We start from the raw sequence: 115,343 nt of genomic DNA, 5'->3' as shown, positions 1-115,343 counted from the left end.
AAAGTTAATTTGACAATAAGTGAATTGAGAGATCGAATGTTTGCAATTCGAGATTTTAATTATTATCGAACTGACGAACTTAATTTCACGAATGGTTCAATGCCAGCTAAAGAAGGATTGACTTTATTAGAGATGATTAGATCGAAATTATTGTTTTTTGTAATCGATTTAGATGAAGGGATTGAATCTTCATATATTGGAAAAAGCGATAAGCCAATTCTACAGAATGTATGGCTAGAAGTTAGATATATTTTTAGTGAATTTATGAATTTTTATACATTAATTGTGTTTTATGAAATATTATATTTTAGTTTTGAAAATAGTTTATATTCATCGGAGAGAGTGAATGATGTATTGAAGAATTTATGGGACGAATTAAGTGTAGTCTTAAATTCAGGTTACATACATTTTATTTATATAGAAACGAGACCTATAGCTTATGATAAAGAGCCAGAATATAGAATAACATCTGATAGACCTACAAGAATTAAAATATTTTTTTCAAATGATCAGAAATTATTTCAATTAAGATTAGATTTTTCTCACGAAGGAGAAAATTTCTTTCATGGCAATTTGCATGTATCCGACATGAATTCTGAAAGTTTTAGAGAAGATCACACTTTTCAATTTTCTGATATTCAAAATGTGAACAATGAAGATGAAAATTTAAAAGAGGTATTTAAGGAAATAGAAAACGGATTAATGAGCATAAAGCTCAAGAATAGAAATAAAAAAAATCAAGAAAGAAATGAAAGAGATGGTGATATTTTAGATTTAGTAAAAATTCAAATATATAAAAAAAATTTAATAGATCTCGGAAAAAAACAATTAAATCTGACTGATGAGGAAATTCAAAAAGCTGTTGGATTTATTAGTAGATTTTCAAATATAGTTGCTCAAGAAGATATATCCCTAATATATTCTTCCGATAAATATTATATTCTTGATTTACTTATGTCTATAGAAATTACCATTTTAGAAACATTATAAAAATGTGATAAACGACGCATAACTCCGTCTACCTGTAGAAACCCTCGCTCCTTGTCCTAAGGTAGAGGAGCTTCGGTTCCATTCGGGTGTCACTGCGGTTGCATTGGTCGCAATGCTCCCAGCAACCTCGTGCCAACGGTAACGCCTCAGGTTTCTTTTCCTCGGTCGGGGACTCCCTCGGGAAACCAGAGGCTCACCTATCCCGAACGGCAGGTAGACTCCTCGTTAAGCGTCATAAATTTAGGAATACTATTTTGCTTTTAAAATCAAATATTATCATTAATTCATGAGTATTGAAGGAATAGCCTTTCATTTAACAGTAAAACTATTATGTATACTGTAGGAATGTAGACATAAATTAGTTCTTATTTTTGGTTTAGAGTATAGTGAATTTCTTAAATTTAGTATTATGAGAAAAGTAAATTTTATAGGAATATTTTTAATTTATTTAACTTCGGGATTATTTTTTCGTATTTATTCGCATACTGATTATTTAAAAACTATGTCTATATTATTTGTATCACCGTTAGTTATTGTATTTTTAAGTTCATTAGCGAAAGTAAGCATTTTAGTATTTATTTATAAAAATAAAGATGGGATTTATAGTAGAGTTTTCCTCTCATGTTTTTTAGAGTATGCTTTAGCTTTTTTTCTTTTAGCATTTTTCGATTTATTTAAAGATTCTAAATTCATTCTATATTATTTTTTTGCTTTTTCGTTTTGTAATTCTATTTGTCAGAGCTTAATTTATTTTACAGAAAACTTCGATATTAAAGTAAATAGATCTCATATTTATTTATATTTTATTTTTTATATTACTTTATCTCCTATTTTGGTTTGCTTTTCTTATTTAAAATTTATATATTGAAATTTGAAATCTATAATATTTATGGAGAAAATCTTCAAAATAAATATCGTAAGGATTTTAAACTAAAACATTGAAATATTAAATAATTATTAAAGATAAATATTTTATAGTAATATTTTTTTAGTTCAAATTAAATTTACGACGCTTAACTCCGCGTTACTGGAAACGTCCTCGCTCCTTTGCCTTTGATGAAGAGGAGCTTCAGACCCATTCGGGTGTCACTACGATTGCTTTTCTCGACTTTGTCTCAAAGCAATCTCGTGCCAACGCTAACGTGTCCTTTGGACACTCAGCTATCCTGAACGGCAGTAACGCTCCTCGTTAAGCGTAATTCCGAATGTGACTATATTTTAGTTTATATGAACTAAAATATAGTTGATTAAATTTGAGTAAAAAACACAGTAGTATTGTGATGGTTTTGGATGGAATATTTGGAAATAAGACAGCTTCGAAAGTTCTCATTCATCTTTTCCATTACAATGAATTACATGCCTCCGCCATTGCTAAAGATTATGGTGTAGCACTTACACCTATTAAAAATCAATTAGAAAGATTTGAAAAAGCTGGGGTACTAGTTTCAAAGAATATAGGAAAGTCTCGAGTCTATTCGTTTAATCCCAAATCGCCTTTCGTTAAAGGTCTCAAGTTAATTTTAGAGGTTTATTATAATTCACTTTCAATAAATGATAAAGAAATTCTGTTCTCTTCAAGGCGACGCCCAAGGGACAAAGGAAAGCCAGTTTATGGAAGAACCTAACTGGGAAAAAGTAACGGAAGAAGATCTTTGGAAATTTGTTGGTTGGCATCTTGCTAATAAAGGAATAAGTTCCGTATTAGTTGGAGGTTCCGTAGTTTCTATTTATTCTAAAGGCGCATACAGATCTGGTGATTTAGATATGGTTGAACCATTGATATCTCGCGGCAAAGAAATAAGAGAAACGATGGAAGCATTAAATTTTAAAAAATTTGGAAGGCATTATCGCCATCCAATGTGCGCTCATCTATTTGTTGAATTTGTTTCTTCGCCAGTTTCGATTGGTGATGATTATAGAATAAAACCAGATGAAATAGAAGTTGATGGAAAAATATTAAGGATACTCTCTCCAACCGATTGTGTTAAAGATCGTTTAGCATCTTTTTTCTATTTTAAATCTCGGGATTGTCTAGATCAAGCAGTGTTAGTCGCAAGCAATCAAAGGATATACTTTGATAAAGTAAAAGAATGGTGTTTAAATGAACCAGGAGCCGGAATAGAAGGTTATCTTGAATTTGAAAAAGCTCTCAAAATATTTCGGAACAACGCTTAACTTTCGCTTGCCGCATCGCCGGAATACCGGCTCGGTCTTCGACACATTCCTCTTCGTCACGCTTCTTGCTAAGGCAAGAAGTCGTTCCGACGCTAACGCCTCCTTTAGAGGCTCAGCTACGAGGAACGTCGGCAAGCTCATTCGTTATACGGCATACCCAAAATCTCTACACAAGAGAATTGACTTTTATATCCGATCGATCTAAATGGTTGACAATGTACACTATTTAAATATAGTGTAATAAGTGGAGAAAAAACGTGCTCATTATTCTTTGAAGGTAATTAAAGATCTTATACGAAGTGGTAGTGTATTTATTACAAAGAAAGCACAATTAACAGCCCTTGAAAGTTTCGGTTTTGATTATGAAGGAATAGTCAGTAATGTTCTAGAGTTAAGTCACGAAAATTTTTATAAATCAATGACGTCACATCAAAATGTAAAGCTTTGGCATGATGTTTACAAAATGAGAATTCAAGAAAAGCATATATATATTAAATTACAAATTTTAGAAGAGGATGCTCTTATTATTTCTTTTAAAGAGGATAGCAACTATGAAAGATAAAGTATGGAAAGATTGCCCATCGTGCGGATCTCAAGGATCAATGAAGAAAAAGTTAAATTTGAAGACTAATTTTATAGTAAAAGATTATGGAAAAGAAATGGTCAATGGTCTGGAAGGTTACGAGTGTAATAAATGTGGAGATGCAATATTTTCCAAGAGAAGTCAATCAAAGATTAATGCGACAATTGCAGAATTGAAAGCAAAGGTGGACTCGGATAAAGTTGTCGCATCACAATTAGCAAGCGTTGATGAAATGGCGAAGAAATATAAAATTACAAGACAAGCGATTCACAAAATGATGAACAATGGAAAGATCAGATATGTTTTTGTTGGTGATATACGCCTACCATTAAAAGATCAGAATATTCAAGTGAAATAGCTTTAGAAATTTAAAAATGGGTACGCCGTATAACTTTCGCTTGCCGCATCGCCGGAATACCGGCTCGGTCTTCGACACATTCCTCTCCGTCACGCTTCTTGCAAAAGCAAGAAGTCGTGCCGACGCTAACGCCTCCTTTGGAGGCTCAGCTACGAGGAACGTCGGCAAGCTCATTCGTTATACGCCATTTTTTAATTTTTTATGAACAATAATACAATACATTTAAATGACCTCTTGAGAAAGCTTCCTCAGAAAATACGTGTTCGATTCGAATCACTAGCAAAATACACTTACGATCAAATATTTAGTGATGATATCCGGGAAAGAATCTACAATGATGCAAGAAAAAATAGATATAATGGAGATCTAAGAAGACAAATTTCAAGTGAAAATGAAAAAGCTTCTCTTTTAATGTTTATCTTTCAGTTATCTCAACTTCTTCATAATTATGATATAGCAATTAAGGACACTATAACCTTATTCGAAAAAGAAGGAATAGAATCATTTAAAATTGGTTCTGTTGAATATAAAAGAGGAAATGAAACATATCACTTAGCAGAAAATCTTTTAAAAAAATTAGATGAGTCAATTGGAAACCCAAAACTAGTAAAGAAAATCCAATCATTTAATCATCCTTACCAGGTTATTGCTTTTTACAAAGAGAATATACTAGATGAAAAATTCAAAAAATATATACGATTTTGATCAGAATGAAATTAAGAAAAAACTAACTTCCTATTTCAGAAATAATAAAGCTAACATAAATAAATTTGGTAACAGAGTAAATCAAACTTTTGAAGCTTATGTATTTGCAGACACTATTAGTAGATATAGAAAGAATAATTGGAATATCGAAATAATTAATCCTACACAAAAAAAAGGTATTAAAATATTTAAGCTTAAATTTTCCACAAATGGACTACCAAACAATTATTCTTATGCTCGGTGTGAAAAAGGTAGACAGAAATGCCAAATTCGGCATCAATTAAGAATTCGTACTTATGCAGATGAAGATGGATCTGCAAATTTATGTTGTGATATCGCAGTAATTGAAGACATGGATTTATCAGGTTATACTTCTTTCGACGCAGTTGAGAATAAATATCTGAAAGCATTCGGTGAAGTAAAACATATGGCAGCATATGCCGAACTAATTTCATCTTTTAAAGGATTAGTTTCTGAACTTGCACCCAATTCACTCGACGGCAAATACAAAAGGAATCATGTAAAACCATTTCTATTTGTTAGTGGAATGATTTACAGAAGTGCTGAGGGAATTATATATACTTTCAAAAAACGAAAATATGCTTTTGAAATTATATCCTACAAATTAATGAGAAAAAACGGCGTATAACTCCGCGTTACTGGAGACGTCTTCGCTCCTTTGATCTTAAGGAAGCGGAGCTTCAGACCCATTCGGGTGTCACTACGATTGCTTTTTTCACTTCGTTCGAAGCAATCTCGTGCCAACGCCAACGTCTCCTTCGGAGACTCGGCTGTCCCGAACGGCAGCAACGCTCCTCGTTAGTAGTAATTTTCGCTTTTAATTGAAAGTCAGGTTTTATTCTTTTCGAAAACCGCTTAATAAATCAAAAAGTAATAAGGTTTTACTGAGTCTATATTTGCACGATTCAACTATACTATGCTTTTTATTTCAGAAAGTGAAAGTTCGTTGAGAGAAGTCGGCAAAATCTTAATGTAGAAAGATGCATTAGTCGGATCGCGGTTTTCTCAAAGATAGAAAAAATCAGCAAGCGTGCGAAAACTACTACTAACTCCGACTACCCACTGCGCTCTGAATGTCGCTAAAGCGACCGCAGAGCTTGGTCTACGACACATAAATTCAGCGCTAACGTCTCTTCGAGACTCAGCTCGAATTTACGTCGGGTAGTCTGAATCGTTATTTGTAATTTTGGCTTTTAATTGAAAGTTGGGCTTAACTCTTTTCGAAAACCGCTTAATAAATCAGAAAGTATTAGGGATTAGCTTGGCTTAAACTTACTCGATTCAATTATGCTAAGTGAATTATCTCCGAAAGTGAAAGTTTATTGAGAGAATTCGGCAAATTCCTAATGTAAGAAGATGCCTCAGTCGGATCGCGGTTTTCTCAAAGACAGTAATTTTAACTTAGCGTGCCAAAACTACAAATAACTCCGACTACCCACTGCGCTCTGATTGTCGCTAAAGCGACTGCAGAGCTTGGTCTACGACACATAAATCCAACGGTAACGCCTCTTCGAGGCTCACCTAGGATTTACGTCGGATAGTCAGACCGTTATTCGCAACCGCCTATAAGAGCGGACATCGTGTCCGCTTATTGAAAATAAAAAGAAAAATTTAAAAAAGAGAAGAATACTTTCGCCGAGAAAACTAAAGATAAAGTTTGAATTTCTAAACTGGAGGAAAATTAAAAAGAAAAAAATCCAATTAGAAATTCCAAATTAAAATTGAAAGAGAAATTGAATATTCATTGAATAAATTAATTGAGAATATTCACAATAAGATTCGATTTGTCCTCGAAATTGACAGTTTAAATTGAAAAATAAAGATGAAGGTGTATGTTCAACGTATCAAAAAATAATGTTTTGCGAAAATGATTAAAAAATAATGAAAGACTATTTGAATTCGTTTTACATGTTATTCATTGCTTCAGAGAAATATGATCGTTTTCTTAGGACAAAGGAAATTAAAGAAATCAATTTTATGAATCATGCTTAAATACGAAGTAAATTTTTAAAAAGTATTAAAATAGTTGAAAAAAAGAATTCAAATTTCACTTAGGTAGAACGTGTAATCTAAGATTTAATTTGTTTTACAATTAGAATTAGATTATGAAGGCTTACCTCGAAAGATATCGGCATCCCTGCCTCGAAGACGGCGGCAGCGAATAACACCAACTATCCGCTGCGCCTGAAATACAGGCTTGGTCTGCGACACATAAATCCTAGTCACGATTCTTGCAAGGCAAGAATTCGTGCCAACGCTAACGCCTCTTTGAGGCTCAGCTAGGATTTACGTCGGATAGTCAGACCGTTATCTGCAACTGCCTGGAAGAGCGGACATCGTGTCCGCTTATTGAATAAAAAAGGACGAATTTAAAAAGCCTTTAAGAGAATATTGTTTTGTTTCAAGAAAGGTCTAATTAATTTCACATAACACGAATAAAATAATAAGACAAAGAAAGTAAATTCAAATCCACATTTGATGAGATCGATAATTTTTGATTTAAAAAAACTATTGAATAAGTTTTGTCAAAGATTATATTTGGAATTGAAAACGTAAGATCTGAATACCAATTCTTCATTGAAGTAAAACGATGTTCATCTCGAGTTCTACAAGTTTTATTTGAAATTGATTCAAAGAAAAAGAAAGACTTTTTAAACTCATTTTTGGTGTTTATCATTGTTAATAATAGTTTTGAAAGTTTTATAAAAGCAAATTCCTGATTTACTAGAACATCTTTTTGGTAGCGAATACCGATAAAATTTTAGAATTAAATCTATTTTTAGGTTTCAAAATTTTAATTTGAAAAAAATAAAGTACGCTTATAAAGCTGTCTCATGAGTGTATGTTCTACAGTTTCACTAAAGTTTTATGTGAAAAACATAAAAATTATCTCAGAAAAATTGCCTTTATAAGCGGACGTTCTAAGTTAAAAGATCAAAGAAAAAAAAAGGAATTACACTTAAGCGATCTAAATGAACTTAGATTTAAGTTTATTTACAAAAAGAATCAGATTATTAAAGTTTATTTTGAAAGTTATCGGCATCCATGCCTCAATGACGGCAGCAGCAGATAACAATGACCATCCGCTGCGCACTGAGTTCTAGAAGAACCCAGTGCTTGGTCTTCGACACATAGATCCTAGTCACGATTCTTGCAAAAGCAAGAATACGTGCCAACGGTAACGCCTCCTATGGAGGCTCACCTAGGATCTACGTCGGATAGTCTTACCGTTATTCGACATTTTTATTTCAATAGGAAAACAGATGAAAGAAAAAATTACAAAATCTCTTAAATTTCTACCCTTAATATTTCTAGGTATTTCAATATATTTCACGATTAGCGTAATTTTCAATGGATATTTAACGAATAATCCGAATTCGAAAATGACTGAAAATGAAATACAATTTTTAGAAACGTTTATCAAAAACTTAAAAACAAAAAAATATCAAAATATATTTAATGTCCTGAATGAAAATCTTGGAGAAAAAGAAAATATTTTAAAGGAGTTAAATAAAAAAGAGTATAACGATACGATTAAAATAGCAAAACCGGAAATACGAATATTATTAAAAAAGGAGAACTTGAATTTAGAAAAAATTCAGCTTGAGGAAGGAAAAACAATTCTTTTTTTAATTGAGAACAATAGCGAAAATTCAACACTTTGCGAAATAAGTTTTGGAAAAAATAATGAAGAACACTATGAAATCGTTGGCTTCAATTTTACAGAAATTAAGTTATCTATTTCGGAAATTCAACTAATGGATAAATTAAAATTTGAAAATCTAGAGTTTAGTAACTACTTAGTTTTGTGTTATATTCTTTTCATTATTGTGATTTGGACTTTTGCTTATTTAAAACTAATAAATTCAAATTACTCATCCGAAAAGAAATACTACTTTTTACTATTTCTTTTTGTTGCAGGAATTACTTACGATTGGAATTCTTCAGAACTTTTGACACAATATCAATTTATTAGTCTCAATCTAAATCCAGTAGCTATAAAGAAAAATAATTTCCTTGAAAACTGGAAAGTTATTATTTCATTCCCTCTCGGTGCAGTGATTTTCTTGTTGAAAACGATTACAATGGAAGATAAAAAAAATAAAAACGTCGAATAACTCCGCGTTACTGGAAGCGTCCTCGCCCCTTTGCCCTTGAAGAAGCGGAGCTTCAGACCCATTCGGGTGTCACTACGATTGCTTTTCTCGAATTTGTCTCAATGCAATCTCGTGCCAACGCCAACGTCTCCTTTGGAGACTCGGCTTTCCCGAACGGCAGCAACGCTCCTCGTTATTCGAAATTGTGAAGAAATTTTATGTATAAATCTAAAATTTCATTTTTGAAATATTAATTTGTGATTATAATTTATATAGTTATCATAAGAGAATTGAAAGGAGGAAATAAATATGAAACAAATAATTCTTATAATTGGTTCTATATTCATTTTAAATTGTACAACTCGTAAGATTACCAAATATCAAGAAATAGGTTATATAGAACCACTAAAAGAGGGTATAATTTATTATCCTAAGGAACCTATAGCTAAATATTGTTTTGATGAAAAACAAAGTTCAAAGGTAAAAAATAAATATTATTTAGATTTTTTATTTATTGAAAATAATAAATTTTTTGATAGTATAGAAAAAAAATATGATTTTGAAAATGTGATCATTAGATATGATGAATTAACAGTATGTATTAATATTGCTTGTCAGAAGTTTAAAGAATGCTTACTTGTCTATGAGGTAGAAAAGATTGAAAATTAATTCATATATCTTCTTATTGTTTTTCTTTTTAACTTTTTCTTTATTTTCTGATGAAATTGGAAGATTTAAAGCAATACGTTTTGATACTAAATTTAATGATTTAGAAAGGAAAACAATAAAAGGAAAGGATTGTTCTAAATTTGAAGGAGTAGCAAGCATATCCAAAGCTGTAGAAAATGCTATAAAGATTGATCAAAATATTGTTGGAATGTATAGAGTTAAAGTAATTTTAGAGGAATTTGAATTATTTGGAAATCATTGTATTTATGTAGAAGGATATCCTAGATTTAAAGAAGAAGATATAAAGTAAGAAAAGTTCTAAAATATAAGAAATCACAACTTCGAATAACTCCGCTCAATCGTTTCATCCCTTCGCCCTTTGTTGCTTTGGAAGAGGGCTCGGGACAATTGTCGTGGCACTGCAATTGCTTTGCTCACTTTGTTCGCTGCAATTTCGTGCCAAAGCTAACGTCTAGAATTTCTGATCCTCAGGCACAGAGGCCTTCGGGAAATTCAAGACTCAGCTCTCGACAACTGCGATTGAGCTCCTCGTTATTCGAAAGAACCTAAAGCAACAATTTCAATAAATCGAACTAACTGATTCTGATGCAAAAAACTATAAGAAAAGGAATATGAACTGTAGTGAATATCTATTTGACAAATCCATGATATATGAAATAATGGTGGTGTGTGGCTAATAGAATCAACAATTGAATTTGATTTATGGATTTATAAACAAGATATATCTATTAGAGAAGCAATACTTTCTCAACTATATGTATTGGCTGAGAAAGGTCCTAATTTAGGAAGACCATATGTTGATACTATTCAAGGCACTAAGATTAATAATCTTAAAGAATTGAGAGTCCAGGTAAAGTTGAAAGTAATTCGAATCTTTTTTATATTTACAAAAGATAGAATAGGACTTATTCTAAATGCTGGAGATAAGAAAGGAAATGATCGTTTTTACGAAGAAATGATTCCCAAGGCAATAGAAATTTATCAAAAATGGGAGAGAGAAAATGAAGAAATCAAGCCTAAAGCAAAAAAGTCCAAGACTAAGCGCAATTGAAAAGATTGAAAAATCTTTATCTAAAGAAAGTATTGACAGAGCGAAATCTAAATCAAAAGAAATATTATTTCAAATCAATCTCTCTGAACTTAGAAAAAGCATTGGTATGAAGCAAGAGGAGATCACTTCATTTTCACAATCCTCATTGTCTAAATTAGAAACAAGGAAAGATATGAAAATATCAACACTTAAAGATTATCTAAATAGTCTAGATATGGATTTAGAAATAAAGGCTAAAGTAAGAAATCCACAAAAGAACCGAAACATAAAGAAAGAATATGTTTTATTAAGGTCAATTTAGATAATTGATAGAAGGTTCCTTCGAATAACTCCGCTCAATCGGAAACCCCCTGCGCCCTTTGTTGTCATGGTAGAGGGCTTGGGGCAATTGTCGTGGCACTGTAATTGCTTTTCCTCACTTCGTTCGTCGCAATTTCGTGCCAACGCTAACGTCTTGAATTTCTAATTCTCGTTCGGGGACTCACTCGGGAAATTCAAGACTCAGCTACCGACAACTGCGATTGAGCTCCTCGTTAAGCGAAATGCAAGCATGTTCTTATTTTTCACTCAATAAATGGACTTATTCATGGAAATATTAATAAAAAAAGCACGTAATGAAATTTCCAAACCGTCTTTAGCTATAACTCAGCAATACTTGGATGTGAATATAATAGATATAACAGATGGCGAGTATACGATCGAGCGAATTGCGAAATTTAATGAAAATACTATAATCTACTTCAAAATATCCGAGGAGAAGTTTTATTTAGGAATCACAATTGATAATTCAACGTCGGAAGTCATACATTCTTTCATTGAAAATGGAAATAAATGTTATCTTTCTTGTGTTTCATATAATCTAAGCTTGGAGCAGTTATCCAAACTTACAAAACTGAAATACACAAGCGGTTGGACTAAGGGTGATTTTCGCAAAGACCTGCAATCCAAATATGATTTTACTAGAATAAATTTTGAACTACTAACTTCAGAATGCTTTGACACAGAAAATGCAATAAATGAACTTTTAAAGATTCTTGAAACCGACATCCCTGGTATAAATAATCTCTCATCAAAAAGTGATGCTTGTATATCTATTTGTAAACATCAATATATATCCAGCAACGCTGGTCTTCATATTGACTTAAAAACAATAAATAGACTTGCCAAACTGAATCTACCACTTGATATCGACACTTATATTGTCGGTGCCAAAATATTAGATGAATAGTTTCAAACTTGCACATTCGCTTAACTTTCGCTTGCCGCATCGCCGGAATACCGGCTCGGTCTTCGACACATAGATCCTAGTCACGATTCTTGCAGGAGCAAGAATACGTGCCAACGGTAACGCCTCCTTTGGAGGCTCACCTAGGATCTACGTCGGCAAGCTCATTCGTTATTCGTCAAATCCATTAAGCTGAAAATATAATAATATCAAAATAAAAAACATTTGACAATACGTAAGATCTAATATACTGTCTACGTAGACTATCATGAATACCAAATTAACATTATCAATAAATGAAGAAGTCATTCAAGCTGCTAAAGATTTTGCAAAAAAAAATAATCGAAGCGTCTCGAAACTAGTTGAAGAATACCTATTTACACTTTCCAAACAAACAAATAGCAGCTTCGGAAGAGTACCTAAGTTTACAAAAAAATACGCAGGCATTCTTAAAAATCATGAATATTTTGATGCAAGGAAAGAAATCACAGAACATTTAGATAGAAAATACAAATGATGAAAGAGGTTTATTTAGACTCTGACGTCATCATTGATTTTTTATATGGTAGAGAGCCATTTTTTATTGATTCAATTGAAATTATATCACTGATTGAAGAAAAAAAGATCAAAGGATATATTTCATCTTTGATTATTTGGAATCTTTTCTATATTTTATCAAAACAATTGAATTCAAAAAAAGCTAGGGAACTAATTAAAGATTTTAAAAATCTCATTCACATTATTTCTGTTGATGAAAAAATTATTGATTTCGGTCTAAATTCAACGATTAAGGATTTTGAAGATTCAATTCAATATTTTTGCGCTAGAACTAAAGACATCGAATATTTCATAACAAGAAACAAGAAAGACTATCCGAAAGAGGGAATCAAAGTAGTTACTCCGAAAGAGTTTTTGACTTTGTGGAAAGTTTAAAAGATTATTATTGAGTCAGAATTGTATTTTTAAAATTGCGTATCAATTAAAAGTGATTGATTATAAAAGAAAGTATAGAAAAAAGATCCGACGAATAACTCCGCGTTACTGGAGACGTCTTCGCTCCTTTGTCTTTAAGGAAGAGGAGCTTCAGACCCATTCGGGTGTCACTACGATTGCCCTGCTCTCTACGTTCACAGCAATCTCGTGCCAACGCCAACGTCTCCTTTGGAGACTCGGCTCTCCCGAACGGCAGCAACGCTCCCCGTTATTCGCAACACTTTAGTTATGATTAAAATATTTCACTTAATTCCATTCAAAAAACAATTAATCGTTTTAGCTTTTTCATGTTTATTTAGTTTAGCATTTATTGAATTTAGGATATTCTATTTTAAAAACAAATATAACCATTTCTTGGTTTGGAATCTATTTCTCGCCCTAGTGCCATTATTGATCGCATATGTAAGTTTTATTTATTATAAAGTAAGAAGAAAAATTGATTTAGTTTTAATTATATTTCTTTTAATTTGGCTTTTGTTTTTTCCGAATGCTCCGTACATTGTAAGTGATTTTATACATTTAAAACCAAAGAAAGGAATACCTATTTGGTATGACATTTGTCTTTTTTATTCTTTTTCTTGGAATGGAATGCTTTCGGGTATTATGTCTTTAAGATTAATTCAGATTCTTATAAGTGATAGATTTAATAAACTAATAGGATGGCTTATTGTCCTAGCTATTGCGCCTCTTGCCTCCTTCGGAATATATTTAGGTAGATTTTATCGTTGGAATTCATGGGACATTGTCAACGATCCTGTTCATATTATTTATGAATCTTTAAAAATTTTAGGAAATGTCTACAACGACATTAAGATATCTTCTTTTTTATTAATTGTTTCACTTGGGATACTGGTAGCTTACGCCTTCGTTATATCCCTCGGATCATTAAATTTAAATTCAAAAAAGGAAGAAATTTAAGAATTTTAAAAAAGTGCTGCGAATAACTCCGCGTTACTGGAGACGTCCTCGCTCCTTTGACCTTGAAGAAGCGGAGCTTCAGACCCATTCGGGTGTCACTACGATTGCTTTTTCGCTTTGCTTTAGCAATCTCGTGCCAACGCCAACGTCTCCTTTGGAGACTCGGCTATCCCGAACGGCAGTAACGCTCCTCGTTATCTGTAACCGCCTCTAAGAGCGGACATCGAGTCCGCTTTTTATTTTTAAAAGCATTAAATTAAAGAAAAAGAGTATAAAACGCCAAATTGCTTTAATGGCTACTTTAAAAGTGAAGTATAAGTCTAGCACAATTGATATTATATAATTTGTTCACTGAATGTTTTTAAAAGATCAAAAACACTTCAGTCAGATCTGAATTAATCTCTTCTTTTTATTAAAATTAGAGTCAAAGCTGATTTGAGAGTTTTATTAGTAATTTCGTTTCTCAGTTTATAATTAAGTCAAAAACATTTGATATCTCAAAAAGTAAATGAAAGATTAATTCTTTAAGATTGTATTAAAAATTCTAAGAAAAAGAAGAAAGAACCTATTACTCTATTACATTGCTTTTCTATTTTCATTTACGCATTACGTATAAACTATTTGTTATACGCAATCTCCAAACGCCAATCAACGTTTTCAAGATTGAAAAAATGAAAGATTCAGTGGCGGATGTGAAGTTCGAGAGATAATTTTTCACTTCAGATTCAATTTGCCCTTATTTGAATTGAAAGCAATTAAATGCGATAAGAAAATTGTCTAAGAACGTCAGCATCCGTGCCGAGAAGATGGCGGCTACAGATAACACCAACTATCCGCTGCGCCTGAAATACAGGCTTGGTCTACGACACATAAATCCTAGTCACGATTCTTGCATAGCAAGAATTCGTGCCAACGCTACCGCCTCTTTGAGGCTCAGCTAGGATTTACGTCGGATAGTCAGACCGTTATCTGTAACCGCCTTTAAGAGCGGACGTCCTGTCCGCTTTTTTTAAATTTAAAAGAATTAATTCAAAGAAAGAGAGTTTTAACCGCTTATTATTGTAAAAACTAATAAGAATGTGAATTAAAGGTTTTGTTCAGATGAAATTGCTGTTTTAGTTTATTCTCAGTTTACAAAAGATCAAAGAAGCTTCATTCAGATTTCAGTTTTGATTTTCATTATTAAAGTATTATTGTCTTCTCTAATTTGAAATTGAACAGATTGATTTAGGTTCTCAGTTTATAAAGAAAATAAAAGCTGTGAACAAAATAAGTTTGTTATTGCTTTTTCCCTTACGATTGTTGAAAAATAAATAAATAGAAAAGAATTCACGTTTAATTTTCCAACAAAGTTTTACTATTCTGATTTTCGTATCATGTATAAGCTATATGTTATACTTAATCTCCAAACGCCAATCAGCGTTTTCAAGATTGAAAAAATCAAAGATTCAGTCACGGATATGAAGTTTAAGGCATAATTTTTCATTTCAGATTGAATTTGCTCTTATTTGAATTTAAAACACAGAAAGGCGATAAAAATACTGTCGAAGAAAGTCGGCATTCTTGCCGAGAAAATGGCGGCTACAGATAACACCAACTATCCGCTGCGCCTGAAATACAGGCTTGGTATGCGACACATAAAGCCTAGTCACGATTCTTGCAAGGCAAGAATTCGTGCCAACGCTACCGCCTCTTTGAGGCTCAGCTAGGATTTACGTCGGATAGTCAGACCGTTATTCACAATAAATTGAAATTATGAAATATAAAGAAATTTTATCCTTCAACTTTAAACTTTTAAATACAGATGATAGTTTAGAATTTTCTCGAAAGTTCTACTTAGATCTAGGATTAAAAAACTATAGCACCAATTGGGCTTTGTTAGATATTAATTCAGAAATATTTAATGATTTTTATATAGCAGCAAAAAAGTATGTAAAAGAGAAGAAAGCTAATTTTTATGGTTATTGCACACTTAGTCAAACTTATTTAGGCAATGCTGATGATGAATGGTATGAATTAGTCTCCCCAATTTCGGTTTCAGATTTTATTTCTGCCTCAAGTTTTAACAATCTTTATCCAGAAGGAAAAATATATAAATTTCCTGAAAATACAAATCTTGTTGATTCAATTTATTATTCTCTATTCTTTTCAAAAAAACTTAAAGAATTTATCCTCGATAAAGAATATTCAGGAATAGATTTTCTTTGGTTAAATGATATTGGAAAATATGAGGCTAAAGAGTGGTATATTCCAGTAGCAGATATTCCAATAGGAAAAGGATTAGATCATGATTGGTATGACACAAATTTTCTTCAGAATTCAAAATCTAATTTTGTTACTAGTTCAGATTATCGTGTCGGAGTTAATATTTTTTCCAATAGTGAAATTAAGAAGAAATACAAATTTCAAAATAAAATTTATTCATCCCTTTTTGAATTGTTTGAAAAATCGGAACTTTACATTATTTCAATGAGAAGATATCTAAAAGAATAATTACCTAAGACCGAATTTGCATATGGATGGAACTTAAATCATAACAATGAAAGACGAAGAACACTTTTCATAAATAGAAAGGTAGCTTCCGCTCTACTAAGTGAAAAACTTATTAAAAAAGAAAATCTTTTACTTTTAGAAATTTTAGAATTACCACCTATTGGAACAATAAATTTAGACATAAATGCAAAATTTCCACCACCACTTTTTATTAAATATGAAATTGATAAATTGAAAGAATACTCAAATAAATGTTATGAAAAAAATAAAAAGAAGAATAAACCAACTCTGACTATTAAATTAGATGAATCTTTAAAAAAAATAAAAAAATATTTAAAAGAAAAAGGAGAAAATCACCCAAAAGGATTGAAAAATATAGCCCTAAACATTCCTTCTCCAATTATCGAATTATTAAAAATTTCCAACGGACCGGAATTAAATCCCGAAGTAATAATATTATCAGATAAAGAACTACCAGATTTTAATGTTGAAATCGAATATTCATTAAAAGATAATGATCTATTCAGTAATACGTCAAATTATCTTTTTCATTTCTCTAAAAGCATTAACGGTGATTTCTATTCTATTAATTTAAATCCAAATTCATCTGAATATAACTATATATTCAGATTTAGTCATGAGGAGCTGGCTCCAATAGAGAAATGGAAAAATTTGGCTGAATTTCTAAATGATATTTCAAATGGCTATTATGACTAATTTACTGCGAATAACTTTCGCTTGCCGCATCGCCGGAATACCGGCTCGGTCTTCGACACATTCCTCGTCGTCACGCTTCTTGCAAAGGCAAGAAGACGTGCCGACGCTAACGCCTCCTTTGGAGGCTCAGCTACGAGGAACGTCGGCAAGCTCATTCGTTATACGAAAGAAGCGCTAACATTTGCTTTTTCAAAAATAAATAAATTTATTTTTATGCACTTGACAACATATGTCATGATTGACATATTGAATTAGTGTGGCAAATCTTACAAACTGAAGAATTTGAAAAATGGTTTTCAGATTTAAGTGAATCCGTAAAAGAAGATATCTATGCCAATATTAGCGTATTAAGTGTTCATGGTCCTACTTTAGGAAGACCGAGGGTCGATACAGTTAAAAATAGTAGTCATAAAAATATGAAAGAATTGAGAGTTCAAAGTTCAGGAAATCCGTTCAGAATTTTCTTTGCATTTGATCCCGAAAGAAGAGCAATTTTAATTATCGGTGGAAATAAAAAAGGCGATAAACGGTTTTATGAAAAATTAATTCCAATCGCTGATAAACTTTTTGATAAATATTTGGAGGATTTACAATGAAAACTAAAAGAAAGTATTCTGATTTTTTTGAAAATGCTAAAAAAACTATGTCTTCTGAAAGTATTGAAATAGCAAAAAACAAAGCCAATAAAATTTTATTTAGTATGAAACTTTCTGATCTTAGAAAGCAATCCGGTATCAAACAAACTGACATTGAAGGTTTTAGCCAAACTAGTATATCAAGAATTGAAGGTAGAGATGATATCAAGTTATCCACCCTAGTTGATTACGTCCATGCATTAGGCATGGAAATAGAAATAAAAGTAATTAACAAGAAGAAAAGAAATCAAGATAAAGAAATTTTATTAATGAAGGCATAATTATTCATCAAGCGCTTCCTTCGTATAACTTTCGCTTGCCGCATCTCCGGAATACCGGCTCGGTCTTCGACACATTCCTCTTCGTCACACTTCTTGCAGAGCAATAAGATGTGCCGACGCTAACGCCTCCTCTGGAGGCTCAGCTACGAGGAACGTCGGCAAGCTCATTCGTTAGCAGTCAGGCAAAAGCGACACTCCTAAACAAAACGACAACTAAATAATGAAGAGAAGTTATTATCAAAATACAGTAGACAAATTTTTAGCAGAAGACATAAATTCCATTTTCGGACAGCTTGCAAAAAATCATCAACACGATCTTGAAGACCAACAAAAAAATGCTTGGATCAAGCAAGTTGAGTTTTTAAAATCTTGGCTTAACGACATTGACGGAAATATTTATTTTGAGTTCTCCATTCCCCGAATGGGAAAAAGAGTTGACAATATTTTAATTTCAAAAAATTTCATTTTTGTAATTGAGTTTAAAGTTGGTGACACTCATTACACAAAAGATGCACAATATCAAACAATCGATTATTGTCTTGATTTGTTAAACTTTCACGAAGGTAGCCACGACAAGACAATTATTCCAATTTTAGTTGCAACAAAAGCAAACAATGCAGCAAACGATATTCCAAGCGCAATACAATTAGACACTTGTGTTTTGTGTAACGCAGACAACTTTGAACACACTCTAAAAAACTTTTTAGCATCTCAAACTGTGACACAACAGATAAATATTGCTGATTGGGAAAATAGTACATACAAGCCGACACCAACAATTATTGAAGCAGCACAAGCGCTGTACAAAGGACATAATGTACAAGAAATTTCCAGAAGTGATTCAGGAGCAATAAACCTTTCTCGAACTGCAAAGGCAATAAATAACATTATTGAAAATGCTAAGACGAAAAAACTAAAATCTGTTTGTTTTCTCACTGGAGTTCCGGGCGCTGGAAAAACACTTGCAGGTTTAAACATTGCAAACGAACGATTAAAAGCTGACGAATCTGAGCATTCTGTTTTTCTTTCAGGAAATGGACCTTTAGTAGATGTGCTTAGAGAAGCGCTAACAAGAGATTCCGTTCAAACAGCAAAAGTATATGGCGAAAAACTAAAAAAGGCAGATGCAGAAAGAGAAGCAAAAGCATTTATTCAAAACATTCATCATTTCCGGGACGACAATTTAAAAACAGAGAAAGCGCCGATAGAAAAAGTTGTAGTTTTTGACGAAGCCCAAAGGGCTTGGCAAAAAGAACAAGTTTCAAAGTTTATGAAAGCCAAAAAGGGAATTGACGACTTTGAAATGTCCGAACCGGAATATTTGATTAGTGTGATGAATCGCCACGAAGATTGGTGCACAATTGTTTGTTTAATTGGTGGAGGACAGGAAATAAACACAGGCGAAGCAGGCGTTTCAGAATGGATTGAATCATTAAAACAAAAATATACTGATTGGAACGTTTACTACTCAGACAAAATCCTAAGTGAAAAGTCAACCGATTTAAATAATGAAGACCTTTTGAATTGGTTACAATCAAAAGGAAACAAAGAAACAGATTTGCATTTGGCTGTTTCTATACGTTCGTTTAGAAGTGAGAAAATCGCATTATTTGTTCAACACGTTTTAGAAAACGAACCTGAAAAGGCAAATTATGTTTTCAATTCAATCAAAAACAATTATCCAATTTTTCTAACGAGGAACTTAAACACAGCGAAAAATTGGCTTAAGAAAAATGCAAAAGGGACTGAAAGAATTGGTGTAGTTGCAAGTTCAGGCGGACGAAGATTGCGAGCTGACGGAATTGATGTTAAAAACGAAATTGAACCTGCAATTTGGTTTCTTAATGGAAAAGATGATGTCCGTTCTTCGTATTACTTAGAAGGAGTTGCAACGGAATTTGACATTCAAGGTTTAGAAATTGATTTTACTTGTGTTGCTTGGGACATCAATTTATATCACGATAATAGCGTATGGAATTTCCAGAGTTTTAAAGGTTCAAAATGGCAAAACATTAATCAAGACGCAGCTAAAAATTATCTGCTAAATTCGTATCGTGTTTTGTTGACACGAGCAAGGCAAGGAATGATTATCTTCGTCCCAGACGTTGATAACACAGACGCAACAAGACCAAAAGATTATTACGACAAGACTTTTGAATATTTTAAAGAGTGTGGACTAACAATAATATAAAATATGCCCGAACTGCTAACAACGACAATCCGCAGCGCACTGCGTTCTTGAGGAACCCAGTGCTTGGTCTTCGACACATAGATCCTAGTCACGATTCTTGCAAAGGCAAGAATACGTGCCAACGGTAACGTCCAGCACCATTTTAAACGTTCGCAAAGCTCACTAAATGGTGCTGGACTCACCTAGGATCTACGTCGGATAGTCGGACCGTTAGGTGAAAGCGATTTCAGTAATATGAACCATTATATTTTAATTTAATTTATATTGATTATCCTAGGCTGTGGTTCTGACGAATTAAAAGAAAGGTATGTTTTAGCCAAGTCAGGCGTAAATCTCAGATCAAATCCTGATGTAAATTCGAAGATATTGGTTTCAATTCCAAAAAATAAAATTGTATTTATAAATCTTAAAAAATGCATTTTTTCAAACCTTAATGAAGAAAAATATTGTTGGTATCAAAGTAGATATTTAGATCAAACCGATTTGTTTGAATATAAAGGGTGGATATATTCTTTATACTTAGGAGATCATATAGAGCAAGTAAGGAATTCTGGTTATTGGAAAGGAAATAAATTTATATTTATAGAAGCATCGGAAAGGGGGATATTAGAAATACTTGACACTGATTTTTTGCCTGAAAGTCAAGATTATTATAAATTTGTTAGCGGTTCGATTTCTTTTAAAGAAAAAAAATTTAAATTAAAGGATGGCTCATTTCATCTTAAAAAAGAAATATTGGTAAAAGACTGGACTGGAACTCCAGGTGAATATTATGAAAATAGGATGTTGGTTTCAGGAAAGTATAGGAATAACAAATTAGAAGGTCAAATTAAGTTGAAGGATTATTTAAATGATTCAGTGGATTTATATTACAATTATGAAGCTGCTGGATTATTTGTAAACGGTTACTGCAAATCATTTGAGATTTCCGGAATCCTAGGACATCGTATGAAAAAAGCAAAAATAAAAATATCTGATCCAATAGAATACTCACATAAATACTTAATGTCTCTGATGTGGGATACGGTCGAGTAAGTAATAGAATAGCAAGAATCGCCTTCACCTAACTCCGCGTTACTGGAAACGTCCTCGCTCCTTTGCCCTTAATGAAAAGGAGCTTCAGACCCATTCGGGTGTCACTACGATTGCCCTGCTCTCTTCGTTCACAGCAATCTCGTGCCAACGCTAATGTGTCCTTCGGACACTCAGCTATCCCGAACGGCAGCAACGCTCCTCGTTAAGCGAAAGCTCTTGAATCATATATGAAAAAAAATGAAAACATATTTATTTATTCTCTGTTAATCTTAGTACATTGCAATATATTTACGCAAGAAGTTCCAACCCAGCATTTTGTAATTACATCCGATGAAGCAGTTTTGACGACGAGACCTCATGATACGCTTGGAGACCCTGCTCCACGCGGTTTTACGTTTTATGGGGATAAGCTTGGGGATTGGGTTTTTATTGAAGGAAAAGGATTTATACGCTCAAGAGATTTATCAATTGTTTCAGATCGTTTGATCCATGGACCTACAACCGGTCCTTTAATTCCGTTATCGGTAAGGACACCTAATGGCAACTTTACTAGTTTTTCTCCAGAGTTGAAATTTGATAAAAAGAAACCATTCCTTACGATCTATGGATTTAGGCGGGAAGACAGTACTAAAGTCGATTCTTGGCCAACAATTTATCGAGGAGAGATCTCTAATCAAGAGTTCAATTTCGAACAAGTAGGTGGGTTTCGAGAGTTCATTGCAATAGTTGATTGGAATGACGATGATTTTGACGATTTCATTTTTACTGGACCATCCTTAAACGGCGCGGGAATAGTGCCAGGTATCTGGGTGCTTCTCTCGAATCCGAAGGGATATAAACCTTTTATGTTAATGGATACAGAGCAATGGTGTCATTGCAATTTCAGTACTGTTGTAAATGGTTGGCCAGAGGAACCTGGAGCATCTCTAATGTATTACGAACCTGCTAGAAAAGCTTTACGTTTTAGGCATACTGATGCTGCCTTTTTCGTCGTAATATCTCAGGAAGGAGAATGGAAGGTTGAAAGGTAGTCCGTTAGAGCCTTCGCTTAACTCCGCTCAATCGGAAACCCCCTGCGCCCTTTGAAGTTATGGAAGAGGGCTTGGGGCAATTGTCGTGGCACTGCGGTTGCATTAGTCGCTAAAGCTCCCAGCAACCTCGTGCCAACGCTAACGTCTCTGCGAGACTCAGCTATCCCGAACGGCAGTAACGCTCCTCGTTATCTGCCATATTTTATAGCTATTCCAGACTGACGAAGCTAATTTCAAATTTTCACGAAATTGATAAAAAAAGAAATAATACTGATTGACAATAATATTGCTTAACGATACTATTAGGAGTGATTACTTCTTTTTACGATAAAGAAACCGAGAAAGTTTGGAATCAACAATTTTCGAAAAAATTGCCGACTCAAATTCAAAAGAGTGCTTACAGAAAATTGGTTATGATCGCTAGATCAAAGAACATTGAAGATTTGCAAATACCACCTTCAAATCACTTGGAAATTTTATTAGGAAACAGGAAAGGTCAATACAGTATAAGGATAAATGATCAGTGGAGAATTTGTTTTTATTGGAATAATGGAAATGCAACGTCAGTTGAAATAGTTGACTATCACTAGGAGAATTTAATATGAGAAAGATACCAAATGTTCATCCAGGCGAAATACTAAATGAAGAATTTCTAGTTCCGTTAAATATTACAGCTTATCGGTTAGCCAAAGAGACTAAATTGAGTCCAACTCGAATCAGTGAAATAATAAACTTCAAAAGAGGAATAACTGCTGACACAGCGATTCGTTTTTCGAAGTTTTTTGGAAATTCTGTAGAGTTTTGGATGGGAATTCAGGATGAATATGAGATTCGAGAGGGTTTCGAGAAAATTGGGAAAGATTTAAAAGAGATTAGGCATTACAAAGAACTATTAACTGCGTGATTGTTCTTTTAAGCTATCATTAAGGCTGTTACATATTGTCAGAAGCTAAAGCGCTATATTAGAAAAGAGAAATTAATAAAACTGAAAAAAAATACGGCAGATAACTCCGCGTTACTGGAAACGTCTTCGCTCCTTTGCCTTGAATGAAGAGGAGCTTCAGACCCATTCGGGTGTCACTACGATTGCCCTGCTCTCTTCGTTCACAGCAATCTCGTGCCAACGCTAACGCCCAGCACCATTTCAAACGTTCGCATAGGTCACTAAATGGTGCTGGGCTCAGCTTTCCCGAACGGAAGCAACGCTCCTCGTTACACGCCATTTTTCAGATTCAATAGAAAATTCATTTCTAATTATTGTATATTAAAAACATTTTATAATTTATATTCAAATCAGAGTCAGAGTTAACATTATTTCTCTCTCCAAATAAAGGTTAAAAAATATATAAGACTTTTGAAAATTAATAAGTGAGTGTTGATGCTTTATAAAATTTAGAATTCATTATAAAAAAGCAAATAATTTGTTTAAAGTTATTTTTGTTTACATTTATCAATTTAGGTAACAACTTCTTTTTAATTGTCGAATTATAGCTTACCTAGATTAAACATTAATTTTACTTTTTTACTGTAATGATTTTTATAATATGAAAAATGCTCTGATTGTAATAATTGACCCTCAGAATGACTTTACGCATGCGAATGGACAATATGCAAAAAGACATTCAGGAATAACTTTTATTAAAAGAGCTTTAGAAAAAATTGATGTTTTAATAAAAAGTATTGAAGGTATCACTAAAGCAGTGATTTACTCAGACTACGACATAAATCAGTTTGAAGCAAATCTTTCAATCTGTATTCCTGGAACGTTTGGACATAAATTAAATTTAGAAATAAAAAATATTGATTATAGTTTTATCAAAAAAGAATATAGCATTTTTTCATCAAAAGAATTTATAGACTTTCTCTGGCAATACAAAATTGATACAATATATATTTCTGGGTTTTTAACTGAATATTGCATCAGATCCAGTATATTTGATGCAGCAGCCCAAAATTACAGTATAATAGTTCTAGAAGATTGTATTGGAACAGGTGACGATGTTCAACATCGGAATACTGATTTCTTAATTGATTTACAAAAGAGCGGAATTAAATTAACGTCAAGTGAAGAATTGATAAAAATTCTATCATGATTTTTAGAATAAAAATTACAAAATACATTAATATAATGCAAATTGATATTCAAAAAACGGCGTGTAACTCCGCGTTACTGGAAACGTCTTCGCTCCTTTGACCTTAAGGAAGCGGAGCTTCAGACCCATTCGGGTGTCACTCCGATTGCTTTTTCGCTTTGCTCAAGCAATCTCGTGCCAACGCCAACGTCTCCTTAGAGACTCGGCTCTCCCGAAAGGCAGTAACGCTCCTCGTTATTTGCAATTGGTTTCAATTCCAAATTCTTAAATGATGAAATAAAAATTTATTTGACAATTGTATCTGCAATACAGATATAGTAGAAGTGATTGTTTCTTTCGGTGATAATGAAACTAGAAAAGTGTTTGATCAGGAATTTTCACGCAAAATACCACCTGATATTCAAAAACGAGCATTGTTCAAACTTTTGATGATTGATAATGCTGAATCTGAAATCGATCTTAAAATTCCTATTTCGAATAGGTTAGAACAATTAAAAGGCAATTTAAAAGAATATTATTCAATTAGAATTAATGACCAGTGGAGAATTATTTTTAAATTTAAAAAAGGAAATAGTTATGAAGTTTCGATTACGGATTATCACTAAGAAGGAATCAAAAAAATGAATAAAGATAAACGAATTCCAACACCAACCATTGCTGAGATATTAAAAGAAGAGTTTTTGGAGCCATTAGAAATTACACCTTACAAACTTTCTAAAGATTTACATGTATCGACTTCAACAATTTTGGACATTATGCATGGTAAAAGAAAAATCACAGTGGAAATGTCGCTAAGATTAGCGAAATACTTTGGCATGTCCGAAAAGTTTTGGATTAATTTACAAAACGATATTGAAATGCGAGAAAAAAGAGAAAAAATGAAATCAAAGTTAGATTCTATTAAGCCATTACGAAAGAGTGCTTGATAAGAATACCAACTGCAAATAACTTTCGCTTGCCGCATCGCCGGAATACCGGCTCGGCCTTCAACACATTACTCTTCGTCACGCTTCTTGCAAAGCAAGAAGACGCGCCGACGCTAACACCTCCTTTGGAGGCTCAGCTACGAGGAACGTCGGCAAGCTCATTCGTTATCTGTAACCGCCTTTAAGAGCGGACGTCCTGTCCGCTTTTTTTAAATTTAAAAGAATTAATTCAAAGAAAGAGAGTTTTAACCGCTTATTATTGTAAAAACTAATAAGAATGTGAATTAAAGGTTTTGTTCAGATGAAATTGCTGTTTTAGTTTATTCTCAGTTTACAAAAGATCAAAGAAGCTTCATTCAGATTTCAGTTTTGATTTTCATTATTAAAGTATTATTGTCTTCTCTAATTTGAAATTGAACAGATTGATTTAGGTTCTCAGTTTATAAAGAAAATAAAAGCTGTGAACAAAATAAGTTTGTTATTGCTTTTTCCCTTACGATTGTTGAAAAATAAATAAATAGAAAAGAATTCACGTTTAATTTTCCAACAAAGTTTTACTATTCTGATTTTCGTATCATGTATAAGCTATATGTTATACTTAATCTCCAAACGCCAATCAGCGTTTTCAAGATTGAAAAAATCAAAGATTCAGTCACGGATATGAAGTTTAAGGCATAATTTTTCATTTCAGATTGAATTTGCTCTTATTTGAATTTAAAACACAGAAAGGCGATAAAAATACTGTCGAAGAAAGTCGGCATCCTTGCCGAGAAAATGGCGGCTACAGATAACACCAACTATCCGCTGCGCCTGAAATACAGGCTCGGTCTGCGACACATAAATCCTAGTCACGATTCTTGCAAGGCAAGAATTCGTGCCAACGCTAACGTCCAGCACCATTTTAAACATTCGCATAGCTCACTAAATGGTGCTGGACTCAGCTAGGATTTACGTCGGATAGTCAGACCGTTATGCGACAGTCGAAAATCTCTTTATTAAAGGATAAGAATTATGTTAAATTGGTTTATAGAAATTAAATTTAAAGATCTCTCTGAAAATATATATTGGTTTCCATTCTATATAGAAGCTTTCACGAAGCAAGATGCGGAAGCTTACACAAAACGTCATACTACCGGATTAAAAGAGAAATATGATATTTTAGAAGTATATATCGAACAAGTAATAGAAGGTTTATATTCAGTATTAATTAAGGAATATAGAAACCAAGCGTTTAGTGGAAAACCTCTTTATATTGACATCAAGCGATACGTTCTAGTCAGGGAGAATGACTTAATCGATACTAATCCAGAAATACCTTTCAATGAAACTCTAATATTAGAAACTTTGATTCACGGTAAAGCAAAAGCCGAATATTACAAAACAAATCGATTTCCAATTCAGAAAATTAGTCGAAGTTTAGAAAAAACTGAGACTTTTAATGAGATACTTATCCTCCACATTTTTGCTAAATAATTCAAATGATTGAATATATAAATGGAAACTCTACATTAATCTCTATAGTTACTTCATTTTTAACACTTGTCACAACTATAGTTTATGTAATAATTAATAGTTTAATGCATTTAGAAATGGTAAAAAGTAGAAAATTACTGCAAAAACCTGACGTAAGCATTAGATTGGAAAAAATTAAATCAGGCTTTATGAATCTAATTTTGGAAAATAATACACCAAACGATGTTTACAATTTAAAATTCCTAGAATATCCAAAAAGTTTAATTGGAAACAACGAAGACGTTCCAGGCTTCCTGTTAAAGGGGATATCCTATTTATCAGCTAAACAATCTTACGAATCTTTTTTTATAAATTATCCATACTTAGTTCAGAAAAATCAACATGAACAAACTATCAAATTTCATCTAAAATATTCGAATTCATTCGGAAAATCATTTGAAAAAATTGTGGAAATAAATCTCGGTTTACTATATAACAACAAATATCTAGCCTAATATGAATCGACCGTCGCATAACTTTCGCTTGCCGCATCGCCGGAATACCGGCTCGGTCTTCGACACATTCCTCTCCGTCACGCTTCTTGCAGAGCAAGAAGATGTGCCGACGCTAACGCCTCCTTTGGAGGCTCAGCTACGAGGAACGTCGGCAAGCTCATTCGTTAAGCGCAATAGCTTATGTTAAATGACAATAAAAATGAAAATATGATTTTTAAGCTCATATTGAAAATAAGTCAATTTCGATTAAAAAGAAATTTCAATAGAAAGTTTAAAAATTTAGAAAAAACGTTATCGTTGATACATGATGCAAACAGCTTCACCTTAAATAATAAACTCGTTTATCATAATACTATTTGGAATTTTGCAGGCTTCGTAAACATATGTTCCTATGATCTAGCTGTTGCTGGATATGAAATGCTTTTCACTAATCATCATTGGAAACGTGTTTATTTTGCGCGACAAGCTGCTTTAATAATATTCGAGGCATCCGAAGATATACCTCAGTTAATGGGAAGAAAATTACGGACAGCTATCTCGACTCTTCCTAACAGCCAGTCACTTATTGCTGAATTAAATCAGATTAATGCAAATTTTACTGATTATAAAAGAGAGAAGAGAGCTTCACTTGAGAGAATACGTCATTTTACGATAGGACATAGAGATCACGATATGGAAGATGTAATGGAAATTATTTTGAATAACCTGCCCCCCAAAAACTGAACCGATTAATAAGTTAGTTTTCACCGATGATAATAGGAGAAAACAATGGCAAAAAAGAAATTTCAAGAATCAGAGATCTATAAAGTTCTTAAGGAAGCAGAATCAGGTATTCCCATTAAGGAAGTTGCTAGAAAATATGGGATAACTGAGCAAACCTTCTACCGATGGCGGAACAAATATGGAGGAATGGAGATGAGTGATATGAAACTTTTAAAATCACTTGAAAATGAAAATTCCAACCTAAAAAGATTAGTAGCTGAACAAGCTTTAGAAATCCAAGCGATTAAGAATGTTTTAGGAAAAAAGTTTTGAACAGGGAGCATAAAGAGAAAGCAGTATCCCTGTTAATTCAAGAAGGACTTTCTCAAAATAGCAGTCTGAAACTTTTAGAATATCCCAAGTCGACATTTTACTATAAAAGTAAACCACCAGATACTGATACAATAGATGAGATTAGAAGACTGGCTTTTCGACGAAAGCGAGATGGCTATCGACGAATATACAAAAAGATACGTCGATCGGGAAAGATTGTAAATCATAAAAAGATTTACCGTTTATATCGATTAGAAGGGCTAAAAATAAGGACAAAATCAAATAAACGAAAGAAAACAATACCATCTAAGCCTTTAGAACTCCCAACAAAATCAAATCAAGTTTGGTCTATGGATTTCGTTTTTGAGAGAACATTGGATCAGAGAAAACAAAGAATACTAACAGGGATTGATCACTTCAGCAGGGAATATTCAATTCTTCATGTAGAATATTCTTTTTCCTCACTTAAGTTAATTCAATTTTTAGATTCTCTAGAAAATCTTCCAAGATCTTTTGTCTTAGATAATGGAACGGAATTTACCTCTACGGCATTTAGAGAATGGGCTGAAAATAAAGGTATAGATATCCATTTTATTGATAAAGGAAAGCTTACTCAGAATGCATTTATAGAAAGCTTCAATGGTAAGCTGAGAGATGAGTGTTTGAATCTTAACTTATTTAAAAACCAAAATGAATTATCTAAAGCCTTAGAAATATATCAAAAGGATTATAATGAGGAAAGACTTCATTCTTCATTAAACTACTTGACCCCATTGGAATATAAGTTGAAGTTTGGATAAGATTTTATTGAAAACTAACTTATTTATTGGTACTGAAAATGGGGGCAGGTCATGAATATTGATATTCCAGAAATTCGAAATATGATTTTTTCATTTGACAATCACTTAAACACTTTAGGACCATTTTTACAAAAGCTTATGAATGAGAGTTCTAGTCAAATCCCAAGGTAACTTATCCTTAATCCAACATTCTTATAGCATTACTTTTTTAATATCATTGACAGTTTCTCAAATAAAAACGAATCTTTCATTTCGAAGCTAACGTAAAAACCTGGAAAAGCTACTGCGCTTAACTCCGTCTACCTGTAAAAACCCTCGCTCCTCGTCCTTAGGTAGCGGAGCTTCGGGTCCATTCGGGAGTCACTGCGATTGCTTTGACTCACTTTGTTCGTCGCAATCTCGTGCCAACGGTAACGCCTCAGGTTTCTAATCCTCAGGCACGGAGCCCTTCGGGAAACCAGAGGCTCACCTATCCCGAACGGCAGGTAGACTCCTCGTTATTCGAAATGGAAAAAAATGGAAATAAAAAAAGAAAAAATCGAAGAAATTAATTCTATTTGTTTAGCTAACAAAATTAGTATTGAAGTTTCAGATAATAATGATTGGGTAGATCTAAGTATTTTACTACCTAATGGATCAATTGATAGAAAAATATCTCCTATTTCAGATGAACAAATAGAATTATTAATGGAAAATAATTTTCAAAATTATTGTTTCTTGGAAAATTATAACTGTGTGTACAACAGAAAAGAAAATAAAATAATTAGTTTTCTTCTCCTGGATAACAATACATATGGTGTTTCTTTCTATATTTATTTACTACATATTTATAAAAAGTATAATAGATTTATAGTAAAGGAAGAGATAGAATATTATTTTTCAATGGATAAAGAATCTATAATTCCTGAAAATATAGAAATTATCGATGATTCTGATAAAACTATAAAAATTATAATTGGAAAACCAAATAATTTTTATAGGATATTATTTAATAAGCAGTTTGATTATTATAATAGTAAATTTTATAACGAATTAATGATAACAATTGAATATCCAATAAGAACATTAGATGAGAATAGTATCCTTAAAATCCTAAAGGATTTTTCATTTCCAGTTTTCTTTCAATTGGATTCTATTTTTAATTTGTCTTTAAAATTAGAAAGAGAACCTAATAATAAGCATGAATATTTTAAAATTAATACTGAGGATAAGCTTCACAACCTTATTTTTCCGAAGATTAAATATAATGAAATTGCTTGTGAGTTATATTTCAATGCTATTAATTCAAAAGAAAGTCCCAGTATACAGTTTTTGAATTTCTATCAAATACTTGAGTTTTATTTTTCGGCTTTCACTAGTGATAGTCACATAAACAAAATGAAAAACATTTTAAAAAGTGCTACTTTTGATTTAAGAGTTGATGAGAAAATAAATGAATTGTATGATATTATTAAATCGAGTGTTCAGAATACGAATAGGGATGAAAAGAATTCTTTAAAAATAGTTATTGAAAATGGATTAAAATATAATTATTTCAGAGAAATAATACAGAATAACGAAGAAATAAAAAAATTCTTTTTAAAAGATAAAAAACTATCAAAATATAATTTAGATTTTCATGAATTAAAATTAAACGACAATTTTATTTCTAATCTAACGAATAGAATTTATGATATTCGATGTCAAATCGTTCATAAGAAAGTAAATCCTAATGAAAATGAGAATGAAATATTTATTTATCCAAATTCGGAAAAGGAATATCTTCTAAAATTTGATATATTTATTTTGAAAGAAATTACTAGAAATATAATTTATAATAAAGGATATGGTATATAAATATTCCACTTCGAATAACTCCGCGTTACTGGAAACGTCTTCGCTCCTTTGCCTTTGAAGAAGCGGAGCTTCAGACCCATTCGGGTGACACTACGATTGCCCTTTTCTCTTCGTTCACCGCAATCTCGTGCCAACGCAAACGTCTCCTTTGGAGACTCGGCTATCCCGAACGGCAGCAACGCTCCTCGTTATTCGACATTTAAAAAATTTATTGAATTTTATACCTAAAACTAAAAGGAAAGTCGATGATTATTAATATTCTCTCATCTGCGGAAGAAATAAATTATAAAATTTCAGTTTTAATTCTTTTAATTCTTATTATCTCATATTTATGGATAGTTCTTGCAGCATTTACTATCAGTACATTTAAAGGAGTAGTTGTTTTTCTATTTCCTGGTTACTCACTATTGTTACTTTATAATCATTGGAATAATTTAAAAATGCCATTTATTTTTTTAATTTCTATATTTCCTCTTTATACTATGACACTTTTTTCTAATGAATTACTATTTAGCCTTTATTCAAATAAGAATCCATCACAAATTTCGTTAAATGATTTAGCAAAAGGAGTATATCCCGAGACTTTTTATGTAAGCATAGATTCTGAAATTTCAAAAGATAGTTCATTAAACTCCTTAGGAACCAAATTTATAGACAAGGAATTAGTTGAATATTTTCTTATAAATTCCAAAGAAAATAACAGAAGTAGAAAAAAATTAAATAACATTAATTTATTAGCAAATTATAATACTGCTAGTATATTGAAAGAAAAAAATATTTCAGGACTTCATCATGGATTAATCAGCAAGAGCGGAGCTATGCTCTCTTACGCAGAGCAGGAGGAATTAAAAATCTTGTTCCCAGGAGTGAATTTAAATCAAATATTATTTTTAGAAATAGGTAAGACTCCTATTAATAATGCACTAATTATTTTAGCTTATCTCTCTACTATTTTATTATTTTTTACAACTGTATATTTTTTATTAAAGCTATAAATATAAACGTCGAATAACTCCGCGTTACTGGAAACGTCCTCGCTCCTTTGTCTTTATGGTAGCGGAGCTTCAGACCCATTCGGGTGTCACTGCGATTGCTTTATTCGCTTTGCTCACCGCAATCTCGTGCCAACGCCAACGTCTCCTTTGGAGACTCGGCTTTCCCGAACGGCTGGTATTCCCCCAAAAAACTGGACAGAAAAAATGGTTCTTCGCTAAGGAGAAACAAATGTATCAAGGACCCAAAGACTACCCTCATGAGTTCAAAATCCAATCACTGAAACGGTATTTGGAAAATGGATGTAGGTGTAATTTTACTGCCAAAGAATTAGGAATACCAGAATCTACCCTTAGAGGTTGGAGAACGAAATATATGGCTGAAGTGAAACAAGAAATTAAGCCCAATAAAAAGGGGAAGAAAGATTATGAAAGTTTACTTATTGAAAAAGAAAAGAGAATCCAGCAATTAGAAGCTGAGAATTTAATTTTAAAAAAGTCAATAGGCATTTTCACAAGAGACCCACAACAAAAATAGATAAGTATCAATTCATTAAAGATAACGTATTATATTTTAAAGTGGTGAAAATGTGCAAGACTTTAGAAGTCTCTAGGTCTGGTTATTACAACTGGAAGAATAGAAGATTAAGTAAACGAAAAGTATTTAATATGCTATTGCTATCTGAGATAAAACGTATCCACATAGAATCAGAAGAAATATATGGTAGCCCAAAAATCTATGAAACATTGATTACAGAGGGATACTTATGTAATAGAAAACTTGTAGAAAGATTAATGAAATTAGCGAAAATTCGCAGTAAAATCAAGAAAAAGTTTAGAGTCGTAACAACGAACTCAAAACATTCTAATGAGATTTCTCCAAACATATTAAATCGAAAATTTAATGCTTCAAAACCTGGAGAAGTATGGTGTTCAGATATCACCTATATAGAAGTAAAATCTCGTTGGTTTTATTTAACTACGATAATCGATTTGTTTAATCGAGAAATAGTTGGTTGGGATCTAAGCGAAAGCCTAGAATCTAATTCACTAATAACCTGCTTTGATAATGCTTTCAATTTACACAAACCAGAGCCAGGTTGTATATTCCATTCTGACCGTGGCATACAGTTTGCATCTAGGGAGTTTCGAAGAAAATTACAGGAAAGTGAAATGAAGCAAAGTATGAGTAGAAAAGGCGATTGTTGGGACAATGCTGTAGCTGAATCCTTTTTTAAAATATTAAAGTCTGAATTGATAAGGCATGTAAGGTATGATGATATGAAACAAGCAAAACAAAGTTTATTCGAATATATTGAAATATTTTACAATAGGAAAAGAATTCATTCTACTTTAGGCTTTACTTCACCTAGCGAATTCAAAAAACTATATAAAATGCGAACTGCCTAATTTACTGTCCGAAAAAAAGGGGGATTACCACAGTAACGCTCCTCGTTATTCGCAACCGCCTAGAAGAGCGGACATCGTGTCCGCTTAATGAAAATAGAAAGAAAAATTTTAAAAGAAAAGATTTAATAGACTAACAAAGTATTTCAAGTAATTTCAAATTTAGTAAAAATAATTTAAAGGGAATTAAAAATAAAGATCAAATGAACTTGGAAGCCACTTTATTACTTTTATGTAATTATAGTAATAAGAACTATCAATAAATTAATCTCATTGAATTAGAATGCTGAATTTTTGAGCAAAATATTTAATGGATTATCACGGATGATAAATTTCAGAGTTTAGGTTTTTTGAAGAATTACTATTCGTGAATGATTTACTACAATTTGAATTTGAAAGAAATAAAAAAATCAAATGCAAAAGCATTGAAATATTGTTAAGCTCAATCTTTCTAAAAAGAAGTTTTTCTTGGAATTGTTTTAAAGAAAAGAAAATACTTTTTAATAGCGTTTTTTGTTTTTATCATTATAAAACACAAATAGGAGTGTTGGAAAACACAAAGAATCAAAGAAATTAAAGAATAGCGGATTCTTACAAAAAGTGGCTTTTTTTTGTATAAGCATCATTTTAAAAAAAGAATGAAAAAATCCACAGACGATTTGCTTTTTCCATTGCAATTTGAACTCACCAACGGATGTTTTCATGTGAAATGATGACTTTCATTTATTTGGAATGTTGCTTTCTCACGAGTGATTTAAGAATCAAGATCAGTTTGAATTGAATATTAAATTTTTATGAAGATTAAAATTCCAATTGCTTTATAACCTTGACATTCCCACTTTAGGTGAAGGATATCGGCATCCCTGCCTCGATAACGGCGACAGACGGCTAACAACGACCATCCGCTGCGCACTGAGTTCTTAAGGAACCCAGTGCTTGGTCTTCGACACATAGATCCTAGTCACGATTCTTGCAAAGGCAAGAATACGTGCCAACGGTAACGCCTCCTTTGGAGGCTCACCTAGGATCTACGTCGGATAGTCTTTATCTTTAGCCGAAATATCAAGAATACTTTATTATAATTGCCTCTATAAAAAAATTGTTACCTAAAGTTTTTGAATAAACTTAGAATATATTAAACAATTTTATATAATTATGGACTGTTTTAGTTTATTCTAATAGTTCAGAAAAATTCAGAACAAGTTTGAAAATTATTTTGCAATAAGTAAGTATTGACATGTATACCATATTTGATATACATGTCCTAGTGAGCTACAAAGTTGAATTAATGGATGAAGCGAAAGAATTTTTATTATCGCTAGAAGCTAAATTGAAAGCAAAATCATTGCGAACGATTGAATTATTGGAAGAGCTAGGAATTGAACTTCGTGAGCCTTTTTCGAAAAAGATTTCGGGTAAGAAAGATTTGTTCGAACTAAGAATAAAACATGGATCGAACATCTGTAGGTTTTTTTATTTTTTTACCCAAGGAAAGATTATAATTTTGACATCTGGATTTATAAAAAAACAAACAAAAACCGATGCTGATCAAATCACAAAGGCCAATACTTTAATGAGGCAATATAAAAATGAAAACAATCACAAGTAAGACAACATCATTTAAATCTATTTTGGATAAAGAATTAAAGAATAAAAGAGTCAAAAAAGAATATGATGCGCTAGAAAAGGATTTTACCTTAGCGAAAGAAATCATAACTCTAAGAAAGTCTATGAATTTAACTCAGAAAGAACTAGCCGATAAAATAGGGACATCGCAACCAGCGATTGCGAGAGTTGAATCTGGTAGTTACAAGAATGTTTCGCTTACTTTCTTAAATAAACTGGCAGAAGCACTTAATGCGGAACCTATAATACATTTTAAAAGAAAAAAGGTATCATGATTGATACTTCGGCTAACTTTCGCTTGCCGCATCGCCGGAATACCGGCTCGGTCTTCGACACATTCCTCTTCGTCACGCTTCTTGCTAAAGCAAGAAGACGCGCCGACGCTAACGCCTACTCTGGAGGCTCAGCTACGAGGAACGTCGGCAAGCTCATTCGTTATTCGTCATTCTTGTTGAATATAAAAAAGTAATTAATTTTATAAATAAAAAAAGGATATAAAAATGATAATTTTAAATGTAAACAAAATTAATCTTTTGATAATACTTGTATTTCCAATTTTTGGAATATTGAGTCAATCTATAGATTGTGAGATAGTAGTTACTTCTTCAAAAAAGGATGCAAGTGTAGAACCATTTGAAAATGAAGAAACCTTAATTATTAATTTTGATTACGCTAGTCAAAAAATTAATACTAAAATAAATAATTTTCATAATATTGATGTAGTTACTCGTGTTGAAAATTTCTATACTATTTGCAAACACCAAGGTTCATTTAATCAGGATTTGTTAAATTTTAACCGAATTAAAAATCTAAAAAAAGAGAATGAAATATTCAAAAATCCATTAATAAATTGGATAAATAATCCAAATGAAAAATGTTCAAATCGCGAAGAAGGAATAAAGTATTTTCATGGTTTCATAGTATACTTTCGTCCTAAGCCCTCAATCGAACTTACAAAAAAAGAAATTGATAAAATTAAAATCTCTTTATCTGAAAGAACAAAAGTAGAGGACATAGAATCTGAAGAAAGTAATCCTTGTGATAAAAATCAAAAAATTTTAAAAGATGACGTAGTTAAGAAAGTTTTCGATAGAAATAAAGAATGGAGTGAAATGTTAATAGTTGCAGATTTAACTGGTAGCATGTATCCGTATACAAATCAATTGATATTTTGGTTTAAATTAAATACTCTAAAGAATAAATTAAAAAGTTATCTTTTTTTTAATGATGGAGATATGAATCCAGATAAAGGAAAAAGACCTATGATGACTAAGGGTCTTTACTATTCCGAAGTTTCTAAATTTGAAGATATCAGATCACTTGCAGAAAAGACTATGAAAGCTGGGTATGGTGGAGATTCACAAGAAAACGATATTGAAGCTCTAGTTTCAGGGATAGAGCATTGTCCATCTTGCAAAGATATAATCTTAATTGCAGATAATTTCTCCAGAATGAGGGATTTAGAATATTTTGATTCTATAAAAAAACCAGTTAAAATTATTATTTGTGGTTTTTATGGAATAATTAATCCCGAGTACATATATCTAGCTTGGAAAACTGGGGGCTCCATTCACACAATAGAGGAAGATATTTTGCATCTATCCAAACTAAATGAGGGAGAATCCATTAAAATTGGTGATAAATATTATTTATTAAAAAATAATAAATTTGTTTTAATGAACGATATATAAATATGAAATCTATTTGTATTAAAGCTTTGAGATAGAACGACGAATAACTCCGTCTACCTGTAAAAACCCTTGCTCCTTGTCCTAAGGTAGAGGAGCTTCGGCTCCATTCGGGTGTCACTGCGATTGCTTTGACTCACTTTGTTCGTCGCAATCTCGTGCCAACGGTAACGCCTCAGGTTTCTAATCCTCAGGGACGGAGCCCTTCGGGAAACCAGAGGCTCATCTCTCCCGAACGGCAGGTAGACTCCTCGTTATTCGAAATTGACTACGGTTCTTTTAAACTTAGTAGTTAAATTCGGTCGTCGGACAGTTTCATTAAAAATTGAAAAGAGGACTTTAGAGAACATTTCATTCTTGATTTTATTTTGGAATAGATTAATTTTTGACTTATGAATGAAGAATTAAATAAACTAAAGGCTCAAATTGTTTTACTTGTGAAGCCTCTTAAAATAATTCTTTTTGGATCTCGTGCGAAAGGAAATTTTAATCAGAATAGTGATTTTGATATTCTGATTGTAATGCCTGATGGAACAAATAAGAGACAAACAGCTCAATTCTTATATCAGAGAATTGATAATATTAATATTTCGTATGATTTCGTTGTCGTTACCGAAGACACTTTGCAAAAATATTCTAAAGATCATCACTTAATTTATTTTCACGCTCTAAGAGATGGAATAGAATTGTATGCCGCTTGAAGATCCTGGAGAGCTCCGGAAACTTGGTTAATTCATGCAAAAAGCGATCTTTTACTCTCTAAAATTGGTGATAGAAATGAAATTTTGCTCAATCAATTATGTTTTCATGCTCAACAATCAGCAGAAAAATCACTTAAGGCTGTATTGATTTTATTGAAAATCGAATTTGAATTTACACATAATATTAAGAGATTAATATCATTTCTTCCATCTCAAGTTGTTATTCCTGCTTTCTTTAATGAACTTACTATTCTTACTGATTATGCAGTTTCTACACGATATCCAGGCGACTATGAGGAAATTGAAGAAAATGAATACAAACGCGCAACATACCTAGCTGAACAAACTTACGATTGGGCTGTCGAAATTGTGAAAGGTATTAAATAAGAAGTCAACTTCGAATAACTCCGCGTTACTGGAAACGTCCTCGCTCCTTTGCCTTTGAAGAAGCGGAGCTTCAGACCCATTCGGGTGTCACTACGATTGCCCTGCTCTCTTCGTTCACAGCAATCTCGTGCCAACGCCAACGTCTCCTTTGGAGACTCGGCTTTCCCGAACGGCAGCAACGCTCCTCGTTAGTCGACATATCGAAATACTATGCTAGAATCTATATTAATTAGAGACCAAAAAGGATCAGTTGGAAATATGGTGGATCTAGGTTCACTTGCAGAAGCATTGATTTATTATGGTGAAGTTCGAGTATTAGCAAAGAAATATATTATAGAAGAGCTTTTACTGAAAATCGGACCTGGTCCATTAATTAGATTATTGGAGACGGGAATATTAAAATTAATATATGAATTTGATATGATTGGAATACATACTAGATCAAATGAAAACAAGGATGAAATTCATAGTCCTGTAATATTCCATGCAGTAAACGATGAACCTGATGAAGCTTTTAGAAATTTACTCTTTTCTTTGACTGGACAAAGTGGAAAGTCGCGCAGAATTGCAAAGAAAATTCAATCTTTAGTAAAAATAATTGATCGCAATGATGATTTAATAAATGCATTTTATAATGATTTAGATAATAAAGAATATATAAATAATTCTATTAAAGAATTATTAAGATTATATGTACCAGAATATACAATACCTCATTCATTTAACTTTCAAGTTAAACGTGAAGACAAGAGTTTTAAAATAGCGACTAATCTAGATTTTCAAGAAATTAATAATTTTTATCATTTAAGAATTCCAAAATCTGATTCTAGTATTGCAAATGCGTATCTAATGAACCATTTACTTGATGCAAGGGAAAATTCAAGACTTTGTGCTGAGTTTAAAAGTGATATTTATATAGATTCTATTAATAGGAAATTATTAGAACTCTGTTTTTCTTCAATTATTCAAAAAACAGATCGAAACATTAAAGAAATAGAAATATTTCAAAATTTCAATTTTGAGAATTCAAAAGCTATTCGAGAAGCAGTTAATAGTGGCCACATAAATTTTTTAGATATTGTTAAACTAGTTGAAAAGTCTTTAAAGTTTAAAGAATGGATTTCTGAAAAAGCTGATGACCATGAGTTAATAAAAGAGTATTTTAAAGAAGTAAATTCAGGTTCACTTATTGATAAAATTCCAGGAAAGACTGTGAGGTGGTCTTTCTTTACAACTGCTGGATTTATTATTGGCTCGGCAGTTGAGTCAGGCTTAGTTGGAACTGGAGCAGGTATTGCACTTAGTGCCTTTGATGCCTTCGTTTTGGATCTAATTGCTAAAGGTTGGAAGCCTAATTTATTTATAGATTCAATAAACAGAGTATTTAAATATATTACGAACTCTTGCGCACTTTCCACATGATAACAAGACCTGGCTCGCATCAGGTCACACATTGCCAAATGGAAATCCTCCTGAATATATTTTCGAAAATTCTCCTGAGCTAACTACATTTCTACTTCTTGATCCCTTAATTAGTTCTGATCGAAGTATCGATATAAATATTGCAGGTAACCCATTACAATTGCTCTGGGTATTACCTATCTCTGATGCAGAATGTAAATTTAAATTAGAAAAAGGCACTGACGGTTTCCTAGATATTTTAGAAAAAAACAAACATCCATTTATCTTTGAAGGAAATCGGAAGAGTTATATTTAGGAATCGCCACTACGTATAACTTTCGCTTGCCGCTTCGCCGGAATACCGGCTCGGCCTTCGACAAATTCCTCTCCGTCACTCTTCTTGCAGAGCAAGAAGACGTGCCGACGCTAACGCCTCACGAGGAGGCTCAGCTACGAGGAACGTCGGCAAGCTCATTCGTTATACGAAATGATTAAAATAACTCGGAAGGTAAATTATGAAATTATTACTTAGAAAAATTTTAGGATTGTTAACAGTTACCCTTGGATTTTATATACTATATATTATCCCAAATTTATTTAAAGAATTAAATAGTTTTGAAGAAAATTATTTTTTGTTGTCTACAATTCCAGTAATTCTTATAGCAACAGGATTTAGGATTGCTTTATTTAAAAAAGTTACGGAAGATGATTATAAAATTTATGGTAGTTTATACAGAAGATTTTCAGCCTTCTTAATTGATTGCATAATTTATTCAGGTCTTTTTATTTTAATTTACTATTTTTTAACTAATTACTATATTCTATTAATTGCATTAACAATGCCAATTACTCCCTTTGTAACACTATTCTTTTTAATTAAATTTGAAGCTACACCTGGAAAAATGCTCTTAGGTTTGAAAGTTTTGAACGATAATTTTCAAAAATTATCATTGAAACAAGCGATACTTAGAACAATAATTGATATTCTTTTTGGAATAATATTAACAATCGGTTATTTGCATGCCATGTATGAATTAAATATGAATATATTTGATGTTTTAAATTTCGATAACTACTTTGATGAATTGAAGAGAAATTTTAGTGCAGTATATAAATTTTTCGATTCTTTAAATTACTTTTGGTTGCTGAGTGAATTTATTGTTATGAATTTTAATCTCAAGAAAAAAGCGATTCATGATTACCTTGCGAATTCAGTTGTTGTAAATGTTGATCAATTTAAAAAATGAACTATTTTCAATCACTTCGTATAACTCCGCTCAATCGGAAACCCCCTTCGCCCTTTATCCTCAATGAAGCGGGCTTGAGACAATTGTCGTGTCACGTCGATTGCTTTTCTCACTTCGTTCACAGCAATCTCGTGCCAACGATAACGTCTCCTTAGGAGACTCGGCTATCCCGAACGGCAGCAACGCTCCCCGTTAGCTGTTAGTTCTGCATAACTATTAAATCCTAAAAATTGCAAACTGTGACTATATATGATATTTTAGAATATACAATTTCATTATTTGATATTTTTAAATGTTTTAATTTTCTAGCACAAGGGAAAATTTGATAATATTAAGGTTCATTTAGTATTTGCAATTCTGTCGAATAAAAATATACTTTATTTTATTAAATTAAAATTCGTTCGTATAATTATCTAATACAAAACTTAGTTAAAGTAAGAGGCTTAAAATAGTGCAAAGAATAATTGATTTACTTTATCTAGGAGTAATTGTCTTTTGTCTAAATTGTTTTCCAAATTTTCAATCACCGCGAGAAGAATGCAAAGAAGGTAAAGGATTAAAGCAAGGGAAGGAAGCTGATGCGAATTATAAATGTTCTTTATCCTTTATGTTAGCGAAAGAGGGAAGAAATTCAAATGGAGAAATAACTCCTGCAAAAATTTCAATGGATGCTGCAATTCTTATTTGTCTTAAAGCAGTTGATGATATACAAAATTGTAATAATAAACATGCAATGAAAACAGGATTGGGATCTATTAAATAGAAATAGCATAAATTAAATTATGATTTTCAGTGACAAAAATTTCAAAAAAAGATCTATATAGGTTACAAGTAAACTTAGAATTGGAGGATTTATTTTAGATTGTATAAAAATTCTAAAAATAGACTGAAATATCTAATTGAAATTCACTTTAGTTAATTGTATTGATATTAATTAAAAATAATAAAAATAAATTGTCAGAACCAACAGCTAACTCCGCGTTACTGGAAACGTCCTCGCTCCTTTGCCTTTGAAGAAGCGGAGCTTCAGACCCATTCAGGAGTCACTGCGATTGCTCTTCTCTCTTCGTTCGAAGCAATCTCGTACCAACGCTAACGTCTCCTACGGAGACTCAGCTATCCCGAACGGCAGCAACGCTCCCCGTTAGTAGTAATTTTCGCTTTTAATTGAAAGTCTAGTTTTATTCTTTTCGAAAACCGCTTAATAAATCAAAAAGTAATAAGGTTTTGCTTAGTTTAAATTTGAACGATTCAACTATGCTATTTATATTTAATTCGTAAGTGAAAAATTATTGATAGAAGTCTGCAAAATCTTAAGGTAGAAAGATGCTTTAGTCGGATCGCGGTTTTCTCAAAGAAAGAAAAATTCAAGCAAGCGTGCGAAAACTACTACTAACTCCGACTACCCACTGCGCTCTGAACGTCGCTAAAGCGACCGCAGAGCTTGGTCTACGACACATAAATTCAGCGCTAACGTCTCTTTGGTACTCCCCCTTTTTTTCGGACAGTAAATTAGGCAGTTCGCATTTTATATAGTTTTTTGAATTCGCTAGGTGAAGTAAAGCCTAAAGTAGAATGAATTCTTTTCCTATTGTAAAATATTTCAATATATTCGAATAAACTTTGTTTTGCTTGTTTCATATCATCATACCTTACATGCCTTATCAATTCAGACTTTAATATTTTAAAAAAGGATTCAGCTACAGCATTGTCCCAACAATCGCCTTTTCTACTCATACTTTGCTTCATTTCACTTTCCTGTAATTTTCTTCGAAACTCCCTAGATGCAAACTGTATGCCACGGTCAGAATGGAATATACAACCTGGCTCTGGTTTGTGTAAATTGAAAGCATTATCAAAGCAGGTTATTAGTGAATTAGATTCTAGGCTTTCGCTTAGATCCCAACCAACTATTTCTCGATTAAACAAATCGATTATCGTAGTTAAATAAAACCAACGAGATTTTACTTCTATATAGGTGATATCTGAACACCATACTTCTCCAGGTTTTGAAGCATTAAATTTTCGATTTAATATGTTTGGAGAAATCTCATTAGAATGTTTTGAGTTCGTTGTTACGACTCTAAACTTTTTCTTGATTTTACTGCGAATTTTCGCTAATTTCATTAATCTTTCTACAAGTTTTCTATTACATAAGTATCCCTCTGTAATCAATGTTTCATAGATTTTTGGGCTACCATATATTTCTTCTGATTCTATGTGGATACGTTTTATCTCAGATAGCAATAGCATATTAAATACTTTTCGTTTACTTAATCTTCTATTCTTCCAGTTGTAATAACCAGACCTAGAGACTTCTAAAGTCTTGCACATTTTCACCACTTTAAAATATAATACGTTATCTTTAATGAATTGATACTTATCTATTTTTGTTGTGGGTCTCTTGTGAAAATGCCTATTGACTTTTTTAAAATTAAATTCTCAGCTTCTAATTGCTGGATTCTCTTTTCTTTTTCAATAAGTAAACTTTCATAATCTTTCTTCCCCTTTTTATTGGGCTTAATTTCTTGTTTCACTTCAGCCATATATTTCGTTCTCCAACCTCTAAGGGTAGATTCTGGTATTCCTAATTCTTTGGCAGTAAAATTACACCTACATCCATTTTCCAAATACCGTTTCAGTGATTGGATTTTGAACTCATGAGGGTAGTCTTTGGGTCCTTGATACATTTGTTTCTCCTTAGCGAAGAACCATTTTTTCTGTCCAGTTTTTTGGGGGAGTACCACTTCGAGACTCAGCTCGAATTTACGTCGGGTAGTCTGAATCGTTATACGACAGTCGTAATATGAGCTTTGGACAATAAATTAATACTTGACATATACAGTTCAAATACTGTATCGTAAATTGTGACAGGAAAAGAATTAATCAAGATTCTGAAGAAAGATGGCTGGAAGTTAGATAGAATAAATGGTTCACATCATATTCTCAAAAAAGATGATAAAACAATTACTGTTCCAGTTCACAGCAATAAAGATATTCCCAATGGAACTTATAATGCTATACTAAAACAGGCAGGTTTAAAATGAAAATATATTATCCAGCAATTATTAAGTTTGATTTAAATGACAAAGTTTTTAATGTCGAATTCCCTGATTTACCAGGTTGTATTACTTTTGGCGATACAGAAGAGAATGCTATTTCTAATGCTCAGGAAGCACTAACTGGATACTTAGAATCCATTGATTCTAGAAAGCTAAGTATACCGGAGCCATCAAAGATGAAAGGAAAATATATTAAATTTATTACTCCAGAAAAGAATGTATCATTCGCAATATGGCTTAAGAAAAATAGGGAAAAACAAGGTTTAAGTCAAAAACAAATAGCTGCGAAGCTAAATATTGCATACCAGACTTATCAACGATTTGAAGATCCTCATAAATCAAACCCGACATTAAAGAATATTATTAGACTTGAAGAAGTATTCCATGAAAATCTTCTTGAAGTATAATTCGACCGTCGTATAACTTTCGCTTGCCGCATCGCCGGAATACCGGCTCGATCTTCGACACATTCCTCTTCGTCACGCTTCTTGCAAAGCAAGAAGACGCGCCGACGCTAACACATCCTTTGGAGGCTCAGCTACGAGGAACGTCGGCAAGCTCATTCGTTAAGCGACATTATTGATATTGCGTTTTGATTATTTAAAATATGATAACAATATTTATCTAGAATATATTTTATATTTTGTAACAATGTTTAATGTGATAGTCCAATTTTTAAAAATCTATAAAAGAAATAGGACTAGAAATATATGGCCTAATTTTACTTTATTTAATTATTTACATTTTACATTTTTTATGCGTTTATTTTGATAATTTATATTTCAAGAGTAAAATAAATGTTTTGGAGCACGTAACTAATCATTAGAAAATAAAGGTAATTTCGTTTTATCTTTTTACTTAGGAACGGCTTAATTATTGTATTGAATAAAGGTCTTTAAATTATGAGCTTTTTAGAAAATTCAGGCATTCCAAATCCCGGAGCTTTTTTAATATTTATTTTAATAAAATTATTAGGCTATACAGGATTTTCAATATATATGACTTCATATTATGATTCTCATAAAGATAAATTTTGGATAGTTGGAATTGTTAGAACATTGATAGGTTTAGCAATTGGAGGATTTTTGATAAACTTGACTTCATTTACTTCTTATGGATTTTCTTTCTTTATCGCTATAGTGCCAATAAGAATTGTCGAATGGTGGATTCTAATTTTTATTTTTTTTGATAGAAGTCTATCAATGAATGGTGAAAATTGGGAAATCGTTTATAAGGGAGTTGTCTTTTCTTTTCTTCTAGACATCCCTTCAATAATTGGATTTTTCTCTATAGGTGAATTAAGAATCTGCTAGTTGTAAATTCAATAACATCGCTTAACTCCGCGTTACTGGAAACGTCTTCGCTCCTTTGTTTTGAGTGAAGAGGAGCTTCAGACCCATTCGGGTGTCACTTCGATTGCTTTTCTCACTTCGTTCACAGCAATCTCGTGCCAACGCCAACGTCTCCTTAGGAGACTCGACTATCCCGAACGGCAGCAACACTCCTCGTTATCTGCAATCGCTCTAAGCCAGAAAATTCTTTATTAATTCTAACTTGACAAAAAAAAGAACATAAAGATTCTTAAACGATGAGTCTTCTTAATATAGAAATTCCAGATCACTTAATTATTGCGCTTAATGAGAATGAAGATAATTTAAAAAATGACTTATTGTTTGAATTTGCTCGAAGCTTAGTTCAAAAAGGAAAACTATCTATCTCACAAGGCGCTGAATTTTCATCAATGAAATTGAATGACTTCATGAATAAATTATCTCTCAGCGGGGTTTCAGTGATTGATTACGATTCAGCTGATTTGGAAAATGAATTAGAAGTATTGAAATAATTCTTGATTTTAATTCCAGATTCATCTCCGTTAATTTCATTCTCGATATTGGATCGTTTAGATCTGTTGGAGAAAGTTTCAGATCAAGTCATAATACCTTATTCAGTATATTCTGAGGTATCCAAGGAAAACAGAAAATACAGTAAAGAATTAGATCTGTGGTCTAAGAGTCGTGTTGTTCAATGTAAAAACATGAATACTTTTCAAGCTTTCAGATTGTCACTTGGACTGGGAGAATCCGAATGTCTTGTACTTGCTAAGGAAATTTTTAACTCAGTTTTACTAATTAATGATAAAAAAGCCAGAAAAATTGCAAAATTAGAGAATGTTAAGTTTGTAGGAACTTTGGGAATTCTTATTTCAGCCAAAGAGAAAGGATATGTTGATCTTATAAAACCATTGATAGAGAAATTAGAAATCGAAAGAATTCATTTATCGAAAGAGTTGATTAACAAAGCATTATTTTTAGCAATCGAAAAATAAACTGAACATTTTTCAATGCGACTGCAGATAACTCCGCGTTACTGGAAACGTCTTCGCTCCTTTGCTTTTGAAGAAGCGGAGCTTCAGACCCATTCGGGTGTCACTGTGATTGCTTTATTCACTTCGTTCACAGCAATCTCGTGCCAACACCAACGTCTCATCCGGAGACTCGGCTATCCCGAACGGCAGTAACGCTCCTCGTTATCTGCAATCCGTTCCTCACCAATCTTAAGAATTTCTTTTAAAAGTTAAATTTTCAAATTATGTTTCGTAGGAATCATAAAGAAATTAAGAAATTCTATTTGACATAAAATTTCAATGTAATACAAAGGTAATACAGGGGTACAACGTGATAAGTTTACGCTTTCCAAAAGATTTAGAAGAAAAATTAACTGAACTTTCACTACTAGAAAGAAAGACTAAAACTGATATTCTGAAAGAATCTTTTTTACAATATCTTAAGAAGAAGGAAGTTTCAAAGAATGCATATGCTTTGGGATTAAAATATATCGGAAAATACAATTCTGGCAAAGCAGACAAGTCAATTAATTACAAAGCTATTATAAAAGAAAAATTGAAATCAAAAATCAATGATTAATGCAATAATTGATACTGGTCCGATAGTTGCATTTTTTGATGGGAGTGATAGATATTCAGAAAAATTTAGAGCGTTTTTGAAAAATTATAAAGGAAATCTTTATACTTCCCTATCTGTTATAACCGAAGCAGCATATTTATTAGAAGATATTCAACCCGCTCAGTTAGATTTGATTGAATGGATTAAAGAAGGAGCGATTGAGTTAATTGAAATAAACAATGCTGACTTCGAATTAATCTTTAAATACATGAAGAAATATAAAGATACTCCAATGGATTTTGCGTATGCTTCTTTAGTTTTATTAGCGCATAAAATCAATTCTAATAATATAATAACCCTTGATTCAGATTTTGATGTTTACCGAACTGTTAATGGAAAGAAATTCAATAATTTAATTTCAGATATAAAGAATCAGAGAGGAAGTTAAAACGGACAGCAGATAACTCCGCGTTACTGGAAACGTCTTCGCTCCTTTGAACTTAAGGAAGCGGAGCTTCAGACCCATTCGGGTGTCACTACGATTGCCCTGCTCACTTCGTTTACAGCAATCTCGTGCCAACACCAACGTCTCTTTTGGAGACTCGGCTATCCCGAACGGCAGCAACGCTCCTCGTTAGTCCTCATCGCCTATAAGAGCGGACATCGTGTCCGCTTTTTTATTTATTAAAGAAAAATTATAAGATTCGTAAAAAAAGAAAATTTAGAAGTTTTCAACTTCGCAACATTCTATTCCTAATTAAAAAAAAGATCTATAAAGTTTTTTAATTACTTTCATTTTTTCAGTCCATGCTATCTTATCGATTTCTTAATAAGTTCATTTTAAAAATTATTTTTAAAGTAATTACAAAAATATTTTGTTTGAAAGTGAGATTATATGACTTTTCAATAATGTCGTGAATGTAAAACACTGTTGCTTTCAATGACTATCCGCTGCGCCTGGAATACAGGCTTGGTCTACGACACATAAATCCTAGTCACGATTCTTGCATTGCAAGAATTCGTGCCAACGCTACCGTCCAGCACCATTTCAAACATTCGCATAGCTCACTAAATGGTGCTGGACTCACCTAGGATCTACGTCGGATAGTCTGACCGTTAAGCGAAATGGCTCAAATTTGAAATTTAAATCAAAAGCAAATTTTCATTTCATTTGTAATATAGGTTTTAAAAATCAGAAAACCATAAAGTTAAAACATTGAAGAATCTACACATTGAATATCATTGTTTATAGAGTGGTTTTTCTAGAACTAATACAGTCAGCTTTTCGGAACAATCGGGTTCTCTATTCAAGGCATGCTAAATTTGAGATGATGAATGAAGAATTGGGGCAAATTACCGATTCCGATATTGAAGAAACAATTGAAAAAGGTGAAATAATAGAGGAATATTTAACTGATAAACCATATCCAAGTGTTTTAATTTATGGTCTTACAAATAAAAATCGTCCAATTCATATTGTTGCAGCTTTTGATTCTGATAATGACTCAACAATCATAATAACGGTCTATGAGCCTGAATCTTCATTGTGGATAGACTATAAAGTTAGGAGAAAAAAATGAAATGTATTGTATGTCATAGTCAAAGTATTGAGCCAAAAGATATCATGGAAGAAATTCATAGTGGAAACGATATTATTTATGTTAAGCTAAATATTCCGGTATGTAGTTCTTGTGGAGAACGGTATTATGATCGAAAAACAATGAAGCATTTAGAAGAAGTTCAGAAGACTGTATTTAATGGAACAAGTAATTTATCTGAGATAGGAAAAGTCTTAGTTTATAAAGATTGATATTTTCATGAAGAAGCCACATCGCTTAACTTTCGCTTGCCGCAGCGCCGGAATACCGGCTTGGTCTTCGACACATAGATCCTAGTCACGATTCTTGCAGGAGCAAGAATACGTGCCAACGGTAACGCCTCCTTTGGAGGCTCACCTAGGATCTACGTTGGCAAGCTCATTCGTTAGTCCTCAGATCCATTAAGCTGAAAATATAATTATATCAAAATAAAAAACATTTGACAATACGTAAGATCTAATCTACTGTCTACGTAGACTATCATGAATACCAAATTAACATTATCAATAGATGAAGAAGTCATTCAAGCTGCTAAAGATTTTGCAAAAAAAATAATCGAAGCGTCTCGAAACTAGTTGAAGAATACCTATTTACACTTTCCAAACAAACAAATTGCAGCTTCGGAAGAGTACCTAAGTTTACAAAAAAATACGCAGGCATTCTTAAAAATCATGAATATTTTGATGCAAGGAAAGAAATCACAGAACATTTAGATAGAAAATACAAATGATGAAAGAGGTTTATTTAGACTCTGACGTCATCATTGATTTTTTATATGGTAGAGAGCCATTTTTTATTGATTCAATTGAAATTATATCACTGATTGAAGAAAAAAAGATCAAAGGATATATTTCATCTTTGATTATTTGGAATCTTTTCTATATTTTATCAAAACAATTGAATTCAAAAAAAGCTAGGGAACTAATTAAAGATTTTAAAAATCTCATTCACATTATTTCTGTTGATGAAAAAATTATTGATTTCGGTCTAAATTCAACGATTAAGGATTTTGAAGATTCAATTCAATATTTTTGCGCTAGAACTAAAGACATCGAATATTTCATAACAAGAAACAAGAAAGACTATCCGAAAGAGGGAATCAAAGTAGTTACTCCGAAAGAGTTTTTGACTTTGTGGAAAGTTTAAAAGATTATTATTGAGTCAGAATTGTATTTTTAAAATTGCGTATCAATTAAAAGTGATTGATTATAAAAGAAAGTATAGAAAAAAGATCCGACGAATAACTCCGCGTTACTGGAAACGTCTTCGCTCCTTTGCCTTTGAAGAAGCGGAGCTTCAGACCCATTCGGGTGTCACTGCGATTGCTTTTTCGCTTTGCTCAAGCAATCTCGTGCCAACGCCAACGTCTCCTTTGGAGACTCGGCTATCCCGAACGGCAGTAACGCTCCTCGTTAGTCGCAATGGCCAAAATGTAAGCCTCAAGAAATGGGTAGCGATTTTGTAGCAAATCATAGGTAACACTTTCAGGTTATTCATCTTTTTTGAACACCTTTACAGGCGGGCTATTGGGATGCCTTGGAAGGAGAATCAGGTCGTGGATTTAAGATTAGAATTCGTTAATGCGAGCTTTGAGAAAGGTATTAATTTCACTCAGCTCTGAGCAGAATATGGCATATCTACCAAGTGTAGATACAAATGTAAAGAAAGGTTTTTAAGTGAGGGTAAGGCAGGACTTCTAGATAAGAAGAAAACGCCAATGAACTTGCCTAAAAAAATTCCGGAAGAGGTTATTCTTGAGCTCATTAAGCTCAGGAACAATAAAAAGTTTTGGGGTTCAAAGAAAATTGTAGAACTTTATAAAAGAAAGTTTCCTCACATTAACTCTCCTGATAAATCTACCATCGATCGAATCGAACCGGGGAAACCTTAACAGAATGGAGCTCATGAAACAATGCATAAGGACAAAGCTCGGGAACTACAACACGAAATCGTCGGGAACTTAACTCTACACCAAAAGTTATTCGATAAATGGAGAATTGTATTCAACAGAGAAAGGCCTCATAAGTCTCTTAACATGAAAACTCCGGAACAAGTCTATGTTAAATCTGAAAAGCATTTTGATCCTAATGCCGATCTCTTGCTCAATTATCCTTTTGGATTCAAGCTGAGACATGTCAATGACAGAAGGAACATCAATTGGCTCGGACATCTCATTATGATTGGTAATCCTTTTAATGGGTTCAATTTCGGTATTAAGAAAGAAGGAGATCTTTACTCTATCTGGTTTGCAAATAACAAATTATGGATTAAAGATAACGATTTCTTCTTGCTTATTTCTGATTCCAATTCAAACAAAGTTCAAAAGCCAAGAAAGGTTACTAAAAAGCGTTACCTTTCTCATCCAGTTTAATCGTTACCTATCCATTGATGTCAGACCTATTGATCCTGTAAGGAAACACTAAGCATAATATTATGCTTCAGGAGACCTCTTTTAATTAGCTGCGTCTATTAATTTAATTGTGCTAGTTAAATACAAACCGGCAAGCAATATGGCAAATAACGGAATAAATACGAATGTATTCGGATCGAACCCCATTATCTGGGGAATACCACAGCAACGCTCCTCGTTATTCGCAATTGCAAAGACAATCTATATTAACGATTCACATATTTTTAAGAATATTTACTTTCCAATTTATTCTATATATTAGCAATCCAATTTTTCAATTTATTTTGATTTATTTACTCTAAATCTAAAGGTTAAAGAATTTGTACTATAGTGCTATAATAAACTTTTATTAATTTGATATTTTCTAGAAATAATATTAATGGATTTAAATTGTGAAATGTTTGAAAGTCTGTATCTTTTTTTTCCTCATTATCAAAATGATTCAGAGTTCTTTTGAATATGACCATTTTCATTGAATTAAGAAATAATATACCCAAGTACCGAAATTCTTGTTTTCATTTTTTAGAAATTAAATATTGATTTAATTTTGCAATTTATGTTTTTTTATATATCTTCATTTTTTAAGACTGTATTTCCTTTTAAATGCAGAAATCAATCAACTTAATGCTTTTTCATAGCAAATAAATAATTTAAATGGAATATTTGAAAGAAATAATTGAATCAATTAAACCATTATTAAAAACTTATGGCTTTTATAAGAATAAATTAAATTGGATCTTTGAAGACGAGAATATAGTGAAAATTCTTAACATTCAGAAATCATCTTTTGGTAAACAAATCTACTTAAATATTGGAATAATTATCAAATCTCTGGAACCGGAAGTTTTCCCTGTAATAAATAAATGTCATATTCAAATTCGATTAGATAATTTGATAAAAGGAGATATATTGGATTTTGAGAATAACATTAAAATTGAGGATAGAGCTACTTTTATTAAAAATCTATTATCAAGTAATCCATATAATTTTTTTACTCTAAATGGAACTCTAAATAATATTAGAAATTTTATAAAAGAATCAAAAACGGAAATTATATTTTTAAAAGCTAAAGAGTATTTAGGTATTGATAATATTTAAAAAAGAATATTTGCAAATGCGACTAACTCCGCGCGACTGGAAGCGTCTTCTCTCCTCTTTATGGGCAAACATTTTTAAATGATATATAACAAGGACAAATAGTGAACAGTACAGTAGATAAATATATTTCTGGTCTAAAAGCATCATATATAAATAATAATGCAGAAGAAGCTTGGCAACGTTTTGAAAAGATTAAACTCGGAGCCAAAATTAAAGATATTAAAAAAATTAATAAAATATATCCTGGTATTCCATCTTCTTTAATTGATATTCTTTCTTTTGTTGATGGAACATACTATAGGGAATATGCTGGAGAAGAAATAACTTTTTATTTTCTTGGCTCTGATGTTCTAGAGTATCCTTATTATTTATTATCATGTGAACAAATCATAAAAAATCAGAATATTGCAATTGAATACTATTCAGAATATATAGAAAGAGAATATGAGGAAGTCGAGATAGATGATAGAATTACAAATAAGTTAAAATCATTAAAATGGCTTCATTTCTCAGATTGCATGAATAATGGTGGCACATCTCAACTTTTTATAGATTTCAGCCCATCTCCCAAAGGAAAGTATGGTCAAGTTGTGAGATTTTTGCATGATCCAGATGAATTAATAGTAATAGCAGATAGTTTTGAAGACTACTTAAATTATTTGATTGATACAAGTTACAATTTTATTCAAGAAGATTTATTTTAATGAAATTGTGTCAATCATTAGATTAAAAAATGCCAGCATATAACTTTCGCAATGCCATAAACAACTCTCATCAGGATAAATTTGTGCTAAACATTGGAATATTAATATTTAATGATATAGAATTATTGGATTTTGCCGGTCCTTTCGAAGTCTTTTCAGTTACGAATGCTCTAAATAAATATGATCTTTGTAATACATTTACAGTAGCAGAAAAGAGATTAGAAATAAAAACTGTGAACGGTTTAAAAGTAAATCCAGATTTTGATATAATGAATTGTCCAAAGATTGATATACTTATAATACCAGGCGGAACAGGAACAAGAAATCTTTTAGAAAACGATACTATTCTTAATTGGATCAAAAATAGCTACGAAATTTCCCAGTTTACTTTTACTGTATGTTCAGGTTCAAGATTGCTTGGCAAAATTGGATTGATTAATAATATAAAGTATACGACCCATCATGAAGTTTTTGAAGATATGATTAAGATTGCACCGAAAGCTTTATTAATAAAAAACGAACGATTTATAGATAGCGGTAAAATACTAAGTTCAGCTGGGATATCCGCTGGAATAGACCTTTCATTATACATGGTAGAAAAATTATTTGGAAATAAAATAATGGAACAGACTAAAACCTACATGGAATATGGAAATTGGAAAAATCTAATAAAATAGATAGAATATTATCAGAATTGTTGAATAAAAATAATCAAAGGATCAAATTTTGCAAAATATCGAGATAAGAAAAGCAGAAATAAAAGATTTAGATGGTCTATCTAAAATTTTTGACCTCTACCGAGTTTTCTATAAAAAAGAATCAAATATAAAGGAAGCTAGAAAGTTTCTTTTTGAAAGATTTGTTAATTTCCAATCCATAATCTTTATTGCAGTAGATATTAAAAAAAATGCAATTGTCGGATTTACACAATTATATCCAACATTTTCTTCTCTATCTATGGGCAGAGCGATAGTTTTGAATGATTTATTTGTATTAAATGAATATCGAAAATTAGGAATAGCTAAACGTATTTTAGCACACGTAAATGATTTTGCGGTTTCGACTGAACTTAAAGGAATAGAACTATCTACATCTAGAACGAACGAAAATGCCCAGGCTTTATATGCAACAACCGGCTATGTAAGAGATGATGAATTTTATCATTATTTTTTGAAGCTTTAGAAATGGGCACTACCGTTAACTTTCGCTTGCCGCATCGCCGGATTACTGGCTCGGTCTTAGACACATTCCTCTTCTTCAGGTTTTACCAATAGAGCTAAAAAAACGGTCAAACAAAAATGAAAATAGTAATCTCAGAAAATCGAAATATTGACATTAATAAAATTATTGGTTTGTATAAAGCAAACGAATAGAGCTCAGCAGACAAACCAACAGATCTATTTAATGCATTGACAAATTCACATTCATTGGTTTCCGCTTGAGATAAAGATAAATTAATTGGTATAGGCAATGCTATTTCTGATGGATACTTAGTAGTCTACGACCCTCACTTACTGGTTCATCCTCAATACCAAGGTAAAGGAATCGGAAAAATGATAATGGAAAAAATGCAAGAAAAATATGATCATTTCCATATGCAAATGCTAACAGCAGACGGTAAGGCTATAGATTTTTACAAAAAGGTTGGCTTTACGAGAGCAGGTTTGACAGAACCAATGTGGATTTATAAAGGGAATGAACATTAATTCTTCTATAAAAATAGAGAAAGAAAAGATAATTTAAAAATATAGTATCTGAGTATGAAATTTGATTCAATAGACTATTTAAAAGAAGGCAACAATCGGCAACGGCAAGCGTTTTCTATATTGACCAACAACCAAATTTTATCAAAGCTCAAACAGTTTGATCCAATACTTGTAGGAACAATTCCAATTAACATCGACATTGAAAACAGCGATCTTGACATCATTTGTTGTTTTACGGACAAGCTAGAGTTTTATAATTCAGTAACTCAAAACTTTTGTAAAGAAAGCAGTTTTACAATTCAAGAATCGCAAAATTACAATACTTTGTCAATAGTAGCCAACTTTTTTGTAGATGAATTTCGAATAGAAATTTTTGGACAAAATATTTTGACAAAGCAACAATTTGCATATAGACATTTAATAGCTGAATATAATTTACTAAAAAAGTATGGAGAAAACTTCAGACAGCAAATTATTGGACTCAAACGACAAGGACATAAAACTGAGCAAGCATTTGCAATTGCACTTAACCTGTCTGGTGACCCATACATGGAGTTACTAAAATTTTATACAGAATAATGAAGCTCGAACAACACAAACTTTTCTAGTTATGAGCCAAAACCACAGGATAAATTTATGAAAACAAAATTATTAACTTTAATTGGAATTTCAATTATATCTTTTTTAATGTTGTACAAAGCTTTAGATTTAGGATTAATTTGGTTTGTTTATCCCTCGAAATCACAATATCCGATAAAAGGAATTGACGTATCCAATCATCAAGGGAAAATAGATTGGAGTTTGATCCCTAAAAATGACATTTCTTTTGCATATATAAAGGCAACTGAAGGTGGAGATTTCAAAGACAAATCATTCCTGTACAATTGGAATGAAGCCAAGAAACATGGTTTTAAAGTCGGTGCATATCATTTTTTTACATTATGCAAAACTGGATCCGAGCAAGCAGAAAATTTTATTCAAACTGTCCCAAAGGAATTTGATTCATTACCTCCTGTTGTAGATTTAGAATTTGTTGGAAATTGCAAAGAAAGACCTAAGATTGAAAATGTCCAAAAAGAAATTTCAATTTATGTTGAGTTAATTGAAAACCACTATCAAACAAAAACAATATTATATTTAACAAATGAGTTTATAGAAACATATCTAGACGATAATTTCCTAAACCACCCTATTTGGATTAGAAATATATTTTTTCATCCAAATGCTTTTTCAAATATTGAATGGTTAATCTGGCAATATAAAAGTACGGAACGAATTGAAGGAATTTCTGGTCCCGTTGATATTAACGTTCTGAATGGAAATTTAGAAATATTGAATAACCTGAACAAGTTCTGAATCATTTCCTAAAGCTCAGTAATTGATTCAGAAATGAAGCTGGAATATACGTCAGAGCGACTAAAAGTTAGCCATCAATTAATATTATTATTTTTTTTGTTTATATAGTCAAAAAATCATTTCCAAATATTTTCGTATATATTAAAGTCTGAAAAGTATTAGAAATTAAGGATATTTTGTTTTACGCAAATAACATAATCAATTATTTTCTTAAAAAAGGTAAGAGGTTAGAGTGAAAATACGCAATTTATCAATTTTAACAGGTATTAGCTATATAATAATTTTTTTTGCAGCTATTTATGCAAATTTCCAGGTATTGGAAGATCTCAAGAATAATCCGGTCACTACAGTCTTGGAAAATAGCATGAGCGTTCGATTAGGAATCATGGCTTTTATTATCACAGTTGTGTTTGATGTTGTAATAGCTTGGACATTATTAATAATATATTCTTCTCATGATCTTTCATTATTAAGTAATTTTTTTAGATTGATTCATGCTGTCATAATGGCAATTGCAGTTTTCTCGTTGACAAATATATTGAATATTCGGGAAGAAATCGAAATCATTCAAAATGTTCAGCAATTTGATAACATATGGTTAATAGGTTTATTCTTTTTTGGAATTCATTTAGTATTGTTATCAAAAATATTTCAAGGTCCTGCATGGATACGAATCATGTTAATGTTAGCAGGAATAATGTATCTGGTCGATACAAGTTCTCACATTTTAATTGAAAATTATGTAGATTATTCTGCAATTTTTCTCATGCTTGTTGCAATCCCAAGCATGTTAGGAGAGATGGCCTTTGCAATTTGGACACTAATTTATGGTGGACGAAAATATTCGGACTTAAAACAAGCGGAGTAGTATTAAGATATTCTAAATAACTTAATACAATCATATGGAACAAAGAATCAGTGTATTGACAATTGGCGCACACGACTTAGCCGCAATGAAAAATTTCTATGGACAAGTTCTAGGTTGGACGACCATAGCCGAAAATAATGACATTGTTTTTTATAAGCTTAATGGAATTTTATTAAGCATTTGTGACCGGAAAATGCTTGCGAGCTTCATTGGAGTCGATCATAAAGATCAAGATTTTCGCTCCGTGATAATTGGATACAACGTTGACAGAAAAGAAGAAGTCTTGGAAATTTACGAGCAACTGAAAGACAAAGTTAAAATCTTGAAGGAACCGACAGAGCCTCCGTTTGCTGGACTTTTCTTTTACTTTTCAGATATTGAAGGAAACATAATTGAAGTTGCTCAAAACTCCTTCGTTACGCTTGACGAAGCCAAAAACGCCATTGACCATAAATCAATTAGTCATTTGTAAGATTAAATATATAATAAACAAGAGACAAGAATGTGGGCTGTATAATTCTGCTCTATCGAAATCCACCGGCGCCATTTATCTTCAATTAAGCGGACTCGAAACAATTTTTGTATAACTGCAATTGAACTGGCTCAATTCGATCAGCAGAATTTCTTACCATCGATCACTTCTCGTTCGGAGGCTCAGCGATCGACAACCGCGATTGAGCTCCTCGCAAGTAGTAATAATATAAAATCAAGAGAATTGATATCTAAAATTTAGTCCAGGTTGCCCCATAAAAAACTCAGGTTTTGACGCTTCCTTATCAACATTTTCGTAGGGGGAATTTACACTAAGAAAAGTAGAACTTTCTACATGCAAATAGATCGCTGTAGTTGAAAGGTTCGCATGACCTAATAGTTTTTGTATATTTAGTATATTGCATCCTGATTCGAGAAGGTGAGTTGCGAAGGAATGTCGCATCGTGTGTGCAGTTATTTTTTTATTTATCTTCGATCTTTTTACGATATTTTGAAAGATTAGTTGCAAGGTTCTGATTGATATTGGATCGTTTTTATTCGATCCTCGGAAAAATAGGTAGTCTTTCGGCTTGTAAACAGCTTTATAATAATTTAATAGATCAATAGACTTTGTAGATAAGATTGCATATCTTGGTCTGCCATTTTTAGGATTGGATATGAATAGCGTTTTTCTATCAATATCAAAATCTTTAAGTCGTAGGTTTGCAAGCTCTCCAATGCGAATTCCAGACGCATACAGAATGCCTGTAATAAGTTTTTCTCTTGCACCATTAGATACGCTCAAAATTATATTCACTTCATTTAAGCTCATCACTGTAGGAATGTGGTAAACGCGTTTTGGTGTAGGAATTGATTTGATTTTGTATTCTTGATTAATGGAGATAAAGTATTTTCTGATTCCATAGAAAACACCTGCTATTCTTTTATCAGACTTGCCTTGGTCTCGCAATTCGACAAGAAAATCTTTTATTTGGTTTTCAGTTAGCTTTGCCGGATTTTTATTATATCTTTTTGCAAGACTAGCAACTCCATTCACGTAGTCTCTAATTGTGCTATCGCTAAAACCGGATAACTTGCAGTGTGTAATAAATTCTTTTCGTTGTTTGGTCATAACAGATATTTTTTTTTGCAAGCTAGAGTACAATCAAGTTTCAAAATAAAATTAGAAAGAATAGAATAAAGTTCTAACTAAATCTATTTTTATAGCGACTTTATTTGAATTGGCAACCCACCCTTTACAGTGAGCGTCGCACCTTGATGGATACCAAGCTTCTGATTCGGATTCATACTCAGTTCGTAATTTTTTAACACTGTTCCAAGCACCAGGATTCCTTCCATCATTGCAAGGTTTTTGCCTAAGCAAATTCTTGACCCACCTGAAAATGGCAGATAGGCAAAATGATGTTGTTTAGCATCGACCTCTTCGAGAAACCGATCTGGTTTAAATTCGAGGGGATTTTTCCAGCAGGCTTCATTTCGATGTACTCCCCAAATGGATAGTAAGATTAATGAACCAGCTGGTAGCGTATAATTCTTAAAAACAATATCTTTGATTGGTGTGCGATTGATCATATAGGCAGGTGGATATAATCTCATAGCTTCTTTGAATGCAGCCTCAATTCTTGGAAGTTTACCCGCCTCTTCTTCTGTTGCTACAGAACCTGTTATGTTTTCGCGAGCTTCCTTGCTTAAGTTTGCCAAACAATCAGCGTCTTTTAGAATCAGGTACATCGCTGCAGTTAATGAAAATGACGTTGTATCATAGCCTGCAAAGAAAATAGTCATTAGTTCATCCCTTATCTGATTCTCCGATAGATTATCGCCTGTTAGTTCATCTTTAGCGGATAAAAAAGTTGCAAGCAAATCATTTTTTTCATTGATCGGTTGAGATTTTCTGTATTTTATTATTTCGTCAAGAATTTTGAATAATTGCCTTCTTGCTTTTTTTACTTGGGGATTTACAATGAGTGCAAGCGACAGTGGTAAAGGAAATGCTGAAAAGAATTGTTTAATGCAGAAATCCGAAAGAATGCGAAAACTTTGAAATAGCTGTTCTGAATATTTTATGCAATCTCCGGAAAAAAGACTTCTGATTAGCATTCGTATTGTAACACGTTGCATTTCCTCATGCAAATCGATTTGCTTTCGATCTTCATTTTTCCAACCAAGAATGATCTCTTCTATTGACTGAATCAGTTGACCTTCAAATTGCTTAATCGATGCATTTGTAAAAAACGGGTTCAGGATTCTTCGTCTGTTTCTCCACTGTTGCCCAGCACTCAGAACTAGCCCATCACCGAGAAGCGGGAAAAAATGTTTATTCCGGGGACCTTTTATGAAACTATCGTGAGCATCTGCGAGAATGAATTTTATTAGATCTGGATCCGCACAAATATATACCTTATTACCAGGCACAGGAATACGAACCAGGTTACCATACTGATTAATTAATTTTTCAGATAGTTTCAGAATGTCCGACTGCATTTCCTTAGCATATTTTAGTGAAAATATGCCAGACGGACCTGGTATCTTAGCTGTCATACTTCGTTACCGCTAAACACTTAAGCATAATGAATAATTTCTTTTGGCATACTTCCAATCAAAGTTTCGAGTCAAAAATCGTAGAATTGCACACCGCACATTAACTATAATTAGCGGTGAAATGGTCAATGTCAAGAATATTTTGCAAAGTAATCAAAAAAACAACTTTTCCTTATTTTGTTAATTCTTTCAGGATAGAGTGAATACAAATCGTTATCTCCCTTGAGCCATTCATCAATATCTCGCAAAATATGCGTTACCTCTAGATCCTTGGCCTGAGACAAATGCCGTTTTTCGCGATATTTACTTGCGCAAAATATAACGTCCATCAGACTACGCATTAACACGTGACTTAGATTGCAAGCATCCGTTATGCGACAGTTGCATTCACGAAAGGGAGAATACGATGAGACTGAAAGACTTTGTTCCGCCAATTGTTATCAAGGTGATTAATAAAGAAAAAGTTAAAGATAAAGAAACAGAAAAAGAATACCAAAGTTATCATGATGCTTTAAACGATTACAAAACAGATGGATATGAAAATATCGAACTTTGCAATATGATCGCAGAAAAAACAAAGAATTATTCTGTGAAGCTAAATGGGAAACCATATATATTGAATCCCACAAATGTTGCTCTATTGTCTGCAATCAATCAATTCGTATCAGTACATCCTTCAAATAAACTAAGTATTATTGATTTTGGTGGCGCTTGTGGAGCTCACTATTTTGAAATGAGAAGATTCTTACCAGATAAGATTAGATTGAATTGGTTAGTCGTTGAAACATCACAAATGGTGCAGTCTGCGAAGAATATGAAATTAGATAATGAAGAATTGAAATTTTACGACTCTTTAGAATCAATCACTCTTCCAATTGATATAATTCATAGCTCAGGGGCACTTCAATATGTTCCAGAACCGTATGAATACTTATCAAAACTGCTTAATTTTAAAGCGAGATGGATTTTTTTTAATAGAATGATGTTTAACGAAGCAAATCGGGACATTATCACGGTACAAAAATCTAAGTTATCTGCCAATGGACCCGGACCAATGCCTGATAATTACGAAGACAAAATTTTGACATACCCACATACCACAATGTCATTCGAAAAATTTAATGATAACCTAACTGATACTTATCATGCAGAATGGATTTTTGAAGAGAATTCTGGCAGTTACAAAATCAATAATGAAAAAATTGTCGGAAAAGGATTGCTGTATACAGAAGTAAAAGGCGACAGAGTTTAACGCACTTTTATCAAATTTCTCAAATACCGATTCGGTCATCGATACATAAAACGTAGTCATGACTAACTTCTAAAACTGGAAGCATCTTTTGTTGGAATGACGCCGAAAAAGTGCTTATATTCTCTATTAAATTGAGATTTACTTTCGTAACCCACTGATAAAAGTCTATATGAACCAGATTTACTCTTGACTATAAGTTATCCACAATACTCTCTAGATAAACTCAATGAAAATAATTCGAGATTTTATAATTTTCCTCTGCCTTTCCATGCTTTTAATTGGATGCAGAAGTACCAATGACGTTAAAAGTAATGAAGAGTTTTTTGATGCGAACATCAATAAATTTCAACGATTAACAGATGAAGAAGTTAATAGTCTCACTAATGATATTACTTTAAGACATTTCGAAAAAGATTATCACGGCAATCAGATTGAGTATAACAGTATTGACGGCAGAACTTACCTTTGGTATCCAATTAATAAAAAACTTGTAGCTGGTTTTTTTAAAGTGAAAGATAATCGAGTAATTTGTTTTAACTATCAGGGAAATGTTAAAAATACTTTTACAGGTGAAGTTGGTGGAGTATGGAATTGCCAACCTTTATCCATTTATATTTCAGGTATAAAAGAAAAGAAAAATCATAATGTTTTTCAATTCAATGAGAGTAGAAAAGTTCCATTTATTCTGAATGATTTTCCAGAAGAGACTATACCAAGTCTTTTAGAAAAATTGCACTAATTCTTAAATGAGTGAATTTATTACTAAACTGCAATTACAAAATAGAGTCTACCTCCGAAAATATACAAAACTACAACTTATCCTAACAAACTATTGAAATTATTACTCGAAGTTCAAGATACTATTGAATGTCCTCGGAATGAAAAATTCTATAAAATTGATTGCCAATATTTGCATTCTCGAAAGGGTTGTGCTCTCCCATGCCCTTTGTAAATAAAAATCTCAGAACGATTAAGACGTAACTGTGATCGCATTGACCTTATTCATAATTCCTGCAAAGGTAATAATAATTTTATGGAATACAAAACTTTTCAACCTCATAAGGATTTAGATTTATTTGTTGATTGCTATTGGACTTTGCAGGTGCCAACTTCAAACAATCCGACAAAGCAGCGGATTATTCCGGATGGTTTAATCGAAATGGCTTTTATATTGGGAGACGACATTAAAAGATTTACGTCTTCAAATAAATATATTTTGCAACCCCGTGCGATGGTTCTAGGACAAACTATAGAACCATTTTTTATTGAACCTACAGGCTATGTTGATACTTTTTCAATTCGATTTTACCCATACGGTTTTGCCCATCTAGTGAAAACCCAGCTAAAAACATTAGCCAATAAAGAAACTCCAATTGATTTTTTATTTCCAAAAGATATGGCAAATGAATTAGAATACTCGATTATAAATGCTAAAAATACAGAGCAAAGAATTGAGATTTTTGAGAATTTTCTTAGATCACTAATAACTAAGCCGTTAGAGATTGATGCGTTAGTAAAATCTACTCTTGATACGATTATTGAAAGTATTGGTAGTCAGTCTATCAATGGAATCCTTGATGAAAAAATTTCATTAAGAAGAAAACTGGAAAGAAAATTCACTAAATACATTGGCGTAAGTCCAAAACAATTGGGTAGACTAATCAGATTTCAAGCAGCTCTAAAATTGCTATTGAGTGGTGAATCTGAAAATTTAACTGATATTGCTCATCAATTTGAATACTATGACCAATCACATTTCATAAAAGACTTTAAAGATTTTACAGGAATCAGCCCAAAGAATTTCTTAAACAATGAAAATTTGAAACTTTCTTCGATTTTTTACAAATAAATTTGAAAGATTGTCGCAGATTTACAATTCCTTACTAACAAATTGGTTTATGATCTATCGTATGAAAAGATTAATATTTTGCTTAATTACAGCTACCCTTGCCTTCAGTATTTTTCAATGCACGGATAAGGAGAAAGAAATGAACAGTTATATAGGAATTTTTGAGATACCCACAAAAAATATCAGCAGAGCAACAAGTTTTTATGAATCTATTATGGATATAAAAATCGAAAGAATAGATTTTGATGGTGTGAAAATGGGTATTTTACCATATGAAAATCAAAAAGTTAACGGTGTTATAATCGAGGCTGAGGGCTATGAGCCGTCTGCCAACGGAGTTACAATATATCTGAATGCTGGAAATAATCTTCAATTCATGCTTGATAAAATTGTTAAAAATGGTGGAAAAATTTTAATACCAAAAACTCCTCATGCGGATCAAGAAGGTTTTTTTGCAGTTTTTATAGATAGTGAAGGTAATAAATTGGGACTTCACTCGGAAAAATAATTTGCGAGCAACCGAATGAATATTCTTCAATTAAAACTTTGTTGTCTTCTTTATGACGTATAGGAATCTCGAATTTTTGCAATGATTATAAATACTTAATTCTAACTGAGTTAAGTTTTCAATCTGATCTTATTTTAGGAATCCATGATGAATTTTCCTAAAGTTAACATAAAAAGCTTTAAATCCAATTGGTCAGGATATTATGGTGTGTCAAACTTTTATGTTAACTTCCAGTTGATATTTTTTTGATGGATGATGTCATTTGAGTCCAAAAAATTAGAAACAAATTTAAAATCATTATGAGATTTAGATAAAACTATTCAAATTATTATTGAATAGTTTTTTATTTTAATTATTCAATATTAAATAGAAAGAATAAATGAATATGCAATTTTTATTAATTCATATTTTATTTCCATAACAAATAACTAGACATCTAATCAAATACATTTTTTTTAGTTAATAAAAGGAGATAAAAATGATCAAAAGAATAAACTTATTCAAAATATTAGCAATTTCTGCAATATTTTTTTTGAATTTTTGCGCAGAGGAAAAAAAAGGAGATGATAGCACTCTTGCGGCTCTACTACTGTTATCTGGATCAGGGGGAAGCAATACAGTTGCATTACCGGAAAAAAAGATGTTTCTAACATCAACACAGTATTCTGGAAACTTAGGCGGAGTAACTGGAGCAGATGAAAAATGTAATAGTGACAGTAGAAAACCAAGTGGTTCATCTAGTTTCAAAGCATACATATTTAATGGGTCTACACGATCAGTTGAAAGAAGCGGTTCAACTTATATTCTAACAGATTACCCTATTGCAGCCAATACTGTTTATGTTCGCCTGGACGGGGAGATTATTGGAGCCACTGGTTCGAATCGGGCATTCTCTGAGTCTATAGATAATTTTTTTATTTCCAATAATGCAAATTTAACTGACACGAGAACCGAATTTTGGGTAGGTTTAATGTCGGCAGGCTCAAGTTCGTCTACGGCCGAAGTGCGGAATACTTGCAGTGAATGGACCAGCAATTCCATTTTGTCAAATGGAGGGTATGGTATAACAGGAGATTCAGGATCAAAGGGTATTTATTTTTTCAATAACGAATCGAGAGTTTGTAATGTTAATCGACCACTCCTTTGCATTGAACAATAATGAGGCTTCACGAGAAATGTAATACTTACCTCTAGGAGCTCTATAAACTCCATGGGTTGCCACGTTTATTAGATTTGTAGCAATAACGATCAGTAGCGTGTCAACTCTAGTGGTCAGAATCATTTTAAATTCTATAACCTCACTAAAGCGATTTATCTCGGCTATTTTTAAACTAGAGAGTTTAGAGACTAATAATTCTACTCTCTTCAATATTTAATCAAATCAAAAGATAATCGTGATACGACAAAGCAAATCATGAAAATAAAAGATATACACAATAAATTTATCGGAAATTGGACGGGAGAGTATCGTTTAATACTGAGTTGGCTACCCGATCCAGATTTTATTTCTATTTCAAATATGAAAATTGAAAAAATTGCCAATCAAAATTTTCTTTTGATGAAATACGATTGGTTTCATGAATCACAAAAACAAGATGGATTGCTTTTGTTAGGAAATGAAAACTTAAACTCAGAAGTAACGGCTTCATGGGTTGATTCTTGGGGCATGAGTGGAAAGATTATGAATTGCTATGGAACAATCAGTGATCAGGGCAATATTAGTCTTCTCGGATCTTACGAAGTGAGGGATAGTCCAGATTGGGGATGGCGAATCGAAATTCCATACCCAGAAGAATCTCAAATGCAAATTAGGATGTACAATATTTCGCCGAATGGAGAAACTTCTCTGGCAGGTGAAGCTACTTATAAACAGAATTTAGATTTAACTATGGATATCCGAAAGTAGAGTATCTAGTTTCAAGTAACATTCCGCCATCCCATCCGCAGCTCCAGTCTCAACCATCATCTTGCATATATCGGCTGATGCATATCTGCATAAGTGAGTCATAAGAGTCCCATCTTTTTCGGTTGTAAAAGTACGTGACTCGAATGTTGCGTCAGGATCTTCAGGAGCGTTTGGATCGAAAGAAGACATATCCATAATATAATTCTCCGTGTTTGCGATTTTCTCAGGCACAATCACTTCTCGGAATGTCCCGTAGACTCCAGATTTGTTTCCCTCTGAGTCCGAATAGAGATATAGGTATTTGCCACCGACTGTTAGATTCTGTTCGCAAGTTTCTAGAACCATTCCCTCTGGACCAATTAGCCAGCGTCGCATCAATTCAGGTTTGGTGTGACAGTCAAAAACTAATTCTCTTGGCGCTTCAAAGAACCTTTGAAAAACTACTTCAGTTTCTCCATGACTCACAATTTTCACTTCATTCTTTTTTGATTTCATCTTAATTTATCCCTTTTACTCTGTTTAGTTTGTAATTCTTCGAGAAGTCCATCGAGCACATTGTAACGCTCTTCCCATAGTTGGCGATTTTTTTCAATCCAGCCAATAACTTCTTTGAGTGGTGCCGCTTCGAGTCTACGGGGTCTTTCTTGGCCACGGATTGTTGTAGATATAAGCCCAGCCTTTTCCAATACTTTGAGGTGTCGCGAAACTGCGGGCTGACTCATATTGAATGGCTCTGCAAGTTGCAAAACAGTGGATTCGCCTTTTGCCAGGCGCATCAAAATAGCCCGGCGAGTCGAGTCGGAAAGGGCTGCAAATGTTCTATCAAGGTTTTCTGTAATCATTCAGTTATATAACAAAGTAATTATATAATGAAATATTGTCAAACATTATTTATATTCCTCAATGATCGATTTTTAAGCTTTCAAAAGATCATTTTTAGAAAAAAACACGAATAAGATCGCAAGCCATACACAATCGTATCCAATTTTTCCTCTTTATCAATAAGCAGATCGATTTTTTTGAATGATTTGTTTGGACGAATTTAGAAAGCTTGGAATCGCGAGAAATTTTTAAAAACATGCATCATAAAACTAAAGGATAAAATGTTAAAAATGAAAAAACGATATTTAATATTAATACCTGCGGTCATCATGATTTCCATACTATTATCTATTCGATTTTATGTTTACGTATCAGATAGAAAAGAATTGATAAGATTGGCAAAACTTCAACCGACAAAACCCTTGTTATATGATTCGAAAATGGTAGAAAATTTACCTGAACCTGCGCAAAGATTTTTTAATTTTGCAATCAAAGAAGGCACCCCATTACTTATTTTAGTGACATCCCAACGTTGGTCAATTGCCAATAAAGATAAAGTTTTTCTCTACCAGCCTTTTGGTGGCAAGCTTTTAGATTTTCGAGAAGTACAGGGTTTTAATATTCCTTATGCTCTTAGTATCGCGGTTAAATTTTCTAAGCTTTCTTTAGGAATAACACTCTCCCAATTAGAAATCATTTCGCTCGAATTGGCCTGCACTCTTGACCATTTCCAATGAATCGATTTTCTTACGCTGCTTACTAGTTCGAGAAGGTTCTTTTCAAGCTTGGCATCACGAATATTTGCAATCTGATCCAGAATTCTTGGTAGGTCTTTGGCTACGAGATCATCTAACATAGATTTTAAGAATCTAGGTATTTCCAATTCATCTTTTGGAAGGAGGCAGATAATGCTTGAACCCATAAGATTCACAAGAAAATTTACCGCTCGAGTTGTGCAAATTTCCAAATGGAGAGGATGATTGAGAAGCTGTTTTTTATATTTTTGTACAAGAGAAGTTGGAAAATATCCAATATATAAATTTTCAAAGTCATCTATATTAAATACATTTGATCCAAGACAAATTTGATAGAGATACATTTTGGCATGACCCATGATCACAGCTAAGCTCGGTCGAGGAATTCCTGTAGAGAGTTCAGACAGTTCTTCCCAAGTTGTCGTATTTGCAGGAATTCGATTTAGCCCCGGCTCAATGATTGATTTATTCACTAGATAGTTGCTCGCTTCTATAATTTGAGACCAACTCTCAGTTTCTGATTCTAAACGATCCACGTTGATAGATAGGCTCTGCAATTCATTATCCAGAAGTACGGACTCAACAACTTCTTTATCTAAGGAGAAAAGAAGATTATCGCGCTCTTCTATGCTTTTTAGAATATTCTGATTTAGTAACTCGTTCATAAATATCTTAAGATTCACTTCATGATCCGATAAATCAACACCTGCTGAATTATCAATTGCATCGGTAAAAACATATCCACCCAAACGATCATAATCCAATCGAGCCTGTTGGGTAAGTCCCAAATTTCCTCCCTCAGATATTAATTTACATCTTAGTTCATTTGCATCAATGCGAACATCATTGTTGGCTGGGTCTCCCACTTTGACTTGTTCTTCTTGTGATGATTTTACATAGGTTCCAATCCCACCGTTGTACAGCATATCAACGGGAGCCGATAGAATTGCCCGAATCAATTCATTACCGGACAATTTGGATTCCTTAATTCCTAAAATTTCTTGCGCTTGAATGGATAGGCTTATTGATTTTTCCGTTCGATTCCAGATTCCACCACCTTGTGAAATTAACTTTAGATCATAATTATCCCAACCTGCAAGTGAAGGACTTTCAGCATAAAACAATCTTTTTCGTTCTTCAAAACTGATCGCTGGATCCGGATTTGGATCAATAAAAATATGCTTATGGTTGAATGCGGCAACCAATTTAAAGTATTTACTTTCCAGTAGACCATTCCCAAAAACATCCCCACCCATATCACCGATGCCGACAACTGTTACGGACTCACGGCGAAAATCTACTCCCATCATCCGAAAATTTCTATCAGCTGTAACCAAGGCACCCTTTGCTGTTATGCCATAGGCTTTGTGAGAATATCCCTTTGATCCTCCTGATGCAAACGCATCACCTAACCAAAATTTTGCTTTTTCTGAAAGTGAATTCGCAAGATCTGAAAGAGCTGCTGTTCCTTTGTCCGCCGCAACAACAAGGTAAGAATCATCTATGTCCAAATCTTTTGCTGTAGAAGGAATTGTTTCTGAATAAGGAAAAATCTCTCCAAGAAGTCGATTGTCCGTCAATCCAAGAAGCCCAGAGATAAAACCAGAATAAGCAGATTGCATAGATACAGAATTTTTATTCAGACCGTTAGGTGTTAGAACAAAAGAGCCTTTTGATCCAACAGGAATAATAATGGAATTCTTGACCATTTGCGTTTTCAATAGTCCCAAAAGTTCCGTTCGGTAATCGCTCGGTCTATCGCTCCAACGGATTCCACCTCGTGCAACTTTTCCGCCGCGTAGATGAATTCCTTGATAGTCAGCCGAATAAACAAATATTTCTCGATAGGGTCTAGGCTTAGGCAAGGCGGACGGAATGCTGCTATCGATTTTGAAAGAAATAAAATCACGATCAACTCCAACTCTTGAATCAAGCCTGGTTCCATAAAAATCTGTTCGAATAATGGAAAGAACTGTAGTCGAGAAAGCATGCAAGACCGCATCTTCTCGAATGGTTTTGCCCGTGTCCGATTCTGCAATCATCTGTTCTTTTGACTTTACAATACCTTCGGAAAAACTGGATCGAAAATATTCCCAAGCTGCAATTACAAGATCAGGATGAGCTACTAAATATTGATTGAATTCATCAGCATTAAAAACTGCGTTGGATTGAAGACAATAGTCGCGAACAGCTTTTAGAAATAGCAATCCATTCTCATCCAACTCAGACCATAGTATAACGGATGACAAACTATCCGATCGAATCTGACCAGTCTGTAACAACATAAGCACTTGCTTAAGTCTTTTATATAATCCTTTTTTGTTTTCAATTAAATGGAAGAAAAATTCTGATTTTGCATAAGTAATTTCTTTGAATTGAAAATGGTAAACTCTCTGTGATATAGGCGCAAGTCCAAGATCACTTAGAACTTTGACCCATTCGGACAGGAGAAATCTCATCTTCGGTGTAACTGCATGTATGATGGTCGTATCATATCGTTCTGTAATTTCTACATTGAGATCACTTCCGGCAAGTTTGATCGCCATTCCAATATCCAATATCGCCTGATCCGCATTATGCGTTGCCTTATAATCATCATGGAAAGATAGACTTCCTACTGGATATTCATTTTGAAAGTGATCGTTCCATTTGGATTCGAGATGTTCCATCCATGAGCGAAAAGAAAATTCAACTGTTGAAGATGCAGTCAAAAGATTCTGAATCGTAATATCTCTTGCTCGCACAAGGTGAAAACATTCCACAAAATTATTTCTAACTATAAAATAACGATGAACCGTAGAATTTTCAAACACTCGATGAATAATTGCATCCGATGTCTCCCAGAGATTCTCAGTCCAATTCGCTTTTGGAATAAAACTTATCAGAAGACCCAATCCATCATTTATCTTAATTCCTGTGGATCCCAATCTATTTCTCAGATTCTGTTCAAGAATACTGGAATGAATTTGTATATAAATTTCTTCAGGTAACAAAAGGATAATTTCTGTCGGTAAATAATTGAACATCATCCGACTGGTTCTTCCCAATCCGGAAAATGCTTCAATAGACTCTTTTTCGAAAAAATTACTAAATCTTTTATTGAAATACGGAATGTCCATAAGCGCTGATGCTTTGGCAAATTGATTCAAAGATCCGCATAACAACATTTTGCGATTTTTATCAACGAGTGCAATATAATAGTATCTCTCATCACCCAAAAAAGATCTATCTTCTGATTCCAATGCCTCAATCTCAGCTTTCGAAGATTCAAGTGAATAGAACCAATGCATAAGTTCATCGGAAATATTGACATCTCCGAACTTCTGCTCTTTCTCACCAACTGTGTAGATTGCGGCTTCCCATACATAAGCACGATCCAATAACCATTTGAGAAACTCACCAACTCCTCGTTCCCATTGCATCCAATCCGCAGAAGGTTGGTTAAACTGCCGAAATTCCAGAGTAAGCTTCTGGATCCGAGAATAAGAAGATTTAATTCCATCCGTAAGATTTTTTAGAACATGGATTTTCGATCCCAAAACTTCAATGTAGAATAATTCTTTTCCTGGGTTTGGATGAAAATGAAGACTTCTAGAAATTTCCAATTGCAACAATTCAAATACCTTCCGAATCCTGGACGCAAAGAAAGGAAGACTTCCGCAAGTTATCAAAATTACTTTGTGCTGAATACGAAGCAGAGGATCATCTGATCCAGGTTCATAGATATCTATTTCAATTTCTGAGTCTTGGATAGATTCGTACTTTTTATAAATTTCGTTTCGTAAATAAGATATTTCGTTCTGGGAATAGAAATCACGAAATAGAGATCCAAGCGACTTCGTAAAGTTATCATCAAAGAATTCTTTACCTTCCGTCATCGAATTGTTTCCAATTTCATCTGCTTGTAATTGTCTTTGTATTTTACATAGTTATTCGCTGTCCGAGTAATTATCTCCCTTTCCTTCTCATTTATATCTCGAATGATTTTTGCAGGACTTCCCATAATCATCACACCTGGGGGAAATTTCTTGCCCGGAGTAACAAGAGACCCAGCCGCCACAAAGGAATATTCACCAATCTCAACATCGTCCATAACTGTAGCACACATCCCAACGAAAGAAAAATCTTTTAGCGTACAACCGTGGAGAGTCACTCGATGACCAAGAGAAACATTGTTTCCAATATTTACAGGATAGACATCACGAGCAACGTGAATGAGGGACATATCTTGAATATTAACATTGTCTCCAATTTTGATATAATTTACATCGCCCCGAATCAAGCACTGAAACCAAATGGAAGAATTCTCGCCGATTGTCACGTCTCCGATCACTTCGGCCGAGGGAGCTATAAAAGCGGAAGTCGAGATGGATGGGGTTTTTCCTAGAAAGTCATAAATCATGAGTTAACAATATCCCAATATTGGTTATAAACAAGTATTTTTAGTTTTTTTGTTTTTTCCTTTACAATTTCCCTTTGAGAACGGATGTTTCAAATAGATTGCATGGTATTTCAGGCATTTTATCTAAAAATTTATCCCCCTTACAGGAATCTCAATGGCATCAGATATTAAAGTCCCAGAAATGGGAGAATCCATTACAGAAGCAACAATCATCAACTGGACCAAGAACGAAGGAGACTCAGTCGAAATCGACGAGGTTCTCGCAGAACTCGAAACCGACAAAGTTACCATGGAAGTCCGCGCACCTTCTGCGGGTGTACTTTCCAAGATTGCCAAAGTTGCTGGTGACGTTGTAAAAGTCGCAGAAATCATCGGTAAAATTGAAGCGGGTTCAGGAGCAAAGACTGCAGGTAAGCAGGAAGCTAAAACTCAAGAAACTTCTTCCCAAGCCACTGCACAAGCAAGCTCTCAAGCAGCTTCAGCTTCGCCGAGCAATTCAGCTAACGCAAATGATACGATTCCTCCAGCGGCTATGAAGCTTATCCAAGAAAACAATCTTCGCATAGCGGACATTAAGGGAACTGGACGTAACGGACAGATCACAAAAGAAGATGTTGTTTTGTATCTTGAGAAAAAGCCTGCAGCTTCGCAAACAAGCAATCCAGTTATCACTCAACAAATTGCATCGAAACCTCGTGGATCTGAACCGAGAGAGAAAGTGGTTCCTATGTCCAAGCTTAGACAAACGATTGCCAATCGTTTAGTTCAAGCCCAGGCAACAGCTGCCATTCTGACCACATTCAACGAAGTTGATATGTTCAACCTAATGAACTTAAGATCCACTTACAAGGACAAGTTCAAAGAAACCCACAATGTAGGTTTAGGTTTTATGAGCTTTTTTACAAAGGCTTGCATTCAAGCTTTGAAATTTGTTCCAGAAATCAATGCAGAGATCAAAGGAACAGATGTAATCTATAAGAATTACTATGACATTGGTGTTGCTGTTGGTGGGCCTAAAGGTTTGGTTGTTCCGATCGTTCGTGATGCGGATCTTCTCTCACTTGCTCAGATTGAGTTAGAAATCGCAAGACTTGCTGGCAAAGTAAAAGAAGGCAAAATTTCTCTAGAAGAAATGGAAGGTGGAACATTCACAATTTCTAATGGAGGAGTGTATGGCTCGCTTATGTCTACGCCAATCATCAACCCTCCTCAAAGTGGAATTTTAGGAATGCATAATATTGTTAAACGTCCAGTTGTTGTAAACGATGAGATCGTAATTAGACCAATGATGTATATTGCCCTATCTTATGATCATAGAATTGTAGATGGTAAAGGTGCTGTAACATTTCTAGTTAAACTAAAAGAGATGATTGAAGATCCAGCAAGAATGCTTTTGGAGATATAAGTTTATTATGGAAAATTATGATGTAGTTGTAATTGGTGCGGGACCTGGTGGTTATGTATGCGCGATTCGTTGTGCTCAATTAGGTATGAAGACAGCTATCATAGAGAAACGTGAGACATTGGGAGGAACCTGCTTGAACGTAGGTTGCATTCCTTCCAAAGCTCTACTGGATTCCTCCGAAGAATACCACAAAACCAAACATAAGCTAGATGTTCATGGAATCACGACTGGTGATGTAAAGATTGACATCAAGAAGATGATTGCTCGTAAGGACAAAATTGTAAACGAAGTCACTTCTGGTGTAGACTACCTCATGAAGAAAAATAAGATTACAAGATACCATGGATTTGGAAAGCTAATATCCACTAACCAAGTTGAGATTACATCGGATGCTGGTAAAAAAGAAATTATTGAATCCAAAAAGATTGTAATCGCTTCTGGCTCCACTCCCATTGATATTCCAAGCCTACCGATTGACGGCAAGCAAGTGATCACATCAGACCATGCAATCTCTTTGGAAAAAGTTCCAAATCATATGATCATCATAGGTGCTGGAGTGATAGGTCTTGAGCTTGGATCTGTATGGTCTAGACTTGGCGCAAAAGTTACCATTGTTGAACTTATGCCAAGGTTACTCGGAACTGCTGACAAGCAAATGTCCGCGCTCACTCAGAGACTGCTAGAAGGACAAGGTTTGAAATTTTTGTTCGAGCATAAGGTTACTGGGATTGAGAAATCAGGCAAGAACCAGAAAGTAAATGTTGAGACCAAAACAGGAGACAAGATCGCGCTCGAAGGAGATATCGTTTTGGTTTCTGTTGGAAGGAGACCATTTGCAGACAATATTGGAGCAAAAGAACTCGGTATAGAATTTACGGAACGGGGAAGAATCAAAGTTCAGGCGAATCAATTCCAAACCAATATTCCAAACATCTATGCAATTGGAGACGTAATCGACGGACCTATGCTTGCCCATAAAGCAGAAGATGAAGGTATCGCTCTTGCGGAACTTTTAGCAGGTAAATACGGTCACGTAAATTATAAAGCCATTCCTTGGATTGTCTATACTTGGCCAGAAGTTGCTTGGGTTGGACATGGTGAAGAAGAACTCAAAGAACAAGGTATCGAATACAAAGTTGGTAAGTATATGTTCAAACCCAATGCGCGAGCAAAGGCAATGAACGAACCCGATGGTCAAGTGAAAGTGATCGCCGACAAAAAGACCGATAAACTACTTGGCATCTATATTGTTGGACCAAGGGCATCTGACATGATTGCTGAAGCCGCTATTGCTTTTGAATTTGGAGCAAGTGCAGAAGACATTGCAAGATCCACTCATGCACACCCCACTCTTTCAGAAGTGATACGTGAAGCAGCAATGGATGTTGATAAGTGGTCAATTCATAGCTAAGGAAAGATATCTATTATGGTGAAATGCATATGATGATTGCAGACAATTTTAAGATTTCACCTAATGTCGCTTCGAATTAAAGTAATTTAGAAATTATAAACCTAGATGAAGTAAGGAAAACAGATGAAAATCGAACAATTGATGAGCCTTTCTGGTGAGAACGCAGCCATTTTAGATGAACTCTACGAGAGCTACTCTAAAGATCCCAACTCAGTAACCAATGACTGGGCAGAACTTTTTCGTGAATTAGAATCCTCTAATGGTTCTGTTATGTATAAGAGAAGTGATAATGGAAATGGTCACCATACTTCAGCTTTCAGATCATCAGATGATTCCAACCAGACACTCAATTATGAATCATCGGAACATAAAAAAGATTCATCACTTGCTGATTTTGGTTTAGTCAACTTACTCAATGCTTATAGGAGACAAGGACATCTTGCTGCCAAACTAGATCCACTCGGTATAACTCAACCAGATCGAAGTTTTATTGATTCGAAACTTGCAGCGATTCAGTCGGCTGACCTTGATAAGGAAGTTGATTCTGGAGTAACAAATCTTGGACGATCCAAATTAAAAAATATCATTGATTGGTTTGAGAAGACTTACTGCGGATCGATTGGATCAGAACATTATTATCTAGTAAATGATGAAGAAAGAGAATGGCTGCAAAGTAAAATGGAGCCTGTCGCAAATTCTGAACCAATACCTAAAGGTGTTGCTCTCAGATTGTATGAGAAGCTTTTTCAAGCTGACTATTTTGAGAACTTTCTTGCCAAGAAATTTGTCGGTAAGAAAAGATTTTCTCTTGAAGGTGGAGAATCCACCATACCGATGTTAGACACAATCATTGAAGAAGCTGGTAAGCATCAGATGGACGGGATTGTCATCGGGATGGCACACCGAGGCAGACTCAACGTCCTAGTAAATACAATCCGTAAACCAGCTGGTTTAATATTTGCAGAATTCGAAGAAAAATTCAATCCATCCACTCTTGATTATGGTGATGTAAAATATCATCTTGGATACTCTAACAAAGTCATGACGATGGCAGGTAAAGAAATACATCTTTCACTCGCTTTCAACCCTTCCCATTTGGAAGCTGTGGATCCTGTAATTGCAGGATCTGTGCGAGCAAGACAGACTCTTTCTAGTGATATGGATCGTTCCAAATGGATGCCCATAGCAATTCATGGTGATGCTGCTTTTGCAGGACAAGGTGTTGTTGCTGAGACTCTCAACTTAATGAATCTAGATGGATATACGATTGGTGGAACATTCCATATAGTTATCAATAACCAGATTGGATTTACAACTCTTCCGTCTGAATCTCGCTCGACCATCTATGCTACAGATTTGGCAAAAGGTTTCCAGATTCCCATTTTCCATGTGAATGGTGATGATCCTGAAGCAGTTTATAGAACTGTGAAACTTTGTATGGAATACAGACAACGTTACAAAAAGGACGTAATCATTGATCTTATTTGTTACAGAAGGCTCGGCCATAATGAAACGGACGAACCAGCTTTCACACAACCTATTATGTATGAGATCATTCGTAAACATAAGAAGACAGTGGATCTCTATGAACAGGCTCTACTCAAGCGTGGAGATATAACCCAAGACGAAATTGATTTTATCAAAGATGGATCGAAAGAAGGATTGGAATTGTCCTTTACTAAGGCTAAAGAATTGGAAACAGCCATGCAGGCTGATACTATGCAAGGTATTTGGTCGAAGTTCTCCAAAGAGCCACTTGATTCAGAAACAGCTACCACTCTACTCAAACAACAATTAGATGGTATAGGAACAGCACTTACTACCTACCCCCAAGGATTTGTTCCTCACAAAGGTGTTCAAAAAGTTATTGAGACCAGAGCAAAAATGGCAGCTGGCGAGATTCCTATGGACTGGGGATTCGCTGAGTCCCTTTCTTTTGGATCTATCTTAGAAAATGGTTTTTCTATTCGACTAGCTGGTCAAGATGCTCAGAGAGGAACCTTTTCTCATAGGCATGCAGTAATAGCTGATACAGTAACTGGTTCCAAATATACTCCTCTCAACCATATTTCTTCCAATCAAGCAAAGATTGAAGTTATCAATTCTTCGCTTTCGGAATTTTCTTGTTTGGGTTTTGAATATGGTTATTCACTTGCAGATCCGAATAGTTTGATTATTTGGGAAGCACAGTTTGGAGACTTTGCAAACAATGCTCAAGTAATATTTGACCAATTTCTCACTAGCTCGGAATACAAATGGCACCGACTTTCTGGGCTCGTAGTTTTGTTACCACATGGATACGAAGGACAAGGTCCGGAACATTCATCTGCAAGACTAGAAAGATTTTTACAACTTTGTGCTGGAGACAATATTCAAGTTTGTAACTGCACATCGTCGGCTCAGTATTTTCACTTACTTCGAAGACAAATCCTCCGTAGTTTCCGTAAACCACTGATCATCATGAGTCCAAAAAGTTTACTGAGACATCCTGACGCAGGATCAAGTCTATCCGATATCACTACGGGTGCTTTTAGAAAAATTGTATATGATTTCGAAATGAAGAAGCCTGACAAAATCAAAAAAGTTCTCTTCTGTAGTGGCAAAGTCTGTTATGATCTGCAACGTGGAATGACCGAAGCAAAACGAGATGATGTTGCAATTGTTCGAGTGGAACAACTCTATCCATTTCCAGAAAAGGAATTGAGAGAAGCAATCGCTCTATTCTCCAATGCAAAAAGCTATGTATGGGTTCAAGAAGAGCCAAAAAATCAAGGCTCTTGGCACTTCATTCGAGATCGCTTAGAAAATTTGATTCTTGACAATCTTAGATTGGGCTATGCAGGAAGAAAAGAATCTCCAAGTCCTGCCGCAGGTCATTTAAAAATTCACAACAAAGAACAATTGGAACTTGTTGCAGAAGCCTTAGCTTAATTGAAAAATCCTTAGCTCAGTAAACAATTGCCGAGCTAAGGATTACCACATCACAGTTTCTTATTTCTTATTCTTTATTCTAAATTCAAAATTCTTATTTTTGAAATCAGCAACAGTTTAACTTAGATTTGCTTCTAATTCTTTACGCGCTTGACTGATCGCGTCTGCTAGTTTAGAAATTTCCTTCCCGCCGCCTTGTGCCATATCTGGCTTCCCACCGCCCTTACCACCTAATAACGTTACAGACGATTTAAGAAGATTTCCACAATGAACGCCTTTTGCTACACTGGATTGGTTACACATAAATACCAAAGTAGCACTGTCTTGGGATTTGGATCCAAAAAGTAGAACTGCATCTGGTTCATTGGACTTGATAACGTCACCTAGCTCTTTGAGAGATTTAGCATCGACATCATCGAAAATTTCCGAAATCAAAGCAATTCCTTTAACAATTTCTTTTTTCTCAAGAAGACTTCTTAGAATTTCAGGATTATTTTGGAAGTCGGTCGCTTCCTTTTTTTTCTTCTCTTTATAAGCTCGATTACCTTTTTCTTCTAATTCTTTTCCTAGTAAATTTTTTAAAGCGCGGTATTCAGAGACAACCTTTGATCCTTTAGATTGGAATGCTTTTTCCACTTCCTCTGGACTCGGGACATGAATTGTTATAAGTTCAGTCGAAGGATCAGCATAAATTTCTTTTGCTTTAAGATTGTAAGCCTGAACGCTCTCACTTAGATTTTGGAAAATTTCTGTGTAATAGGAAACTACAGCAGGACCACAGACTGCTTCAATTCTTCTGTTCCCAGCGCCTGGGCTTGATTCTTTGAGTATTGAAAAATACAAAATCTCACCAGTATTTTGGACATGGGTTCCACCACAAAATTCAATGGAGCGATCTCCCATTTCTATGATCCTTACGAAATCACCATATTTTTCTTCAAAGAATGCAACAGCTCCCGATTTCTTCGCCTCTTCAATGGGCAAAACATTCGTTGATACAGAAATTTTCTTTTCTATGCTTGAGTTCACATAGTCCTCTACTTGTGAGATTTCCTCGTCAGTCAAAGGAGTTGGATGAGAAAAATCAAAACGCAAGTATTCATCAGACACAAGGGATGCCTTCTGACGCACATGATCTCCGAGAATCGACCTTAGTGCTCCATGCATGAGGTGGGTGCCGGAATGATGGTATGCTAGTAAATTTCTTCTTGAATCATCGATCTCTGTTGTTACAGTTTGTCCTTGTTGTAACTCCCCTTTCAAGAGAGTTCCGATATGCAAAAAAGTATCATTCTCTTTCTGAACATCCGTAACACGAAATAAACTATTGTCCGATTTAATAAATCCATTGTCAGCGATCTGTCCACCTGACTCTGCATAGAAACTGGTTTTATCCAGAATCAAAACTGCCTTTTCTCCAACTTGAATTCTATCAACTTTCTTACCATCACCAGTTAAGCAAAGTTTGATGGTTGCCGATGCTACTCGATCTCCATATCCTAGAAACTCTGTTGCTGGAGCTTCATCTACGGAGAGTCCTGTAAGAAATGCGGACTTTTTACCTTTCCAACTATCTCTTGATAGACTGCGATCTTTTTCTAGTTCTGCTTCAAATCCATTATCATCAAATTCGAATCCTCGCTCGATTGTTAATTCTTTGGTCATCTCTCGTGGAAAACCAAAAGTTCCGTACAATCGAAACGCATCGAAGCCAGGCAAAATTTTTGAACCTGTGGATCCAAGTCTATCCAATATAGATTCCAATTCGTCTAGGCCAAGCTCAAGTGTATGCAAAAACAATTCTTCTTCTGATTTGAGAACTTTTTCAATTTCAGATTTTCTTGAAATGAGATCTGGATAACGACCTCCGTAAACTTTGCTTAGTTCTGGAATCAATTTATAGAGAAAAGCTTCGCGGACTCCGATTTTTCTTGCAAAAAGAGCTGCCCTTCGAATCAGCCTTCTGATCACATAACCACGACCAGTGCGATCAGGATAGATAGAATCACCAATTGCAAAAAATGTTGATCGCAAGTGATCTGCAATTACTCGGAAGGCGACTTTATTCTGAGCATTGTATTCACTTCCTGAAAGCTCAGATATTTTATTTAATATTTCTTTGAATTCATCAGTATCATAGACTGAATCCACTTCTTGTAACAATAAGGCTATACGCTCGACACCTGCACCTGTATCTATTCCGGTCTGATTTAGTGGAAGTAATTCTCCTTCAATAGTTTGATTGAATTGGTTGAATACAATATTCCAGTATTCCATAAATCTGTCACAGTCACAGCCAGGCTTGCAGCTTTCCTTATTCCCACATCCCGCAAAACCTTTGTCAGCTCCACGGTCAAAATACAATTCACTGCATGGGCCACAGGCTCCACTATCACCAGCAGGTCCCCAGAAATTATCTTTCTTACCTAGCCTTGTAATTCGTTCATCGGGAATACCTTCTTGAATCCATAACTCTCTTGCTTCATCATCATCAAGAAAAATAGTTATCCAAATTTTATCTTTTGGAATACCTAGATGATTAATAGAGAAATCTAAAGCATAATGGATTGCTTCTTTTTTGAAATAATCACCAAAACTAAAATTACCAAGCATTTCAAAAAAAGTACAATGGCGTTCAGTCTGTCCGACATTTTCCAAATCAGTTGTTCGAAGGCATTTTTGCGCAGAAGTTGCTCGAGTAAATGGAAGTTCCACAGCACCTGTAAAATACGGTTTGAACTGAACCATACCTGCAGTCGTAAACAAAAGTGTCGGATCTCCAGATGGAATCAAACTCGCAGAAGGCACAATTGTATGAGCCTGGTTTTTGAAATAATTTAAGTATAATTCCCGAATTTCGGATACGGATTTTGGATTCATGTAATTTTGCCTTAACTTCCAGAATTTTCAAGAAAGGCGGTCTGTAAAGGGAATTTCGGTCAGTGCCTACTTTCCGAGTTTCAATAATTCCTTAATCGAATGATGGGATTCAAGTGTATGTCGTAGCGGTCTATCCAGATTGATTTTGTATTGATTGCGTCTTCCCTCTTTTTCTTTTTCTAATATTCCGGATTCCACTAAATCTTTAACAATACTCATAACCGCTCTTTCTGTGATTCCCACATAAAGAGCAACATCACGTAGTCTCATTTCAGGATCTCTATGCAGGCATATCAAAACATGGGAATGATTCGACAAAAAAGTCCATGAATGCTCAGAAATTTGTTCCGATTTTTTTTTCTTGGCTTTATCCATTTAATCCTTCACCTACCGAGATGTTTTATGAGAAAAATTTCCTGTAAAAAAATACAGGAAATAAGAATCTCTTTTGTAATGACCAAGATTTTCTTTAACAAAACAATATGTCAATAGAATAATCTTGGTCAATTCATTCCAAAAACTTATTAAGTTGCTAATTTAATTTCTTCCCAACCTTTGGAAGTTTTCGCATGAAATTCTGCATTACTATTCATTCCAATGATTTTAATCCATTCGTTAGATGCAAGTTCAGCTATTCCTGGTTGATTTTTCAAAGCTTTGTCAATCATATCCAGCGGAGCTTCAATGAATACTTGCAATCGGATCGGATCGTGTATGAATTTATCACCATCGTAAACAGACTGAAGTGGAAGCCCTGCTTTTAGATTCCAAGAATTGCCTTCGAACACTCCAAAATTTCCAACAACCGAATGCAAAATCTTATTGCCCGCACCAAAAATATCAGGACAAGCAGTAGAAGCATAGTATTGGAAATTGATCCAAGATGCAACTAAGACGGGTGCTGCTAGAGTGCTTTCCAGAATTTTCCCATCTTGATCATTCTTCCAATCATATGAATTCAGGAAAGATCTGCCATGTAAATTTGCAGTTCGAAAAATCGAGCGATTTCCGACAATGATAGATCCGCATCCTGCCAATCCTTGCTCTGGAAAGGTTTCCGCCCAATCTTTGGCTCTCGCAAAAGATTCATTCAACTTCAGTCCATATTTCAAAAATTTCTCTTTTTGTGTTTCGAGGGTTGCGGTTTCCAACCATTCTTTGAGCTTTAGATTAAAATCGTTATCTTGAATATTCGCATTCAGCAATGTAATTCTATCTGTTACAGTTTCATGCAAGGCTGCTATAAATTGGCACGAATCTGGAATGTTTATACCTTTGCTTTTGATTGCTATTCGAGTTGATTTATCGTTTAACAAAGCGGCAAGAAACCTTGAACTAATCTCGCCAGTCTGACCAGAGCATGCTCCACAAGAAAGTCCAGCTTCGTGCGGATTGTTCGTTGTTGTGCTACCATGCCCTACAATAAAATTGTATTCTGGAAAATTACCAATCCATCCAATTCCTTTAAGAAAACCAAAAGCGAGGTTTCCTCTTTCTTCCTCACTCAATTGGTTGATAGAATTATTTATATCCACTTGAGGAATAATTCTATAGGATTTATTGGAAAGAAATTTCTTGAATGTCTTAGATATCATTCCAAAAGCTGAGAAAAAACCTGCAGACTCAACATATTGAAATCCTAAAGGAAATGTTCTTTTCACTTTTTGTATCCAAGACTTGATAAGACTGATTGAATTGGTTAAGTTAGTTTTGTTTAATTTACTTTCAAAAACATAGCTAGGTTTAATCAACGCCGGGCTATGAGTAATTACTTCTCCGGTCCAATGCTTCCATCCGATAGGCATTCCAAAGAAACCAGCAAATCCATCGGTGGCGATTTCATTGGATTGTTTTTCTAAATTTCTACGAATCAATTCAGATCTTACATCTATGCAAAACACGAATCTAGCTCGAACTTTATCTATCTGAACAGATGAGATAGTGCTTTTCTTATCAAGTTTAGTTGAATCGTGATTGCTGTGATGTATTTTCTTATTTGTCTGAGCAATTTCCTTGATGATAGAATTTCTATACTCAGATTCTATTTGAACTAAAGATTTATATCGATCTTCTAGATTCGATTCATGAGCTACCAGATCAATATTTCTATTGGAAGAAATTGAATTTGCTTTGGTTCTTTGTAAATAAAGATCTGTATAGACAAGAATTGCAATGAAAGAAATTAGATCACTTTTTTCATCAATGGATTCCAACCAAGACTGTTTTCTAAAAATCCCTGACCAACCAAACATCGAATAAAGTAAAAATTCTATTCGATCTACACTTATCTCAGTATTTCTTTCTACTAAAGAGTGAAGATGATCTAAACCGCTCAGTTCATAAAATTTTTCTAATTTCAATTGATCATCAGTAAATATCTTATTACCAATTGGATCAACCTGTGACCATTCTAGAAAACTACTCCAAAGGTTTTGGCCTTTCCAAGGAAATTTCCAATATGCAATACTGTTGTCTAGATAAGAACCCAAAAAGACACCCAAAACATTTCCAAACTCGTTGCTTACTATATCATTTGCTGATCTATTACCCATTTTATCATTGGAATCTTCATTGGATTTAACCAATTTTCTCTCAACTATGGATTCCCATCTTTTCATTGAATCGATAAAAGGATAAGAAGAATATCCATGAAATGGATTTACAGCAATATATGAATCCAATTCGAAAAATGGAGGAATACTTTCAGCTAGCTTTAGTATATCCGGCTTACCAAGCTTATTAGAAACTTTTCCATCAATACTATAAATATTCTTCAGGAAAGAAGAATTCAGAGCTTCACTACTGAATGCTTTTCTATCCCAAATTTTTCCAATGATGGCATACAATTTATCGGTGTAGTAAGTGCCAAGAAATCCTCTTTGGGCATAGCAATAAATTTTGTTGAAATATTTATTTCCATTCATATGAGGAATTGATAATGTAAATCCAGCGAGCATTGATAGACTAATCAATGCTATCCAATCTTTGAGGCTCGATGCCTTAGCATGGATCATGAAGCCTAGCGGATCCTCAAGGATGTGAAAATGCGAATCTACAATACTGTGCCCTACAATATTTGCAAGGAATACTAGACAAGTTAAAGCAAATCCAAATTCCAATCCCAGGAGCGGATTGCCTTTCGGGACCATTCCGATAATCGCATAAATCAAAATAGAAATTAAAGCAAGCTCTAGATTCTGAAAATAATAGTAGATAACGATTGGAATCAACCAAAGCAAAGCAGTATAGATTGCATGCAATTTACCGAGACTTACACTGGGTGCTTGAACCAAATCACGGCTTCCAGAAGATAGAAATCCATATGCTTTATAAAATCCATGCCCCATCAAATGAAGAATGACCATTCCGTATAAACCCAAGCCAAATTCCACCATCATAAAACCCATTTGTCCTAAAGTGGAATAAGCAAGTTTTCGTTTAACATCAATTTGTGCAAGCATCGCTATACCACCAAGTCCGATGCTGAGTATACCCACGATCACAATCAATAGATTCGTAACTTCAGCATATTGAAATAGGAATGATAATCTTACTAGAATAAATCCCCCCGCATTGATGATTCCTGCATGCATTAGTGCTGAAACTGGCGTCGGTGCATCTATACTTTCAGGAAGCCAAACATGAAATGGAAATTGCGCGGATTTTATTAAGCATCCTATAGCGATAAATATTGATGGAAGATAAACGAGATCTTTTTGTTTTTCTAGATCAAGACTTACAAGGATGGATTTCGCTTGCAGAATATCGAATGTCTGAAAAGACTCATAGAACAAATAGAATCCAGCTATAAAAAATAGATCACCGAATCTGGATATTACAAACTTTTTCCATGCAACTTTCTGCGACTGCTGTCTATCGGGAAAGCATAGCAGAAGTTTATGTAAACCATAACTTATGAGAATTAAGCTAATAAAAATCCCAATAATGTTACTTGTCAATACAAGGAAATGAACGTTATAAATGGTAAAAATAAACCAGAATAGCCAAACCTTTCCGTTTTTTTCCCTTTCAAAATTTTTGACCGCATACTTTAGAATGAAAAAGCATAAAATTGTAATATAGGAAACCATTACAATTGAAAGTCGATCAATATTTGAATATTTTAAATAATCAATCCAACTTGCAGAATTGAATTGCGCACCACTCCAATCCATTACCTGGCTTAAAAAAACCAGTAAAATTGGCAAAAAATTTAGAACTACAACCATATTTTCCCCCTATTGCAAGTAACAAAGGCTGCAATATCTAATTATTCCGGAATCAATTGAATTCCAAAATAATTGACGTATGCATTCCCAGTCCATAAATACATGTATTTTATTTCATGTATTATTTTACATAATTAATAATGCAACTTTCCTGTCAATTCAATATTTAGATTATTTTCCAATTCTCATTTAATGAGGAAATGAGCAGGAAAAACTTTGACCTTAGTTAAAGATAAGGAAACACACAAAAAAATTCTTACCAATATGCATGGCTTTAGTATATTTTTTTGATCTTTAAATTCATTTACTTTTCGAATCTAGAAAATAGTTTCGTTGGAGTGGAGTAGACATAGAACCACTACTCAAATTTTTAAAAGATCGAAAAAAGAACGAAGGAAATTTATGGATCTAAATCATTATAAAGCTATGTGCCAATACAATCAATGGATGAATGAGAAAATCTATAAAGTTTGTAGTGGACTTTCGGATGAAGAGAGAAAGAAAAATCGATTGGCTTTTTTCAAGTCAATCCATGGAACACTCAATCATATATTACTTGCAGATTTAGTATGGATTTCAAGGTTAGAAGTTCTTCCTTTTCAAATTAAATCACTCGATCAAGAACTCTATTCAGATTTTAATGAACTCCAAGAAAATCGTATGCACTTAGACGAAAAGATTATCAAGCTTATAGATTCTTATACTAACTTAGATTTAACTAGAATTCTGAGCTACAAAGGTATCGCAAATCCGAAACCGAGACAATATCCAATATGGTTTGTTCTTTCACATTTCTTCAACCATCAGACTCATCACCGAGGTCAGATCACAACCTTACTTAGCCAGATGGGTCTCGATATTGGATCAACGGATCTTCTCATGTTGCCAGATTTTCAAAACGAATAAAAGAATAGCTAGGAAAAGTTTCTAATTTGTTTTGTAAATTCTCAACCAATGATTCTATCAGATTTAAATCGGGGCTAGAAACGATTTGGATTAGCCAGAATCGTAATGAAGAAAACATTAATTTTGAAATTCTGCCTGATGGTCATTGTGATATAATCATTGAATATTCGGCTATAACTCAACAAATCAATAACATATGGCTAACGGGTTTTGAAAATCATACAAGAATAAAATCTATATCATCAGATGAAATTTACATTGGTTTGCAATTCCATCCAGGCTCTCTACTAAATCTTCCCATAGCAGAAATCGGCAATCAAGCAATCGACCTACAGTCTATCCAATATAAACTTTTTAAATCTTTAAAAAATATATCTGTCGATTTTATACGAACTAGAAACTTAGAAATTCTCAATAACTGGGTTGAAATCAATCTTCAAGCATCGGATAGTAATTTAGTATCCTTGTCTAAATCTTTACGAACAAAAGGTATCTCAAATTCTCCTTCATATTGGGCAAAACAATATTCCCTATCTTTAAGAACTTTAGAAAGAAAATTTAGAATGTCCACTGGGTTAACTCCCACAATGCTTGGAAAAATCCTTCGATTTCATAAGTGTTGGGAATTAGCGCAACTAAATTCAAATAAGTATACCAATCAACACTTGGCAAATCTTGCTTTAGAATCTGGTTATAGCGACCAATCCCATATGAGTCGAGAGATTAAATTTTTTACAGGTAAAACAGCAGGAAATTTTTTTCTGTAGATTGTCGCTTTCATTCAAGACAGTGCTAGTCCAATGCTGTATTATTACTTATATGAAACAGGAAATCAAACTCTCACTCACAACTTTAATCACTGAAGATATCAAAGCCGCTCGCCAATTTTATGAAGGTTGTCTAAACCAAATACCTTCGATAGATAGCGAAAATCATGTTATGTATACTAGCGGGTTTTCTTTATGGGAGCGGTCTTATGCTGAAAATTTGGTATTCGGTAAAAAGTTGAACCTTAAAAGCGGAATTGACTTCAGTCATGAAATTTGTTTCGAAGCAAAAGCATTGAAGCCACTAGAAGAATTTTTATTGGATAAAAATGTTCCATTTGTCAATCCACTAACTGAACAGCCTTGGGGTCAGCTTGTAATGCGAATCAGAGATCCAGACGGTAGAGTTATTGAATTGGGTGAACCGTTATTGGACACAGTTTCCAGAATATGGCTCGAGACTGGAAAGAATAAAGAAATCACATCAGAGCGTACACATATTCCTATGGAAGTACTGGATAGCTATTTACCAATATAGTTACTTCGTTACTCAGGAAAATTGAATCTAGAAAAGTAGGTTTTGTGATTTTATTGCTAATTAGTTCTCAATCAGTTTCAAATGGATTGATTACATAAAAACTGTCTGAATATCTGGCTTGTAAATAATCTATATGAAGGTATTATGTAGCCAATTGAATCCACTTAGGCCGGATGCCGGGGGCTTAAGCCCACGGCTTCAAAAAAAGTTTCCCACAATCTATTCATTGAGCCATTTCAAAACATAAATTATTTCATCCTTAGCAGTTTGATCATTCAAAAGATGACCAACTCCAGTAAACTCGAAATAATCAGTAACCAATTTTCCTTGCGGATAATTAGAAAAATTACTATAATTTAATCTAGCAGGTGTAATTCGATCTTCGGATGCAGATATAAAAAGCAAAGGAGCTCGATTTTTTTCATATTCCAACTTAGCAATATCGGTCTGAGCTTCTGCTACCACATATCTGGATTCAGGAGTAACATATTTTTCGTAAGTTGACTTCGCATCTTCATCTGTAAGTGTGTTGGCAAGCGCATATTTAAACTCATCGTAAGTAAGCAGAAAAGGTTCTTTTTTATCGGCAAATGGACTGATTGCATTCCAATTGCTTTTGATAAAAGACCATTTGAGACTCAAAACTCCTTTAGGTGGGGCAGAACGAATGGCAACATAGCCAGATCCCAAATCTTTTTGCATCAATATTTGTGTAACCAAGGCACCCATTGAATGCCCTATGATGATTGGTTTTTCAGGAAGAGTCAGTATGAATTTCTCATAATGCTCAACAATTTCCTTAAGACCAAGTTCACCCAATTTCGGGTTAGGATGTTCTGTACGCATTTGAGATGGAGTTTTATCATGCAATGGCCAAGCTGGAGAATACGTTTTGTATCCCTTAGATCTGAATTCCTTCTCCCAATCCTGCCAGCACAAAGGCGTCATGAACATACCATGGATAAATACAATTGTTTTGGACTGAATCGGTTGTTTGGAATTTCTAACTTCTGTTCTTGATTGGCAATTTAGAATCAGATTCAAAAATATTCCCATTAATAGTATTTTTTTTATTAAATTTAGCATATAAATCTCCTTCCCCAAGCGTTCATACCGGCAGAGAATTGTAAACATTTATGAAACTAAATGGATCTTATCTTAAGTTAATTTTTTTTAAAAATCCGAGACTTCATTCGACTCAGTGATACTGGAGTGATTCCCAGGTAAGATGCCAAATGATTCTGGTTGATTTTATTCACAAGCTCTGACTGATTTTCCATCATTAGAATATAACGTTCTTCAGGTGACTTTGTCAAGAAAGTAGTTATGCGATCTTCTGCTTGGACAAGCAATCCTTCAAGAATCGATCGTCCTAACTTTTCCATTTTTGGAGATTCTTTATATATTTCAATGAGGTTATCATATCTCAATAGATACAATTGAGTGTCCTCTATAGCTTGGTAGGACAAAGGAGAAGATTCCCCTTTTATGATTCCGCTCATGATTGCTATCATAGAATTTTCCACATAAAAATCTTGAGTGATATCTCTTCCCTCGTGATAATAATAAGATCGGATGCAACCTTCTTCAACAAATCCCAGGTCTTTTGTGATCTGACCTGCTTCTAAGAAAAATTCACCTTTCGGAATCTTTTTTAATGTGAGATTTTTCGAAACGATTTCATATTCGGTTGGAGTTAAGAAATCAAATCTACTCATAAATTTTTGTAAATTTTTCATCTAATCTCCTTTAACTAAAATTGAATTCCATATTCATTCAATATTCTAATTTACTCTTCTCGATCAGATTCCAAATCTTGAATCCTCAAATTTTCAGTGGATTTCTTTTTCTGTTTTCTGAGTTTATCTTTTTTAGATTTTTGAATTTTAATAATATTTTTCTGAATTTTGGAATCGTTTCCTTTGGAGCGAGCTTCGAGACGGTCGCAGAGTATAACGCGAGCCTTGTAACGATTGAGCCCTTGTGTTCGATTGATGGAACATTTTACTTCTTCACCAGTTGGAATATGCAAAAGTCGAACGGCAGTGGACACTTTGTTCACATTCTGCCCACCCTTGCCTCCGGATCTGACAAAGGTTTCTGTAAGATCGGATTCTTTGATAGAGAGTTCCTGCATCCTCTTTTGCAAGATAACAACCTTGCCTGGTGACACAGGAAAACTCAAGTTCATAAATTAATGACTAGAAAGTGAGGTCTCTATATCTTCGATACGTCTCTTAAGATCGGATGCATCTTCATAGTTTTCTATAGAGATTGCATTGAATTTTTTTAGATACAATCCAATCAATTCATCGCCGATATGGCCTGGAAATTGAAGAGCCCTTTTGAAATTCTCTACATCATACTGAGGATGAGATGTGGAAAAATTAGAAGCAATTCGATCAACACGCATCATCGTTGCTTCTTTCGCAAGGCCCGTCGATTTGCGTAATTCCATAGATAATCTTGCCAGTGCTTCTAGATAACCTTCAACTCCATGAATTTCTTTTTCAGAAATCTCCATTGGTTTCTTCTCACGAGCTTTGCAGAATTCAACATACTTCATTACATACTGATTGAATCTCTCCATCTGATCTTGAATATATCGATTCGCTTCTTCTTTGTTTTCTGGAAGATCAAAATCTGGCAATTTTACTATATCATAAGCATCTAAATTGATTCCGATTATATTTCGCAGATCTTCCAAAGCTGGAAGTGCAACAGGTGGAAAAGTGACAACTGGAAAATTATCACCCAACTTAAGGAAGCTCACAACCACATTGGATGCGATGATTTTGCCACCTGGCTGAACTGGGTTCTCTCCTGTAACATTGAAGTACAGAATAAGATTCCCGGTGGGATTTTGTTTGGATCCTTTCTCAAAAATCATATTTTCCCTCCTCAGACATCATAAAAACACTTGGATTTGAGCCTTATCAAGCATTTTTTTACTCCCAATTCTTTATCTCTTCTTGCAGATTCGCGAGAATCGAGGCATAAGCCTTAGCAATGACAGAATCCTTTTCTTTTGCAACAAAAGGAACTCCAGCCTCGCCCGCTTGCATTATGTCCATTGTTATCGGAACTCCACCTAATTTCTTCACACCCAAGCTTGAAGCAATTTTGTCACCACCACCTTGCGAGAATATATTGGACGCATGACCGCATTTCGGGCATACAAATTCGCTCATATTCTCAACAATTCCGAGAATTGGAACTTTTACTTGATTGAGCATAGCGGCTGCTCGATTTGCATCAAGCAACGCAACTGATTGTGGAGTGGTAACAAGTATTGCACCATCTAGATCAATCAATTGAGCAAGAGATAGTTGCACATCACCCGTACCAGGAGGAAGGTCAATGAACAAAATGTCCAGCTCACCCCATACTACATCGTATAGGAACTGCTCAACGGCTTTACCAAGCATCGGTCCTCGCCATACCACAGGTTGGTCTTCATTGATAAGAAAGGCAAATGAGATGATCTTAATTCCATTTTTTTCTAATGGATAGATTTTATCATTTTCGATTTTGAGTGCAACTCGTCCGGAGCTTCCGAACATTTTGCCGATTGATGGACCATAAATATCTGCGTCCATAATTCCAACTTTCAAGCCAGCGTTCACAGCCGCCGCTGCTAAATTCGATGTAACCGTTGACTTACCTACTCCGCCCTTACCTGATCCAATCGCTATAACTTTCTTAACGCCACGAATACGATTGCCATCATCTAACTTCATATTCTGGTCGACTTCGAATTTTATCTTGATCTTGCCAACACCTTCCGTTTTCGAAAGCACTTGCCTGATCTGTGCTTCGAGTCCAATCTGCATTCGCCGATCTGCATTAGGAGTTTTTATCAGTAGAGATATTCCTTCTTCGTTCGGCTCGAGACTTGCGACCATACCAAGAGTGATTATATCTTTCTTGAGTTCTGGGTGCTTTACATTTAAGAGTTGTTTTTGTATTAAATTTATATCAGGCTTCACTTCTGCCATAATTTTTATCCTTTATGTTCATTATATACTATAACTTTAGTTTCTCGGTATTCCATCATACCTATATTGTATTCAATTCTTTTGATATTCCATTGACTGTCGATTCTATCCAGAATATGGTAACCGCTTCTATGACGATCATCAGAATCCCTCGTAGAAGATGCAGAGTTCACAACCCAGAATGGGAATTCCTCACCCGGCTCCTTTACCCAATTGGTATGCAAATGTCCATGATAGAATACACTCGGTGGATTTGACTTAAGAATCGATCCAATCACTGATCGATTTGTCAATTTATGTCTAGCTGATTCTTGACGATCAATTGGATTCCAGATGGGATGATGACAGACTACCATATATTCCTTTTCTTTAGACATCGCTACTGATTCTTGTGTCTGGTAAACGATATCTAGATCTACATAACCTTGTGCATTCATAGCAGGCAAAACAAGATTAGAATCCCAACCATAGATGGCAACATCGCCAAAAACTTTTTTCCTTAAATATTTTTTCTTCTCAATGGCAGCTTGTTCTGCACCTAGAACCTCTGAATCTTGCAGATGCTTCATTTCTTGCTTTGCACCTTGCTCTTTTGAAGATTCTGAAATCGGAATCGCATCTCCAATATATTCTCCAAATGCTTTTTCAAAGTACATTTCGTCCCAAGATTTCTGAGTATATCGATCGTGATTCCCTGGAATAATAAAAGTTCGATCGTCAAGAATGGGTTTCAGAAATTCCTTGGCTTGGGTAAATTCTTTTTCTTCCGAAATATTTGTGATATCACCGGAAATTATAAGAACATCATATTTTAATTTACTAATAGATTCAAGTAGAGACTTATGAAGCAGATGTTTTTTTCTTCTTCGAAGGGCGAAATTTGTATAACCGATTAACGATTTTCTACGCAAAATAAAAGGATTGAGACGGATTGGTAAATGCAAATCAGAAATATGAACGATTCGCATTGAATTCAAATTGTTAGAACACCGAGGATATCTCCTCGCTTGACTACATCACCTTCGTGAAATAATACTTTAGATAGAATTCCATTCCGCGGTGATTCCATTGGAAAAGCTGCTTTGTCCGTTACCAATTCAAGGACTTCTTGTCCTTCTTCAATTGATTCACCGACTTTGCAGTACCATTTGACCAACTCAATTTTATCAGTATCTCCCAAATCTGGAGTGATCAATTCGAAAATTGTTTTTTCCATGTGATACAACCTAAATTTTCTTGCATTCTAGGGCAATTTTACTACATTGAACTGGAAAGAATCATTTTTTTATGCAAGCTGAAAAAAAAATCCTCAAAGGCGACCTTATCCTCCAAAATCTTGAATCCATTGTAAATAGAAATTATTTGCATTTTGAAATCAAGGGTCTTACTAGACCAACACGCGATATCTTGAACGAAGTCATTCAAGGAATCCTAAATCGATTAGAAGCAAATCCTCTTGCTTCCTTCCATTTATTTAGTGGAATTATGGAAGCACTTCTCAATGGCGTCAAGGGCAATCTTCGTCATGTGATTTTCAAAGATGAGTTACTCAATAAACTTACTCATTCTGATGAAGAGTCGTCCATGAAAGAAGCAGAAGAAATGCTAGAAATTATTTTAGATACGAGCCCGCTTCGAGACGCTATGCAGCGTTATGTGGTTCCCGATAAGCTTAAGAAAACAGTTCAGAAAATCCTACAATTACAAGACAAGATTCGATCTAAGAAAACCAATTTTTCTGATCATGAGAAAGAATATCTCGCAGAAGCTCGCAATAAAATTCAGAAAGAAGATTTCAAAATTTCCATGAAAATTCGAATCTCGGATGATGATATTTATTTTCGAATTCGAAATGATGCACCGATCATGGGATTGGATATGAAACGAATTGATTCCTCAAGAGAGCAACATGCAGAATTAGCGAAGGCTGGACGATCATCAGAATTTTTTAGACCAGACTATTTGGATGAGAAAGAATCTGCAGGCTTTGGAATCGCTATGATAGACGAAGGATTCTATAGCATGGGAATTGATCCCCTCACGCATTTTACAATTGTTTCTTCGAACAAGATAACAACTGTTTATATGCGTTATCCAATCGCTGACTTGCAGAAGATGGATTTTTGACAGCATTCGAAATTCGATTTGATGATCTATTAATTAACCCAGGTTTTCAGACTGGGCTGCAATTCACAAAACCAAGCCAACTTTTTGCCCCAACAACAGAACAAGAATTCCATCGTGACTTAGCTATCCTCAAATCCAAAGACATTGAATCCCATTGGCTTGCCGGATTCGTCAGCTATGAAGCGGGATATTATCTTGAAGAAAAATTAAATTCGCTTATACCAAAAGAAAGAAAGTTACCGCTATTTTGTATCGGTGTCTTTGATTCGCCGATAGAATTTAAAGAAAAGAAAAAATTTCCTGACAAAATACCAAAAATCGATTCTTTCGAGTTCGGAATGGATTTGCCGGAATATGAACTGTCTGTTAGCAAACTAAAAAAATTTATCACGGATGGTGACACCTATCAGATCAATCTGAGTTTTCCTTGTAATTTTGATTATATAGATAATCCGTACGAACTCTATTTATATCTACTCACTCGACAAAAAGTATCTTATGCTTCTTATATAGAATATAGCAATATGCAAATACTTTCTGTATCACCCGAATTGTTTATTCAAAAGCAAGGCAATGCATTAATCTGCAAGCCAATGAAAGGTACAGCAAAAAGGCATCCCATTCCAGAAATTGATGATTGGATCAAAAATGCCCTTCTTCATTCTAGCAAAAACCAAGCTGAAAATCTTATGATAACGGACCTAATTCGCAATGATCTAGGAAGATTTGCAACTATCGGATCTGTGCAAACCAGTGAGATGTTCCGAGTTGAAAGCTTTGATACAGTTCATCAGATGACTTCAACTGTCACAGCGATTATGGATCCAAAATTTCATTTCTTAGATGTTCTTACAGGAATGTTTCCCTGTGGAAGCATAACAGGAGCACCTAAGATGCGTTCTATGGAAATTATCCAAGAGATCGAGAAATCACCTAGAGGAATCTACACAGGAACCATCGGATACCTTCCACCGAGACAATCAAGGCTTCCTTCAATTTGGAATATTGCCATTCGTACAATCGTTATCCAAGACAAGAAAGCTCAAATGGGGATCGGTAGTGGGATTGTAATGGATTCTGATTATCAGGATGAATTCAATGAATGTCTAGCTAAGGCAAATTTCCTGACATCTTCTTTTTCTGAACCAGTAGAATTCGGAATATTAGAATCCATTCCGATTATCTCTGGCAAACTTAGAAATAAATTATTGCATATTGATAGACTAAAAAAATCTGCTAAGTATTGGGGTATAGATTTCGATCTATCTGCTTTGGCTAAAACCATAGAGTCCTCTCTTAGCAACATCGATGGTTTCGACATCGAACAAACTGGCAGAACAAAACAGAATCGATATCGGCTAAGAATCGCCCTCAGTGAGTCGGGCGAATTCAAAACTTCCATTCATAAAGTAGAACGTTCAAAAACCAATAAAACAGATCCGATAGATCCAACGATTTACACAAAGCGCATTCGCCTAAGCAAAACTAGACTCGATTCCAATAATCCGTATCTATATCACAAAACAAGTTTTCGAAATCTATACGATTTAGAATACAGCAATCGTGAAGAATATTATGATATAGTATTTTGCAATGAACGAGGAGAGATCACGGAATCTTGCACTCAGAATATTTTTGTAAAACAAAATGGAATCTATTTTACTCCACCGGTAACAACCGGACTTCTTGCTGGAATTTTACGAAAAACTTGTTTAGAGAAATTCCCTCGACATTTTCAAGAAAAAGTTCTCTATTTAGAAGATTTGTTGAATTGCGAACGGATTGTACTCGGCAATTCCGTTCGCGGTTTTACAGAAGTTGTATTCGAAACTATAGAATAGCTCTTTAAATATCGAAAGATAGTTTGTGAATCCGATGTTATCTTAAAAAACAAGATAACGATTCAGAATCTAAGTATTTAGAAAATCCAAAACTGATTAGAGAATGTACTTACTCAAATCCTTATCTTCCACAATTCCTTTCAACTTGCCAGAAACAAATTCTTTAGTAATCACAACATTTCTCTGGTCGGAAGGGAGATCAGGCGCATCAAAGCTTACATCTTCCAGAAGTTTTTCCATGATCGTATTGAGTCTTCTTGCTCCAATATTTTCATTTTTCTCATTCATCTCGAAGGCAAGCCTTGCTATTTCGGCAATCCCATCTGTGTTGTATTGTAAGTTGACGCCTTCAGTTAAAAGCAATGCTTCGTATTGTCTAACAAGCGAAGATTTGGGTGCGGTCAAAATCTGGACAAAATCTTCCATAGACAATTTATCCAATTCCACTCGAATCGGAAAACGACCTTGCATCTCAGGAATCAGATCGGAAGGTTTGGACATATGGAAAGCACCAGCTGCAATAAATAGAATATGATCTGTTTTGATTGGACCAAGTTTTGTGTTTATCGTTGCACCTTCAACAATCGGAAGCAGGTCTCTCTGCACACCTTCGCGAGAAACATCCGCTCCGGATCTTGATTCTTTACCTGCGATTTTATCAATTTCATCTAAGAAGACAATGCCCATCTCTTCGACTCTTTTCTTTGCTTCCGCTTGGAGTTTGTCTGGGTCGAGTAATTTGTCCGCTTCTTGCTCAGATAGAGATTTGAATGCGTCTTTAATTTTCAATTTTTTCTTTTTGTTTTTCTTGGGCATAAGATCTCCCAAGACATTTTGCAACTGGTTGTCCAAGTCTTCCATGTTACCAGCACCAAACACTTGCAACATGGGCATACCCGATGGACCCGATTGCGGTTGATCAATTTCAACTTCTTGATCATCCAATTTACCCGACTTGAGTTTCGCGCGCATCATCTCTCGGCTTGCAACATAGCGAGTCTGTGGCTCTTCGGTTGGTGTATCCTGAAATCCCATAGCAACTCTTTGGCTATCACTGCCAAGTCCTTGCGAAGATCCATTGGATTGAGCCGAGGCTTGCGGAGCTGGCAAAAGTATATCCAATAGAAGTTCTTCGGCTCGCTCATTCGCTTTATCAGTAACGGATTCACGAAATTCTTGCTTCACCATATTGAGTGCGATAATGGCAAGATCGCGAATCATAGATTCAACGTCTCGACCTACATAGCCAACTTCAGTATATTTCGTCGCTTCAACTTTTATAAAAGGAGCATTGCATAATTTAGAAAGTCTTCTTGCGATTTCTGTTTTGCCAACTCCCGTTGGGCCAATCATGATAATGTTCTTGGGATATACTTCTTCGCGCATTTCTGCATCGAGTTTTCTTCTGCGAGTTCTATTTCTAAGCGCGATCGCTACAGCTCGTTTAGCATTTTTTTGTCCAATGATATGCTCATCCAGCTTTTCAACTGTCTGTCTAGGAGTAAGATCCATAGCTTCCGAGGGATTGATTTCTATATTTTCCATGTTCTACCTTAGACTAAAGGTCAAGTATTAATTTCTTCAACAGTCAAGCTGTGATTGGTATAAATGCAGATATCAGCAGCAATTTTCATTGAATTTTCCACAATCTGACGAGCAGATAGATCCGTATTCTCATACAAAGCACGCGCTGCAGCCAATGCATAATTGCCACCTGATCCAATAGCAATCACACCGTCATCTGGACTGATCACGTCTCCCGTTCCCGAAATAAGAAAAGAATCTGTAGAATCCGCAACAATGAGTAGAGCTTCCAATCTTCTAAGCATTCTGTCCGATCGCCATTCTCTTGCCATCTCCACTGCCGCGCGTGAAAGAGATCCATTGTATTCGGTGATCTTTTTTTCGAATAACTCAAATAAGGTGAAAGCATCAGCCGCACTTCCAGCGAATCCAGAAACAACTTTATCTTGGAACAATCTACGAACTTTCTTTGCAGAATGTTTCATAACAGTTTGTCCCATAGAAACTTGTCCGTCGCCACCAATGGCAACTTGATTGTTCTTACGTACACAAAGTATGGTAGTTGAACGAAACCGATTATCCTCTGTCGAGTTTTGCATGAGGGTGTGCCTTCCTATATATCTCTTTGAGTTTGTCTTTGGAGACACTCAGGTAAACCTGTGTGCTAGACAAAGAGGAATGCCCAAGTAATTCTTGGACTGCGCGAATATCGGCACCTGCATCCAAAAGATCAGTTGCAAAAGTATGCCGAAACTTATGAGGAGTAACTGACTTCTCAAAGCCCATCGCTTTCCTTCTCTCGTTCAAGATATATCTTACCCCTCTCGTGGTAAGTTTTTTTCCACGTTGGTTGAGAAAAATTTCTTCTTCATTGGAATCAGTTCGCATGATCAAGTAATCTTCCAATGCGAGTCTAGCCTCAGGGCCAAGATAAACGAATCTCTCTTTTCGTCTCTTACCCATTACTTTGATTGTTTTTCTATCATTGGATAGATCTAACATTTTGGCATTGACCAATTCGAAAACCCGCATTCCTGAAGAATATAGAATTTCAAGGATAGCTTTGTCACGGCGTTCCAAAATAGGTGAGCCTTCGTTCTCTTCGTATTCCAAAATTTCTTCCGTCTCGATTGGAGAAAATGCTTTCGGCAATCTTTTTTTGGTTTTCGGAAAACTAACAGACAATATAGGATTGGATTCAATAAAACTTCTCTGGAAAAGACATCGATAAAAAGTGCGAAGCGAGCTCAATTTTCTGGTTTGGGTTTTTTTATCTAAATTTCTTTCACGACCTAAGTCGGCAAAATAAGACCTAACATCGACTACTTCGATCTCTAGAAAATCAATCTCTTCTTTTAGGCAGAAAATTAAGAAAAATTTAAGATCTCTCAAATAAGCGGATTGGGTATGTTCGGAATAATTTTTTTCCACATCCAAATAAACTCGGAATATTTGAATGCATTCTTTCATTTTCGGAGTCATTTCATCTGGAAAAGTAACTTCTAGTTCGCTCAAAGGGGGGTCTCCTGCTATCTACTTTTTTAGTATCGGAAGCTTACTTTTTTTCCATCGCCCAAAAAAAACTCTATACATGTACTAAGCAGTTCTTATCCTAGAAAAAAATCTTTGGTGGGAAAAAATTGCTGTTTTCCTGAAATTTGTCCGGCGGTAATGCTATTATTGCATTAGTAAGGGACATAAATCTGAGGGTTCGATTCCTAAATTCAGTTTTTTTCACTGGATGACAAATAGTCGAAGATTTGAGAAACCCCTTCGTAGAACCACCAAAGGAAGGACATGATATTATGAAGAAAGGCAAAGAAGAGAAGAACCTGGATAAAGAATCCTCGGAGAAGAACCAAGCCATTGATGTGGCAGTAAGCCAGATTGAGAAGCAGTTTGGTAAAGGATCCATTATGCGTTTGGGTTCAGGAAGCAAACTGAATGAAGCGACCAATGTTGTATCTACTGGCTCCCTAGAACTAGATATTGCCTTAGGAATTGGCGGTTTTCCGTCTGGAAGAATTATAGAAATCTATGGCCCAGAGTCTTCTGGTAAGACTACGATTACTCTTGCCACCATCGCAGAGGCTCAGAAGAAAGGTGGAGTGGCTGCTTTTATTGACGCAGAGCATGCTCTAGACCCATCCTATGCAAGAAAATTGGGTGTAAACGTTGAAGATTTACTGGTTGCTCAACCAGACAACGGAGAAGAAGCTCTAGAAATCTGTGAATCTCTCGTTCGCTCCAACGCAATTGATATCATTGTAATTGACTCAGTTGCCGCCCTAGTTCCCAAAGCAGAGATTGAAGGTGATATGGGAGATTCTCATATGGGCTTGCAAGCGCGTCTTATGTCCCAAGCCCTTCGTAAGCTTACAGGAACGATTTCTAAATCCAATACAATTGTTGTTTTTATCAACCAAATCCGTATGAAGATTGGGGTTATGTTTGGATCTCCAGAGACGACTACAGGCGGTAATGCACTCAAATTTTACGCATCTATTCGACTTGATATTCGAAGAATTGAGACTCTCAAAGAAAAGGATGAATCCATTGGAAATAGAGTTCGTGTCAAAGTCGTAAAAAACAAGATGGCACCACCTTTCCGTCAGGCAGAATTTGATGTCATGTTCAATACAGGAATCAATCGGGAATCCACTTTGATTGATCTTGCGGTCAAGCACGATATTTTTGCGAAAGCGGGATCTTGGTATTCTTATAATGAAGAAAAGATTGGACAAGGAAAAGAATCTGTGCGATCCTTTCTCTTAGAGAATCCGGATATTTCATTTAAGATTGAAAACCAGATTCGCGATCTCAATGGATTGCCATTGGTCGCTGCTCGCCAAGCAGTGGCTGCTCCTTCTTCCAATGGGAAGAAAGAGAAACCAGCACCCGCTACAGAGTCAGAAGAACTCGAAGCTGCGGTTGGTGAATGATTTAGAACGGCTTTCTTTTTAGGAACCATTGAGCCGGGGTAACACCCGGTTTTTTTTTGCCCTTACAATAAAAATATCTAGCACTAGATCAAACATATTCCAGATTCAAATAGTGAAAGCTAACATAAATAATCTTTTGGTATTCCCGTTTCCATTTAATCTTTCCAAAATACAAGCTTTGCAATTTTTCTTTTCCAAAAGATCAGTTCTCACTCTCTTTGTCATAATTTTTTCCTTAAGTGCAATCGATTGCAGAAATTCCCGAAGAAAATTACCGCTCGAATACAAAGACCTACTTGTGGAAACTCAGATTGAATCGCCTAATGGATCTCAGATGATCCGATCTGCTCTATTTTTTAAATCGGCAAAACCCATTCCGAATACACCCTTGATCCTAATCTATCATGGAGGTGGTGGCTCTGCTGAAGGCATGATTGGTTTGGATTCGGCAGAGCTTCTTGAATATGTCGACAAATCTGGATATGCAATTGCTTATATGCGTGGAATTGGAAATTCGTGGAATGATTTGCGTGAAGATCCAATTGGTGAAGCCCACAAACAAAACATAGATGATGTGACTTTTACAAAAGATATGATCAGTTATCTTGCGAAACAATACAGCTTGGATATCAAACAAGTCTATGTTGCAGGAATTTCCAATGGAGGAATGTTTGCACTCAGACTCGCTTGTGAGATTCCCGAACAATTTGTATCGATTGTTTCTATAACATCCAATCTCCCGATTAACGCCGAAGACAAATGCACTAACACACGAAGAACCAACTTGACTGTAATAAACGGAACTGCAGATCCAATTGTTCCCTTTAATGGTGGAGTGGTATCGCTGTTCAACAAAGAACGAGGTGCGATTCTCTCAACAACAGATACAATGAATCATTTCAGGAAAATCTATCAGTGCAGTTCATCTCAATCAAATATAGATCTGAACAAATTGTTCTCTAATGATCCAACTTCTATTCAATGGAAATCTTGGGATTGCCAATCGAAGCAACTCAATTTGATTGAGATCATTAATGGAGGACATACATGGCCCGGTGGTTCTTCTTATATGCCAGAATTTGTAATTGGAAAAGTGAGCCGAGAATTGAATGCCTCTCGCTTGATTGGCGATCTGGTTAAGACAAAAGGCAAGATATCCAAGGACATTCTCAAACAAAAATAATTCGATTCGGTCCAATCCTAAAATTCAATTGAGATTCCAATAGAAGTTTGATAATCATAATTGACCGATAAAAAATTCGGAAAGCTAGATTCAATATTAACAACAAAACGATGCAACTATCCTTGACAAAAGTTTGTCAAAAATAAATAATTGAGTCCATATCATATTGGTGCGTCTCAGTGAAAAAAAAGAATATAAAACAGAATGTTAATAAAAAAGAATTTCCCAAGTCTAGATCAATTCAAATTTTGAAGCAAGCTAAGGGATCAATTAAATCCAAATCCAAAGTTATCGATTGCAGCGAGAAGTTTGCCGTGATTGGAGCGGGTCCGATGGGTCTTGCAGTAGCTAGAAATTTTCAAAAATTCGATATTCCTTTTGATGGCTTCGAGAAACATTCATCGGTTGGCGGCCTCTGGGATATAGAGAATCCGCATTCCACAGTTTATGAATCTGCTCATTTGATATCATCGAAAAAGCGAACAGAATTTACGGAATATCCAATGGGTGACGATGTTCCCGATTATCCATCCCATCGGGAATTGATAAAATATTTTCAATCATTCGCAGATCACTTTAAACTAAATGATTATTACTACTTCAATGAAACCATTGATCGCATAGAACCTGATCTAGAAACAAGTCTCTGGTTCGTAAAACTGAAATCTGGGAAAAAATTTCTGTATAAAGGAATTATCCTCGCATCAGGAACATTACATGAACCAAACATTCCGAATATTCCAGGTAAGTTTTCTGGTAAAATTTTGCATTCTGCAGAATACAAATCTGCAGACATTTTTGCAAATAAGAAAGTACTGATTGTAGGAGCGGGAAACAGCGGTTGTGATATTGCGGTAGATGCAGTTCACAGAGCTAAAACTGTTTCTATATCTCTCAGGCGTGGATACCATTTTGTTCCAAAATATGTATTCGGCAAACCAGCCGATACGATAGGTGGATTGATTAAATTGCCTGCATTCGCCAAACAGTTAATAGATGGCTTTTTATTAAAATGGTTTACTGGAGACCCAGTTCGTTTTGGATTCCCAAAGCCTGATCATAAAATCTATGAATCGCATCCAATCGTGAATAGTCTTGTTTTATATCATGCAGGTCATGGCGATATTCAGGTGACTACTGATATTAGAAGTTTTGATGGGAAAAAGGTTGTATTTATTGATGGGACGTCCCAAGAGTATGACTTGATTCTTTATGCTACAGGTTACAAACTGCACTATCCTTTTATAGACAAAGATATTTTGGATTGGAAAGGATCTATGCCTGACTTCTACATGAATACTTTTTCGAGAAGATTCCCCGGTCTCGTGATTGCTGGAATGATCGAAGCTGCAGGAATTGGATGGCAGGGACGATATGATCAAGCTGAATTGATAGCAAGGTATATTCGCAATTGGAATAGTGATACCTTAGCTTACCGAGACTATCGAAAAAGTATACAGAATGATTACCCAGATCTTTCGGGTGGTTTTTCTTACGTGAAGTTAGATCGAATGTCTTACTATGTTCACAAGAATACTTTCCTCAAAAAAATAAAAGAGCAATCTTCTTATTTAACCATTTAATTCTAAACTATTTTAAAGGAATTCGAATATGCCATACGATCAGATACAATTGAATTTTAGTCCTTCAGGCTTAATGGCACTCAACATCATGCTTGGTTTTATAATGTTTGGTGTAGCCTTAGACATGAAGATATTCGAATTTACTCATGTTTTCAAAAAGCCAAAACCAGTATTGATTGGACTATTTGGTCAATTTATTTTATTACCAGCAATTACCTTCCTACTGATTTTAATAATCAATCCATCAACTAGTGTTGCATTGGGTATGATCTTGGTCGCATCTTGTCCTGGAGGAAACCTCTCTAATTTTCTTACTCACTTGGCAAAAGGAAATACAGCACTTTCGGTTTCTATGTCCGCAATATCCACCCTCTCATCGATAGTAATGACCCCACTAAATTTTGCTATCTGGGCTTCGTTACTTCCGAAAAAAGATTCACTTCTAAAAGACATCGTAATGCCCTATGGTGATATTTTTATTGCCATCTTTCTATTGCTCGGATTGCCGCTTGCGTTAGGTTTATTAGTATCCTATCAGTTCCCAAAATTTGCAGCCAAAGCATCCAAAATATTTCGTTTAGTATCCATTGTTTTCTTTCTCGCATTTGTGATTGCAGCATTGAGTGTAAATTGGTCACATTTCATAAATTATGTTGGATTTGTAATGATTGCAGTTTTTCTCCAAAATGCGCTGGCGTTAGCCATTGGTTATTATTCATCCAAATTTTTGAAACTTGAAGAAAGAGATAGGCGCGCAGTCTCTATCGAAATAGGAATCCAGAATTCGGGACTTGGCCTCATTTTGATTTTCAATTTCTTCAGCGGTTTAGGTGGAATGGCTCTCGTTGCCGCTTGGTGGGGAATCTGGCATATAATATCTGGGCTTACGATTGCATTCTATTGGTCAAGAAAAACCAATAAATGAAGATATAATTTCCAAACTTTTAAATCGCAATTAATTGCTAGACTCTAATTGGATTATTCACGAAATTTGGATTGAAACTTGCGATCCAATTCGAAATGAAACTTTCATTCAATCTATCATCTATTAGTTTACTCCTAACTTTTGTTTTTATATTACTGCTAAATCATTGTATACTGGAAAATCCCAAAACAAACCTTATACAACTTATATTAGGTCTCAACTCCATTGAATCATCAGAGACAAATGCTGATGCCGATCCTGAAATTATAGATTCACGTGACGTGATACGTGTAGGTGGATCAATATTCGGACTATCGGGTGGGACAATTCGATTGAGCCTGAATGATGGTTTGTCTCTCGTTGATATAGCGGAAGATGGAAATTTTATTTTTCCAGATTTGCTAGAAAAGCAATCAAACTATTCTGTTGAGATTCTGCAAAAACCAACTGCTATGCATTGCGCTGGATCTTCAACATTTGGTTCCGTTTTTGAAGATGACATTTTAAACGTGGATTTCTACTGCCAGGTATCAGATTCTTATCAGGCATTGCAAAATGGAATAATTCGAGTGGGATCAGCGCCAATTAATCCCATCATAGAAAATCCAAATTCGCTACCTGCCCTTAGTGCTTACTATTCTGGATCAATTGAGAACGCAGGGAGCGATCCAGGTTTGGGTAATCTCGCAAAATACAATTCACCAAAAGGCATGGAAACTGATGGTTATTATTTATATATTTTCGATGAAACACCTGGGATTATTAGAAAGCTTGATCCATCATTTAGAAAAGTTATCAACTTAGAAATTCCTGTCACCAAAATAGAAGCAATGGCAATAGATGGAGTTTATACATACATTCTTTCTGCCCAGTCTGGAATTCGAAAACTCAACCGATATCATTTAGGGACAGGAAATTTTTCGACAATTGCTGGTGGAATACTAGCAGATGATATGGATGGAATTGGAACTGATGCGGGATTTAGCCAAGTATATGGAATGGCTGTTTCCGGATCTAATATCTATACAATCGGCAATAATACATTAAGAAAAATTGATCTAAACTCTAAAAAAGTCACTACGATTGCAGGTTCTCCAGGTAATGCTGGAAACATGAACGGAAGTGGACAAAATGTACAATTTTCAGGTAATCGCGGAATCATAATGACCAATTCTAAAACTATTTTAATCAGCTCTATAAACTATCATAATATTAGGAAAGTTGATTTATCCACGAATCCTGTATCGGTGTCAACCTTTGTTGGTTCCCCATCTGGAGAAATGGGATACTCAAATGCAATCAACGGAATAGACTCTCTTTTGAAATCACCAACTTCAATGACCGCAGATGAAGATACAATATACGTAATTGACTCTGGAAACTTTAAAATTCGGAAAATATCTTTAATACAGCCTTATGAAGTTTCAGATTATTTTGGATGTATGAAAAATCCAGTCCCCATTATTTCATCGGGAATTGCGACAAACGAACTCTTTTGTAGCCTTGGCGACGGGTCATTACATAATCCAAATGATATTATATTTGCAGACAATAAGGTGTTTGTTTCTGAACAGAGTAAGCATATCATTCGTAAAATTGATTGATGTGATTTTATAGCAGCAAACAATAAAAATCTGATAAATATGTAGCTCTTTAAGTAGGCTATCATAAATTATAAATTATATTATGTGTAGATAGATTTGAAAATACGAATGATTAATTTACAATTCTGCAATTAATAATATCAGGAGAGGAATAATATGGATTCTAAAAAATATGTATTAGTTACTGGAGGCAACGGCTATCTGGGTCAAAATCTTATAAAAAGTATTCACTCGAAACACAATACAATTTCCTTCGACGTAAAAGAAATTCATGAGAACAAGCGAATCGATAAAGTAGTTTACCTAACAGGAGATATTCGAGATCAATCGATCAATAATATTTTTGAAAAATACAGTATTTCTACAGTAGTTCATTTGGCTGCCATTGTAGTTCCACCTAAGTCGATGACAGAACAAGATGTTTATGAGATCGATGTTGATGGAACGAAAAAAATTCTAGAATTATGCGTTCAATACAATGTGCAACAAATTGTTATTTCTTCTAGTGGAGCAAGCTATGGATATTATCATGATAACCCAGAGTGGATAGATGAAAACTCAGAGATACGTGGAAATGATAGCTTTGCTTATTCAAGAAACAAACGACTGGTCGAAGAGATCTTAGCCGAATATAGAAATAAATTTCCTAAACTCAAACAATGTATCTTTCGGATCGGCACTATACTAGGTGAGAATACAAATAATCAGATCACGAATCTATTTCATAAAAAGATTTCTATCGGTATTCTTGGAAGCGAAAGTCCTTTTGTTTTTATATGGGATCAAGACGTAGTTCAAATATTCTCTCGAGCAATTGAATTGAAATCTGAAGGAATCTTCAACGTTGCGGGCGATGGTAAATTATCCATGAAACAAATTGCAAAAATAACAAACCAGATCAGAATTTTATTTCCAGCTTGGTTTCTAAAAATGGCAATTGCAATTTTAAATTTTTTCAAACTCACACAATACACTACAGATCAAATAGATTTTCTTCGGTACAGGCCAGTGCTCTCCAATCAGAAACTAAAGAATGTTTTCGGGTATACTCCTCTGAAAACTTCAGAGGAGGTGTTTAAATTCTATTGGGAATCGAAAAAATCAGCTATTTAAATTTAAATTTCCATTTCTAAGCAGCAGAAAATTTCATTTCATGTCCATCCCAATCAGCAAGATAGGTTCCTTCTTTTAGTTTGCCTGAGAGGATCTCTCTGGAGAGGGGTCGGTTCACAAGCTTATTGAAGACTGATTGCAAAGGTCTTGCGCCATATCTAGGATCGAAACCCTGCTCACAAAGAATTCTCTCTGCCGTCTCATGCAATTTTATCTCAACTGCTTTGGACTTCAATCTCGCATTCAACAATTTTACTTGTTTATCAACTAACTTCTGCATTACGCCAATATCAATCTGCTCATAATTCAAAACTGCATCCAATCGTCCTAGAACTTCGGGTTTGAAATCCTTTTCTGGATTCTTAGAATTGGTTGTGAGCAAGACTATCGTATTCTTGAAATTGATTGTCCTACCTTTGTTATCCGTAAGCCTTCCATCGTCCAAGATCTGTAGCAAAATATCGGAAAAATCATGATGAGCTTTTTCTATCTCATCAAACAGAATGACTGAGTATGGCTTTCTTCGAATCTTTTCGGTAAGAATTCCGCCTTCATCGTAACCGATATATCCTGCAGGTGCTCCGATTAACTTAGATACACTATGCTTTTCAGAAAATTCCGAAAGATCAAATCGAATCAACGCATCTTCATTGTCAAAAAGAAATCTCGCAATCGCCTTCGCTGTTTCGGTCTTACCGACTCCAGTAGGTCCCATGAGAAGAAATGATCCCATAGGTCTTGTCTCATCAGATAGACCAGCATAACCCGTCATAAGAGTCTCGGAGATTTCATGAATTGCTTTTTCTTGGCCGAATACATGTTTGTGTAAATAATTTTCCAGTTCAAGGATATTGTCTTGCTTCGTTTTAAGAATTTTCTCAACAGGAATTCCAGACTGCCTTGATATAACTTGAGCTATATGACTGCTTGTGAGAATCCAGATATCTTGGTAATCACTGAGTTGTTTTTCAAGTTCGGGAAGAACTGCGTATTTTAGCCGAGATGCTTCTTCATAATTCGCATTACTTTCAGCTTGCTCCAATTCAAAGCGTATCCGGTCGATTTTGTTTTTGATTGAAGATACTGTTCGAAGGCTCTCCACTTCCTTTTCCCAAATTACTTTACCCGCAGTAAATTTTTTCTCCAATTCTTCAATTTCTTTGAGAATATCAGAATTCTTTTTTTCGACTTGAGCAAGAATTTTCTTAGCTCGAATCTCAGATTGCAACTCAACCAATTCAGTTGGCATTGCCTCAGCAGAAAGTTTCAATGCAGAAGCTGCTTCATCGACCAAGTCAATTGCTTTATCTGGTAAATTTTTATCAGTTATGTATTGGGATGAGAGATAGACCGAGCTCATAACAGCATCATCGGAAATTTTGATTCCATGATGGATTTCTAATTTATCTCGAATTCCCATTAGAATTTCAACTGCATCTTCTTTATTTGGTTCATTGACCGGAACACTTCTAAATCTTCTTTCCAATGCTGCATCACCAAGAATATACTTTTGGAATTCTTCTGGTGTAGTTGCACCAATACAATGTAAGTCGCCACGTGCAAGTGCTGGTTTCAATAGGTTTGCTGCGTCCATCGCTCCATCAGTTTTTCCCGCTCCTACCAATTGGTGGATCTCGTCTATAAAAAGGATCACCTGACCATTTTGATTCTTTACATATCTAAGCAATGCTTGGATCTTTTCTTCAAATTCCCCGCGATATTTTGTTCCTGCCATCAGACTACCCATGTCCATGCTTAAGACAGTCTTATCACGCAGTACGTCTGGAACTTTTCCTTTTATAATTTGATCAGCCAATCCTTCAACAATAGCAGTTTTTCCGACACCTGCCGGTCCAACTAACACAGGATTATTCTTAGACCTACGCCCCAAAATTTCCATGACAGCACGGATCTCGCGAGTTCTTCCAATCACAGGATCTAGTTTACCAGCTTTAGCTAATTCATTTAGATCGATTAGAAAATCTGGTTTCTCCTCACCTGAGTCCTCGCCAATTTTTAAATCATTGGGATCGAATTTAAATTTTGGCAATATCTGCCCAAGGAATCTAAGTAAGTCTCCTTCGTTGATATCAGATCGTCCAGTCTCAGCTGCCCTTCCTGATGCAAAGGTTAGCCATTGAGCAAGTCCACTGGATGTGCGTAGATTATCGAAGCTCAAAGCCTCTCCTAATTTAGGCAACTTCTCCAAAAGATCATGAGACTGTGGTTTGTATTTTCCCAGAGCTTTCGAAGAGTATGTGTTAGGATTTGTAAGAAGACCCCATAAAAGATGCTCGGGCATAAGCTCAGGGTTTTTTCTTTTAATAGCCTCAGTCTGAGCTATATCCAAGGAACCAGCAACATTTGAGTCAAAATTTTTCATAGATTATTTCTCCTATTTTTCGGAATGCCTCAATATTCACGATAAATTGTCCTATCTCTTCATCTGATTCAAAAATCAGATCTATCAGAAACAAACCTTGACACATTTGACATCTTTTGGCACTCTATCAGTTTGACTGCTAATTGAATCAGTATGTTTGAAAATTGCTCTGAAATCCTTAGATTTTAATGTTTTTATCGCTTTTTTGAGCTGGATCTGCATATTTAAAAAACCTCGTGATCCAAATTCTTTTAAAAATACTTCTCATCGCATCTGTTCTCCTGAGTTTTTCTTGTGAGACTCCAACGCCTCAAGACTTCACTCTACTCCATGGAAACTGGGAATATGTCTGGGGCAGAAATTTAGATTCCGCGAATCTTGCCAAAGGTAAACAGGAGTGGCAAGTTTTTCAATTACCCGGCGTTCCCAATGATAGAAATGGGGATGACTATTTACTCATTCGAACATTCCTACCCACCTATACAGATTATAGAGATCCCGCCTTACTTTTGTTAATCATTCTCGAAGATTTTGAGATTTTTTTGGATGGTGAATCTATTTTTAAATTTGGAAATCCTCATTCAGTGAATGAGCGAGTGGGAAGTTATATTTTCCCTCATGTTATAACACTTCCGACAGAAAATCAGGGCAAAGAACTTCGAATCTATATTCACTCTAAATACCGGGACTTTATCGGTCCAGATCGAATCATCATGATTACCGAAAAGGGTCAGATCATGGAATCGATTCTACTTGCAGATATGCCTCGTTATCTCTTGGGCTGTCTCTATTTCGTACTTGCGATCATATCTTTTATTCTCTTCATATTATCATCCGGGAATATGATATTTCTCTACTATTCGCTTATGGTTCTTTTCAATGGAGGATTGACAATAACTGCAAGTTATCTTGCGATGAATTTCTTTGAGAATCCAAATATTCCAGTATATATTTACAATTTTAATCTTTTTCTTTTGCCGGTTTTTCTATATGCTTTCCTAGGTGAAATTTATAAGGGTAAACATCGAACTATTTTTAAAACAGGAATTCTTGTATACTCAACATATTTCTTTGTTGCTACAACTCTGATACTTGTTTTCGATTTTGGAATTCTCAATTTAGAATTGATTTTTGATGCGATCATTCTGATTGGAATTTTACCTCTTCTTTACATCATAGTATACAATTCTATTAAAGGAGACATTGAATCGAGAATTCTACTCTCAGGATTTATTATATTAGCAACTTGTGTGACACATGATATTCTTGCAGATTTTGATCTAATTGCATATAAAATCTCGATATACTGGTACGGAATGTTCTTCTTTCTGTTTTTTCAAGGTGGAATTTTATTTCGAAGATTGTATTTTATTCAAAAAAATTATGAACTAAAAGAAAATGAACTGCTAGTTGCAAAGCGAATTCAAAATTCCATCCTATCACCATTTCCAGATCATGTAACCAATTGGGAATTCACAAGTATATATGAACCAATGAAAGAAGTGGGTGGTGATTTCTATGATATCTTGATCGATGATGAAGGAAATATAGGTGTCATCATGATAGATGTTTCCGGACATGGAGTTGCTGCTGCACTTATTGCATCCATGGCAAAAGTATCTTTCTCCCATTGCCAGAATATTCTAAGTTCACCTGATAAAGTAATGTTTGAGATGGAGAAATCTTTAAAGAATAAAATGAACAATCATTTTGTTACAGCTTTTTACCTTTCGCTTTCTTCAACTGAACCTCTTGTACAATTCTCTTCAGCGGGACATCCATCTGCGCTTCTTGTTAGTCATCTCAACAATGAAGTCACGGAATTTCGAACAAAATCAAGACCTATCGGAATCATGGATAAATCCAATTTCCAGAAGAGCTATCTCTATCTCAATGAGGGAGATCTCATCTGCGTTTATACGGATGGAGTGACAGAACTCAATGACCCAAGCTCTGTCGAATATGGATCCACTCGCCTTGCCGATTTACTCTTAGCAAATTGTCTGCTTCCTCTACCAATCATAAAAGAAAAGCTTATGCAAGACTTTAGAGATTGGACTCGCGATGTCAATATCCAAAAAGATGATGACTTAACTTTAATACTCATTCGTTATACAGGACAGATCACCTAAGTTTTGATAGATTAATTTTGAGTATTTTCTAAAAACTTTTTTCATAGTTGATATATATTCCTATTCTTGATATCAAGAAAGTAGATGAAGTTCAATACTGATCAAGAAGCAATTATACAAGATAACTCCAATTATGTTCAAGTAGTCGCGGGGGCGGGATCTGGCAAAACCCATACAATGATTGGCATCATGAATCGGATCCTAGAAGAGAAGAAAGAACTTCCTGAATCAGTTCTTGTTTTAACATTTTCAAGAAAGGCAGCATTAGAGTTTACTGAGCGATTGAATCGAATTCATCCTTTACATGGAATAGCCATTCAAACATTTCATGCTTATTGTTTCTCTATCATCAGAAAGTATCATCCAGAATTTAAATTGAAACCGCCATCCATCCTTACAGATTCAGATAAGGAAAATTTTCTAAAAGATTTTTTACGTGAGCATAAATTTACGATAGGTGGAATTCCATTCAAATACTTGATCAATGAAGTAAATGGTGGACTTGCAATTTATTTCCCAGATCTCTACAAAATTTCTCAAGAAAAATTGGAAGAATACAAATCGAAAGAGAACAAATTGGAATTCAAAGATCTGGTTAAGATATTTTTGAACGCACTTGAATCCCAGGAAGAATGGACGATATTGCCCAAGACAAAAATTCGACGAGTGATTGTAGATGAATTCCAAGATACGGATGAAGAACAATTGCGTTTTCTTAAGCTATTAGATCCCGAAAGGATAACTGTTGTAGGCGACGATTGGCAAGCGATCTACGGATTTCGCGGAGCAACTCCGAAACCATTCTTAGAATTTGGCGAACACTTTGCACCTTTAAAGAGACATTTTCTTGCAACAAATTATAGATCCCTTCCTAAGATTGTAGAAATTTCTAGAATTCCCATACAGAAAAACTCTGATTATATTCCGAAAGATGTTGTATCAGCAAGAAAAGGCAAATCTGATCTAGGCATTTGGTTATTTGATGAAGGAATTAAAGGAACCAATGATGCTACAAAAAAAATTTTAAAACTAATCAAAAAGAATCCAGACACTAGAATTCTATGTAGAACAAATTTTCGAATTCATGAATTCAAAACTGCAGGAATCCCTCTTGCAAATCTATTGACCATTCATGCTTCAAAAGGTCTGGAATTTGATTCAGTCTTTGTAGATCTTTTGGGTGGATGGAGCCAGTCCCCCGCAACAATTTCCAATGAGAGTCTCCAAGAAGAAAGACGAATCCTCTACGTAGCAATCAGTCGATCGAAGAATGATTTGTTTTTGCTAGGGCGTTCTAGGCGATCACCCAAAAAAAATTTAGAAGATGAATTTATGGAATACTTTATGAATTCCAAGATACCGAAATCCAAGAATCTCTTAGATCGAAAAAGCTTGTCCTAAGAATGCTTTTTGTTGGAATGGTATTACTTAAGAAGGGGGATTAGCTCAGTTGGTTAGAGCGCTACCTTGACATGGTAGAGGCCACTGGTTCGAATCCAGTATTTCCCAAGAATTATATGAATCCGTAACATTCCTCGTAATCCATGGAATCTAGTTTCAAAAATAAATCACAAGAAAGCAATAAACTCAAAGGCATGGAACTTGTAACCCAGCATTTGGTTCAGCCTGGATATCTAAACTATCATGGGAATCTATTTGGTGGAGCTATGTTGTCATGGCTTGATGAAGGTGTTGCCATGTATGCGATGGGTAAAATACAATTTACCAATATCGTTACAGCTAACATGAAAGATGTGAAATTTAAATCTCCAGGCAAACTCGGAGACATCATACAGATCTATGCAAAGATTGAAAGAGTTGGTAAAGCATCCATAGATGTAAAAGCTATTGCAATATCGAATAATCCAGAAAAGAAAAAAATCAGTGAGATCATCGATTGCATGATCACCTATGTATGCTTAGATGCCAAAGGCAAGCCCTTTCCTTATTTCAAGACTGCACAGTGGGAGTCCATTTCGGGAAAAGATTATGTTCAACCCCAAGCAGATTGAAAATTCTACCCGCAATAAAATCACCTAAATCTTCGATAGATTGGGGATTCTGATAAAATCCCGGTGAAGCTGGTAAAATAATTGCACCCGCTTCATCTAATGCCAACATATTTTGCAGATGTATTCTGTTATATGGCGTCTCCCTTGGAACAAAAATCAATCGTCGTCTTTCTTTTAGGCTAACATCAGCACAACGCTCAATGAGGTTCTCAGCAAGACCCGCTCTGACTGCAGCGATTGTCTTCATGGATGAAGGAACAACTACCATTCCCTTCCAATGATTAGAACCACTGGCTATATCCGCACCAATATCGCCGTGCGGACGAACATGGAATTTATGTTTTAAACTAACTTGGTTCCAATGATTCAAACTAAAGTCCAATACGTCTTGTGGATTAGATACATTTGTGCTGAATTCTTCGCGAAAGACACGAATCGCAGGAGGACTCACAATCAAATACGACTCACCGGGAACCTGAGCCATAGCTCGAATGAATCTAGCTGCATAGATAGATCCACTCGATCCAGCTAAGGCAATAACAAATTTCAAGAATTATTACCTAAAGGTTCAAAAATTCCATCGATCCATTTGAAAAGTTTACCCGAACTCAAAATGGTAAAATGATTGGCACCATGAATTTCTAATACTCTAGACTCTGGATTGGATAATTTATTGACTACTCGTTCGCTCAAATACTTCAAACTTTTGGTTTCAACAATTCCATCACCAAGCCAAGAAAGCAACGGACCATCTGGAAGGGAAAATACCGCATAGGATTGATAGAAGTCGAATCCATCTAATTCTCCAAAATAGTAATCTTTGCCATGACGGAAAAATGGTGAAGTGGCAGCCCAATCTTCTCTTCGTATGATTCCATGAGAAAGATCCTTAATTGCATCAGAGCGAAAATTGCCAACAATACCAATTATCTTAACCGCAGTTATAGGAGTTCGTTCCATAAGAAAGCCCGCCCAGAAACCTAGCTTCTCTAAATAAGAACCACAATCGGGGGAAGCAACATGGACAACTCGTCCTAAATTCGAAAGAAATCTATCGTTTGCTTTTTTTGCTTGGTACAACATACTTCGCATGATTAGGCAACCAAGACTATAGGATAGTATATGAACTTTTGTATCTGGTAGAAGTTCGTGCAATTCCCGAAATAATTTCAACAGCTTGGTTCCGTTTTCTGAAATATGCAATCCGTGATTGTATCTAAGAAATACTGGAAAATAATTTTTCTTTTCTAGATATTCAGATAGACCACGAGAAAGAACCTTTCTGTTTTTTAGTTTTATCCTTCTATCTTTCCAAAGCGATTCATCCGTAAAAAGTCCTTGAACATAAACAATAATTTCTTTCTTTCCAGATTCCATAAATCGTTTAACAACATTTTCGGTTGAGACATCTTCATTATTGTCTCGAAAACTCATGTCAATGGTTGTTAGTCGAATCTTATCATCCATCGATGAACCGAGGATACTTGATAGCACTCGATTCTGTGTAATCAGCTGATCCGTTGTGCGTTCCCAAATTTTAAGATTTTCCAAAGTGCCTTTGAACAAGGCTACCGTATTCTCGATTGTTCCTTCAATTTTTTGGCGCGTTTCTGCAGAAGATTTTTTTAGATTCTGACCAGTCTCTTCCATCGAGCGCTTGCCCTCTTCCCAGAAAACAAGAAAGCTGGATACAAATTCCAGACTTTCGCCCGACCAATGCAAACTATTGGAAATTGCATCACGAGTAAATTCGAGCGTCTTCATGGTTGTCTCACCAATTACACCGATGGGACCGATTGCTAATGTTTGAAATATTTTTGGTATCATAACCGAACGAGTAATTCTAATTTGTTAAGAACTTCCGACCATCTGTCAATGAGAATTCCCAAGAAGATTATTAAGCTAATGAATGAATTGATCTGATAGAATCTAGGAGGAAGCAATCTCTTGGCATAATCATGTGAAATTTTATGTTCTTCGATAAGAAGTAGTACAACCACAGCCAAGCTTAGATAGTAGATCCAGCCAAGCATTGCAACGTAACCCGCAAACACAAAGAACGCCAAACTTATTATATGCGAAGCTATTGCAAGTCTGTAGGAATTCGTCTCTCCTAATCTTGCAGGGATAGAGTGAAGGTTTGCCGACTTATCAAAGTCCATATCCTGAATTGCATACAAAATATCAAAACCAGCAATATGCAAAAAAAGTCCCAGACTAAATAGCATTGGAATCCAATCAAATTCTTCTCGAATCGCAATCCACGCCCCCAATGGCGCAAGAGATATTGCGATGCCCAGAATGAAATGACAGAGAAGAGTAAACCTTTTGGCTAGAGAATAAAAGAACAATATAAATAAAACAGGAAATGCTAATACAAAACATAGCATATTGATTAAATAACTAGAAAACAAAAAAACAAAAGACGAAAGACCTATAAAAAACAAAACGCTTGCTGGACTGATTTTACCTTTAGGTATTTCTCTATCGGAAGTTCTAGGATTCTTTTCGTCCATCTCGGAATCAATGTAACGATTGAAGCCCATGGCAGCGGATCTTGCGCTGATCATGGCAACAATTATGAGAACCGAAAGTCGAATAATATCTCTTAGCATAAGGTCGGATTCCAGAAACGCAAGTATCGCTGCAAGTCCCGCAAAAGGAAGAGCGAAAAGTGAATGGGAAAATTTGACCATTCGGCCGTAATCAATGAATTTTTCTATTATTTGCATTCTTTTCTCTGTTTTAGACTATTTTACTTCTGGAATCCATTGGAAATTGCCGTTTTTATATCTATAATGAAAGCCGCAATTTTCTTGTTCCTAGCTCTCTCTACATCTATTATCGCCGAAATCGAAAATAATAGTTCAATTGATGATCAGGAAATAAGAATTTTTTTCCACTGCAATACCAATCCGAAAGTCGCAGAAGCAACTATACAAACCTATATTCAGCCTATCCGCGAAGTCATAGAATCTGAAAAGGGAAAGGTTCTCTACTTTCCATTTCTACATGACTCTGAAATCTCCGATTGGAAAAATTACGTGAATTCACAAAGATATCAGATTGAATTTTCCCAAGAGTCCTATCACCATTGGGAATCTCAAACTTCTGACCGAAGCCGATTTGTTTTCTTAAAAGAAGCAATTCCGAATAACTATAGATTTTTGGGCAAGCTCAATCTTATCCACTGCCCAAGCGAGATCAATAAAATTGGTTCACTGCGACTTGTTCTACGATCGGGCAATATCATCCGAAAAAACCTAGAATACATCAAACTGAATCGATGGCTTGGGGAATTTTAGCCGACTCTTATTTGGAAAAAGTTTCCCAAACTTTTGGTTTTTAGTTGCTCTATTTGTTTACATCCTTTAAACTTAGAACTACTAGAAAGCCGATGATATAAGTAAGGAATGAAACCAAATAAGCACTCATTTTCTATCCTGATTGCAGGGATTTTCTATACTGGGATATTGCTTTTTGGCAACGAACTCTATTCGGAAGTAACTTGTACAGGTGCCGCTTGTGATTTACTTCCGGCAAATGTTCGGTTCCAACTGAATTCTTTAGATACGGCACTTCAAACCCAATACACGGACAAAGTTTTAGAAACAATTACAGAAACTGCAGTTCTATCCAATATCAATTCTGCGATGATGGGTCCAGGAATTGTCAATCGATTCCAAGTTGGCTTTGGAATTACGGCAGCCGGCCAACAAAAACAAGATATTGACGTTTTGTACCAAGATTTTGCGTTCCGCGGACTCCCCAATGTAGGAGCCTCAGTTGCGCCCAATTTGAATGCAGCCTTCAATCTCGGATGGCTACTTGGTGGCGGTCCATCGGATAATGATGAGGCGAGTAAGAACTTTTTGCATAGATTCAATATATATCTTCATGGATTTCGCTATAATTTCAGTGAAACGGATATCGAAAACCTAGTGAAAAGACAAGATGATAAAATCCAACTCGCAGGGGAAGTGGCAAGCTATGGATTTATGCTTCGATTCCATCTGGTTCCCAATTACAGCGACGGATTAGGAATTTTTGAATTCAGTGGAATATCTCTAGGAATGGGAGTTCATTACCAAAAGCAAAATTTTAACTTAACCTACAATGATACTGCAACTCAAGCAATCACACTGGGACCCGCTATTGGAACTTGGGGTGGAGCTACTACTCTTGATTTCGAATCTGCTATCACAAGTATTCCGATGGATGTTCGAACTGGTTTTAGGACTTTTTATTTTCTCACGATTTTTGCCGGTGCAGGAACTAGTTTGAATTTTGGACAGACGACCTTGAATTTCCAGAGACGAGGACCCATTGCCCTGACTTTGGAAGAGACTTTGGTGAACCAAAATATTCCAGCCGAGTTGCAG

General features: G+C 34.6%; 116 protein-coding genes, 1 tRNA gene and 2 pseudogenes (2 of these 119 running past the window's edge). 94 read left to right on the top strand and 25 right to left on the bottom strand.

What is annotated here, in order from left to right:
• The 46 genes from O4O04_RS07720 to O4O04_RS07495 form a co-directional block, all read left to right on the top strand.
• A protein-coding gene (locus O4O04_RS07720; protein ID WP_272535236.1) for a hypothetical protein crosses the window boundary here: on the top strand, window positions 1-990 show its 3' portion. 270 nt of this gene lie to the left of the window's left edge; 990 of the gene's 1,260 nt are visible here — the last part of the coding sequence; its start codon lies off the left edge, out of view; the stop codon is at window positions 988-990.
• A 1,280-nt stretch (window positions 991-2,270) separates the two neighbouring features.
• Window positions 2,271-2,615 carry a winged helix-turn-helix domain-containing protein gene (locus tag O4O04_RS07715; RefSeq protein ID WP_272536050.1) on the top strand — a complete coding sequence of 115 codons (345 nt, stop codon included), beginning with the start codon at window positions 2,271-2,273 and terminating at the stop codon, window positions 2,613-2,615.
• Window positions 2,602-3,165: a hypothetical protein gene (locus O4O04_RS07710; RefSeq protein WP_272535235.1), complete on the top strand. Its 564-nt coding sequence runs from the start codon at window positions 2,602-2,604 to the stop codon at window positions 3,163-3,165. Before O4O04_RS07715 ends, O4O04_RS07710 begins: the two co-directional genes overlap by 14 nt.
• Before the next feature lie 244 nt (window positions 3,166-3,409).
• Window positions 3,410-3,727, top strand: a complete 318-nt coding sequence (locus O4O04_RS07705; RefSeq protein WP_272535234.1) for a type II toxin-antitoxin system MqsR family toxin — start codon at window positions 3,410-3,412, stop codon at window positions 3,725-3,727.
• Window positions 3,717-4,106: a hypothetical protein gene (locus O4O04_RS07700; protein ID WP_272535233.1), complete on the top strand. Its 390-nt coding sequence runs from the start codon at window positions 3,717-3,719 to the stop codon at window positions 4,104-4,106. Before O4O04_RS07705 ends, O4O04_RS07700 begins: the two co-directional genes overlap by 11 nt.
• A gap of 201 nt (window positions 4,107-4,307) precedes the next feature.
• Window positions 4,308-4,811 (top strand): hypothetical protein, encoded by a 504-nt coding sequence (locus O4O04_RS07695; protein ID WP_272535232.1) that lies wholly within the window; start codon window positions 4,308-4,310, stop codon window positions 4,809-4,811.
• A complete protein-coding gene (locus O4O04_RS07690; RefSeq protein ID WP_272535231.1) occupies window positions 4,780-5,460 on the top strand; it encodes a hypothetical protein in 681 nt (226 codons plus the stop codon). The genes O4O04_RS07695 and O4O04_RS07690 overlap by 32 nt, the downstream gene beginning before the upstream one ends.
• Before the next feature lie 2,635 nt (window positions 5,461-8,095).
• Window positions 8,096-8,950: a hypothetical protein gene (locus O4O04_RS07685; protein WP_272535230.1), complete on the top strand. Its 855-nt coding sequence runs from the start codon at window positions 8,096-8,098 to the stop codon at window positions 8,948-8,950.
• Window positions 8,951-9,238: 288 nt separating this feature from the next.
• Window positions 9,239-9,598 carry a hypothetical protein gene (locus O4O04_RS07680; RefSeq protein WP_272535229.1) on the top strand — a complete coding sequence of 120 codons (360 nt, stop codon included), beginning with the start codon at window positions 9,239-9,241 and terminating at the stop codon, window positions 9,596-9,598.
• Window positions 9,588-9,908, top strand: coding sequence for a hypothetical protein (locus tag O4O04_RS07675; protein ID WP_272535227.1), 321 nt, complete (start codon window positions 9,588-9,590; stop codon window positions 9,906-9,908). The genes O4O04_RS07680 and O4O04_RS07675 overlap by 11 nt, the downstream gene beginning before the upstream one ends.
• A gap of 378 nt (window positions 9,909-10,286) precedes the next feature.
• A complete protein-coding gene (locus O4O04_RS07670) occupies window positions 10,287-10,670 on the top strand; it encodes a type II toxin-antitoxin system RelE/ParE family toxin (protein ID WP_272535226.1) in 384 nt (127 codons plus the stop codon).
• Window positions 10,621-10,971 (top strand): XRE family transcriptional regulator, encoded by a 351-nt coding sequence (locus O4O04_RS07665; protein ID WP_272535224.1) that lies wholly within the window; start codon window positions 10,621-10,623, stop codon window positions 10,969-10,971. The genes O4O04_RS07670 and O4O04_RS07665 overlap by 50 nt, the downstream gene beginning before the upstream one ends.
• A gap of 285 nt (window positions 10,972-11,256) precedes the next feature.
• Window positions 11,257-11,898, top strand: coding sequence for a DUF4279 domain-containing protein (locus tag O4O04_RS07660; RefSeq protein ID WP_272535223.1), 642 nt, complete (start codon window positions 11,257-11,259; stop codon window positions 11,896-11,898).
• A gap of 265 nt (window positions 11,899-12,163) precedes the next feature.
• On the top strand, window positions 12,164-12,412 hold the full coding sequence (locus O4O04_RS07655; protein ID WP_272535222.1) for a DUF6364 family protein: 249 nt from the start codon (window positions 12,164-12,166) through the stop codon (window positions 12,410-12,412).
• A complete protein-coding gene (locus tag O4O04_RS07650; protein WP_272535179.1) occupies window positions 12,409-12,828 on the top strand; it encodes a type II toxin-antitoxin system VapC family toxin in 420 nt (139 codons plus the stop codon). Before O4O04_RS07655 ends, O4O04_RS07650 begins: the two co-directional genes overlap by 4 nt.
• A gap of 288 nt (window positions 12,829-13,116) precedes the next feature.
• Window positions 13,117-13,806 (top strand): DUF1361 domain-containing protein, encoded by a 690-nt coding sequence (locus O4O04_RS07645; RefSeq protein ID WP_272535220.1) that lies wholly within the window; start codon window positions 13,117-13,119, stop codon window positions 13,804-13,806.
• A 1,755-nt stretch (window positions 13,807-15,561) separates the two neighbouring features.
• Window positions 15,562-16,299: a hypothetical protein gene (locus O4O04_RS07640; RefSeq protein ID WP_272535219.1), complete on the top strand. Its 738-nt coding sequence runs from the start codon at window positions 15,562-15,564 to the stop codon at window positions 16,297-16,299.
• A gap of 231 nt (window positions 16,300-16,530) precedes the next feature.
• Entirely contained in the window at window positions 16,531-17,016 is a 486-nt protein-coding gene (locus O4O04_RS07635; RefSeq protein ID WP_272535218.1) for an SMI1/KNR4 family protein, read from the top strand.
• A 254-nt stretch (window positions 17,017-17,270) separates the two neighbouring features.
• Window positions 17,271-17,612, top strand: a complete 342-nt coding sequence (locus tag O4O04_RS07630) for a type II toxin-antitoxin system RelE/ParE family toxin (RefSeq protein ID WP_272535217.1) — start codon at window positions 17,271-17,273, stop codon at window positions 17,610-17,612.
• Complete coding sequence (locus O4O04_RS07625) at window positions 17,609-17,932, top strand: helix-turn-helix domain-containing protein (protein WP_272535216.1); 324 nt, start codon at window positions 17,609-17,611, stop codon at window positions 17,930-17,932. The genes O4O04_RS07630 and O4O04_RS07625 overlap by 4 nt, the downstream gene beginning before the upstream one ends.
• Window positions 17,933-18,152: 220 nt before the next feature.
• On the top strand, window positions 18,153-20,123 hold the full coding sequence (locus O4O04_RS07620) for a DUF2075 domain-containing protein (protein WP_272535214.1): 1,971 nt from the start codon (window positions 18,153-18,155) through the stop codon (window positions 20,121-20,123).
• A gap of 264 nt (window positions 20,124-20,387) precedes the next feature.
• Window positions 20,388-21,158 carry an SH3 domain-containing protein gene (locus tag O4O04_RS07615; protein ID WP_272535213.1) on the top strand — a complete coding sequence of 257 codons (771 nt, stop codon included), beginning with the start codon at window positions 20,388-20,390 and terminating at the stop codon, window positions 21,156-21,158.
• A gap of 227 nt (window positions 21,159-21,385) precedes the next feature.
• Window positions 21,386-22,189 carry a hypothetical protein gene (locus tag O4O04_RS07610; protein WP_272535211.1) on the top strand — a complete coding sequence of 268 codons (804 nt, stop codon included), beginning with the start codon at window positions 21,386-21,388 and terminating at the stop codon, window positions 22,187-22,189.
• A gap of 308 nt (window positions 22,190-22,497) precedes the next feature.
• Window positions 22,498-22,779 carry a type II toxin-antitoxin system RelE/ParE family toxin gene (locus O4O04_RS07605; RefSeq protein ID WP_272535210.1) on the top strand — a complete coding sequence of 94 codons (282 nt, stop codon included), beginning with the start codon at window positions 22,498-22,500 and terminating at the stop codon, window positions 22,777-22,779.
• 11 nt (window positions 22,780-22,790) lie between these two features.
• Entirely contained in the window at window positions 22,791-23,093 is a 303-nt protein-coding gene (locus O4O04_RS07600; RefSeq protein WP_272535209.1) for a HigA family addiction module antitoxin, read from the top strand.
• Window positions 23,094-23,733: 640 nt separating this feature from the next.
• Window positions 23,734-24,282, top strand: a complete 549-nt coding sequence (locus O4O04_RS07595; protein WP_272535208.1) for a cysteine hydrolase family protein — start codon at window positions 23,734-23,736, stop codon at window positions 24,280-24,282.
• Window positions 24,283-24,605: 323 nt separating this feature from the next.
• On the top strand, window positions 24,606-24,887 hold the full coding sequence (locus O4O04_RS07590) for a type II toxin-antitoxin system RelE/ParE family toxin (RefSeq protein ID WP_272535206.1): 282 nt from the start codon (window positions 24,606-24,608) through the stop codon (window positions 24,885-24,887).
• A 15-nt stretch (window positions 24,888-24,902) separates the two neighbouring features.
• Window positions 24,903-25,208 carry a HigA family addiction module antitoxin gene (locus O4O04_RS07585; RefSeq protein WP_272535205.1) on the top strand — a complete coding sequence of 102 codons (306 nt, stop codon included), beginning with the start codon at window positions 24,903-24,905 and terminating at the stop codon, window positions 25,206-25,208.
• 1,011 nt (window positions 25,209-26,219) lie between these two features.
• Window positions 26,220-26,681, top strand: a complete 462-nt coding sequence (locus O4O04_RS07580; RefSeq protein ID WP_272535204.1) for a hypothetical protein — start codon at window positions 26,220-26,222, stop codon at window positions 26,679-26,681.
• Window positions 26,682-26,686: 5 nt separating this feature from the next.
• Complete coding sequence (locus O4O04_RS07575; protein ID WP_272535203.1) at window positions 26,687-27,175, top strand: hypothetical protein; 489 nt, start codon at window positions 26,687-26,689, stop codon at window positions 27,173-27,175.
• Between the two features lie 180 nt (window positions 27,176-27,355).
• Entirely contained in the window at window positions 27,356-27,898 is a 543-nt protein-coding gene (locus tag O4O04_RS07570; RefSeq protein ID WP_272535202.1) for a hypothetical protein, read from the top strand.
• Window positions 27,899-27,943: 45 nt separating this feature from the next.
• The gene (locus O4O04_RS07565) at window positions 27,944-28,210 is read left to right on the top strand and encodes a transposase (RefSeq protein WP_272535201.1); all 267 of its coding nucleotides are present in this window, start codon (window positions 27,944-27,946) and stop codon (window positions 28,208-28,210) included.
• The gene (locus tag O4O04_RS07560) at window positions 28,207-29,010 is read left to right on the top strand and encodes an IS3 family transposase (protein ID WP_272535200.1); all 804 of its coding nucleotides are present in this window, start codon (window positions 28,207-28,209) and stop codon (window positions 29,008-29,010) included. The genes O4O04_RS07565 and O4O04_RS07560 overlap by 4 nt, the downstream gene beginning before the upstream one ends.
• Before the next feature lie 516 nt (window positions 29,011-29,526).
• A complete protein-coding gene (locus O4O04_RS07555) occupies window positions 29,527-30,846 on the top strand; it encodes a hypothetical protein (protein WP_272535199.1) in 1,320 nt (439 codons plus the stop codon).
• 245 nt (window positions 30,847-31,091) lie between these two features.
• Complete coding sequence (locus O4O04_RS07550; protein WP_272535198.1) at window positions 31,092-31,841, top strand: hypothetical protein; 750 nt, start codon at window positions 31,092-31,094, stop codon at window positions 31,839-31,841.
• Window positions 31,842-31,896: 55 nt separating this feature from the next.
• Window positions 31,897-32,376 carry a transposase gene (locus O4O04_RS20410; protein ID WP_336297496.1) on the top strand — a complete coding sequence of 160 codons (480 nt, stop codon included), beginning with the start codon at window positions 31,897-31,899 and terminating at the stop codon, window positions 32,374-32,376.
• Complete coding sequence (locus O4O04_RS07540; RefSeq protein ID WP_336297505.1) at window positions 32,373-33,248, top strand: IS3 family transposase; 876 nt, start codon at window positions 32,373-32,375, stop codon at window positions 33,246-33,248. Before O4O04_RS20410 ends, O4O04_RS07540 begins: the two co-directional genes overlap by 4 nt.
• Before the next feature lie 1,285 nt (window positions 33,249-34,533).
• Window positions 34,534-34,854 carry a type II toxin-antitoxin system RelE/ParE family toxin gene (locus O4O04_RS07535; protein ID WP_336297504.1) on the top strand — a complete coding sequence of 107 codons (321 nt, stop codon included), beginning with the start codon at window positions 34,534-34,536 and terminating at the stop codon, window positions 34,852-34,854.
• Window positions 34,835-35,146, top strand: a complete 312-nt coding sequence (locus O4O04_RS07530) for a helix-turn-helix domain-containing protein (RefSeq protein WP_442915935.1) — start codon at window positions 34,835-34,837, stop codon at window positions 35,144-35,146. The genes O4O04_RS07535 and O4O04_RS07530 overlap by 20 nt, the downstream gene beginning before the upstream one ends.
• Window positions 35,147-35,371: 225 nt before the next feature.
• Entirely contained in the window at window positions 35,372-36,562 is a 1,191-nt protein-coding gene (locus O4O04_RS07525; protein ID WP_272535196.1) for a hypothetical protein, read from the top strand.
• A 389-nt stretch (window positions 36,563-36,951) separates the two neighbouring features.
• Window positions 36,952-37,260: a nucleotidyltransferase domain-containing protein gene (locus O4O04_RS07520; RefSeq protein WP_272535195.1), complete on the top strand. Its 309-nt coding sequence runs from the start codon at window positions 36,952-36,954 to the stop codon at window positions 37,258-37,260.
• Window positions 37,261-37,290: 30 nt separating this feature from the next.
• Window positions 37,291-37,647: a HEPN domain-containing protein gene (locus O4O04_RS07515; RefSeq protein WP_336297503.1), complete on the top strand. Its 357-nt coding sequence runs from the start codon at window positions 37,291-37,293 to the stop codon at window positions 37,645-37,647.
• 210 nt (window positions 37,648-37,857) lie between these two features.
• Window positions 37,858-39,069, top strand: a complete 1,212-nt coding sequence (locus O4O04_RS07510; protein WP_272535194.1) for a hypothetical protein — start codon at window positions 37,858-37,860, stop codon at window positions 39,067-39,069.
• Entirely contained in the window at window positions 39,038-39,364 is a 327-nt protein-coding gene (locus tag O4O04_RS07505; RefSeq protein WP_272536046.1) for a suppressor of fused domain protein, read from the top strand. The genes O4O04_RS07510 and O4O04_RS07505 overlap by 32 nt, the downstream gene beginning before the upstream one ends.
• Before the next feature lie 199 nt (window positions 39,365-39,563).
• Complete coding sequence (locus O4O04_RS07500; protein ID WP_272535193.1) at window positions 39,564-40,295, top strand: RDD family protein; 732 nt, start codon at window positions 39,564-39,566, stop codon at window positions 40,293-40,295.
• 451 nt (window positions 40,296-40,746) lie between these two features.
• Window positions 40,747-41,058, top strand: a complete 312-nt coding sequence (locus O4O04_RS07495; protein ID WP_272535191.1) for a hypothetical protein — start codon at window positions 40,747-40,749, stop codon at window positions 41,056-41,058.
• Window positions 41,059-41,807: 749 nt separating this feature from the next.
• Here O4O04_RS07495 and O4O04_RS07490 read toward each other — a convergent pair.
• Both O4O04_RS07490 and O4O04_RS07485 read right to left on the bottom strand, forming a co-directional pair.
• Window positions 41,808-42,665: an IS3 family transposase gene (locus O4O04_RS07490; protein WP_272536045.1), complete on the bottom strand. Its 858-nt coding sequence runs from the start codon at window positions 42,663-42,665 to the stop codon at window positions 41,808-41,810.
• A 14-nt stretch (window positions 42,666-42,679) separates the two neighbouring features.
• Window positions 42,680-42,985 carry a transposase gene (locus O4O04_RS07485; protein ID WP_272532654.1) on the bottom strand — a complete coding sequence of 102 codons (306 nt, stop codon included), beginning with the start codon at window positions 42,983-42,985 and terminating at the stop codon, window positions 42,680-42,682.
• A 177-nt stretch (window positions 42,986-43,162) separates the two neighbouring features.
• Between O4O04_RS07485 and O4O04_RS07480 the strand changes: the two genes are divergently transcribed.
• From O4O04_RS07480 to O4O04_RS07380, 22 genes and pseudogenes are all read left to right on the top strand, one after another.
• Window positions 43,163-43,342, top strand: a complete 180-nt coding sequence (locus O4O04_RS07480) for a type II toxin-antitoxin system HicA family toxin (RefSeq protein ID WP_442915934.1) — start codon at window positions 43,163-43,165, stop codon at window positions 43,340-43,342.
• Window positions 43,339-43,764, top strand: a complete 426-nt coding sequence (locus O4O04_RS07475; protein WP_272535190.1) for a type II toxin-antitoxin system HicB family antitoxin — start codon at window positions 43,339-43,341, stop codon at window positions 43,762-43,764. The genes O4O04_RS07480 and O4O04_RS07475 overlap by 4 nt, the downstream gene beginning before the upstream one ends.
• A 495-nt stretch (window positions 43,765-44,259) precedes the next feature.
• Entirely contained in the window at window positions 44,260-44,670 is a 411-nt protein-coding gene (locus O4O04_RS07470; RefSeq protein WP_272535189.1) for a hypothetical protein, read from the top strand.
• Window positions 44,671-44,945: 275 nt separating this feature from the next.
• The gene (locus tag O4O04_RS07465) at window positions 44,946-45,200 is read left to right on the top strand and encodes a UPF0175 family protein (RefSeq protein WP_272535187.1); all 255 of its coding nucleotides are present in this window, start codon (window positions 44,946-44,948) and stop codon (window positions 45,198-45,200) included.
• 3 nt (window positions 45,201-45,203) lie between these two features.
• Window positions 45,204-45,683, top strand: coding sequence for a PIN domain-containing protein (locus O4O04_RS07460; RefSeq protein WP_272535186.1), 480 nt, complete (start codon window positions 45,204-45,206; stop codon window positions 45,681-45,683).
• Between the two features lie 349 nt (window positions 45,684-46,032).
• Window positions 46,033-46,281: a transcriptional regulator gene (locus tag O4O04_RS07455; protein WP_272535185.1), complete on the top strand. Its 249-nt coding sequence runs from the start codon at window positions 46,033-46,035 to the stop codon at window positions 46,279-46,281.
• A complete protein-coding gene (locus O4O04_RS07450) occupies window positions 46,274-46,708 on the top strand; it encodes a type II toxin-antitoxin system VapC family toxin (protein ID WP_272535183.1) in 435 nt (144 codons plus the stop codon). Before O4O04_RS07455 ends, O4O04_RS07450 begins: the two co-directional genes overlap by 8 nt.
• Window positions 46,709-47,492: 784 nt before the next feature.
• Window positions 47,493-47,840 carry a DUF4258 domain-containing protein gene (locus tag O4O04_RS07445; protein ID WP_272535181.1) on the top strand — a complete coding sequence of 116 codons (348 nt, stop codon included), beginning with the start codon at window positions 47,493-47,495 and terminating at the stop codon, window positions 47,838-47,840.
• Window positions 47,837-48,070 carry a YgiT-type zinc finger protein gene (locus O4O04_RS07440; RefSeq protein WP_272535180.1) on the top strand — a complete coding sequence of 78 codons (234 nt, stop codon included), beginning with the start codon at window positions 47,837-47,839 and terminating at the stop codon, window positions 48,068-48,070. Before O4O04_RS07445 ends, O4O04_RS07440 begins: the two co-directional genes overlap by 4 nt.
• A gap of 270 nt (window positions 48,071-48,340) precedes the next feature.
• Window positions 48,341-48,588: pseudogene (locus O4O04_RS20450) on the top strand (DUF6364 family protein).
• Window positions 48,585-49,004: a type II toxin-antitoxin system VapC family toxin gene (locus O4O04_RS07435; RefSeq protein ID WP_272535179.1), complete on the top strand. Its 420-nt coding sequence runs from the start codon at window positions 48,585-48,587 to the stop codon at window positions 49,002-49,004. The pseudogene O4O04_RS20450 and the gene O4O04_RS07435 overlap by 4 nt, the downstream one beginning before the upstream one ends.
• A 487-nt stretch (window positions 49,005-49,491) precedes the next feature.
• Entirely contained in the window at window positions 49,492-49,749 is a 258-nt protein-coding gene (locus O4O04_RS07430; protein WP_272536043.1) for a helix-turn-helix domain-containing protein, read from the top strand.
• 12 nt (window positions 49,750-49,761) lie between these two features.
• Window positions 49,762-50,229, top strand: a pseudogene (locus tag O4O04_RS07425) (integrase core domain-containing protein); the annotation flags it as partial.
• Window positions 50,230-50,931: 702 nt separating this feature from the next.
• Window positions 50,932-51,366: a DUF4304 domain-containing protein gene (locus O4O04_RS07420; protein ID WP_272535177.1), complete on the top strand. Its 435-nt coding sequence runs from the start codon at window positions 50,932-50,934 to the stop codon at window positions 51,364-51,366.
• 101 nt (window positions 51,367-51,467) lie between these two features.
• Window positions 51,468-52,070 (top strand): SMI1/KNR4 family protein, encoded by a 603-nt coding sequence (locus O4O04_RS07415; RefSeq protein WP_272535175.1) that lies wholly within the window; start codon window positions 51,468-51,470, stop codon window positions 52,068-52,070.
• A 29-nt stretch (window positions 52,071-52,099) separates the two neighbouring features.
• Entirely contained in the window at window positions 52,100-52,747 is a 648-nt protein-coding gene (locus O4O04_RS07410; RefSeq protein WP_272535174.1) for a DJ-1/PfpI family protein, read from the top strand.
• A gap of 49 nt (window positions 52,748-52,796) precedes the next feature.
• On the top strand, window positions 52,797-53,252 hold the full coding sequence (locus O4O04_RS07405) for a GNAT family N-acetyltransferase (RefSeq protein ID WP_272535173.1): 456 nt from the start codon (window positions 52,797-52,799) through the stop codon (window positions 53,250-53,252).
• Between the two features lie 275 nt (window positions 53,253-53,527).
• Window positions 53,528-53,776: a GNAT family N-acetyltransferase gene (locus tag O4O04_RS07400; protein WP_272536041.1), complete on the top strand. Its 249-nt coding sequence runs from the start codon at window positions 53,528-53,530 to the stop codon at window positions 53,774-53,776.
• A 54-nt stretch (window positions 53,777-53,830) separates the two neighbouring features.
• Window positions 53,831-54,355 carry a DUF4269 domain-containing protein gene (locus tag O4O04_RS07395; protein WP_272535172.1) on the top strand — a complete coding sequence of 175 codons (525 nt, stop codon included), beginning with the start codon at window positions 53,831-53,833 and terminating at the stop codon, window positions 54,353-54,355.
• Between the two features lie 57 nt (window positions 54,356-54,412).
• Window positions 54,413-55,132 (top strand): glycoside hydrolase family 25 protein, encoded by a 720-nt coding sequence (locus O4O04_RS07390; RefSeq protein ID WP_272535171.1) that lies wholly within the window; start codon window positions 54,413-54,415, stop codon window positions 55,130-55,132.
• A 232-nt stretch (window positions 55,133-55,364) separates the two neighbouring features.
• Window positions 55,365-56,000: a DUF4386 domain-containing protein gene (locus tag O4O04_RS07385; RefSeq protein ID WP_272535170.1), complete on the top strand. Its 636-nt coding sequence runs from the start codon at window positions 55,365-55,367 to the stop codon at window positions 55,998-56,000.
• Window positions 56,001-56,034: 34 nt separating this feature from the next.
• Complete coding sequence (locus tag O4O04_RS07380; protein WP_272535169.1) at window positions 56,035-56,472, top strand: VOC family protein; 438 nt, start codon at window positions 56,035-56,037, stop codon at window positions 56,470-56,472.
• A 234-nt stretch (window positions 56,473-56,706) separates the two neighbouring features.
• Here O4O04_RS07380 and O4O04_RS07375 read toward each other — a convergent pair whose 3' ends face one another.
• A complete protein-coding gene (locus O4O04_RS07375) occupies window positions 56,707-57,603 on the bottom strand; it encodes a tyrosine-type recombinase/integrase (RefSeq protein WP_272535167.1) in 897 nt (298 codons plus the stop codon).
• A gap of 89 nt (window positions 57,604-57,692) precedes the next feature.
• Window positions 57,693-59,033 carry a cytochrome P450 gene (locus O4O04_RS07370; protein ID WP_272535166.1) on the bottom strand — a complete coding sequence of 447 codons (1,341 nt, stop codon included), beginning with the start codon at window positions 59,031-59,033 and terminating at the stop codon, window positions 57,693-57,695.
• A 406-nt stretch (window positions 59,034-59,439) separates the two neighbouring features.
• Between O4O04_RS07370 and O4O04_RS07365 the strand changes: the two genes are divergently transcribed.
• From O4O04_RS07365 to O4O04_RS07340, 6 genes are all read left to right on the top strand, one after another.
• Window positions 59,440-60,285: a methyltransferase, TIGR04325 family gene (locus O4O04_RS07365; protein ID WP_272535164.1), complete on the top strand. Its 846-nt coding sequence runs from the start codon at window positions 59,440-59,442 to the stop codon at window positions 60,283-60,285.
• 226 nt (window positions 60,286-60,511) lie between these two features.
• On the top strand, window positions 60,512-61,024 hold the full coding sequence (locus O4O04_RS07360) for a hypothetical protein (RefSeq protein WP_272535163.1): 513 nt from the start codon (window positions 60,512-60,514) through the stop codon (window positions 61,022-61,024).
• Window positions 61,025-61,318: 294 nt separating this feature from the next.
• Window positions 61,319-62,134: an AraC family transcriptional regulator gene (locus O4O04_RS07355; RefSeq protein ID WP_272535162.1), complete on the top strand. Its 816-nt coding sequence runs from the start codon at window positions 61,319-61,321 to the stop codon at window positions 62,132-62,134.
• Window positions 62,135-62,273: 139 nt separating this feature from the next.
• Window positions 62,274-62,642 (top strand): VOC family protein, encoded by a 369-nt coding sequence (locus tag O4O04_RS07350; protein ID WP_272535161.1) that lies wholly within the window; start codon window positions 62,274-62,276, stop codon window positions 62,640-62,642.
• A 478-nt stretch (window positions 62,643-63,120) separates the two neighbouring features.
• Window positions 63,121-63,801 (top strand): DUF1554 domain-containing protein, encoded by a 681-nt coding sequence (locus O4O04_RS07345; RefSeq protein ID WP_272535159.1) that lies wholly within the window; start codon window positions 63,121-63,123, stop codon window positions 63,799-63,801.
• A gap of 255 nt (window positions 63,802-64,056) precedes the next feature.
• The gene (locus tag O4O04_RS07340) at window positions 64,057-64,548 is read left to right on the top strand and encodes a DUF1579 family protein (protein WP_272535157.1); all 492 of its coding nucleotides are present in this window, start codon (window positions 64,057-64,059) and stop codon (window positions 64,546-64,548) included.
• On the opposite strand, the gene O4O04_RS07335 is transcribed toward O4O04_RS07340, so the two are convergent.
• The 4 genes from O4O04_RS07335 to O4O04_RS07320 all read right to left on the bottom strand — a co-directional run bounded on the left by O4O04_RS07335 (window position 64,525) and on the right by O4O04_RS07320 (window position 70,527).
• Window positions 64,525-65,043: an SRPBCC domain-containing protein gene (locus tag O4O04_RS07335; RefSeq protein ID WP_272535155.1), complete on the bottom strand. Its 519-nt coding sequence runs from the start codon at window positions 65,041-65,043 to the stop codon at window positions 64,525-64,527. The two genes, O4O04_RS07340 and O4O04_RS07335, sit on opposite strands and share 24 nt — an antisense overlap.
• Window positions 65,040-65,390, bottom strand: a complete 351-nt coding sequence (locus tag O4O04_RS07330) for an ArsR/SmtB family transcription factor (RefSeq protein ID WP_272535153.1) — start codon at window positions 65,388-65,390, stop codon at window positions 65,040-65,042. The genes O4O04_RS07335 and O4O04_RS07330 overlap by 4 nt, the downstream gene beginning before the upstream one ends.
• Window positions 65,391-65,995: 605 nt before the next feature.
• Entirely contained in the window at window positions 65,996-70,003 is a 4,008-nt protein-coding gene (locus O4O04_RS07325) for an NAD-glutamate dehydrogenase domain-containing protein (protein WP_272535151.1), read from the bottom strand.
• Window positions 70,000-70,527, bottom strand: a complete 528-nt coding sequence (locus O4O04_RS07320) for a gamma carbonic anhydrase family protein (protein WP_272535149.1) — start codon at window positions 70,525-70,527, stop codon at window positions 70,000-70,002. Before O4O04_RS07320 ends, O4O04_RS07325 begins: the two co-directional genes overlap by 4 nt.
• Before the next feature lie 154 nt (window positions 70,528-70,681).
• On the opposite strand from O4O04_RS07320, the gene odhB reads away from it, so the two are divergent.
• The 3 genes from odhB (at window position 70,682) to O4O04_RS07305 (ending at window position 76,274) form a co-directional block, all read left to right on the top strand.
• Window positions 70,682-71,932, top strand: a complete 1,251-nt coding sequence (odhB, locus tag O4O04_RS07315) for a 2-oxoglutarate dehydrogenase complex dihydrolipoyllysine-residue succinyltransferase (protein ID WP_272535148.1) — start codon at window positions 70,682-70,684, stop codon at window positions 71,930-71,932.
• A gap of 4 nt (window positions 71,933-71,936) precedes the next feature.
• Window positions 71,937-73,343 carry a dihydrolipoyl dehydrogenase gene (gene lpdA / locus O4O04_RS07310; protein ID WP_272536040.1) on the top strand — a complete coding sequence of 469 codons (1,407 nt, stop codon included), beginning with the start codon at window positions 71,937-71,939 and terminating at the stop codon, window positions 73,341-73,343.
• 123 nt (window positions 73,344-73,466) lie between these two features.
• Window positions 73,467-76,274 carry a 2-oxoglutarate dehydrogenase E1 component gene (locus tag O4O04_RS07305; protein ID WP_272535147.1) on the top strand — a complete coding sequence of 936 codons (2,808 nt, stop codon included), beginning with the start codon at window positions 73,467-73,469 and terminating at the stop codon, window positions 76,272-76,274.
• A gap of 117 nt (window positions 76,275-76,391) precedes the next feature.
• Here the strand turns inward: O4O04_RS07305 and alaS are convergent, their stop codons facing one another.
• The 3 genes from alaS to O4O04_RS07290 form a co-directional block, all read right to left on the bottom strand.
• A complete protein-coding gene (alaS, locus tag O4O04_RS07300; RefSeq protein ID WP_272535145.1) occupies window positions 76,392-79,154 on the bottom strand; it encodes an alanine--tRNA ligase in 2,763 nt (920 codons plus the stop codon).
• Between the two features lie 66 nt (window positions 79,155-79,220).
• Entirely contained in the window at window positions 79,221-79,529 is a 309-nt protein-coding gene (locus O4O04_RS07295) for a helix-turn-helix transcriptional regulator (RefSeq protein ID WP_272535144.1), read from the bottom strand.
• Window positions 79,530-79,678: 149 nt separating this feature from the next.
• Window positions 79,679-83,383 carry a putative inorganic carbon transporter subunit DabA gene (locus O4O04_RS07290; protein ID WP_272535143.1) on the bottom strand — a complete coding sequence of 1,235 codons (3,705 nt, stop codon included), beginning with the start codon at window positions 83,381-83,383 and terminating at the stop codon, window positions 79,679-79,681.
• A gap of 402 nt (window positions 83,384-83,785) precedes the next feature.
• Between O4O04_RS07290 and O4O04_RS07285 the strand changes: the two genes are divergently transcribed.
• From O4O04_RS07285 to O4O04_RS07275, 3 genes are read left to right on the top strand one after another with little or no spacing between them, the layout of a single operon-like run.
• Window positions 83,786-84,289, top strand: coding sequence for a DinB family protein (locus tag O4O04_RS07285; protein ID WP_272535141.1), 504 nt, complete (start codon window positions 83,786-83,788; stop codon window positions 84,287-84,289).
• A 26-nt stretch (window positions 84,290-84,315) separates the two neighbouring features.
• Window positions 84,316-85,056: a helix-turn-helix domain-containing protein gene (locus O4O04_RS07280; protein WP_272535140.1), complete on the top strand. Its 741-nt coding sequence runs from the start codon at window positions 84,316-84,318 to the stop codon at window positions 85,054-85,056.
• 52 nt (window positions 85,057-85,108) lie between these two features.
• Window positions 85,109-85,594, top strand: coding sequence for a VOC family protein (locus O4O04_RS07275; RefSeq protein WP_272535139.1), 486 nt, complete (start codon window positions 85,109-85,111; stop codon window positions 85,592-85,594).
• A gap of 219 nt (window positions 85,595-85,813) precedes the next feature.
• Here the strand turns inward: O4O04_RS07275 and O4O04_RS07270 are convergent, their stop codons facing one another.
• The 7 genes from O4O04_RS07270 to O4O04_RS07240 all read right to left on the bottom strand — a co-directional run bounded on the left by O4O04_RS07270 (window position 85,814) and on the right by O4O04_RS07240 (window position 90,808).
• Complete coding sequence (locus O4O04_RS07270) at window positions 85,814-86,680, bottom strand: alpha/beta hydrolase (RefSeq protein WP_272535138.1); 867 nt, start codon at window positions 86,678-86,680, stop codon at window positions 85,814-85,816.
• 77 nt (window positions 86,681-86,757) lie between these two features.
• Window positions 86,758-87,333 (bottom strand): Crp/Fnr family transcriptional regulator, encoded by a 576-nt coding sequence (locus tag O4O04_RS07265; protein WP_272535136.1) that lies wholly within the window; start codon window positions 87,331-87,333, stop codon window positions 86,758-86,760.
• A 50-nt stretch (window positions 87,334-87,383) separates the two neighbouring features.
• Complete coding sequence (locus O4O04_RS07260; RefSeq protein WP_272535134.1) at window positions 87,384-87,785, bottom strand: peptide chain release factor family protein; 402 nt, start codon at window positions 87,783-87,785, stop codon at window positions 87,384-87,386.
• 3 nt (window positions 87,786-87,788) lie between these two features.
• Window positions 87,789-88,484, bottom strand: coding sequence for a hypothetical protein (locus O4O04_RS07255; protein ID WP_272535133.1), 696 nt, complete (start codon window positions 88,482-88,484; stop codon window positions 87,789-87,791).
• 58 nt (window positions 88,485-88,542) lie between these two features.
• Window positions 88,543-89,592: an Mrp/NBP35 family ATP-binding protein gene (locus tag O4O04_RS07250; protein ID WP_272535131.1), complete on the bottom strand. Its 1,050-nt coding sequence runs from the start codon at window positions 89,590-89,592 to the stop codon at window positions 88,543-88,545.
• Between the two features lie 5 nt (window positions 89,593-89,597).
• Window positions 89,598-90,560 (bottom strand): metallophosphoesterase family protein, encoded by a 963-nt coding sequence (locus O4O04_RS07245; protein ID WP_272536039.1) that lies wholly within the window; start codon window positions 90,558-90,560, stop codon window positions 89,598-89,600.
• 5 nt (window positions 90,561-90,565) lie between these two features.
• A complete protein-coding gene (locus O4O04_RS07240) occupies window positions 90,566-90,808 on the bottom strand; it encodes a lipoyl domain-containing protein (RefSeq protein WP_272535130.1) in 243 nt (80 codons plus the stop codon).
• Between the two features lie 71 nt (window positions 90,809-90,879).
• Between O4O04_RS07240 and O4O04_RS07235 the strand changes: the two genes are divergently transcribed.
• Both O4O04_RS07235 and pabB read left to right on the top strand, forming a co-directional pair.
• A complete protein-coding gene (locus O4O04_RS07235; RefSeq protein ID WP_272535129.1) occupies window positions 90,880-91,719 on the top strand; it encodes a hypothetical protein in 840 nt (279 codons plus the stop codon).
• Window positions 91,716-93,560, top strand: coding sequence for an aminodeoxychorismate synthase component I (pabB, locus tag O4O04_RS07230; RefSeq protein ID WP_272535127.1), 1,845 nt, complete (start codon window positions 91,716-91,718; stop codon window positions 93,558-93,560). Before O4O04_RS07235 ends, pabB begins: the two co-directional genes overlap by 4 nt.
• A 96-nt stretch (window positions 93,561-93,656) precedes the next feature.
• Here pabB and hslU read toward each other — a convergent pair whose 3' ends face one another.
• Genes hslU through O4O04_RS07215 form a run of 3 tightly spaced genes read right to left on the bottom strand, consistent with a single transcriptional unit; the run spans window position 93,657 to window position 96,566 of the window.
• Entirely contained in the window at window positions 93,657-95,105 is a 1,449-nt protein-coding gene (hslU, locus tag O4O04_RS07225) for an ATP-dependent protease ATPase subunit HslU (protein ID WP_272535126.1), read from the bottom strand.
• A 20-nt stretch (window positions 95,106-95,125) separates the two neighbouring features.
• Window positions 95,126-95,683: an ATP-dependent protease subunit HslV gene (gene hslV / locus O4O04_RS07220; protein WP_272535124.1), complete on the bottom strand. Its 558-nt coding sequence runs from the start codon at window positions 95,681-95,683 to the stop codon at window positions 95,126-95,128.
• Entirely contained in the window at window positions 95,661-96,566 is a 906-nt protein-coding gene (locus tag O4O04_RS07215; RefSeq protein ID WP_272536038.1) for a tyrosine-type recombinase/integrase, read from the bottom strand. The genes hslV and O4O04_RS07215 overlap by 23 nt, the downstream gene beginning before the upstream one ends.
• Window positions 96,567-96,889: 323 nt before the next feature.
• Here O4O04_RS07215 and recA point away from each other — a divergent pair, with 323 nt between their 5' ends.
• The 6 genes from recA to O4O04_RS07185 all read left to right on the top strand — a co-directional run bounded on the left by recA (window position 96,890) and on the right by O4O04_RS07185 (window position 104,434).
• Window positions 96,890-98,026, top strand: coding sequence for a recombinase RecA (gene recA / locus O4O04_RS07210; RefSeq protein ID WP_272535122.1), 1,137 nt, complete (start codon window positions 96,890-96,892; stop codon window positions 98,024-98,026).
• A gap of 112 nt (window positions 98,027-98,138) precedes the next feature.
• A complete protein-coding gene (locus O4O04_RS07205; protein WP_272535120.1) occupies window positions 98,139-99,209 on the top strand; it encodes a CE1 family esterase in 1,071 nt (356 codons plus the stop codon).
• Window positions 99,210-99,388: 179 nt separating this feature from the next.
• Entirely contained in the window at window positions 99,389-100,792 is a 1,404-nt protein-coding gene (locus tag O4O04_RS07200) for a flavin-containing monooxygenase (protein ID WP_272535118.1), read from the top strand.
• Window positions 100,793-100,820: 28 nt separating this feature from the next.
• On the top strand, window positions 100,821-101,717 hold the full coding sequence (locus O4O04_RS07195) for a bile acid:sodium symporter family protein (protein ID WP_272535117.1): 897 nt from the start codon (window positions 100,821-100,823) through the stop codon (window positions 101,715-101,717).
• 71 nt (window positions 101,718-101,788) lie between these two features.
• Window positions 101,789-103,321: an NHL repeat-containing protein gene (locus tag O4O04_RS07190; RefSeq protein WP_272535115.1), complete on the top strand. Its 1,533-nt coding sequence runs from the start codon at window positions 101,789-101,791 to the stop codon at window positions 103,319-103,321.
• 156 nt (window positions 103,322-103,477) lie between these two features.
• Complete coding sequence (locus O4O04_RS07185; RefSeq protein WP_272535114.1) at window positions 103,478-104,434, top strand: NAD-dependent epimerase/dehydratase family protein; 957 nt, start codon at window positions 103,478-103,480, stop codon at window positions 104,432-104,434.
• A gap of 16 nt (window positions 104,435-104,450) precedes the next feature.
• Here O4O04_RS07185 and O4O04_RS07180 read toward each other — a convergent pair whose 3' ends face one another.
• Window positions 104,451-106,817, bottom strand: a complete 2,367-nt coding sequence (locus tag O4O04_RS07180) for an ATP-dependent Clp protease ATP-binding subunit (RefSeq protein WP_272535113.1) — start codon at window positions 106,815-106,817, stop codon at window positions 104,451-104,453.
• Window positions 106,818-107,053: 236 nt separating this feature from the next.
• Here O4O04_RS07180 and O4O04_RS07175 point away from each other — a divergent pair, with 236 nt between their 5' ends.
• The 4 genes from O4O04_RS07175 to O4O04_RS07160 all read left to right on the top strand — a co-directional run bounded on the left by O4O04_RS07175 (window position 107,054) and on the right by O4O04_RS07160 (window position 110,961).
• Window positions 107,054-108,949, top strand: coding sequence for a PP2C family protein-serine/threonine phosphatase (locus O4O04_RS07175; protein WP_272535111.1), 1,896 nt, complete (start codon window positions 107,054-107,056; stop codon window positions 108,947-108,949).
• A gap of 84 nt (window positions 108,950-109,033) precedes the next feature.
• Entirely contained in the window at window positions 109,034-110,350 is a 1,317-nt protein-coding gene (locus O4O04_RS07170; RefSeq protein ID WP_272535109.1) for a DEAD/DEAH box helicase, read from the top strand.
• A 34-nt stretch (window positions 110,351-110,384) separates the two neighbouring features.
• A tRNA-Val gene (locus tag O4O04_RS07165) sits at window positions 110,385-110,458 on the top strand.
• Between the two features lie 35 nt (window positions 110,459-110,493).
• Window positions 110,494-110,961, top strand: coding sequence for an acyl-CoA thioesterase (locus O4O04_RS07160; RefSeq protein WP_272535108.1), 468 nt, complete (start codon window positions 110,494-110,496; stop codon window positions 110,959-110,961).
• On the opposite strand, the gene O4O04_RS07155 is transcribed toward O4O04_RS07160, so the two are convergent.
• The 3 genes from O4O04_RS07155 to O4O04_RS07145 are packed head-to-tail and all read right to left on the bottom strand — an operon-like array spanning window position 110,900 to window position 113,693.
• Window positions 110,900-111,511, bottom strand: a complete 612-nt coding sequence (locus O4O04_RS07155) for a UbiX family flavin prenyltransferase (protein WP_272535107.1) — start codon at window positions 111,509-111,511, stop codon at window positions 110,900-110,902. The two genes, O4O04_RS07160 and O4O04_RS07155, sit on opposite strands and share 62 nt — an antisense overlap.
• Window positions 111,508-112,788: an esterase/lipase family protein gene (locus O4O04_RS07150; RefSeq protein WP_272535105.1), complete on the bottom strand. Its 1,281-nt coding sequence runs from the start codon at window positions 112,786-112,788 to the stop codon at window positions 111,508-111,510. The genes O4O04_RS07155 and O4O04_RS07150 overlap by 4 nt, the downstream gene beginning before the upstream one ends.
• The gene (locus O4O04_RS07145; protein ID WP_442915933.1) at window positions 112,785-113,693 is read right to left on the bottom strand and encodes a UbiA-like polyprenyltransferase; all 909 of its coding nucleotides are present in this window, start codon (window positions 113,691-113,693) and stop codon (window positions 112,785-112,787) included. The genes O4O04_RS07150 and O4O04_RS07145 overlap by 4 nt, the downstream gene beginning before the upstream one ends.
• Here O4O04_RS07145 and O4O04_RS07140 point away from each other — a divergent pair.
• Both O4O04_RS07140 and O4O04_RS07135 read left to right on the top strand, forming a co-directional pair.
• Complete coding sequence (locus O4O04_RS07140) at window positions 113,640-114,266, top strand: hypothetical protein (RefSeq protein ID WP_272535101.1); 627 nt, start codon at window positions 113,640-113,642, stop codon at window positions 114,264-114,266. The two genes, O4O04_RS07145 and O4O04_RS07140, sit on opposite strands and share 54 nt — an antisense overlap.
• Window positions 114,267-114,374: 108 nt before the next feature.
• Window positions 114,375-115,343: the 5' portion of an Lsa36 family surface (lipo)protein gene (locus tag O4O04_RS07135; protein ID WP_272535100.1), read on the top strand. Its footprint extends 201 nt past the window's final position; the window shows 969 of its 1,170 coding nt (coding positions 1-969); its start codon is at window positions 114,375-114,377; its stop codon lies off the right edge, out of view.

This window comes from Leptospira sp. GIMC2001, from assembly GCF_028462125.1.
Taxonomy (GTDB): domain Bacteria; phylum Spirochaetota; class Leptospiria; order Leptospirales; family Leptospiraceae.
The sequence above is the reverse complement of the archived record's forward strand: the minus strand, read 5'-3'. Positions and strand labels throughout refer to the sequence as shown.

What these genes read in the sequence shown, in the direction of transcription:
- O4O04_RS07275 (WP_272535139.1), top strand. Translation starts at nt 85,109, where the DNA reads ATGAAACAGGAAATCAAACTCTCACTCACAACTTTAATCACTGAAGAT.
- O4O04_RS07330 (WP_272535153.1), bottom strand. Translation starts at nt 65,390, where the DNA reads ATGATTACAGAAAACCTTGATAGAACATTTGCAGCCCTTTCCGACTCG.
- O4O04_RS07195 (WP_272535117.1), top strand. Translation starts at nt 100,821, where the DNA reads ATGCCATACGATCAGATACAATTGAATTTTAGTCCTTCAGGCTTAATG.
- O4O04_RS07570 (WP_272535202.1), top strand. Translation starts at nt 27,356, where the DNA reads ATGTTAAATGACAATAAAAATGAAAATATGATTTTTAAGCTCATATTG.
- O4O04_RS07250 (WP_272535131.1), bottom strand. Translation starts at nt 89,592, where the DNA reads ATGGCAGAAGTGAAGCCTGATATAAATTTAATACAAAAACAACTCTTA.
- O4O04_RS07140 (WP_272535101.1), top strand. Translation starts at nt 113,640, where the DNA reads ATGGGAAAATTTGACCATTCGGCCGTAATCAATGAATTTTTCTATTAT.
- O4O04_RS07435 (WP_272535179.1), top strand. Translation starts at nt 48,585, where the DNA reads ATGATGAAAGAGGTTTATTTAGACTCTGACGTCATCATTGATTTTTTA.
- O4O04_RS07325 (WP_272535151.1), bottom strand. Translation starts at nt 70,003, where the DNA reads ATGACGGAAGGTAAAGAATTCTTTGATGATAACTTTACGAAGTCGCTT.
- O4O04_RS07625 (WP_272535216.1), top strand. Translation starts at nt 17,609, where the DNA reads ATGAAAACTAAAAGAAAGTATTCTGATTTTTTTGAAAATGCTAAAAAA.
- O4O04_RS07295 (WP_272535144.1), bottom strand. Translation starts at nt 79,529, where the DNA reads ATGGATAAAGCCAAGAAAAAAAAATCGGAACAAATTTCTGAGCATTCA.
- O4O04_RS07150 (WP_272535105.1), bottom strand. Translation starts at nt 112,788, where the DNA reads ATGATACCAAAAATATTTCAAACATTAGCAATCGGTCCCATCGGTGTA.
- O4O04_RS07410 (WP_272535174.1), top strand. Translation starts at nt 52,100, where the DNA reads ATGCCAGCATATAACTTTCGCAATGCCATAAACAACTCTCATCAGGAT.
- O4O04_RS07595 (WP_272535208.1), top strand. Translation starts at nt 23,734, where the DNA reads ATGAAAAATGCTCTGATTGTAATAATTGACCCTCAGAATGACTTTACG.
- O4O04_RS07265 (WP_272535136.1), bottom strand. Translation starts at nt 87,333, where the DNA reads ATGAAAAATTTACAAAAATTTATGAGTAGATTTGATTTCTTAACTCCA.
- O4O04_RS07535 (WP_336297504.1), top strand. Translation starts at nt 34,534, where the DNA reads ATGGATGAAGCGAAAGAATTTTTATTATCGCTAGAAGCTAAATTGAAA.
- O4O04_RS07340 (WP_272535157.1), top strand. Translation starts at nt 64,057, where the DNA reads ATGAAAATAAAAGATATACACAATAAATTTATCGGAAATTGGACGGGA.
- O4O04_RS07380 (WP_272535169.1), top strand. Translation starts at nt 56,035, where the DNA reads ATGGAACAAAGAATCAGTGTATTGACAATTGGCGCACACGACTTAGCC.
- O4O04_RS07695 (WP_272535232.1), top strand. Translation starts at nt 4,308, where the DNA reads ATGAACAATAATACAATACATTTAAATGACCTCTTGAGAAAGCTTCCT.
- O4O04_RS07370 (WP_272535166.1), bottom strand. Translation starts at nt 59,033, where the DNA reads ATGACAGCTAAGATACCAGGTCCGTCTGGCATATTTTCACTAAAATAT.
- O4O04_RS07580 (WP_272535204.1), top strand. Translation starts at nt 26,220, where the DNA reads ATGTTAAATTGGTTTATAGAAATTAAATTTAAAGATCTCTCTGAAAAT.
- O4O04_RS07160 (WP_272535108.1), top strand. Translation starts at nt 110,494, where the DNA reads ATGGAATCTAGTTTCAAAAATAAATCACAAGAAAGCAATAAACTCAAA.
- O4O04_RS07650 (WP_272535179.1), top strand. Translation starts at nt 12,409, where the DNA reads ATGATGAAAGAGGTTTATTTAGACTCTGACGTCATCATTGATTTTTTA.
- O4O04_RS07245 (WP_272536039.1), bottom strand. Translation starts at nt 90,560, where the DNA reads ATGCGAATCGTTCATATTTCTGATTTGCATTTACCAATCCGTCTCAAT.
- O4O04_RS07475 (WP_272535190.1), top strand. Translation starts at nt 43,339, where the DNA reads ATGAAAATATATTATCCAGCAATTATTAAGTTTGATTTAAATGACAAA.
- O4O04_RS07710 (WP_272535235.1), top strand. Translation starts at nt 2,602, where the DNA reads ATGGAAGAACCTAACTGGGAAAAAGTAACGGAAGAAGATCTTTGGAAA.
- O4O04_RS07170 (WP_272535109.1), top strand. Translation starts at nt 109,034, where the DNA reads ATGAAGTTCAATACTGATCAAGAAGCAATTATACAAGATAACTCCAAT.
- O4O04_RS07375 (WP_272535167.1), bottom strand. Translation starts at nt 57,603, where the DNA reads ATGACCAAACAACGAAAAGAATTTATTACACACTGCAAGTTATCCGGT.
- O4O04_RS07305 (WP_272535147.1), top strand. Translation starts at nt 73,467, where the DNA reads ATGAAAATCGAACAATTGATGAGCCTTTCTGGTGAGAACGCAGCCATT.
- O4O04_RS07700 (WP_272535233.1), top strand. Translation starts at nt 3,717, where the DNA reads ATGAAAGATAAAGTATGGAAAGATTGCCCATCGTGCGGATCTCAAGGA.
- O4O04_RS07520 (WP_272535195.1), top strand. Translation starts at nt 36,952, where the DNA reads ATGAATGAAGAATTAAATAAACTAAAGGCTCAAATTGTTTTACTTGTG.
- O4O04_RS07450 (WP_272535183.1), top strand. Translation starts at nt 46,274, where the DNA reads ATGATTAATGCAATAATTGATACTGGTCCGATAGTTGCATTTTTTGAT.
- O4O04_RS07620 (WP_272535214.1), top strand. Translation starts at nt 18,153, where the DNA reads ATGAAGAGAAGTTATTATCAAAATACAGTAGACAAATTTTTAGCAGAA.
- O4O04_RS07550 (WP_272535198.1), top strand. Translation starts at nt 31,092, where the DNA reads ATGATTATTAATATTCTCTCATCTGCGGAAGAAATAAATTATAAAATT.
- O4O04_RS07290 (WP_272535143.1), bottom strand. Translation starts at nt 83,383, where the DNA reads ATGGTTGTAGTTCTAAATTTTTTGCCAATTTTACTGGTTTTTTTAAGC.
- O4O04_RS07645 (WP_272535220.1), top strand. Translation starts at nt 13,117, where the DNA reads ATGATTAAAATATTTCACTTAATTCCATTCAAAAAACAATTAATCGTT.
- O4O04_RS07525 (WP_272535196.1), top strand. Translation starts at nt 35,372, where the DNA reads ATGATAATTTTAAATGTAAACAAAATTAATCTTTTGATAATACTTGTA.
- O4O04_RS07180 (WP_272535113.1), bottom strand. Translation starts at nt 106,817, where the DNA reads ATGAAAAATTTTGACTCAAATGTTGCTGGTTCCTTGGATATAGCTCAG.
- O4O04_RS07565 (WP_272535201.1), top strand. Translation starts at nt 27,944, where the DNA reads ATGGCAAAAAAGAAATTTCAAGAATCAGAGATCTATAAAGTTCTTAAG.
- O4O04_RS07685 (WP_272535230.1), top strand. Translation starts at nt 8,096, where the DNA reads ATGAAAGAAAAAATTACAAAATCTCTTAAATTTCTACCCTTAATATTT.
- O4O04_RS07335 (WP_272535155.1), bottom strand. Translation starts at nt 65,043, where the DNA reads ATGAAATCAAAAAAGAATGAAGTGAAAATTGTGAGTCATGGAGAAACT.
- O4O04_RS07355 (WP_272535162.1), top strand. Translation starts at nt 61,319, where the DNA reads ATGGAATACAAAACTTTTCAACCTCATAAGGATTTAGATTTATTTGTT.
- O4O04_RS07485 (WP_272532654.1), bottom strand. Translation starts at nt 42,985, where the DNA reads ATGTATCAAGGACCCAAAGACTACCCTCATGAGTTCAAAATCCAATCA.
- O4O04_RS07395 (WP_272535172.1), top strand. Translation starts at nt 53,831, where the DNA reads ATGAAATTTGATTCAATAGACTATTTAAAAGAAGGCAACAATCGGCAA.
- O4O04_RS07470 (WP_272535189.1), top strand. Translation starts at nt 44,260, where the DNA reads ATGAGCTTTTTAGAAAATTCAGGCATTCCAAATCCCGGAGCTTTTTTA.
- O4O04_RS07440 (WP_272535180.1), top strand. Translation starts at nt 47,837, where the DNA reads ATGAAATGTATTGTATGTCATAGTCAAAGTATTGAGCCAAAAGATATC.
- O4O04_RS07640 (WP_272535219.1), top strand. Translation starts at nt 15,562, where the DNA reads ATGAAATATAAAGAAATTTTATCCTTCAACTTTAAACTTTTAAATACA.
- O4O04_RS20410 (WP_336297496.1), top strand. Translation starts at nt 31,897, where the DNA reads ATGGTAGCGGAGCTTCAGACCCATTCGGGTGTCACTGCGATTGCTTTA.
- O4O04_RS07510 (WP_272535194.1), top strand. Translation starts at nt 37,858, where the DNA reads ATGCTAGAATCTATATTAATTAGAGACCAAAAAGGATCAGTTGGAAAT.
- O4O04_RS07680 (WP_272535229.1), top strand. Translation starts at nt 9,239, where the DNA reads ATGAAACAAATAATTCTTATAATTGGTTCTATATTCATTTTAAATTGT.
- recA (WP_272535122.1), top strand. Translation starts at nt 96,890, where the DNA reads ATGAAGAAAGGCAAAGAAGAGAAGAACCTGGATAAAGAATCCTCGGAG.
- O4O04_RS07320 (WP_272535149.1), bottom strand. Translation starts at nt 70,527, where the DNA reads ATGATTTATGACTTTCTAGGAAAAACCCCATCCATCTCGACTTCCGCT.
- O4O04_RS07285 (WP_272535141.1), top strand. Translation starts at nt 83,786, where the DNA reads ATGGATCTAAATCATTATAAAGCTATGTGCCAATACAATCAATGGATG.
- O4O04_RS07665 (WP_272535224.1), top strand. Translation starts at nt 10,621, where the DNA reads ATGAAGAAATCAAGCCTAAAGCAAAAAAGTCCAAGACTAAGCGCAATT.
- O4O04_RS07465 (WP_272535187.1), top strand. Translation starts at nt 44,946, where the DNA reads ATGAGTCTTCTTAATATAGAAATTCCAGATCACTTAATTATTGCGCTT.
- O4O04_RS07715 (WP_272536050.1), top strand. Translation starts at nt 2,271, where the DNA reads ATGGTTTTGGATGGAATATTTGGAAATAAGACAGCTTCGAAAGTTCTC.
- O4O04_RS07390 (WP_272535171.1), top strand. Translation starts at nt 54,413, where the DNA reads ATGAAAACAAAATTATTAACTTTAATTGGAATTTCAATTATATCTTTT.
- O4O04_RS07345 (WP_272535159.1), top strand. Translation starts at nt 63,121, where the DNA reads ATGATCAAAAGAATAAACTTATTCAAAATATTAGCAATTTCTGCAATA.
- O4O04_RS07255 (WP_272535133.1), bottom strand. Translation starts at nt 88,484, where the DNA reads ATGATTTTTGAGAAAGGATCCAAACAAAATCCCACCGGGAATCTTATT.
- O4O04_RS07215 (WP_272536038.1), bottom strand. Translation starts at nt 96,566, where the DNA reads ATGACTCCGAAAATGAAAGAATGCATTCAAATATTCCGAGTTTATTTG.
- O4O04_RS07185 (WP_272535114.1), top strand. Translation starts at nt 103,478, where the DNA reads ATGGATTCTAAAAAATATGTATTAGTTACTGGAGGCAACGGCTATCTG.
- alaS (WP_272535145.1), bottom strand. Translation starts at nt 79,154, where the DNA reads ATGAATCCAAAATCCGTATCCGAAATTCGGGAATTATACTTAAATTAT.
- O4O04_RS07530 (WP_442915935.1), top strand. Translation starts at nt 34,835, where the DNA reads ATGAAAACAATCACAAGTAAGACAACATCATTTAAATCTATTTTGGAT.
- O4O04_RS07655 (WP_272535222.1), top strand. Translation starts at nt 12,164, where the DNA reads ATGAATACCAAATTAACATTATCAATAAATGAAGAAGTCATTCAAGCT.
- O4O04_RS07585 (WP_272535205.1), top strand. Translation starts at nt 24,903, where the DNA reads ATGAATAAAGATAAACGAATTCCAACACCAACCATTGCTGAGATATTA.
- O4O04_RS07145 (WP_442915933.1), bottom strand. Translation starts at nt 113,693, where the DNA reads ATGCAAATAATAGAAAAATTCATTGATTACGGCCGAATGGTCAAATTT.
- O4O04_RS07260 (WP_272535134.1), bottom strand. Translation starts at nt 87,785, where the DNA reads ATGAACTTGAGTTTTCCTGTGTCACCAGGCAAGGTTGTTATCTTGCAA.
- O4O04_RS07500 (WP_272535193.1), top strand. Translation starts at nt 39,564, where the DNA reads ATGAAATTATTACTTAGAAAAATTTTAGGATTGTTAACAGTTACCCTT.
- odhB (WP_272535148.1), top strand. Translation starts at nt 70,682, where the DNA reads ATGGCATCAGATATTAAAGTCCCAGAAATGGGAGAATCCATTACAGAA.
- O4O04_RS07350 (WP_272535161.1), top strand. Translation starts at nt 62,274, where the DNA reads ATGAACAGTTATATAGGAATTTTTGAGATACCCACAAAAAATATCAGC.
- O4O04_RS07690 (WP_272535231.1), top strand. Translation starts at nt 4,780, where the DNA reads ATGAAAAATTCAAAAAATATATACGATTTTGATCAGAATGAAATTAAG.
- O4O04_RS07270 (WP_272535138.1), bottom strand. Translation starts at nt 86,680, where the DNA reads ATGCTAAATTTAATAAAAAAAATACTATTAATGGGAATATTTTTGAAT.
- O4O04_RS07610 (WP_272535211.1), top strand. Translation starts at nt 21,386, where the DNA reads ATGAAAAAAAATGAAAACATATTTATTTATTCTCTGTTAATCTTAGTA.
- hslV (WP_272535124.1), bottom strand. Translation starts at nt 95,683, where the DNA reads ATGCAAAACTCGACAGAGGATAATCGGTTTCGTTCAACTACCATACTT.
- O4O04_RS07660 (WP_272535223.1), top strand. Translation starts at nt 11,257, where the DNA reads ATGGAAATATTAATAAAAAAAGCACGTAATGAAATTTCCAAACCGTCT.
- O4O04_RS07360 (WP_272535163.1), top strand. Translation starts at nt 60,512, where the DNA reads ATGAAAATAATTCGAGATTTTATAATTTTCCTCTGCCTTTCCATGCTT.
- O4O04_RS07555 (WP_272535199.1), top strand. Translation starts at nt 29,527, where the DNA reads ATGGAAATAAAAAAAGAAAAAATCGAAGAAATTAATTCTATTTGTTTA.
- hslU (WP_272535126.1), bottom strand. Translation starts at nt 95,105, where the DNA reads ATGGAAAATATAGAAATCAATCCCTCGGAAGCTATGGATCTTACTCCT.
- O4O04_RS07235 (WP_272535129.1), top strand. Translation starts at nt 90,880, where the DNA reads ATGCAAGCTGAAAAAAAAATCCTCAAAGGCGACCTTATCCTCCAAAAT.
- O4O04_RS07575 (WP_272535203.1), top strand. Translation starts at nt 26,687, where the DNA reads ATGATTGAATATATAAATGGAAACTCTACATTAATCTCTATAGTTACT.
- O4O04_RS07600 (WP_272535209.1), top strand. Translation starts at nt 22,791, where the DNA reads ATGAGAAAGATACCAAATGTTCATCCAGGCGAAATACTAAATGAAGAA.
- O4O04_RS07240 (WP_272535130.1), bottom strand. Translation starts at nt 90,808, where the DNA reads ATGGAAAAAACAATTTTCGAATTGATCACTCCAGATTTGGGAGATACT.
- O4O04_RS07365 (WP_272535164.1), top strand. Translation starts at nt 59,440, where the DNA reads ATGAGACTGAAAGACTTTGTTCCGCCAATTGTTATCAAGGTGATTAAT.